Annotated in this window: 109 protein-coding genes, 5 tRNA genes and 1 other RNA gene (1 of these 115 only partly in view); 51 read left to right on the top strand and 64 right to left on the bottom strand. The window is 58.8% G+C overall.

Annotated features, from left to right (window positions below; translation table 11 throughout):
- A protein-coding gene (xdhB, locus tag AC19YQ_RS13715; RefSeq protein WP_500595321.1) for a xanthine dehydrogenase molybdopterin binding subunit crosses the window boundary here: on the bottom strand, window positions 1–491 show its 5' end (the start). It extends 1,885 nt beyond the left edge of the window; the window shows 491 of its 2,376 coding nt (coding positions 1–491); its start codon is at window positions 489–491; its stop codon lies off the left edge, out of view.
- Entirely contained in the window at window positions 484–1,941 is a 1,458-nt protein-coding gene (gene xdhA / locus AC19YQ_RS13710; RefSeq protein ID WP_339474078.1) for a xanthine dehydrogenase small subunit, read from the bottom strand. The genes xdhB and xdhA overlap by 8 nt, the downstream gene beginning before the upstream one ends.
- A 224-nt stretch (window positions 1,942–2,165) precedes the next feature.
- Here xdhA and AC19YQ_RS13705 point away from each other — a divergent pair, with 224 nt between their 5' ends.
- The 8 genes from AC19YQ_RS13705 to recR all read left to right on the top strand — a co-directional run bounded on the left by AC19YQ_RS13705 (window position 2,166) and on the right by recR (window position 13,666).
- Complete coding sequence (locus AC19YQ_RS13705) at window positions 2,166–2,825, top strand: GntR family transcriptional regulator (protein WP_133077131.1); 660 nt, start codon at window positions 2,166–2,168, stop codon at window positions 2,823–2,825.
- Between the two features lie 2 nt (window positions 2,826–2,827).
- Complete coding sequence (gene smc, locus AC19YQ_RS13700) at window positions 2,828–6,316, top strand: chromosome segregation protein SMC (protein WP_500595320.1); 3,489 nt, start codon at window positions 2,828–2,830, stop codon at window positions 6,314–6,316.
- Between the two features lie 258 nt (window positions 6,317–6,574).
- Complete coding sequence (zipA, locus tag AC19YQ_RS13695) at window positions 6,575–7,453, top strand: cell division protein ZipA (RefSeq protein ID WP_500595319.1); 879 nt, start codon at window positions 6,575–6,577, stop codon at window positions 7,451–7,453.
- 96 nt (window positions 7,454–7,549) lie between these two features.
- Window positions 7,550–9,910, top strand: coding sequence for an NAD-dependent DNA ligase LigA (ligA, locus tag AC19YQ_RS13690; protein WP_500595318.1), 2,361 nt, complete (start codon window positions 7,550–7,552; stop codon window positions 9,908–9,910).
- Between the two features lie 245 nt (window positions 9,911–10,155).
- Window positions 10,156–10,252, top strand: an RNA gene (ffs, locus tag AC19YQ_RS13685) — signal recognition particle sRNA small type.
- A 222-nt stretch (window positions 10,253–10,474) separates the two neighbouring features.
- A complete protein-coding gene (dnaX, locus tag AC19YQ_RS13680) occupies window positions 10,475–12,526 on the top strand; it encodes a DNA polymerase III subunit gamma/tau (protein WP_500595317.1) in 2,052 nt (683 codons plus the stop codon).
- An 80-nt stretch (window positions 12,527–12,606) separates the two neighbouring features.
- The gene (locus AC19YQ_RS13675; protein WP_019826710.1) at window positions 12,607–12,945 is read left to right on the top strand and encodes a YbaB/EbfC family nucleoid-associated protein; all 339 of its coding nucleotides are present in this window, start codon (window positions 12,607–12,609) and stop codon (window positions 12,943–12,945) included.
- A gap of 118 nt (window positions 12,946–13,063) precedes the next feature.
- Window positions 13,064–13,666, top strand: coding sequence for a recombination mediator RecR (recR, locus tag AC19YQ_RS13670; RefSeq protein ID WP_133077147.1), 603 nt, complete (start codon window positions 13,064–13,066; stop codon window positions 13,664–13,666).
- A 125-nt stretch (window positions 13,667–13,791) separates the two neighbouring features.
- On the opposite strand, the gene AC19YQ_RS13665 is transcribed toward recR, so the two are convergent.
- The 18 genes from AC19YQ_RS13665 to ccoN (AC19YQ_RS13580) all read right to left on the bottom strand — a co-directional run bounded on the left by AC19YQ_RS13665 (window position 13,792) and on the right by ccoN (AC19YQ_RS13580) (window position 30,179).
- A complete protein-coding gene (locus AC19YQ_RS13665; protein WP_133077148.1) occupies window positions 13,792–14,337 on the bottom strand; it encodes an adenine phosphoribosyltransferase in 546 nt (181 codons plus the stop codon).
- 52 nt (window positions 14,338–14,389) lie between these two features.
- Entirely contained in the window at window positions 14,390–15,124 is a 735-nt protein-coding gene (fnr, locus tag AC19YQ_RS13660; RefSeq protein ID WP_133077149.1) for a fumarate/nitrate reduction transcriptional regulator Fnr, read from the bottom strand.
- A gap of 119 nt (window positions 15,125–15,243) precedes the next feature.
- Window positions 15,244–16,626 carry an oxygen-independent coproporphyrinogen III oxidase gene (gene hemN, locus AC19YQ_RS13655; RefSeq protein WP_133077150.1) on the bottom strand — a complete coding sequence of 461 codons (1,383 nt, stop codon included), beginning with the start codon at window positions 16,624–16,626 and terminating at the stop codon, window positions 15,244–15,246.
- Window positions 16,627–16,831: 205 nt separating this feature from the next.
- Entirely contained in the window at window positions 16,832–17,515 is a 684-nt protein-coding gene (locus AC19YQ_RS13650) for a sulfite exporter TauE/SafE family protein (protein WP_500595316.1), read from the bottom strand.
- Window positions 17,508–17,738: a cbb3-type cytochrome oxidase assembly protein CcoS gene (gene ccoS / locus AC19YQ_RS13645; RefSeq protein ID WP_133077152.1), complete on the bottom strand. Its 231-nt coding sequence runs from the start codon at window positions 17,736–17,738 to the stop codon at window positions 17,508–17,510. The genes AC19YQ_RS13650 and ccoS overlap by 8 nt, the downstream gene beginning before the upstream one ends.
- A gap of 19 nt (window positions 17,739–17,757) precedes the next feature.
- The gene (locus AC19YQ_RS13640; protein ID WP_500595315.1) at window positions 17,758–20,208 is read right to left on the bottom strand and encodes a heavy metal translocating P-type ATPase; all 2,451 of its coding nucleotides are present in this window, start codon (window positions 20,206–20,208) and stop codon (window positions 17,758–17,760) included.
- Between the two features lie 93 nt (window positions 20,209–20,301).
- On the bottom strand, window positions 20,302–20,844 hold the full coding sequence (locus AC19YQ_RS13635; protein ID WP_133077154.1) for a FixH family protein: 543 nt from the start codon (window positions 20,842–20,844) through the stop codon (window positions 20,302–20,304).
- Between the two features lie 11 nt (window positions 20,845–20,855).
- Entirely contained in the window at window positions 20,856–22,271 is a 1,416-nt protein-coding gene (ccoG, locus tag AC19YQ_RS13630) for a cytochrome c oxidase accessory protein CcoG (protein ID WP_133077155.1), read from the bottom strand.
- Between the two features lie 216 nt (window positions 22,272–22,487).
- Complete coding sequence (locus tag AC19YQ_RS13625; protein WP_339474070.1) at window positions 22,488–22,898, bottom strand: type II toxin-antitoxin system VapC family toxin; 411 nt, start codon at window positions 22,896–22,898, stop codon at window positions 22,488–22,490.
- On the bottom strand, window positions 22,898–23,146 hold the full coding sequence (locus AC19YQ_RS13620; RefSeq protein ID WP_219261519.1) for a type II toxin-antitoxin system Phd/YefM family antitoxin: 249 nt from the start codon (window positions 23,144–23,146) through the stop codon (window positions 22,898–22,900). The genes AC19YQ_RS13625 and AC19YQ_RS13620 overlap by 1 nt, the downstream gene beginning before the upstream one ends.
- A gap of 144 nt (window positions 23,147–23,290) precedes the next feature.
- Complete coding sequence (ccoP, locus tag AC19YQ_RS13615; protein ID WP_133077158.1) at window positions 23,291–24,268, bottom strand: cytochrome-c oxidase, cbb3-type subunit III; 978 nt, start codon at window positions 24,266–24,268, stop codon at window positions 23,291–23,293.
- Window positions 24,265–24,456, bottom strand: coding sequence for a CcoQ/FixQ family Cbb3-type cytochrome c oxidase assembly chaperone (locus tag AC19YQ_RS13610; protein WP_003447209.1), 192 nt, complete (start codon window positions 24,454–24,456; stop codon window positions 24,265–24,267). The genes ccoP (AC19YQ_RS13615) and AC19YQ_RS13610 overlap by 4 nt, the downstream gene beginning before the upstream one ends.
- A gap of 5 nt (window positions 24,457–24,461) precedes the next feature.
- On the bottom strand, window positions 24,462–25,070 hold the full coding sequence (gene ccoO, locus AC19YQ_RS13605) for a cytochrome-c oxidase, cbb3-type subunit II (protein ID WP_374105696.1): 609 nt from the start codon (window positions 25,068–25,070) through the stop codon (window positions 24,462–24,464).
- A gap of 2 nt (window positions 25,071–25,072) precedes the next feature.
- Window positions 25,073–26,515, bottom strand: a complete 1,443-nt coding sequence (gene ccoN, locus AC19YQ_RS13600) for a cytochrome-c oxidase, cbb3-type subunit I (RefSeq protein WP_339474067.1) — start codon at window positions 26,513–26,515, stop codon at window positions 25,073–25,075.
- 478 nt (window positions 26,516–26,993) lie between these two features.
- Window positions 26,994–27,932, bottom strand: coding sequence for a cytochrome-c oxidase, cbb3-type subunit III (ccoP, locus tag AC19YQ_RS13595; protein ID WP_219261518.1), 939 nt, complete (start codon window positions 27,930–27,932; stop codon window positions 26,994–26,996).
- Window positions 27,929–28,120, bottom strand: a complete 192-nt coding sequence (locus tag AC19YQ_RS13590) for a cbb3-type cytochrome oxidase subunit 3 (RefSeq protein ID WP_019826673.1) — start codon at window positions 28,118–28,120, stop codon at window positions 27,929–27,931. The genes ccoP (AC19YQ_RS13595) and AC19YQ_RS13590 overlap by 4 nt, the downstream gene beginning before the upstream one ends.
- A gap of 15 nt (window positions 28,121–28,135) precedes the next feature.
- A complete protein-coding gene (gene ccoO, locus AC19YQ_RS13585) occupies window positions 28,136–28,744 on the bottom strand; it encodes a cytochrome-c oxidase, cbb3-type subunit II (protein WP_133077162.1) in 609 nt (202 codons plus the stop codon).
- Between the two features lie 10 nt (window positions 28,745–28,754).
- Complete coding sequence (gene ccoN / locus AC19YQ_RS13580) at window positions 28,755–30,179, bottom strand: cytochrome-c oxidase, cbb3-type subunit I (protein ID WP_500595314.1); 1,425 nt, start codon at window positions 30,177–30,179, stop codon at window positions 28,755–28,757.
- 73 nt (window positions 30,180–30,252) lie between these two features.
- On the opposite strand from ccoN (AC19YQ_RS13580), the gene AC19YQ_RS13575 reads away from it, so the two are divergent.
- Together AC19YQ_RS13575 and AC19YQ_RS13570 are read left to right on the top strand one after the other, a co-directional pair.
- On the top strand, window positions 30,253–30,936 hold the full coding sequence (locus tag AC19YQ_RS13575) for an alpha/beta family hydrolase (RefSeq protein WP_500595312.1): 684 nt from the start codon (window positions 30,253–30,255) through the stop codon (window positions 30,934–30,936).
- Between the two features lie 167 nt (window positions 30,937–31,103).
- Window positions 31,104–33,632, top strand: coding sequence for an autotransporter outer membrane beta-barrel domain-containing protein (locus tag AC19YQ_RS13570; RefSeq protein ID WP_500595311.1), 2,529 nt, complete (start codon window positions 31,104–31,106; stop codon window positions 33,630–33,632).
- 48 nt (window positions 33,633–33,680) lie between these two features.
- On the opposite strand, the gene AC19YQ_RS13565 is transcribed toward AC19YQ_RS13570, so the two are convergent.
- The 3 genes from AC19YQ_RS13565 to acnA form a co-directional block, all read right to left on the bottom strand.
- Window positions 33,681–35,246 (bottom strand): methyl-accepting chemotaxis protein, encoded by a 1,566-nt coding sequence (locus AC19YQ_RS13565; protein ID WP_339474062.1) that lies wholly within the window; start codon window positions 35,244–35,246, stop codon window positions 33,681–33,683.
- An 80-nt stretch (window positions 35,247–35,326) separates the two neighbouring features.
- On the bottom strand, window positions 35,327–36,118 hold the full coding sequence (locus AC19YQ_RS13560) for a CPBP family intramembrane glutamic endopeptidase (protein WP_219261515.1): 792 nt from the start codon (window positions 36,116–36,118) through the stop codon (window positions 35,327–35,329).
- Window positions 36,119–36,233: 115 nt separating this feature from the next.
- Complete coding sequence (acnA, locus tag AC19YQ_RS13555) at window positions 36,234–38,975, bottom strand: aconitate hydratase AcnA (protein ID WP_500595310.1); 2,742 nt, start codon at window positions 38,973–38,975, stop codon at window positions 36,234–36,236.
- Window positions 38,976–39,179: 204 nt separating this feature from the next.
- Here acnA and rlmM point away from each other — a divergent pair, with 204 nt between their 5' ends.
- Window positions 39,180–40,256, top strand: coding sequence for a 23S rRNA (cytidine(2498)-2'-O)-methyltransferase RlmM (gene rlmM / locus AC19YQ_RS13550; protein WP_133077169.1), 1,077 nt, complete (start codon window positions 39,180–39,182; stop codon window positions 40,254–40,256).
- Between the two features lie 14 nt (window positions 40,257–40,270).
- Window positions 40,271–40,519 carry a sulfurtransferase TusA gene (gene tusA, locus AC19YQ_RS13545; protein ID WP_019826659.1) on the top strand — a complete coding sequence of 83 codons (249 nt, stop codon included), beginning with the start codon at window positions 40,271–40,273 and terminating at the stop codon, window positions 40,517–40,519.
- Window positions 40,520–40,565: 46 nt separating this feature from the next.
- On the opposite strand, the gene AC19YQ_RS13540 is transcribed toward tusA, so the two are convergent.
- Window positions 40,566–41,999, bottom strand: a complete 1,434-nt coding sequence (locus AC19YQ_RS13540; protein ID WP_500595309.1) for an MATE family efflux transporter — start codon at window positions 41,997–41,999, stop codon at window positions 40,566–40,568.
- A 175-nt stretch (window positions 42,000–42,174) separates the two neighbouring features.
- On the opposite strand from AC19YQ_RS13540, the gene pdxB reads away from it, so the two are divergent.
- Window positions 42,175–43,317, top strand: a complete 1,143-nt coding sequence (pdxB, locus tag AC19YQ_RS13535; RefSeq protein ID WP_500595308.1) for a 4-phosphoerythronate dehydrogenase PdxB — start codon at window positions 42,175–42,177, stop codon at window positions 43,315–43,317.
- 93 nt (window positions 43,318–43,410) lie between these two features.
- Here pdxB and AC19YQ_RS13530 read toward each other — a convergent pair whose 3' ends face one another.
- Window positions 43,411–43,587 carry a PA1571 family protein gene (locus AC19YQ_RS13530; RefSeq protein WP_219261512.1) on the bottom strand — a complete coding sequence of 59 codons (177 nt, stop codon included), beginning with the start codon at window positions 43,585–43,587 and terminating at the stop codon, window positions 43,411–43,413.
- Between the two features lie 252 nt (window positions 43,588–43,839).
- Here AC19YQ_RS13530 and AC19YQ_RS13525 point away from each other — a divergent pair, with 252 nt between their 5' ends.
- Window positions 43,840–45,597, top strand: a complete 1,758-nt coding sequence (locus AC19YQ_RS13525) for an ABC transporter transmembrane domain-containing protein (protein WP_500595307.1) — start codon at window positions 43,840–43,842, stop codon at window positions 45,595–45,597.
- A 123-nt stretch (window positions 45,598–45,720) separates the two neighbouring features.
- Here the strand turns inward: AC19YQ_RS13525 and ppnP are convergent, their stop codons facing one another.
- A complete protein-coding gene (gene ppnP, locus AC19YQ_RS13520; protein WP_500595306.1) occupies window positions 45,721–46,002 on the bottom strand; it encodes a pyrimidine/purine nucleoside phosphorylase in 282 nt (93 codons plus the stop codon).
- A 79-nt stretch (window positions 46,003–46,081) separates the two neighbouring features.
- Complete coding sequence (locus AC19YQ_RS13515) at window positions 46,082–46,624, bottom strand: 3'-5' exonuclease (RefSeq protein WP_133077174.1); 543 nt, start codon at window positions 46,622–46,624, stop codon at window positions 46,082–46,084.
- Between the two features lie 189 nt (window positions 46,625–46,813).
- Here AC19YQ_RS13515 and AC19YQ_RS13510 point away from each other — a divergent pair, with 189 nt between their 5' ends.
- Window positions 46,814–47,605, top strand: a complete 792-nt coding sequence (locus tag AC19YQ_RS13510; protein ID WP_500595305.1) for a substrate-binding periplasmic protein — start codon at window positions 46,814–46,816, stop codon at window positions 47,603–47,605.
- Between the two features lie 65 nt (window positions 47,606–47,670).
- On the opposite strand, the gene AC19YQ_RS13505 is transcribed toward AC19YQ_RS13510, so the two are convergent.
- The 4 genes from AC19YQ_RS13505 to dsbD form a co-directional block, all read right to left on the bottom strand.
- On the bottom strand, window positions 47,671–48,219 hold the full coding sequence (locus AC19YQ_RS13505; protein ID WP_133077176.1) for an RNA polymerase factor sigma-70: 549 nt from the start codon (window positions 48,217–48,219) through the stop codon (window positions 47,671–47,673).
- A gap of 205 nt (window positions 48,220–48,424) precedes the next feature.
- The gene (gene dsbG, locus AC19YQ_RS13500; protein WP_339474053.1) at window positions 48,425–49,198 is read right to left on the bottom strand and encodes a thiol:disulfide interchange protein DsbG; all 774 of its coding nucleotides are present in this window, start codon (window positions 49,196–49,198) and stop codon (window positions 48,425–48,427) included.
- Window positions 49,177–50,049, bottom strand: a complete 873-nt coding sequence (locus tag AC19YQ_RS13495) for a prolipoprotein diacylglyceryl transferase family protein (RefSeq protein ID WP_339474051.1) — start codon at window positions 50,047–50,049, stop codon at window positions 49,177–49,179. The genes dsbG and AC19YQ_RS13495 overlap by 22 nt, the downstream gene beginning before the upstream one ends.
- On the bottom strand, window positions 50,050–51,792 hold the full coding sequence (dsbD, locus tag AC19YQ_RS13490; protein ID WP_500595304.1) for a protein-disulfide reductase DsbD: 1,743 nt from the start codon (window positions 51,790–51,792) through the stop codon (window positions 50,050–50,052).
- 146 nt (window positions 51,793–51,938) lie between these two features.
- Between dsbD and AC19YQ_RS13485 the strand changes: the two genes are divergently transcribed.
- From AC19YQ_RS13485 to lipA, 10 genes are all read left to right on the top strand, one after another.
- Complete coding sequence (locus tag AC19YQ_RS13485) at window positions 51,939–52,619, top strand: response regulator (protein WP_339474048.1); 681 nt, start codon at window positions 51,939–51,941, stop codon at window positions 52,617–52,619.
- Complete coding sequence (locus tag AC19YQ_RS13480; protein ID WP_339474047.1) at window positions 52,616–53,944, top strand: ATP-binding protein; 1,329 nt, start codon at window positions 52,616–52,618, stop codon at window positions 53,942–53,944. The genes AC19YQ_RS13485 and AC19YQ_RS13480 overlap by 4 nt, the downstream gene beginning before the upstream one ends.
- 371 nt (window positions 53,945–54,315) lie before the next feature.
- Window positions 54,316–55,725, top strand: a complete 1,410-nt coding sequence (gene cycA / locus AC19YQ_RS13475; protein WP_133077181.1) for a D-serine/D-alanine/glycine transporter — start codon at window positions 54,316–54,318, stop codon at window positions 55,723–55,725.
- Window positions 55,726–55,812: 87 nt separating this feature from the next.
- Window positions 55,813–57,342 carry a transcriptional regulator GcsR gene (gene gcsR / locus AC19YQ_RS13470; protein WP_133077182.1) on the top strand — a complete coding sequence of 510 codons (1,530 nt, stop codon included), beginning with the start codon at window positions 55,813–55,815 and terminating at the stop codon, window positions 57,340–57,342.
- Between the two features lie 339 nt (window positions 57,343–57,681).
- Window positions 57,682–58,059 carry a glycine cleavage system protein GcvH gene (gene gcvH / locus AC19YQ_RS13465; protein WP_133077183.1) on the top strand — a complete coding sequence of 126 codons (378 nt, stop codon included), beginning with the start codon at window positions 57,682–57,684 and terminating at the stop codon, window positions 58,057–58,059.
- 14 nt (window positions 58,060–58,073) lie between these two features.
- On the top strand, window positions 58,074–60,944 hold the full coding sequence (gene gcvP / locus AC19YQ_RS13460) for an aminomethyl-transferring glycine dehydrogenase (RefSeq protein ID WP_500595303.1): 2,871 nt from the start codon (window positions 58,074–58,076) through the stop codon (window positions 60,942–60,944).
- 67 nt (window positions 60,945–61,011) lie between these two features.
- Window positions 61,012–62,265, top strand: coding sequence for a serine hydroxymethyltransferase (gene glyA, locus AC19YQ_RS13455; protein ID WP_133077185.1), 1,254 nt, complete (start codon window positions 61,012–61,014; stop codon window positions 62,263–62,265).
- An 8-nt stretch (window positions 62,266–62,273) separates the two neighbouring features.
- A complete protein-coding gene (locus tag AC19YQ_RS13450; protein WP_500595302.1) occupies window positions 62,274–63,650 on the top strand; it encodes an L-serine ammonia-lyase in 1,377 nt (458 codons plus the stop codon).
- Between the two features lie 30 nt (window positions 63,651–63,680).
- Window positions 63,681–64,802 carry a glycine cleavage system aminomethyltransferase GcvT gene (gcvT, locus tag AC19YQ_RS13445; protein WP_500595301.1) on the top strand — a complete coding sequence of 374 codons (1,122 nt, stop codon included), beginning with the start codon at window positions 63,681–63,683 and terminating at the stop codon, window positions 64,800–64,802.
- Window positions 64,803–64,826: 24 nt separating this feature from the next.
- Window positions 64,827–65,795 carry a lipoyl synthase gene (gene lipA / locus AC19YQ_RS13440; protein ID WP_500595300.1) on the top strand — a complete coding sequence of 323 codons (969 nt, stop codon included), beginning with the start codon at window positions 64,827–64,829 and terminating at the stop codon, window positions 65,793–65,795.
- 118 nt (window positions 65,796–65,913) lie between these two features.
- Here lipA and AC19YQ_RS13435 read toward each other — a convergent pair whose 3' ends face one another.
- The 10 genes from AC19YQ_RS13435 to AC19YQ_RS13390 all read right to left on the bottom strand — a co-directional run bounded on the left by AC19YQ_RS13435 (window position 65,914) and on the right by AC19YQ_RS13390 (window position 74,320).
- Window positions 65,914–66,819: a metal ABC transporter solute-binding protein, Zn/Mn family gene (locus AC19YQ_RS13435; RefSeq protein ID WP_219261504.1), complete on the bottom strand. Its 906-nt coding sequence runs from the start codon at window positions 66,817–66,819 to the stop codon at window positions 65,914–65,916.
- Window positions 66,820–67,719 (bottom strand): metal ABC transporter permease, encoded by a 900-nt coding sequence (locus tag AC19YQ_RS13430; RefSeq protein ID WP_133077190.1) that lies wholly within the window; start codon window positions 67,717–67,719, stop codon window positions 66,820–66,822.
- Window positions 67,716–68,471 carry a metal ABC transporter ATP-binding protein gene (locus tag AC19YQ_RS13425; RefSeq protein WP_339474036.1) on the bottom strand — a complete coding sequence of 252 codons (756 nt, stop codon included), beginning with the start codon at window positions 68,469–68,471 and terminating at the stop codon, window positions 67,716–67,718. The genes AC19YQ_RS13430 and AC19YQ_RS13425 overlap by 4 nt, the downstream gene beginning before the upstream one ends.
- Window positions 68,468–69,406 (bottom strand): metal ABC transporter substrate-binding protein, encoded by a 939-nt coding sequence (locus AC19YQ_RS13420; RefSeq protein ID WP_339474035.1) that lies wholly within the window; start codon window positions 69,404–69,406, stop codon window positions 68,468–68,470. The genes AC19YQ_RS13425 and AC19YQ_RS13420 overlap by 4 nt, the downstream gene beginning before the upstream one ends.
- Before the next feature lie 34 nt (window positions 69,407–69,440).
- Window positions 69,441–69,995, bottom strand: a complete 555-nt coding sequence (locus tag AC19YQ_RS13415; protein ID WP_339474033.1) for a DUF6162 family protein — start codon at window positions 69,993–69,995, stop codon at window positions 69,441–69,443.
- A complete protein-coding gene (locus tag AC19YQ_RS13410; RefSeq protein ID WP_500595299.1) occupies window positions 69,992–70,327 on the bottom strand; it encodes a hypothetical protein in 336 nt (111 codons plus the stop codon). Before AC19YQ_RS13410 ends, AC19YQ_RS13415 begins: the two co-directional genes overlap by 4 nt.
- The gene (locus AC19YQ_RS13405) at window positions 70,327–70,866 is read right to left on the bottom strand and encodes a PA2404 family protein (RefSeq protein WP_339474031.1); all 540 of its coding nucleotides are present in this window, start codon (window positions 70,864–70,866) and stop codon (window positions 70,327–70,329) included. The genes AC19YQ_RS13410 and AC19YQ_RS13405 overlap by 1 nt, the downstream gene beginning before the upstream one ends.
- Window positions 70,863–72,074, bottom strand: a complete 1,212-nt coding sequence (locus tag AC19YQ_RS13400; RefSeq protein WP_339474030.1) for a PepSY-associated TM helix domain-containing protein — start codon at window positions 72,072–72,074, stop codon at window positions 70,863–70,865. Before AC19YQ_RS13400 ends, AC19YQ_RS13405 begins: the two co-directional genes overlap by 4 nt.
- A gap of 264 nt (window positions 72,075–72,338) precedes the next feature.
- Complete coding sequence (locus tag AC19YQ_RS13395) at window positions 72,339–73,289, bottom strand: siderophore-interacting protein (protein ID WP_500595297.1); 951 nt, start codon at window positions 73,287–73,289, stop codon at window positions 72,339–72,341.
- Between the two features lie 80 nt (window positions 73,290–73,369).
- Entirely contained in the window at window positions 73,370–74,320 is a 951-nt protein-coding gene (locus tag AC19YQ_RS13390) for a 2-hydroxyacid dehydrogenase (protein ID WP_500595296.1), read from the bottom strand.
- 202 nt (window positions 74,321–74,522) lie between these two features.
- On the opposite strand from AC19YQ_RS13390, the gene gltX reads away from it, so the two are divergent.
- The 8 genes from gltX to AC19YQ_RS13350 all read left to right on the top strand — a co-directional run bounded on the left by gltX (window position 74,523) and on the right by AC19YQ_RS13350 (window position 78,988).
- Complete coding sequence (gene gltX / locus AC19YQ_RS13385) at window positions 74,523–76,004, top strand: glutamate--tRNA ligase (RefSeq protein WP_219261499.1); 1,482 nt, start codon at window positions 74,523–74,525, stop codon at window positions 76,002–76,004.
- A 283-nt stretch (window positions 76,005–76,287) separates the two neighbouring features.
- Window positions 76,288–76,363, top strand: a tRNA-Ala gene (locus AC19YQ_RS13380).
- A 75-nt stretch (window positions 76,364–76,438) separates the two neighbouring features.
- A tRNA-Glu gene (locus tag AC19YQ_RS13375) sits at window positions 76,439–76,514 on the top strand.
- 50 nt (window positions 76,515–76,564) lie between these two features.
- Window positions 76,565–76,640, top strand: a tRNA-Ala gene (locus AC19YQ_RS13370).
- Between the two features lie 77 nt (window positions 76,641–76,717).
- Window positions 76,718–76,793: transfer RNA gene (locus AC19YQ_RS13365), tRNA-Glu, on the top strand.
- 151 nt (window positions 76,794–76,944) lie between these two features.
- A complete protein-coding gene (locus AC19YQ_RS13360; protein WP_133077200.1) occupies window positions 76,945–77,379 on the top strand; it encodes an acyl-CoA thioesterase in 435 nt (144 codons plus the stop codon).
- Window positions 77,380–77,452: 73 nt separating this feature from the next.
- Window positions 77,453–78,412, top strand: a complete 960-nt coding sequence (locus AC19YQ_RS13355) for a tRNA dihydrouridine synthase (RefSeq protein ID WP_500595295.1) — start codon at window positions 77,453–77,455, stop codon at window positions 78,410–78,412.
- 123 nt (window positions 78,413–78,535) lie between these two features.
- The gene (locus AC19YQ_RS13350) at window positions 78,536–78,988 is read left to right on the top strand and encodes an Hsp20 family protein (protein WP_133077202.1); all 453 of its coding nucleotides are present in this window, start codon (window positions 78,536–78,538) and stop codon (window positions 78,986–78,988) included.
- Window positions 78,989–79,122: 134 nt separating this feature from the next.
- Here AC19YQ_RS13350 and pbpG read toward each other — a convergent pair whose 3' ends face one another.
- The 3 genes from pbpG to AC19YQ_RS13335 all read right to left on the bottom strand — a co-directional run bounded on the left by pbpG (window position 79,123) and on the right by AC19YQ_RS13335 (window position 81,194).
- A complete protein-coding gene (gene pbpG, locus AC19YQ_RS13345) occupies window positions 79,123–80,061 on the bottom strand; it encodes a D-alanyl-D-alanine endopeptidase (RefSeq protein ID WP_133077203.1) in 939 nt (312 codons plus the stop codon).
- Between the two features lie 362 nt (window positions 80,062–80,423).
- Window positions 80,424–80,633, bottom strand: coding sequence for a helix-turn-helix domain-containing protein (locus AC19YQ_RS13340; protein ID WP_339474021.1), 210 nt, complete (start codon window positions 80,631–80,633; stop codon window positions 80,424–80,426).
- 9 nt (window positions 80,634–80,642) lie between these two features.
- A complete protein-coding gene (locus AC19YQ_RS13335; RefSeq protein WP_133077204.1) occupies window positions 80,643–81,194 on the bottom strand; it encodes a DUF2975 domain-containing protein in 552 nt (183 codons plus the stop codon).
- Window positions 81,195–81,423: 229 nt separating this feature from the next.
- Here AC19YQ_RS13335 and AC19YQ_RS13330 point away from each other — a divergent pair, with 229 nt between their 5' ends.
- Window positions 81,424–82,365, top strand: a complete 942-nt coding sequence (locus tag AC19YQ_RS13330) for a class I SAM-dependent methyltransferase (RefSeq protein ID WP_500595293.1) — start codon at window positions 81,424–81,426, stop codon at window positions 82,363–82,365.
- A gap of 216 nt (window positions 82,366–82,581) precedes the next feature.
- Here AC19YQ_RS13330 and AC19YQ_RS13325 read toward each other — a convergent pair whose 3' ends face one another.
- Window positions 82,582–83,100, bottom strand: coding sequence for a Dps family protein (locus tag AC19YQ_RS13325; RefSeq protein WP_339474016.1), 519 nt, complete (start codon window positions 83,098–83,100; stop codon window positions 82,582–82,584).
- Between the two features lie 203 nt (window positions 83,101–83,303).
- On the opposite strand from AC19YQ_RS13325, the gene AC19YQ_RS13320 reads away from it, so the two are divergent.
- Entirely contained in the window at window positions 83,304–83,999 is a 696-nt protein-coding gene (locus tag AC19YQ_RS13320) for an AzlC family ABC transporter permease (RefSeq protein WP_500595292.1), read from the top strand.
- Window positions 83,996–84,307: an AzlD domain-containing protein gene (locus AC19YQ_RS13315; RefSeq protein ID WP_133077208.1), complete on the top strand. Its 312-nt coding sequence runs from the start codon at window positions 83,996–83,998 to the stop codon at window positions 84,305–84,307. Before AC19YQ_RS13320 ends, AC19YQ_RS13315 begins: the two co-directional genes overlap by 4 nt.
- Here the strand turns inward: AC19YQ_RS13315 and AC19YQ_RS13310 are convergent.
- The 3 genes from AC19YQ_RS13310 to AC19YQ_RS13300 form a co-directional block, all read right to left on the bottom strand.
- Window positions 84,255–84,449, bottom strand: coding sequence for a hypothetical protein (locus AC19YQ_RS13310; protein WP_257622833.1), 195 nt, complete (start codon window positions 84,447–84,449; stop codon window positions 84,255–84,257). The genes AC19YQ_RS13315 and AC19YQ_RS13310 overlap by 53 nt on opposite strands.
- Before the next feature lie 95 nt (window positions 84,450–84,544).
- On the bottom strand, window positions 84,545–84,739 hold the full coding sequence (locus AC19YQ_RS13305; protein ID WP_019826144.1) for a hypothetical protein: 195 nt from the start codon (window positions 84,737–84,739) through the stop codon (window positions 84,545–84,547).
- A 159-nt stretch (window positions 84,740–84,898) separates the two neighbouring features.
- Window positions 84,899–85,249 carry a hypothetical protein gene (locus AC19YQ_RS13300; protein ID WP_133077210.1) on the bottom strand — a complete coding sequence of 117 codons (351 nt, stop codon included), beginning with the start codon at window positions 85,247–85,249 and terminating at the stop codon, window positions 84,899–84,901.
- 231 nt (window positions 85,250–85,480) lie between these two features.
- Between AC19YQ_RS13300 and AC19YQ_RS13295 the strand changes: the two genes are divergently transcribed.
- Window positions 85,481–86,299 (top strand): shikimate 5-dehydrogenase, encoded by an 819-nt coding sequence (locus tag AC19YQ_RS13295; protein ID WP_500595291.1) that lies wholly within the window; start codon window positions 85,481–85,483, stop codon window positions 86,297–86,299.
- Window positions 86,300–86,337: 38 nt separating this feature from the next.
- Here the strand turns inward: AC19YQ_RS13295 and AC19YQ_RS13290 are convergent, their stop codons facing one another.
- Together AC19YQ_RS13290 and AC19YQ_RS13285 are read right to left on the bottom strand one after the other, a co-directional pair.
- Window positions 86,338–87,009: a YceH family protein gene (locus AC19YQ_RS13290; protein ID WP_500595290.1), complete on the bottom strand. Its 672-nt coding sequence runs from the start codon at window positions 87,007–87,009 to the stop codon at window positions 86,338–86,340.
- Between the two features lie 171 nt (window positions 87,010–87,180).
- Window positions 87,181–88,497 carry an MFS transporter gene (locus AC19YQ_RS13285; RefSeq protein ID WP_500595289.1) on the bottom strand — a complete coding sequence of 439 codons (1,317 nt, stop codon included), beginning with the start codon at window positions 88,495–88,497 and terminating at the stop codon, window positions 87,181–87,183.
- Window positions 88,498–88,606: 109 nt separating this feature from the next.
- Here AC19YQ_RS13285 and AC19YQ_RS13280 point away from each other — a divergent pair, with 109 nt between their 5' ends.
- Window positions 88,607–89,116 (top strand): DUF1993 domain-containing protein, encoded by a 510-nt coding sequence (locus AC19YQ_RS13280; RefSeq protein ID WP_500595288.1) that lies wholly within the window; start codon window positions 88,607–88,609, stop codon window positions 89,114–89,116.
- 56 nt (window positions 89,117–89,172) lie between these two features.
- On the opposite strand, the gene sstT is transcribed toward AC19YQ_RS13280, so the two are convergent.
- A complete protein-coding gene (gene sstT / locus AC19YQ_RS13275; protein WP_133077226.1) occupies window positions 89,173–90,405 on the bottom strand; it encodes a serine/threonine transporter SstT in 1,233 nt (410 codons plus the stop codon).
- Between the two features lie 266 nt (window positions 90,406–90,671).
- Here sstT and AC19YQ_RS13270 point away from each other — a divergent pair, with 266 nt between their 5' ends.
- The gene (locus AC19YQ_RS13270; protein WP_500595287.1) at window positions 90,672–91,835 is read left to right on the top strand and encodes an MFS transporter; all 1,164 of its coding nucleotides are present in this window, start codon (window positions 90,672–90,674) and stop codon (window positions 91,833–91,835) included.
- Here the strand turns inward: AC19YQ_RS13270 and nhaR are convergent.
- Window positions 91,822–92,721 (bottom strand): transcriptional activator NhaR, encoded by a 900-nt coding sequence (gene nhaR, locus AC19YQ_RS13265; RefSeq protein WP_500595286.1) that lies wholly within the window; start codon window positions 92,719–92,721, stop codon window positions 91,822–91,824. The genes AC19YQ_RS13270 and nhaR overlap by 14 nt on opposite strands.
- Window positions 92,722–92,856: 135 nt before the next feature.
- Between nhaR and AC19YQ_RS13260 the strand changes: the two genes are divergently transcribed.
- Together AC19YQ_RS13260 and AC19YQ_RS13255 are read left to right on the top strand one after the other, a co-directional pair.
- Entirely contained in the window at window positions 92,857–93,096 is a 240-nt protein-coding gene (locus AC19YQ_RS13260; protein WP_133077252.1) for a hypothetical protein, read from the top strand.
- 30 nt (window positions 93,097–93,126) lie between these two features.
- On the top strand, window positions 93,127–93,882 hold the full coding sequence (locus AC19YQ_RS13255) for a TerC family protein (protein ID WP_133077229.1): 756 nt from the start codon (window positions 93,127–93,129) through the stop codon (window positions 93,880–93,882).
- 60 nt (window positions 93,883–93,942) lie between these two features.
- Here the strand turns inward: AC19YQ_RS13255 and AC19YQ_RS13250 are convergent, their stop codons facing one another.
- Window positions 93,943–94,110 carry a hypothetical protein gene (locus tag AC19YQ_RS13250; protein ID WP_219261487.1) on the bottom strand — a complete coding sequence of 56 codons (168 nt, stop codon included), beginning with the start codon at window positions 94,108–94,110 and terminating at the stop codon, window positions 93,943–93,945.
- Between the two features lie 224 nt (window positions 94,111–94,334).
- On the opposite strand from AC19YQ_RS13250, the gene AC19YQ_RS13245 reads away from it, so the two are divergent.
- On the top strand, window positions 94,335–95,012 hold the full coding sequence (locus tag AC19YQ_RS13245) for a peptidase C39 family protein (RefSeq protein WP_500595285.1): 678 nt from the start codon (window positions 94,335–94,337) through the stop codon (window positions 95,010–95,012).
- Here AC19YQ_RS13245 and AC19YQ_RS13240 read toward each other — a convergent pair whose 3' ends face one another.
- Complete coding sequence (locus AC19YQ_RS13240; protein ID WP_500595284.1) at window positions 95,013–96,296, bottom strand: NAD(P)/FAD-dependent oxidoreductase; 1,284 nt, start codon at window positions 96,294–96,296, stop codon at window positions 95,013–95,015. It lies immediately after the preceding gene.
- Window positions 96,297–96,480: 184 nt separating this feature from the next.
- Here AC19YQ_RS13240 and AC19YQ_RS13235 point away from each other — a divergent pair.
- The 3 genes from AC19YQ_RS13235 (at window position 96,481) to AC19YQ_RS13225 (ending at window position 97,446) form a co-directional block, all read left to right on the top strand.
- Window positions 96,481–96,557: transfer RNA gene (locus AC19YQ_RS13235), tRNA-Val, on the top strand.
- A 323-nt stretch (window positions 96,558–96,880) separates the two neighbouring features.
- Window positions 96,881–97,135, top strand: coding sequence for a type II TA system antitoxin, ParD family (locus tag AC19YQ_RS13230; RefSeq protein ID WP_339473959.1), 255 nt, complete (start codon window positions 96,881–96,883; stop codon window positions 97,133–97,135).
- Window positions 97,132–97,446, top strand: coding sequence for a type II toxin-antitoxin system RelE/ParE family toxin (locus AC19YQ_RS13225; RefSeq protein ID WP_339473958.1), 315 nt, complete (start codon window positions 97,132–97,134; stop codon window positions 97,444–97,446). The genes AC19YQ_RS13230 and AC19YQ_RS13225 overlap by 4 nt, the downstream gene beginning before the upstream one ends.
- Before the next feature lie 165 nt (window positions 97,447–97,611).
- Here AC19YQ_RS13225 and AC19YQ_RS13220 read toward each other — a convergent pair whose 3' ends face one another.
- On the bottom strand, window positions 97,612–98,397 hold the full coding sequence (locus AC19YQ_RS13220; RefSeq protein ID WP_500595283.1) for a class I SAM-dependent methyltransferase: 786 nt from the start codon (window positions 98,395–98,397) through the stop codon (window positions 97,612–97,614).
- Between the two features lie 525 nt (window positions 98,398–98,922).
- On the opposite strand from AC19YQ_RS13220, the gene AC19YQ_RS13215 reads away from it, so the two are divergent.
- Both AC19YQ_RS13215 and AC19YQ_RS13210 read left to right on the top strand, forming a co-directional pair.
- A complete protein-coding gene (locus tag AC19YQ_RS13215) occupies window positions 98,923–99,348 on the top strand; it encodes an SRPBCC family protein (protein WP_500595282.1) in 426 nt (141 codons plus the stop codon).
- Window positions 99,345–99,773, top strand: a complete 429-nt coding sequence (locus AC19YQ_RS13210; protein WP_500595281.1) for a MarR family winged helix-turn-helix transcriptional regulator — start codon at window positions 99,345–99,347, stop codon at window positions 99,771–99,773. The genes AC19YQ_RS13215 and AC19YQ_RS13210 overlap by 4 nt, the downstream gene beginning before the upstream one ends.
- A 173-nt stretch (window positions 99,774–99,946) precedes the next feature.
- Here AC19YQ_RS13210 and AC19YQ_RS13205 read toward each other — a convergent pair whose 3' ends face one another.
- Together AC19YQ_RS13205 and AC19YQ_RS13200 are read right to left on the bottom strand one after the other, a co-directional pair.
- Complete coding sequence (locus AC19YQ_RS13205; protein ID WP_339473953.1) at window positions 99,947–100,609, bottom strand: hypothetical protein; 663 nt, start codon at window positions 100,607–100,609, stop codon at window positions 99,947–99,949.
- Window positions 100,610–100,765: 156 nt separating this feature from the next.
- Window positions 100,766–101,512 (bottom strand): hypothetical protein, encoded by a 747-nt coding sequence (locus tag AC19YQ_RS13200; protein WP_500595280.1) that lies wholly within the window; start codon window positions 101,510–101,512, stop codon window positions 100,766–100,768.
- Window positions 101,513–101,728: 216 nt separating this feature from the next.
- Between AC19YQ_RS13200 and AC19YQ_RS13195 the strand changes: the two genes are divergently transcribed.
- Together AC19YQ_RS13195 and AC19YQ_RS13190 are read left to right on the top strand one after the other, a co-directional pair.
- A complete protein-coding gene (locus AC19YQ_RS13195; protein ID WP_500595279.1) occupies window positions 101,729–102,502 on the top strand; it encodes a ParA family protein in 774 nt (257 codons plus the stop codon).
- Window positions 102,503–102,540: 38 nt separating this feature from the next.
- Window positions 102,541–103,005: a GNAT family N-acetyltransferase gene (locus AC19YQ_RS13190; RefSeq protein WP_500595278.1), complete on the top strand. Its 465-nt coding sequence runs from the start codon at window positions 102,541–102,543 to the stop codon at window positions 103,003–103,005.
- A 58-nt stretch (window positions 103,006–103,063) separates the two neighbouring features.
- Here the strand turns inward: AC19YQ_RS13190 and AC19YQ_RS13185 are convergent, their stop codons facing one another.
- The 6 genes from AC19YQ_RS13185 to lysA form a co-directional block, all read right to left on the bottom strand.
- Window positions 103,064–104,365 carry an MFS transporter gene (locus AC19YQ_RS13185; protein ID WP_500595277.1) on the bottom strand — a complete coding sequence of 434 codons (1,302 nt, stop codon included), beginning with the start codon at window positions 104,363–104,365 and terminating at the stop codon, window positions 103,064–103,066.
- 47 nt (window positions 104,366–104,412) lie between these two features.
- Window positions 104,413–105,570: a tricarballylate utilization 4Fe-4S protein TcuB gene (gene tcuB / locus AC19YQ_RS13180; RefSeq protein WP_500595276.1), complete on the bottom strand. Its 1,158-nt coding sequence runs from the start codon at window positions 105,568–105,570 to the stop codon at window positions 104,413–104,415.
- Window positions 105,557–107,011 (bottom strand): FAD-dependent tricarballylate dehydrogenase TcuA, encoded by a 1,455-nt coding sequence (gene tcuA / locus AC19YQ_RS13175; RefSeq protein WP_500595275.1) that lies wholly within the window; start codon window positions 107,009–107,011, stop codon window positions 105,557–105,559. Before tcuA ends, tcuB begins: the two co-directional genes overlap by 14 nt.
- Before the next feature lie 168 nt (window positions 107,012–107,179).
- Window positions 107,180–108,115 carry a LysR family transcriptional regulator gene (locus tag AC19YQ_RS13170; RefSeq protein ID WP_500595274.1) on the bottom strand — a complete coding sequence of 312 codons (936 nt, stop codon included), beginning with the start codon at window positions 108,113–108,115 and terminating at the stop codon, window positions 107,180–107,182.
- A gap of 55 nt (window positions 108,116–108,170) precedes the next feature.
- Window positions 108,171–108,632 (bottom strand): GNAT family N-acetyltransferase, encoded by a 462-nt coding sequence (locus AC19YQ_RS13165; RefSeq protein ID WP_500595325.1) that lies wholly within the window; start codon window positions 108,630–108,632, stop codon window positions 108,171–108,173.
- 126 nt (window positions 108,633–108,758) lie between these two features.
- Complete coding sequence (gene lysA, locus AC19YQ_RS13160; RefSeq protein ID WP_500595273.1) at window positions 108,759–109,997, bottom strand: diaminopimelate decarboxylase; 1,239 nt, start codon at window positions 109,995–109,997, stop codon at window positions 108,759–108,761.
- Window positions 109,998–110,123: 126 nt separating this feature from the next.
- Here lysA and AC19YQ_RS13155 point away from each other — a divergent pair, with 126 nt between their 5' ends.
- Complete coding sequence (locus AC19YQ_RS13155) at window positions 110,124–111,044, top strand: LysR family transcriptional regulator (RefSeq protein ID WP_500595272.1); 921 nt, start codon at window positions 110,124–110,126, stop codon at window positions 111,042–111,044.
- 50 nt (window positions 111,045–111,094) lie between these two features.
- Here AC19YQ_RS13155 and AC19YQ_RS13150 read toward each other — a convergent pair whose 3' ends face one another.
- Window positions 111,095–111,376: a hypothetical protein gene (locus AC19YQ_RS13150; RefSeq protein WP_133077248.1), complete on the bottom strand. Its 282-nt coding sequence runs from the start codon at window positions 111,374–111,376 to the stop codon at window positions 111,095–111,097.
- Between the two features lie 339 nt (window positions 111,377–111,715).
- On the opposite strand from AC19YQ_RS13150, the gene AC19YQ_RS13145 reads away from it, so the two are divergent.
- The coding region (locus tag AC19YQ_RS13145) for a transporter substrate-binding domain-containing protein (protein ID WP_500595271.1) at window positions 111,716–112,005 on the top strand (290 nt) is incomplete at its 3' end.

Below are 112,005 nucleotides of genomic sequence, written 5' to 3'. Positions count from 1 at the left end.
TCGAGCACAAAGTGCTTGTTGCGTAGCGCCTGGACTACATCCAGCACTGGCTCCAGGTCTTCGTATTCGATAATGGCGGCCATTGCCGCCATGCGCGCGGTGTCCAGGTCATGGGCGGCTACCGCCAGGACTGCCTGGCCTACATATTCCACCTTGTCGATGGCCAGCAACGGGTCGCCGGGCAGCAGCGGGCCGATGTCCTTGAGGCCGGGAATGTCCTCGTGGGTAATGACCAGACGCACACCTTCAAAGGCGTAGCAGGGCGTAGTGTCGACGCGGACGATTCTGGCGTGAGCCCGGTCTGACAGGCGTGCGTAGAGATGCAGCTGGTTGGGGAATTCGAGCCGGTCATCGATGTACTGCGCCTCACCCGAGACGTGCTTTTCGGCGCTGTCATGCTTGACGCTGCGACCTACACCCGTTTTCAGGTCCTGTTGGAACAGGGCCGTCAATTCGGCCTGGGTTGGCTCGATCTTGTGATGGTTAGACATAAGCTGTTACCCGCGTCTCAAGCTGTGGTGCCTGCAGTTCGATGAAGTACTTGCGCAGCAGGTTCTGGGCACTCAACAGGCGGTATTCCTTGCTGGCGCGAAAATCTGACAACGGGGTGAAATCTGTTGCCAATGCCGTGCAGGCGCGTTCAATGGTGATCGAGTTCCAGTCTGCGCCGAGCAGTGCAGCTTCGCAGGCGTTGGCGCGTTTGGAGATGGCGGCCATGCCTCCGAATGCCACGCGAGCCCCGCTCACCACGCCGTTGTCGATACGCAGGTTGAATGCCGCGCATACGGCGCTGATGTCATCGTCCAGACGCTTGGAGATCTTGTAGGCACGAAATGAATGGCTGGCGTCAGCACGGGGAATAATGATTTTTTCGATAAATTCCCCTTCCTGGCGCGCGGTTACCCGGTAGTCGATGAAGTAGTCCTCGATCGCCAGGGTGCGTCGGCTTTGGCCCTTGCGCAGTACCAGCTGCGCGCCCAGAGCGATCAGCAGCGGCGGTGAGTCACCAATCGGCGAGGCATTGCCGATATTGCCTCCCAGGGTTCCCTGGTTGCGGATTTGCAGCGAGGCGAAGCGCTGCAGCAGTTCGCCGAAGTCCGGGTACTCGGCCTTGAGCGTGCCGTAAGCGTCTGTCAGCGAAACGGCCGCGCCTATTTCAAGGCGATCATCGAAGCGCTCGATGAGCTTCATTTCGGCCACGTTGCCGACGTAAATCATGACCGGCAGCGGACGATGGAACTGCGTGACTTCCAGGGCCAGATCGGTGCCTCCGGCCAGCAGGCGTGCCTGGGGTTGGGACTCATACAGCTCGGCCAGATCACTGATGGTCAAGGGCAGCAGGCAGCGTTTGTCACCGCTGTTCAGTTCCCCGGTCTGTGTAGGGGAAATGGACTTGAGAAGGGTGATGGTTTCGTCTTGATACGCATCAAACTGGTCATGCTGTTGTGCGCCGCAGGCTTGTTCGGCGGCGGCCAGGATCGGCCTGTAACCGGTGCAGCGGCACAGGTTGCCCGCCAGTGCTTCGTGGGCCTGATGGCTATCAGGCTGGCCCGAGCTGTTTTTTTGCAGGGCGAACAGGGACATCACAAAACCCGGCGTGCAGAAACCGCACTGTGAACCGTGGCAGTCGACCATTGCCCGCTGCACGCTGTGCAGTTGGCCTTTGTGCTTCAAGTCTTCGACGCTGATCAGTTGCTTGCCGTGCAACGCCGACACAAAAGTCAGGCACGAGTTGAGACTGCGATAGCGCACACGCTCAAGGCCCTGGTCATTTGTGTGCAGTTCGCCTACTACCACTGTGCAGGCGCCACAGTCGCCGCTCGCGCAACCTTCCTTGGTGCCGGATTTGTGCAGGTGTTCACGCAAATAATTGAGCACGGTTAAATTCGGGTCCAGCGTGTGCTCGGTGCGCAGCGTCTGGTTAAGTAGGAACTGGATCACGGAAGGCCTCGCATAATCATTATTGTTGTAACGCGGGATGTACTGAATTTAGCTAAAGCTGACCTGCGGGTCAAGAAATAGAGATCGGTCATCCCTGTGATTTGAATCCACGGGATTTATTTGCTTATTTCGTGCCATATTCGGCCCCTGATGCTCTGCGCGAGCACGCACCAAGTGCGTTACACTGCGCCGCCTGCACTGATCAAAGATTTTGAAGGTAAAACATGACGTTCAAGGCGCCGGACAGCCTCGCCGAGCAAATCGCTCACCACCTCGCCGAACGCATCATTCGCGGCGAGCTAAAGCCTGGGGAACGCATTCAAGAACAGAAAGTGACGCTGGCGCTCAATGTCAGCCGCGGCTCTGTGCGCGAAGCGTTGTTGATCCTTGAGCGCCGACATCTCATCGCCATCCTTCCGAGACGTGGCGCCCATGTGACCGAGCTCACCGCACACAATGTACAGAGCCTGTGCACCTTGATGAGCGAGATGTACATCCTGCTCGGCAATGCCGTTGCCCAGCGCTGGGCCGTGCAGGCCGATCTGGGTCCGTTTCTGCAAATCCAGCAACGCCTGATTGCCAGCTACGAGCGCCAGGACATCAGCAGCTTCGTTGAAGACAGCTTCAATGTGATGCGTGCGGCGTACCCGTTTGCCGACAATCCCTACTTGCAGGAAACCGTCGAGAACCTGCACCCGGCCATGAGCCGCGCCTATTACCTGGCGCTGGATCAACGCAAGGCTGAGATGAGTGAGTATCTGGCGTTGTTTGCGCAGTTGCTCGAAGCCGTACTGGCTCGCGACCTTGTGCAAATTCGCGTGGTGCTGAGCAACTATGCCCAGCGCAGTTGTGCCCTGGTGCTGTCTGCCTTGACGGATGCCTGAGCGTGCGCCTGACGTGTATCAAGCTGGCGGGCTTCAAGTCTTTCGTTGATCCGACAACGGTGACCTTTCCCAGCAACATGGCTGCGGTTGTAGGTCCCAACGGCTGCGGAAAGTCGAACATCATCGATGCCGTACGCTGGGTCATGGGCGAAAGTTCGGCCAAAAACCTGCGTGGCGAGTCGATGACGGATGTCATCTTCAACGGTTCCACCACCCGCAAACCGGTGAGTCAGGCCAGCATCGAGCTGGTTTTTGACAACTCCGACGGCACGCTGCTGGGTGAGTATGCGGCCTACGCCGAAATTTCCATTCGGCGCAAAGTCACCCGTGACAGCCAGACGACCTATTACCTCAACGGCACCAAGTGCCGTCGTCGTGACATCACCGACATCTTCCTCGGAACGGGCCTGGGGCCGCGCAGCTACTCGATTATCGAGCAGGGCATGATCTCCAAGCTGATCGAGTCCAAGCCTGAAGACCTGCGCAACTTCATCGAGGAAGCGGCCGGCATCTCCAAGTACAAGGAGCGTCGCCGCGAGACCGAAAACCGTATTCGCCGCACCCACGAAAACCTCGCCCGTCTGACCGACCTGCGGGACGAGTTGGGTCGTCAGCTTGAGCGCCTGCATCGTCAGGCCCAGGCGGCTGAAAAGTATCAGGAGTACAAAGCCGAGGAGCGTCAGCTCAAGGCACAGCTGTCGGCCTTGCGTTGGCAGGCGCTGAACGAGCAGGTGGGGCAGCGCGAAGCGATCATCGGCAATCAGGAAGTCAGCTTTGAAGCCCTGGTGGCCGAGCAACGCAATGCGGATGCCAGCATCGAACGCCTGCGTGACGGGCACCACGATCTGTCAGAGCGCTTCAATCTGGTGCAAGGGCGCTTCTATTCGGTAGGGGGGGACATCGCCCGTGTCGAGCAAAGCATTCAGCATGGTCAGCAGCGTTTGCGCCAATTGCAGGATGACCTGCGCGAAGCCGAGCGCTCGCGCCTGGAAACCGAATCCCATTTGGGTCATGACCGCACGATGCTTGCGACCCTGGGTGAAGAGCTGCACATGCTGGAGCCCGAGCAAGAGCTGACCAGCGCTGCCGCCGAAGAAGCCGCTGCTGCGCTGGAGGTGTCCGAGCACACCATGCACGGTTGGCAGGAGCAGTGGGACAGCTTCAATCAGCGCTCAGCCGAGCCCCAGCGCCAGTCCGAAGTCCTGCAAGCTCGCATCCAGCAGCTGGAAACCAGCATGGAGCGTGTGGCCGAGCGTCAGCGCCGGTTGGCTGAAGAGCGCGCCTTGCTGGCGGCAGACCCTGAAGATGCGGCGATCCTTGAGTTAAGTGAGCAACTGGCCATCAGCGAGTTGTCCCAGGAAACATTACACGCCAGCGAAGAACAACTGGTCGAGCGTCTGGAGCAAGTGCGCCACGACTTGCACCAGGCGACACAGAGTCAACAGCAGGCTCAGGGCGAGCTGCAGCGACTCAACGGTCGCCTGGCTTCCCTTGAAGCCCTGCAACAGGCAGCGCTCGACCCGGGCACTGGCGCTGGTGAATGGCTGCGTCAGCAACAACTGGCTGAACAGCCTCGACTGGCCGAGGGCTTGCGGGTTGAAGCAGGGTGGGAGCTGGCGGTCGAAACCGTGCTGGGTGCCGATTTGCAGGCCGTGTTGGTCGACGACTTCGCACGGCTGGATCTGGCCGGTTTTGCCCAAGGTGATTTGCGCTTGTTCAGTGGCGGGGCCCAGGCCTCTCATTTGGCGGGCAGTTTGCTGGAAAAGGTCGAGGCTGATTTTGATCTGGCGCCCTGGTTGGGTCAGGTAAAACCGGTAGAGACCCTTGAGCAGGCCCTGGCATTGCGTGCGCAATTGGTTGACGGCCAAAGCCTGATCAGCCGTGACGGCTATTGGGTTGGACGCAACTTTTTGCGGGTGCGACGTGCCAGTGAGGCCGAAAGTGGCGTCTTGGCGCGTGGGCAGGAAATCCAGCGTCTGGGGCTTGAGCGCGAAGAGCGCGAAGCGACGCTTGCGACTCTGGAAGAACAGCTCCAGCGTCTGAGAGAGCAGCAGCTCACTCAGGAAGACGCGCGCGAGCAGGTTCGTCGTCGCATGCAGGACGAGGCGCGTCAGCAGGGCGAGATCAAGGCCAGGCTGTCCGCCAGCAAAGCCAAGGTCGAACAATTGACCCTGCGCCGTCGTCGTCTGGATGAAGAGCTGGCCGAGCTGGGTGAGCAGCGCGCACTTGAGCATGAGCAGGTGGGCGAGGCGCGCCTGCTCTTGCAGGATGCACTGGATGCGATGGCCACCGACACTGAGCAGCGCGAGCTGCTGCTGGCCCAGCGCGACAGCCTGCGCGAGCGTCTTGATCGGGTGCGGCAGGATGCCCGGCAGCACAAGGATCACGCGCACCAGTTGGCGGTTCGTCTGGGCTCGCTGAAAGCGCAGCACGATTCGACTCGCCAGGCTCTTGAGCGACTGGAGCTGCAGGCCGAGCGCCTGGCTGAAAAGCGCGAGCAGCTCAGCCTCAATCTGGAGGAGGGCGAAGCGCCGCTTGAAGAGTTGCGTCTGAAACTCGAAGAATTGCTCGACAAGCGCTTGAGCGTGGATGAAGAACTCAAGATTGCCCAGACCGCACTTGAAGATGCAGACCGCGAATTGCGGGATGCTGAAAAGCGCCGAAATCAGGCTGAGCAACAATCGCAGCTGATTCGTGGCCAGCTGGAGCAGCAGCGCATGGAGTGGCAAGCCCTGAGCGTGCGGCGTACGGCGTTGCAGGATCAGTTACTGGCAGACGGCTATGATTTGCATGGGGTGCTTGCCACCCTGAACAGCGAGGTCAATGAGCAGCAGGCCGAAGAAGAGTTGGAGCGCATTGCGGCGCGAATCCAGCGTTTGGGCGCGATCAACCTGGCGGCCATCGATGAGTACCAGCAGCAATCGGAGCGCAAGCGCTATCTGGATGCCCAGGATGCCGATCTGGTCGAGGCGCTCGATACGTTGGAAAACGTAATCCGCAAAATCGACAAAGAGACCCGGAGCCGCTTTAAAGACACCTTTGATCAGATAAATGGTGGATTACAGGCGCTTTTCCCAAAAGTTTTCGGTGGTGGCAGCGCTTATTTGGAACTGACGGGCGAAGATTTACTCGATACAGGGGTGACCATCATGGCGCGCCCGCCGGGCAAGAAGAACAGCACCATTCATTTGCTGTCCGGTGGCGAGAAGGCCCTGACGGCATTGGCGTTGGTGTTTGCCATTTTCAAGCTCAATCCGGCGCCGTTTTGCATGCTCGACGAGGTCGATGCACCGCTTGATGACGCTAACGTAGGCCGCTATGCACGCTTGGTTAAAGAGATGTCGCAGACAGTGCAATTCATCTACATCACTCACAACAAAATCGCCATGGAGATGGCGGATCAGCTGATGGGTGTGACGATGCATGAGCCTGGTTGCTCACGTCTTGTAGCGGTAGATGTCGAGGAGGCGATGGCAATGGTCGACGCTTGAGCTATAAGCATGTAGGACGATTTTTTTCTTCTTGTAAGAGAAATATCAACTATTTGACCGATATGACTTACAAGTCGGGGGCTATATGGGCCTAGCTCAGTACGACAGACGGTGTAAAGTTATCTTTGGTCGTGTTAATTTAACGTCTAATTATTTTGTACGTGGGTAAAACGCCAGTCAGAACATAGAGTTGGCGCCACGTTTTAAAGGGCTTTAGGCTCTTCTTCATAGAATCATTTTTTAGGGGCACGGGATTACATGGAAATCGGTCTGCGCGAGTGGCTGATAGTCATCGGCATAGTGGTTATCGCCGGTATTCTTTTTGATGGCTGGCGCCGTATGCGTGGCGGCAAGGGAAAGCTCAAATTTCGTCTTGACCGCAGCTTTTCCAACGCCCCTGACGACGAAAGCAGCCCCGAGCTCCTGGGCCCTTCACGGGTTCTGGATACCCCCAATCATAAAGAGCCGATGCTTGACGAGCACGACCTGCCATCCGTAAGCATGCCGGCGCGAGATAAAGGCACCAAGCGTGGCAAGCGTGGCGGTGAGCCGAGTCAGGGTGACCTGAACCTCAATCTTGACCTGGATGACGGCCCGAGCATCAGCGCCCGCGATGATGACTTTGCGCAAGAAACCAAGCCCCGTGGTCGTTCGGCTCCAAGCGTGTCGGCTGTTGAAGTCAAAGAGCAGCAACCGCAGCAGGCGGCTGAAGAAGTCCTGGTGATCAGCGTGATCAGCCGTGACCCTGCCGGGTTCAAAGGTCCTGCACTGTTGCAGAACATTCTTGAAAGCGGTTTGCGGTTTGGCGAAATGGATATCTTCCACCGTCACGAAAGCATGGCCGGCAATGGCGAAGTCCTGTTCTCCATGGCCAACGCAGTAAAGCCGGGCGTATTCGATCTGGATGATATTGACCTGTTCAGCACGCCTGCGGTGAGTTTCTTCCTTGGCTTGCCGGGTCCGCGTCATCCCAAGCAGGCTTTCGACGTGATGGTTGCGGCAGCACGCAAGCTGTCCCAGGAGCTCAATGGCGAGCTCAAAGACGATCAGCGCAGTGTGTTGACGGCTCAAACCATTGAGCACTACCGCCAGCGCATCGTTGAATTCGAGCGTCGCGCCTTGACTCAAAAACGCTGAACATGTGGGGGCGGCTTGGCTGCTCCCGCACACATGCTGAATGATTATTACAAGGAGCAGCTACGGCTGCTCTTTTGCTTTGTGAGAGAACACCCCATGACCGCCGCCAATACCCGCATTCTCGAGCTGCGCGCTGAACTGGATCAGCATAACTACCGTTACCACGTACTGGACGAGCCGAGCATTCCGGACGCCGAGTACGATCGCCTGTTTCGTGAGTTGAAAGCCCTGGAGGCCGAACATCCAGAGCTGGTCACCGCCGACTCGCCGACCCAGCGCGTGGGGAGTGCGGCGCTGTCCGCCTTTACTCAGGTGCGTCACGAAGTGCCCATGCTGAGTTTGGGTAACGCTTTCGATGAAACCGACATGCGCGAGTTTGATCGTCGTGTCAGCGAAGGTCTGGATTTGCCCGCCGGGGATCTGTTTGGCGGTGGCGCCGAAGTTGAATACAGCTGCGAGCCGAAGCTCGACGGGCTGGCGGTGAGCTTGCTGTACCAGGATGGCAATCTGGTGCGCGGCGCTACCCGAGGTGATGGCACCACGGGTGAAGACATCAGCGTCAATGTGCGCACCGTGCGCAATATCCCTCTCAAGCTGCATGGCAGCGGCTGGCCCGCAGTGCTGGAAGTGCGCGGCGAAGTGTTTATGTCCAAGGCCGGTTTTGAGCGTCTCAATGAGACTCAGCTCGCCGCTGGCGGCAAGACCTTCGCCAATCCGCGCAATGCGGCGGCGGGCAGCTTGCGTCAGCTGGATTCCAAGATCACCGCCAGCCGGCCGCTGGAATTTTGCTGCTACGGCCTGGGGCAGGTATCCGAGGAGTTCTCTGACACCCATATCGGCAATCTCAAGCAGTTGCAGCAATGGGGCATGCCCATCAGTCACGAGTTGAAACTGGCCCGCGGGATTGCCGAGTGCCTGGATTACTACCGTGATATTGGGGAGCGCCGAGCGGCGCTGCCTTACGAGATCGACGGGGTGGTGTTCAAAGTCAACAACCTGGCGTCACAACGTGAGTTGGGCTTCAGGGCGCGCGAGCCGCGTTGGGCCATCGCCCATAAGTTCCCGGCAATGGAAGAGCTGACCGAGTTGCTGGATGTGGAGTTTCAGGTAGGGCGCACCGGTGCGGTAACGCCCGTGGCACGCCTCAAGCCGGTCAAGGTGGCCGGTGTGACCGTATCCAATGCAACCCTGCACAACATGGATGAAGTGGCCCGACTGGGGCTGATGATTGGCGACACGGTGATTATTCGTCGTGCAGGGGATGTGATTCCCCAGGTGGTGCAAGTTGTGCTGGAGCGTCGTCCTGAAGATGCCCGTGCGGTGCATATTCCTGAAAGCTGCCCGGTGTGTGGCTCCCATGTCGAGCGCACGCAACTGATCAAGCGCAGCAAAGGCCGTGAAACCATCACCGAAGGCGCGGTTTATCGTTGTGTGGGACGTCTGGCCTGCGGTGCTCAGCTCAAGCAGGCGATCATTCATTTTGTCTCGCGCCGCGCAATGGACATAGAAGGCCTGGGCGAAAAGAGCGTCGAGCAGTTGGTGGACGAGGGGCTGGTGAGTTCGCCTGCTGACCTTTACACCCTGGCTTTCGAGCAGATAGTCGATCTTGAAGGCTTTGCCGAGTTGTCGAGCAAGAACCTGCTGCAGGCCATCGCCGACAGCAAGCGTCCGACATTGGCTCGCTTTATCTACGCGCTGGGTATTCCTGATGTGGGTGAAGAGACTGCCAAGGTGCTGGCGCGCTCCCTGGCCTCTCTGGAGCGGGTACAGCGTGCCCTGCCGCAAGTGCTCACCTATTTGCCTGATGTCGGGCTGGAAGTGGCGCACGAAATTCACAGCTTCTTCAGCGATGCGCATAACCAGCAGGTGATCGCTCAATTGCTGGAGCGTGGACTGGAATTGCAGGATCAGGGCGACCTGGGTGCCGAGTTCGCGGCCAGTACGACGCTGGGTGGTCTGATCGACAAGCTGCACATTCCTTCGGTTGGGCCGGGCGGGGCGCAAAAGCTGGCCGAGAAATTTGGCTCGCTCGAAGGCGTGATCAATGCGGACTGGCTCGATATGCGTCAGGCATTACCTGAAAAGCAAGCCAAGGCCGTGCGTGAGTTTTTCGATCACCCTGAAAATGCCCGTCTGGCCCTCGAAGTCGAAGCGCAGCTGCGAGATTTCGGCATGCACTGGCAAAGTGAGAAAAAGGACGTGGAAGGCTTGCCGCTGGCGGGTCAGACCTGGGTGCTGACCGGTTCGCTGGAGTTGATGAGCCGGGACATCGCCAAGGACAAGCTGGAAAGCCTTGGGGCCAAGGTCTCGGGTTCGGTTTCCGGCAAGACCCATTGCGTGGTTGCGGGTCCGGGAGCGGGCTCCAAGCTGGTCAAGGCCAATGAGCTGGGGCTCAAGGTGCTGGATGAAGAAGCCTTTGTGGCGTTTTTGAAAGAGCAGGGTATTTCGATTCAGTAATGGCTGTGGGAGCGGGCTTGCTCGCGATGCAGGCGACGCGGTGTCTCAGTTGAACCGCGCACAAGCCATCGCGGGCAAGCCCGCTCCCACAAATGACCTGTGCCGGGTTGCGAGGCAGTGTTTCAACCCGAATCCAAGTACTTGAACCCATTCATTTTTTTATTATTGCAGCAGCGGTTGTAAGTTTTTCTCAGACAGGTACAATGGCGCCGTTCGCTGCTAGGCGGATGTTGTTATGGTGACCCTATCGGTCCCCCCGCAACGATTACCCGTGAACCTGGTCAGATCCGGAAGGAAGCAGCCACAGCGGGAACATTGTGTGCCGGGGTGTGGCTGGTGGGGTTGCCTCCATTTTAAAAATCCTCAGTCCTGCAGGGTTTTAGTCAAAATTCCAATCGTGTGATCCTGTCTTCAGGCCTTCTGCTGATTTGTCGGCGCGTTGCCGTGCGTGGGTAAAACCTGTTGCGCAGAGACTGCGAGCAGTTAAAAGTGCTCATCGGATGCAATTTTGCCCTTGCTCCGCTAGCATTAGCCCCTTCCGCTTTTCAGACGCGACGGTTATCAATGAGTTATCAGGTTCTTGCACGTAAATGGCGTCCGCGCTCGTTCCGCGAAATGGTCGGCCAGACCCATGTGCTCAAGGCTCTGATCAATGCCCTGGACAGTCAGCGCCTGCACCATGCCTACCTGTTTACCGGTACCCGTGGCGTCGGCAAGACCACCATCGCGCGGATCATCGCCAAATGCCTGAACTGTGAAACAGGTATTACGTCGACTCCCTGCGGCGAGTGCTCGGTGTGTCGCGAAATCGATGAAGGGCGTTTTGTCGACCTGATCGAAATCGACGCCGCCAGCCGTACCAAGGTGGAGGACACCCGTGAACTGCTCGACAACGTGCAGTACGCACCAAGCCGTGGGCGCTTCAAGGTCTACCTGATCGACGAAGTGCACATGCTTTCCAGCCATTCGTTCAATGCGCTGCTCAAGACCCTCGAAGAACCGCCGCCCTACGTAAAATTCATTCTGGCGACCACTGATCCGCAAAAATTGCCGGCCACGATCCTGTCGCGCTGCCTGCAGTTTTCCCTGAAAAACATGACGCCCGAGCGTGTGGTCGAGCATTTGACCCACGTGCTCAGTGCTGAAAACGTGCCATTTGAAGACGACGCGCTGTGGCTATTGGGTCGTGCAGCCGATGGTTCGATGCGCGATGCCATGAGCCTGACCGATCAGGCCATTGCATTTGGCGAAGGCAAGGTCCTGGCTGGCGATGTGCGCGCCATGCTCGGTACCCTTGACCACGGCCAGGTTTTTGACTTGCTGCACGCCTTGATCGAAGGCGATGCCCGGGCGCTGCTTGAGGCTGTGCGTCATCTGGCCGAGCAGGGTCCGGACTGGAATGGCGTGCTGTCCGAAATTCTTAACGTATTTCACCGGATTGCCATTGCCCAGGCGTTGCCCGATGGCGTTGACAATGGTCACGGCGACCGCGATCGCGTGCTGGCCCTGGCCAAGGCGCTGCCGGCCGAAGACGTCCAGTTTTATTACCAGATGGGCCTGATTGGCCGGCGTGATTTGCCGCTGGCGCCAGACCCGCGTGGTGGCTTTGAAATGGTCATGCTGCGAATGCTGGCCTTCCGCCCGGCAGATACCGGCAATGCGCCGAGTCAGCCGCTAAAGCCAGTGGGGATCAGCCAGGCCACAGTTGATTCCGCCCAAACCCTGGCGGCTGCAACACCTGTTGCGCCAGTAGTCATTGCGCCTGCTGTTGCGCCCACGCCGATTGTCGAGATTGCAGAGCCCGTGATCGCTCCTGCGCCTGTGGAGCCTCCCAAGGCGCCTGCCGTGCCAGAAAAGGACTTGCCCTGGAACGAGCCGTCAGTACCGGTGATCGAGGTCGAGGCTGCGCCTGAGTCGGTGCTGGACACCGTCGGTGAGCCGCCCGAGTTGCCGCCGATGCCCCTGCCTACGCCAGACAGCGTTGTGCCGGATGCGCCGCAGTGGAGCGAGGAGTCCATCCCCGAGCCGACCCCGGAGCAGGTTGATGCGGCACTGTCGGGTATGGATCGCGACGATGAGCCGCCGCTGGACGAAGACTATATCGAGCCGGACATGGATTCGGCGGCCTACAGCTACCTTGACGAACTGGCCAGCGAGCATGCGGCCGAGCCATCTCCGGAGCCCGAGCCGTTGCCTGCGGCCATGCCTGCCACCGGGCTGGCCCTTGAATGGCTGAACATGTTCCCCAAATTACCGGTATCGGGCATGACCGCCAGCATTGGTGCCAACTGCACCTTGATCGCCGTAGACGGGGATGACTGGTTGTTGCATCTGGATCCGGCTCACAGTGCGCTGTTTAACCTGACCCAGCAGCGCCGACTCAACGAGGCGTTGAACCAGTACACTCAACGCACGCTCAAAGTGACTATCGAACTGGTCAAGCCGGAACAGGAAACCCCGGCCCAGGCTGCTTCGCGTTTTCGTGCAGAGCGTCAGCGACTGGCAGAGGAGTCGATCTATGCGGATCCGCTGATCCAGCAAATGATCGAACAGTTCGGTGCGGCAGTGCGGGAAGATACGATTCAACCTGTCGATGTTGCGCAGGCCCAGGCTTAGTAACGCCAGGGTAAAAACTCACAGCCCGCAGTCGTTTTGATTGCGGGAGCATTGTCCAAATAACGTTTGAGGTGATTCCCATGATGAAAGGTGGCATGGCCGGCCTGATGAAGCAGGCGCAGCAGATGCAGGAAAAAATGGCCAAGATGCAGGAAGAACTGGCCAATGCAGAAGTCACCGGCAAGGCCGGCGGCGATATGGTGACTGTGGTCATGACCGGTCGTCACGACATCAAGCGTGTCAGCATTGATCCGGCCCTGCTTGAAGGCGTCAGCGAAGACGACCGTGAAGTGCTGGAGGATCTGTTCGCCGCTGCGGTCAACGACGCCGTGCGCAAGATCGAAGCCAACAGCCAGGACAAAATGTCTGGCGTGACCGCCGGCATGCAACTGCCGCCGGGCATGAAGCTGCCGTTCTAAGGCGCTCCTGAATGCCAGGCCCTGAGCCTGGCATTTTTTTGCCTTTTTTACGGGCATTTGACGTCATCCCGCACCGCGGGTATAAACCGCGTCTCGTTGTTTTGTCGGACCTTTCCCTATGAGCTTCAGCCCCCTGATTCGCCAACTGATCGATGCCTTGCGTACCTTGCCGGGTGTAGGTCAAAAGACCGCGCAGCGCATGGCTCTGCAATTGCTTGAGCGTGATCGCAGCGGCGGCTCGCGTCTGGCGCTGGCCTTGACCCAGGCGATGGAAGGCGTCGGGCATTGCCGTCTGTGCAGAACCCTCACCGAAGACGATCTGTGCCCCCAGTGTGCCGACGTGCGCCGTGATGACACCTTGCTGTGTGTGGTCGAGGGCCCGATGGACGTGTATGCCGTGGAGCAGACCGGCTATCGCGGACGTTACTTCGTGCTCAAGGGCCACTTGTCACCGCTGGATGGCCTGGGGCCAGAGGCCATTGGCATTCCGCAATTAATGACCCGCATTGCTGAGCAGGGCACCTTTGCAGAAGTGATCCTGGCGACCAATCCCACGGTCGAAGGCGAAGCTACTGCACATTACATTGCTCAACTGCTCAGCAATAAAGGCCTGATCGCTTCGCGTATCGCTCATGGTGTGCCGTTGGGAGGCGAGCTTGAGCTGGTCGATGGCGGCACCCTGGCTCATTCGTTCTCGGGGCGTCGACCGATTACGCTCTGACTGCAATTGCCGGGGGGTGACGCCTGTGGGAGCGGGCTTGCTCGGGATGGCTTCGGCGCGGTTCAACTGAATGCCGCGGTGTCAGCATCGCGAGCCAGCCCGCTTCCACGGGTGATGTGTCGGTATTACTCGGTCAACGAAAATTCGGTCAGGCAGAATGTCGGTATACCCAGATCCTGCAGGCGCTGCGAGCCACCCAGCTCAGGCAGGTCAATGATCGCTGCCGCTTCGAATACCTGGGCGCCCATGCGGCGAACCAGGTTGGCAGCGGCGATCAAGGTGCCGCCAGTGGCGATCAAGTCATCGACGATCAGCAACGAGTCGCCTTCGCACAAGCTGTCGGCGTGAACTTCCAGAAACGCTTCGCCATATTCCGTCTGATAGCCTTCGGCCAATACGTCAGCGGGCAATTTGCCTTGTTTGCGAAACAGGATCAGCGGTTTGTTGAGCTGGTGAGCCAGTACCGAGCCAATCAGAAAGCCGCGGGCATCCATGGCGCCGATGTGGCTGAAGTCAGCCTCGACGTAGCGCTCGATAAAGCGGTCGGCGATTTCGCGCATGGCGCGGGGCGATTGGTAGAGCGGGGTGATGTCGCGAAAGATGACGCCCGGCTTGGGGAAATCAATTACCGGGCGTATCAGGGATTTGAGGCAAAAATCGTCGAAGACCATATCAGGTGTCCTGGCGTGCGTTAAGCGCGCCAGTATAACCTTTCAAGCCGTTTTAGACTTCCAGTGAACCACCCGCCAGGGCGCACAACTTGATCGGATCAAGGATATGCACTTCTTTGCCTTCGGCCGTGATCAGCTGGTTTTCCTGCAGGCGTGTGAACACGCGGGACACGGTCTCTACAGCCAGGCCCAGGTAGTTGCCGATTTCGTTGCGCGACATGCTCAGGCGGTATTGATTGGCCGAGAAACCACGGGCGCGAAAGCGCGCTGACAGGTTGACCAGAAAGGTGGCGATACGTTCGTCGGCCGTCTTTTTCGACAGCAACAGCATCATTTGCTGGTCGTCGCGAATTTCGCGGCTCATCACACGCATCAACTGGCGGCGAAGCTGGGGCAGTTGCACGGAAAGCTCGTCCAGGCGCTCGAACGGGATTTCGCACACGGGAGTGGTTTCCAGCGCTTGAGCCGATACCGGGTAGGTTTCCGTGTCCATCCCGGAAAGGCCGACCAGTTCGCTTGGCAGGTGGAAGCCGGTAATTTGCTCCTCACCGTTGTCGCTCAGGCTGAATGTTTTTAATGCGCCAGAACGGACGGCGTAGACCGAGCCAAACGTGTCGCCTTGGCGAAACAAAAACTCGCCTTTTTTCAGTGGACGTCCGCGCTTGACGATTTCTTCCAGCGCGTCCATGTCTTCCAGGTCCAACGAAAGTGGCAGGCAGAGAGGTGCCAGGCTGCAGTCCTTGCAGTGGGCCTGGTTATGAGCGCGCACTTTTACTGGCTCGGGCATTTCTTAAATCCTTGTAGGAAAACACACATAAGATGCAAGGGTACCCCAGTGCGGGAGGCTAGGCCAGCCGCACCACACCGGTGCATTCATCTCATGCTGTAGAGGTCGTGTTCGCGACCTTAAATCACCCGCGAATATCGCTGGCGGGTTTGCTGTTCCAGGTAGGCATCGAACACCATGCACACTGAGCGCACCAGTAACCGTCCGGCAGGCAATACGGTCAATTGCCGCTCGTCCAGAGCAATCAGCCCGTCAGCCGCCATGGTTTTGAGCGTCGGCCATTGAGGTGCGAAATATCCACGGAAGTCGATATTGAACGCCTGCTCGATGTCTGCGAATGGCAGGTGCAAATTGCAGATGATCTGCTGGATGACTGCCCGGCGGATGCGATCGTCCTGATTGCACAGCAGGCCACGGTGGGTGGCGAGCTGGTCGCTGGCCAGGGTGTGCTGATAGCTCGCCAGGTCGCTGTCGTTCTGGCAATAAAGATCACCAATCTGGCTGATGGCCGAGACGCCAAGCCCGATCAGGTCGCAATGACCGTGGGTGGTGTAGCCCTGAAAGTTGCGCTGCAGAGTTGACTCTTCCTGGGCAATTGCCAGTTCATCGTCCGGCAGCGCGAAGTGATCCATGCCGATGTAGCGATATCCGGCGCCCGTCAGTTGCTCGATGGTGCGCTCCAGCATCTGCAGCTTCGCGGCAGGCGAGGGCAGGTCGTTAGTATTGATCCGGCGCTGAGGCATGAAACGTTCAGGCAAGTGGGCATAGTTGAACACTGACAGGCGATCCGGCTGCAAGCTGATCACTTCGTCAACGGTTCGCGCAAAGGCCTCGGGGGTTTGCTTGGGCAAACCGTAGATCAGGTCGATATTGATCGAGCGAAACTGCAGGGTGCGTGCGGCATCGATCACCGCCCGTGTTTCTTCCAGGCTTTGCAGGCGATTGACGGCACGCTGTACGTCTGGATCGAGGTCCTGCAGGCCGATACTGACCCGGTTGAAGCCCAGTTCACGCAACAGGCCCATGGTCGACCAGTCGGCTTCCCGCGGGTCGATTTCAATGCCGTAATCACCTGAGTCATCGTCCAGCAGATTGAAGTGCTGACGCAGCGTGGCCATCAAATGGCGCAATTCGTCGTGACTGAGGAAAGTAGGCGTGCCGCCACCAAAGTGCAGTTGCTCGACCTTTTGTTTTGGGTCGAGGTGACAGGCAATCATCTGGATTTCTTGCTCAAGCCTTTGCAGGTAGGGCTGTGCCCGGCCACGGTCTTTGGTGATGACCTTGTTGCAGGCGCAGTAATAGCAAATGTTGGCGCAGAACGGCACGTGTACATACAGCGACAGCGGGCGCAGTGCCTTGCGGCTTTCGCGCAGGGCGTGCAGCAGGTCGAACGGGCTGACCTGATTGTTGAACTGCATCGCTGTCGGATACGAGGTGTAGCGCGGACCCGCCAGATCGTAGCGGCGGATCAAATCTGGGTCCCAACGAATGGCGTCGAGCATGCGGGCATTCCCCTGGGATGGCTGGCAATGCACAGGAGTCTAGGGGGTGAGTCGATGTTGCATCTTGATTTGCATCAAGGGCTGTGATTTGGCTTAGTCCCTGTAGTCGCTGCCGCAGGCTGCGATAAGGACCGCAGGGCCTTCAAAAACCAGGCCTGCTACGCAGTCCATCGCAGCCTGCGGCAGCGACTACAAGGTGCTTGATTTAATGCCCCATCAACCAATGCTGATGCGGGCCGGGCAGGGTCCAGATGCCGAACAGGACGACCAGCAGCCCTCCGGTCATGCGCACGCTGCGTTTACGCAGCAATGCAGTCACCCGCTCGGCAGCCAGGCCGGTAGCCAGCAGTACGGGCCAGGTGCCCAGGCCAAACGCAAGCATCAGCAATGCACTGTCGATCGCGCTGCCCTGGCTGGCTGACCAGATCAACGTGCTGTACACCAATCCGCAGGGCAGCCAGCCCCAGAGCGCACCCAGCAGCAATGCCCGCGGCAGGCTCGACACGGGTAACAAGCGGGTGGCCACGGGCTGGATATGCCGCCACAGGCCGCGCCCCAGGCTCTCAATCCGGGTCAGGCCGCTCCACCAGCCAGCCAGGTACAGGCCCATGCAAATCAGCAGTAGCCCGGCCAGGATGCGCATGAACATGGCTGCGGGGCTGTTGGCCACTGCCCAGCCTGCCATCCCCAGCAGCAGTCCCGCCGTGGCATAGCTGAGAATTCGCCCAAGGTTGTAGGCCAGCAACAACCTGAAGCGTCGGCTGCGCTGCTCTTTGGGGATGGCAAGAGTCAGCGCACCCATCAGGCCGCCACACATGCCCAGGCAATGCCCGCCGCCGAGCAGGCCCAAAATGACGGCCGAGACCAGCAGTGGCGCCAACTCAAGCATGGGGTGGCGTTTTTTTGTCGGTGTCGGTGATCGACTCCGGATGCTGGTTCCTGGCTTCTTCGACCGCTGCGGTGTGTTGCGGGTCCTGGTCGTCGAACAGGATGCTGTGGGCCGGGCTGTCCAGATCGTCGTACTGGCCGCTGTCCACGGCCCAGAAAAAGATGTAGATGGCGATGGCGACAATCAGCAAGGCCGCAGGAATCATGACGTATAGCGCTGGCATATAGGCTCCAGGCAACCGGTCAGGCCGGAAGCGGGCGGGTGTGTGGCGTGGCACAGGCAGGTGCCACGCCAGGCGTGCGCGTCAGGCGCAAGGCATTGAGCACCACGGTCAACGAGCTGACCGACATGCCGATGGCGGCCCAGATCGGCGTGATCCAGCCCAGTGCGGCAAATGGCAGCATAAGGCCATTGTACAGGCCAGCCCACAACAGGTTCTCGATGATCACGCGGCGAGTGCGTCGTGCCAGGCTGAAGGCTTGCACCAGGGCGCCCAGGCGATTGGAGAGCAGTACTGCATCGGCACTGGTCTTGGCCAGGTCCGTGGCCGACCCCATTGCCACGCTGATATCGGCAGCGGCGAGTACCGGGACATCGTTGACCCCGTCACCCAGCATCAGCACCTTGCGCCCCTGTGCATGGAGCTGTTGCAATATTTGCAGCTTGTCGTCCGGGCGCAACCCGCCCCGGGCTTCATCGATCCCCAGTTCGGCGGCCACGCTGGCGACCATCGGCGAGCTGTCTCCCGAGAGCAGCAGCGTCCGCCAGCCTCGTGCCTTGCACGCGGCCAGCAACGCGGGGGCATCCTCGCGCAGGCGGTCATCCAGAACAAACCAGGCCAGAGCGCCCTCGCCATTACCCAGCAATAACCATTGCCCGGGTTCATCCGGCATGGTCGGGACCTGGCACTGGCTCAGCTCGCAGACAAAACCCGGCTGGCCGATGCGCAAATGCTGTTCCCCAACCCGTCCTTCAAGGCCCAGGCCCGGCGTGCTGTGGACTTCCTCTGCGGCTTGCGGGGCACGGCCAAAAGCGCGGGCAATGGGGTGTTCGGAGCGGTTTTCGAGGGCTGCCGCGAGGGCCAGGCACTGATCGCTGTCCAGGTCGCTCAAGGGGCGAATGGCCCGTAGCGCCAGGCGACCTTCCGTCAGTGTGCCGGTCTTGTCGAAAATCACGGTGTCGATCTGGTTAAGTCCCTCGATCACATGGCCGCGGGTCAGCAGTAGACCCAGTTTGTGCAGCGTGCCGGTTGCGGCAGTGAGTGCAGTGGGGGTTGCGAGGGACAGAGCGCAAGGACAGGTAGCCACCAACATCGCCAGGACAATCCAGAAGGCCCGCGATGGATCCAGTTGCCACCACAGCAAGCCGATCCCGGCCGCTGCGATCAACGAGAACAGCAAGAACCATTGCGCGGCCCTGTCGGCAATTTCGGCCAGACGCGGTTTTTCGCTTTGAGCGCGATCCAGCAACCGGACGATGGCGGACAGGCGGGTGTCCTGGCCGAGGGCCATGACTTCAATGGTCAGGGCGCCTTCGACATTCAGGGTGCCCGCCGTCACGGCGTCGCCGATGCAGCGGGGTTGCGGCAGATACTCGCCGGTCAGCAGGGATTCATCGATGCTTGATTGGCCATCAAGAATTTTGCCGTCTGCCGGAAGGATCGCGCCGGGGTGGACCAGTACCTTGTCGCCGACTTTAAGCTCGGTCAGCAGGATGCGCTCGCTTTGGCCGTCGTCAGTCAGGCGCAGGCAGGAGGCGGGTAGCAGGTTGACCAGTTGTGCAGTGGCGGCAGCAGTGCGCTCGCGGGCACGGCGCTCGAGGTAGCGCCCGGCCAGCAAGAACAGGGCAAACATGCCGACCGCGTCGAAATACAGCTCGCCGACGCCGGTGATGGCGGTCCAGATTCCGGCGATGTAGGCCCCGCCGATGGCCAGGGACACCGACACATCCATGGTCAGATGGCGGGTGCGCAGGTCGCGCATGGCACCTTTGAAGAAGGGTGCACAGCTGTAGAACACAATGGGGGTGGTCAGAAACAGCGCAACCCAGCGCAGGATGGTGTGCATCTCGGGGCTGAGGTCGATATTGAATTCGGGCCAGGTGGCCATCGTTGCCATCATTGCCTGAAACCACAGCAGCCCGGCGACACCCAGTTGGCGCAGGGCCAGGCGGTTTTCGCTGGCCAGTTGTTCAGTGGCACGATCGGCCTGGTAAGGGTGTGCGGCATAACCGATATGACGCAGTTCGCTCAGGATGGCGCTCAGCGCCAGTTGGTTCGTGTCCCAGCTTACATGCAGTCGATGGTTGGACAGATTGAGCCGGGCTTCGCTCACGGCAGGCAGGCTGCGCAGGTGTTTCTCAATCAGCCAGCCACAGGCCGCGCAGCTGATGCCTTCGATCAGCAGGGTGGTTTGGGCCTGCGCACCCTCGTGTCGCACAAATGGTTTTTGCACGTCGGGGCGGTCATACAGTGCCAGTTCTTCTACCAGTTGCACGGGCAGGGCGTCAGGGTTGGCTGACGCCTCGCTGCGGTGCTGGTAGTAGCTCTCGAGGCCGCCCGCCACGATGGCCTCGGCCACCGCCTGGCAGCCCGGGCAGCAGAACTCGCGAACTTCGCCCAGGACAACGGCGGTAAACCGGCTGCCCGGCGGAACGGGCAGGGCGCAGTGATAGCAGGGTACGGGAGAGGTCATGGCGGTCTATCGCGATATGGTGTCGCCGGGAAATACGTCATCGCGATCAAGTCCGCTGCCATAGCGGTGGCGGCGGGCTTGATCGCAAAGAGGTTACTTCTTGTTGTGGTCTTCAGCGCCTTGCAGCGGCTCGTCGCCCAGCAGCAGGTCCTTGTCGTGGCCGACCAGTTCTTCTTCAAACAGGCGCCACGTATGGCCGTCTTCAACGCCCATCAACTCGACGAAGCGGCGACCTTCGATCTTGTCATCCAGTTGGCCGATGTAGCGCCCTGGCTCCGAAGCGCTCTGGCTCAGGCTGATTTTGCGGTCTTTTTCGGGTTGGGTCGGGGAGATCAGGTTCAGTTCCAGGACCTGGGGCTTGCTGTTGCCTTCCAGCAGCAGCACCACTTCGCCGGTCATCTCGTCCAGACGCAGCCTGGCTTTGAGTTGCAGGGTCTGGCCCAGCAATTCACGGTCAAGGGAGCGGTTGATGCCTTTGCCGGCCTCGTAGTAATTGTCGTTAACCAGGTGGTCCGGGTTGTTCACGGCAATAGTGACCATCGACAGGGTCAGGGTCACCGAACAGGCGAGGATGGCAATGATGATCCACGGCCAAATATGCTTGTACCAGGGGCTGGAGGCTTTTGCTGCGGGCATGTCGAATTCTCTTATCTGATTTGTGGGCCGATGAATCGGCTCTTGGCTTTAACGTTGATGTCGTTGTTGTCGGCGTCCTTGAGGATGAAGAACACCTCGTTGGTACTGGATGGCAGCTTCTCGGGGGCAATCGACAGCTCGACCGGCAGGCTGACGATATCGCCGGCCGCGACCTTGATTTCGCGTTTGCCTTGCAGCTTGAGGTCGGGCAGGCCGGTGGCGTCCAGCACGTAGGTATGGTCTTGCTGATCCTTGTTCATGATCTTGAGGCTGTAGACGTTTTCGATGCGGCCTTCAGCGTTTTCGCGGTAGAGCACGCGGTCTTTGCTGACGTCGAAACCGACCAGTGTGCGGGTAAAGAAGGCGGCTGCCAGCAACCCCATCATGGTCAGCAATACCAGGGCGTAACCAATCAGACGCGGGCGCAGCTTCTGGGTTTTCTGGCCTGAAAGGTTGTGTTCGGTGGTGTAGCTGATCAGGCCGCGGGGGTAGTTCATTTTGTCCATGATGCTGTCGCAGGCGTCGATACACGCGGCGCAGCCGATGCACTCGATCTGCAGGCCGTCCCGTATATCAATCCCGGTGGGGCATACCTGCACGCACATGGTGCAGTCAATGCAATCGCCCAGGCCTTGAGCCTTGTAGTCCGCATCTTTTTTGCGTGGCCCGCGGAGTTCGCCGCGACGGGGGTCGTATGAAACGATCAGGGTGTCTTTATCAAACATCACGCTCTGGAAGCGAGCGTACGGGCACATGTAAATGCACACCTGCTCACGCAGCCAGCCCGCGTTTCCGTAGGTCGCGAGGGTGAAGAAGCCGACCCAGAAGTACGCCCAGCCATCGGCCTGGCCGGTAAAGAAGTCGATGACCAATTCACGAATCGGCGAGAAGTAACCGACAAAGGTCATGCCGGTGACAAAGCCGATCAACAGCCACAGGCTGTGCTTGCTCAGCTTGCGCAGGAACTTGTTGGCGCTCATCGGCGCCTTGTCGAGCTTGATGCGTTGGTTGCGGTCGCCTTCGGTGACCTTTTCGCACCACATGAACACCCAGGTCCAGACGCTTTGCGGGCAGGTGTAGCCGCACCACACACGCCCGGCGTAAACGGTAATAAAAAACAAACCAAAGGCGGCGACGATCAACAGTCCGGACAGGAGGATGAAATCCTGTGGCCAGAAAGTGGCACCAAAAATAAAGAATTTACGCTCGGGAAGGTTCCACCAGACAGCCTGGTGGCCGCCCCAGTTGAGCCACACCGTGCCGAAATACAGCAGAAACAGGAGGGCGCCGCCACCAATGCGCAGGTTGCGGAAAAGGCCGGTGAAGGCACGGGTGTAGATTTTTTCCCGGGCTGCGTACAGATCGGTGCTTTCAGTGGTTTTTTTGCCAGGCGGAGTGACGTCGTGTACAGGAATCTGATTGCTCATTAGTGCGTCCCACGGCAGTGGAAAATGCCTCGGTCAGTACATGCCGACCGCGGTCAGAAGGTGTTGCAGTAACGTAATGATACGCCTGTGACTCTAGCTCAAGGGTGCGACCTTTGGTCGCGTTCCGGAAAAGAAGAAGTTGGTATAGGAGTTGTAACAAGTCATGACATGGATCAATTGACTTAAGGCAGCGGGTGAGTTGCGCGCAGCCTTGAATCAGAGTTCCCAAGGGTTGAGCAGGGAGGCACCGCTGAAGGCGAAATCCTTCGTGTTGCGGGTGACGACGGTCATGTCGTGAACCAATGCCGTGGCAGCGATCAGGGCATCACTCTCATTGCTGCGGTCAGGCACGTGGAGGCGGGCGCATCGTCGGGCAACGCTGCCATCCACTGACAGAACGCGTCCGGCAAAGGCAGGGATGACATGGTTGTCCAGCCAGTTGCGCAACGGTACGGCTTGCGCAGGGTCGCGCCGCTCCAGGCGCAGGATGCCGGTTTCGATTTCAAGCAGGCTAATCGCCGAGATGTACAGCCGGTAGGCCGGGACAGTGCTGGCCCAGGCCACCACGCCGGGATTGGCCTGGGGTTTGCGCAGTTCAGAGATGACGTTGGTATCGAGCAGGAACATTAGAAGTCCACTGGGCGCGGCGTGATAATTGCGCGTTCGGGTTCGAATTCAACCGCTGGCTCCGGCATGACGAGCAGGTCGACAATGCTGGCGTTCAATCCGGTCAGTCGTTGGTACTCTTCCATGCATAGCAGTACATGGGCGGGACGACCACGATCGGTGATGTAAACCGGCCCATTCTGGGCTGCTTTTTTGGCACCACTTGTGTCCTGGTTGAAGTCGCGGCTTGAAATGGTCGTGATGGACATGGGCTGCTCCTCCCTTGAAAATACAATGTAGAAACGTTACTACCTTTTGGGCGGGCGCTGCAACAGCTTGCCGGATCCTGAAACAAAATGGCCCCGCCAACTCTCGTTGGCGGGGCCATTTTTTGCTGCATTCAGACGTCTGCGTTATTCGTCTGTCTTGGCTTCATCGCCATGGGACAGGCTGTAAACGTAGGCAGCCAGCAAGTGAACCTTGTCGTTCCCTTGCAGGTCAGCCTGTGCAGGCATCTGGCCCTGACGGCCGTAACGGATGGTCTGCTGCAGTTGAGCGAAGCTCGAACCGTAGATGAACGCCCCGGGGTGAGTCAGGTTCGGTGCACCCATCAGCGGGTTACCTTTACCTTCCGGACCGTGGCACACCGCACAGTTGGTAGCGAAAAGCTCCTTGCCCTTGGCAGGGTCGGCTTTCGCACCTTCCGGCAATTTACGGCCATCCAGACTGGTCAGTACGTAGGCAGCTACGTCGCTGACGCCTTGCTCGCCAATCACTTCGGACCAGCCCGGCATGACGGCGTGACGGCCGGCCATGATGGTGGTCTTGATGTCGGCAGGCGTACCGCCCCAGCGCCAGTCGGCGTCGGTCAGGTTCGGGAAGCCGTAGGCACCCTTGGCGTCGGAGCCGTGGCACACCGAGCAGTTGGACGCGAACAGACGGCCGCCCATTTTCAGTGCTTGCGGATCCTTGGCGACTTCTTCAATGGGCATGGCAGCGAACTTGGCGAAGATCGGGCCAAACTTGGCGTCCGATTTGGCCATTTCCTTTTCCCACTCGTGAACGCCGGTCCAGCCGGTCTGGCCATTGGCAAACTGGGTTTGCTCTTTGGTGTCCAGGTACTGGTAGCCCGGCAGCAGGCCTTTCCAGTTACCCAGGCCCGGGTACAGAACGAGGTAGCCGAGGGCGAAAATGACGGTGCCGACAAACAGCATGAACCACCATTTAGGCATTGGGTTGTCGTACTCTTCGATCCCGTCGTAAGCGTGCCCGACTTTCTCGTCGGTCTGCTCGCTGCGCTGGCCCTTGCGGGTGGCCAGCAACAGCCAGGTCAAGGCGAAGATGGTACCCAGAGTGAGGACTGTAACGTACAGACTCCAGAACGTAGTCATTCTTTGTTACTCCTAGAAGCTTGCTCTTGCTCGACGTGCTTGATGGCTTCGGGATCATCCTTGAACGGCAACAAGGTAGCGTCGTCAAATTCTGACTTGCGTCGCGGGCTGAATACCCACAAGGCCAAACCGATAAAAGCCACCATCACAACGACAGTGCCCAGGCCACGAATCATCCCGATATCCATTCAGATCACCGTTTGCTTTTGATGATGGTGCCCAAGCCCTGGAGGTAAGCCACCAGTGCGTCCATTTCAGTTTTGCCCTTCACAGCATCCTTGGCACCGGCGATGTCTTCGTCGGTGTAAGGAACGCCGAGCTCGCGCAAGACTTCCATTTTTTTCGCGGTGTCCTTGCCGTCCAGCTTGCGCTCTACGAGGAACGGGTACGCCGGCATGATCGACTCGGGCACAACGTTGCGCGGGTTGTACAAATGCGCACGCTGCCAGTCATCGGAGTAGCGGCCGCCAACGCGGGCCAGGTCCGGACCGGTACGCTTGGAGCCCCACAGGAACGGGTGGTCCCAGACGCTTTCACCGGCAACGGAGTAGTGACCGTAACGTTCGGTTTCGGCACGGAACGGACGGATCATCTGCGAGTGGCAGCCGACACAGCCGTTGGCGATATAGATATCACGGCCTTCCAGTTCCAGCGCGGTGCGTGGCTTCATGCCCTCGACCGGAGTGTTGGTCACGTCCTGGAAGAACAGCGGAACGATTTGGGTCAGGCCGCCAATGCTCACGGCGATGACCATGAAGAAAGCCATCAGGCCAATATTCTTCTCGATTGTATCGTGCTTGATCATCAGTGAGCTCCAACTACAGCAATCTTGCTCGCCGCTTCAGCTTCTGCCGGGTTCGAGGCACGCACGGTGCGGAACACGTTGTAGGCCATGAACAGCATGCCGCTGGCGAAAATGGCACCGCCCAGGGCGCGAACGATAAAGCCGGGGTGACTGGCTTGCAGTGCTTCCACGAACGAGTAGGTCAGCGTCCCGTCGTCGTTGATTGCACGCCACATCAGGCCCTGTGTGATGCCGTTGACCCACATCGAAGCGATGTAAAGCACGGTACCGATTGTTGCCAGCCAGAAGTGCACGTTGATCAGGCCGGTGCTGTACATCTGCTTTTGGCCATAGACTTTCGGGATCATGTGGTACATGGCGCCGATCGAAATCATCGCAACCCAGCCCAGTGCACCGGCATGTACGTGGCCGATGGTCCAGTCGGTGTAGTGCGACAGCGCGTTGACGGTCTTGATTGCCATCATCGGGCCTTCGAAGGTCGACATGCCGTAGAAGGCCAGGGACACAACGAGGAAGCGCAGGATCGGGTCCGTGCGCAACTTATGCCATGCGCCAGAGAGGGTCATCATGCCGTTGATCATGCCGCCCCAGCTTGGAGCCAGCAGGATGATCGACATTGCCATGCCCAGCGACTGGGCCCAGTCCGGCAGAGCGGTGTAGTGCAAGTGGTGCGGACCTGCCCAGATATAGAGGGTGATCAGCGCCCAGAAGTGCACGATGGACAGGCGATACGAGTAGATCGGGCGCTCGGCCTGTTTCGGCACGAAGTAGTACATCATGCCCAGGAAGCCAGTCGTCAGGAAGAAACCTACCGCGTTGTGGCCATACCACCACTGGATCATGGCGTCTGTCGCACCGGCGTATGCCGAGTAAGACTTGAAGAAGCTCACTGGCAGGGAGGCGTGGTTGACGATGTGCAGCATTGCCGTCACGAGAATGAAGGCACCGTAGAACCAGTTGCCGACATAGATATGCTTGGTTTTACGCTTGGTAATGGTTCCGAAGAACACAATGGCGTAGACCACCCAGACGATCGCCAGCAGGATTGCCAAAGGCAATTCCAGCTCTGCGTATTCTTTGCTCGTGGTGTAACCCATCGGCAACGTGATGATCGCGCCGATGATCACTGCCTGCCAACCCCAGAAGGTAAACGAGGCGAGCGTGTCGGAGATCAGTCGCGTTTGGCAGGTGCGCTGCACGACGTAGTAAGAGGTGCCAAACAATGCACAGCCACCAAAGGCAAAGATCACAAGGTTGGTATGCAGGGGGCGAAGACGGCCGAAGGTCGTCCATTCAAGGCCAAGGTTCAATTCAGGCCACACAAGCTGTGACGCGATGAAAACCCCGAGCCCCATGCCAAGGATCCCCCAGACCACCGTCATGATGGCGAACTGGCGGACTACCTTATAGTTATAAGCAGTCGGACTGATTGCTGTGCTCATTCTAAGGTTCCACGGTTTAGGTGTTTTATTAGGATAAAAATCGGTCGCAAGTATGTATAAAGCGTAGGGGTATTGCAACGAAGCATGACCCCGGTCAATGCTTTCCAAGGCTTATTCTGCGGCCTTTCCATGCGGGGAGTAAGGTCAAACGGACCTCTCTAAAATGCCGCGCGGAGGGCAAAACCGAAGGGGGAGAAGCGGGCAGGTTCAAGTGGGGGTAAGGCATGGCGAGAGCATGGCGAACTTCGCAATGGACGACAGCCGTTGTAAACCCACTAGTGTGGCCCGTAACAGTGCCCTTCAACTTACCGATTAATTTCACTTGACGTAGAGCCGGGAAAATCCCGATCACGCAAGACAAGAGCTTAGTCCTGAATGGCGGGAGAGCAATAACGGACTAGAAAGAGGTGCGACACTTGGTCGCGCTTTGAGGCGGGAACTGCCGCACCAAAATGATGCGGCAGGAAATGTCTGGTAATTATTCGGCTGTTTTTTCCTCTTGATTACCATGTGACAAGCTGAACACGTATGCCGCCAGTAACTGCACCTTGTCGTTGCCCAGCAACTCGTTTTGCGCAGGCATGTGACCCTGGCGACCGTGGCGAATGGTTTGCTGCAATTGCGCCAGGCTGGTGCCGTAGATAAAGCCCGCAGGTTGGGTCAGGTCCGGCGCGCCCATCAGCTGCATGCCCTTGCCGTTTGCCCCGTGGCAAGCCACGCAAGTGGTGTCATAGGCTTGCTTGCCCGCCGCCAGATCCACCGAAGTGTCTTGCGGCAATGGCAGGCCCGCCAGGTCGTGACGCACATAGGCTGCGACGTTCTTGACCCCGGCTTCGCCCAATACTTCACCCCAGGCCGGCATCGCGGCAATACGTCCGCCCATGATGGTGGCCTTGATGGTGTCGGCATCGCCGCCCCAGCGCCAGGTGTTGTCGGCCAGATTCGGGAAGCCGAAAGCGCCTTTGGCATCCGAGCCGTGGCACACCGAGCAGTTGGAGGCAAACAGGCGCCCCCCCATTTTCAGTGCGGCCGGATCCTGCGCGACTTGCTCCACCGGCATGGCAGCGTATTTGGCGAAGATCGGCCCGAACCTGGCATCCGCCTTGTCCATTTCCTTCTGCCATTCATTGGCGCCGGTCCAGCCATTTTCATAACCGGGCAGCAGGCCTTTCCAGTTGCCCAGGCCCGGGTAAAGGATCAAATACCCCACCGCAAACACCAGCGTGCCGACGAACAACATGAACCACCATTGCGGCAGCGGGTTGTCGTACTCCTCGATGCCATCGAAGCTGTGGCCCATGGTCTCGACGGTATCGCTTTTGGTTTCACCCTTGCGCGTACTGACCAGCAGCCAGGTCAGGCCGATCAACGTGCCAATGGTCAGCACGCATATATAAAGACTCCAGAAGGTGGTCATGCTTTGTTACTCCTAGACGCTTGTTCTTGCTCGACGTGTTGAATCGCCTCTGGATCGTCCTTGAATGGCAGTAAGGTCGCGTCTTCAAACTCCGATTTGCGTCGCGGGCTGAACACCCACAAGGCCAGACCGATAAACGCCACGGCCACCACCACGGTGCCCAGGCCGCGAATCATTCCACTACTCATCTCGAAGACCATGACTTACCTCTTGCTCTTGATGGCAGTGCCGAGCACTTGCAGATAGGCCACCAACGCGTCCATCTCGGTTTTGCCTTGCACCGACTGCTTGGCGTTGGCGATGTCTTCGTCGGTGTACGGCACGCCCAGGGTGCGCATCACTTCAAGTTTTTTCTCGGTATGGCTGCTGTCTACCGGGGCCTCCACCAGCCACGGGTACGCTGGCATCTTCGACTCGGGCACGACGTTGCGCGGGTTGTACAAATGCGCGCGGTGCCAGTCATCGGAGTAACGGCCGCCGACACGGGCCAGGTCCGGCCCGGTGCGCTTGGAGCCCCACAGGAACGGGTGATCCCACACGCTTTCACCGGCGACCGAGTAGTGACCGTAACGCTCGGTCTCGGCGCGGAACGGGCGGATCATCTGCGAGTGACACTGCACGCAGCCTTCGCGGATATAAATGTCGCGACCTTCCAGTTGCAGCGCGGTGTAAGGCTTCATGCCCTCCACCGGGGTGTTGGTCACGTCCTCGAAGAACAAAGGGACGATTTGCGTCAGGCCACCCACACTCACGCACAGGATCATCAGCAACAGCATCAGGCCGATATTTTTTTCAATGACTTCGTGTTTCATTGCCAACTCCTCAGGCCATCTGCGCGGCGGCTACGACTTCAGCGGGCTCGGCGTTACGCACGGTGCGCCAAGTGTTGTAAGCCATCAGCAACATGCCGCTGAAGAAGATCGCACCACCGACCAGTCGTACGACATAGCCCGGATGGCTGGCCACCAGGGTTTCGACGAAGGAGTAGGTCAGCGTTCCGTCTTCGTTGACTGCGCGCCACATCAGGCCTTGAGCAATGCCGTTGACCCACATCGAAGCGATGTAGAGCACGGTGCCGATAGTGGCCAGCCAGAAGTGCGCGTTGATCAGGCCCATGCTGTACATCTGCGGGCGACCGAAGATTTTCGGGATCATGTGATACAGCGCGCCGATCGAGATCATCGCTACCCAGCCCAACGCACCGGCGTGTACGTGGCCGATGGTCCAGTCGGTGTAGTGGGAGAGGGCGTTGACGGTCTTGATCGCCATCATCGGGCCTTCAAAGGTCGACATGCCGTAGAACGCCAGTGACACCACGAGGAAGCGCAGGATCGGGTCGCTGCGCAACTTATGCCAGGCGCCCGAGAGGGTCATCATGCCGTTGATCATGCCGCCCCAGCTCGGTGCCAGCAGAATCAGCGACATCACCATGCCCAGCGACTGGGCCCAGTCCGGCAGCGCGGTGTAGTGCAAGTGGTGAGGGCCGGCCCAGATGTACAGGGTGATCAGCGCCCAGAAGTGCACGATGGACAGGCGATAGGAGTAGATCGGACGTTCGGCCTGTTTAGGCACGAAGTAGTACATCATCCCCAAAAAGCCCGCGGTCAGGAAAAAGCCCACAGCGTTATGCCCGTACCACCACTGCACCATGGCGTCAGTGGTGCCACCGTAGAGCGAGTAGGACTTGGTGAAGCTGACCGGGATTTCCAGGTTATTGACGATGTGCAAAATGGCCACGGTCACGATGAAGGCGCCGAAGAACCAGTTGCCCACGTAAATGTGCTTGGTCTTGCGCTTCATGATCGTGCCGAAGAACACGATGGCGTATGCGACCCAGACGATGGTGATCAAAATGTCGATCGGCCATTCCAGCTCGGCGTATTCCTTGGAACTGGTGTAGCCCAGCGGCAGGCTGATGGCCGCGAGCACAATCACCAGTTGCCAGCCCCAGAAGGTAAACGCCGCAATCTTGGGCGAGAACAGCGTGGCCTGGCAGGTGCGTTGCACCGAGTAGAACGAGGCGGCGAACAAGGCGCAGCCGCCGAAGGCAAAAATGACGGCGTTCGTGTGCAAAGGGCGCAGACGCCCGAAACTGGTCCAAGGCAAATTGAAGTTGAGTTCTGGCCAGACCAACTGCGCGGCGAGAAAAACGCCGAGCCCCATACCGACGATGCCCCAAACCACCGTCATAATGGCAAATTGGCGGACCACCTTGTAGTTGTAGGCGGTACTTGTAGAAGTGTTCATGGTTCCCCATCCACGGTTCAGGCGAATACAAAGGCACGCCTGGAGTTATAGGCAGACTAAAAGCGAGGCAAGCATGGGTGTAGCAGGCAAGGTCGGTATTGACGGGGATCAATGGCTGCAGTGCGTGGAACAGCGGGGCTGGTTGTGGAATGGCGCCTGTGGAGCCTCATCCGCGACACTGATCCTGGCTCACGGTGCGGGTGCGCCGATGGACAGCATCTGGATGGACGGAATGGCTGAACGCCTTGCTGCACGCGGGGTGAGCGTGTTGCGCTTCGAGTTCCCATACATGGCACAACGACGCCTCGATGGTGGCAAAAGGCCTCCAAATCAGCAGGCCAAATTGCTCGAATGCTGGCGTGAAGTGTTTAGCGAGGTGCGACGGCATGTCGCTGGGCCATTGGTCATTGGCGGCAAGTCAATGGGCGGGCGTATGGCCAGTATGCTGGCGGATGAATTGCACGCAGATGGGCTGGTGTGCCTGGGTTATCCGTTCTACGCGAGCGGCAAACCGGAAAAACCCCGTGTGGCACACCTGGCTGAGCTCAAGACGCCCACCTTGTTCGTGCAAGGTGAGCGTGATGCCTTGGGCAATCGAGAGGCGGTGGAGGCCTACACGCTGGCGCCTGGTATTGAAGTGTTGTGGCTGGTGTCAGGAGATCACGACCTCAAGCCGTTAAAGGCCTCGGGGTTTACCCATGAGCAGCATCTGGATGATGCGGCGGACAAGATTGCGCAGTGGTTGAGCGCCAATTGACGCCAAATCCCTGCAGGCGCCCGGACTGTCAGGTGTCAACGGTGGTTAAAAACATGGCGTTAATTCCTACAGGCTTTAAAGATAAGACTTATATGTCGGATTGCTGATTATTTTCATGCTGTGAGCCCTTTGCGAACCAAGGCTCAACAACAAGAGAGTGTAATCAGATGCCTCAATCCCCTTTAACCCGTCAATCCCTTCTGGTGCTGGCGGTCAGCCAGCCACTGTTGTTCTCAAGTGCGCAGATACAGGCAGCCGACGATGATCGTGTCGTTGCTGAAAATGGCGCGCAAGTCAGTGTCAGTGATAGGGGCATCGAAACGACAGGATATGCCATGTTCGGCCTTGCGGCCGAGACCGGCGGCAAAGTTGACGCCCACAACATGAGCTTAGTGACCTCCGGCGTGTACTCGTTCGGTGTGTTTGTTGGCGGCCAAGACAGCAAATTCAACTCCACGGGTGATTTGGCAATTACCACGTGGGGTGAACATGCTCTCGGAATGTATGCATATGACTACGCCAAGGCTGATGTAGAAAAAGCCCATGTAGTCACCATGGGCGATGGTGCCTTTGGGATCCAGCTCCTCAGGTACTCCCAATTCAACCTTGGCTCGGCCTCCATTACGACCAAGGGGGATGGGAGTCACGGAATTATGAACTGGCTGAGAAGCGAGTTTAAGGGTGCCGACCTTGCCATTAGCACAGAGGGTAATGGTGCCTTTGGGGTCAGAGCACTAAGCGAAGCCTCTGTAAACTTGAGTCGAAGTTCAATCAACACTTACGGAGATCAATCCCTGGGGGTTTTCGCGGGCACTGGCTCCTCCATTGATCTAAGCCGTGGCTCTTCGATCACCACGTATGGAGACGAGTCCCATGGTGTCTCCGCCAGCGGTGCCAATAGTCTGGTGAAGCTGAGTGACAGTTATGTCCAAACCTTTGGTGGCGGTTCGGCGGGTGTCCGGGTTGAAAGCGGCGGCCGGGTTGAACTCACTAACTCCCAGGTCAAGGTCAGTGGCTCCGGGGCTGTTGGGGCGCAACTCAGTGGCGGTAGCCTGGCAGTCAATGGCGGTTCGATCCAGTCGCAAGACGGGGTGGGGATTAACATCAGCGGTCTGGGCAACACGGTCGATATCGGTGGTGCGTACATAAGCAGCACCAATGGCCCGGTAATAAATGTTGAAGGCGCATCAGAGGCCCTGGTGACGGTGAGTAATGGCTCCACCTTGTCGGCCAACAATGGCACGGGTGAGTTGCTCGGCGTGAAGCTTGGCAGTGGGCTGGATCTCGTAGTGGATGGCAGTTTTTTACACGGCAACATGACCATTCCTGAAGGCTCTCTGGTCAATGTTCGCTTGCAGAACGGGACGCGCTTTACCGGTCAAATGGCCGATGTCCGGAGCCTGCAACTTGATGCGGGCGTCGGCTGGAACATCACGGGTAACAGCAACGTCGAGTCGCTGGTGCTTGGCGGCGGGGCGGTTAATTTCGCAGGGTTCGAAGGCTTTCACCGGTTAACCGTCGGCGAGTTGTCGGGCAATGGTGACTTTGGGCTGAAGCTGGATATAAACAACCGCCGAGCTGACTTTCTTGCGGTGAACGGTCAAGCCAGCGGCCGCCATCGGTTGAATATTCATAACAGCGGCATCGAGCCACCCGCCGGCTTTGATCCTGTGCAAGTCGTCCACACCGAAGGCGGTGACGCCGTGTTCAATGTGGTCGGCGAGCGTGTTGACCTTGGTGCTTACTCCTACGGTGTAGAGCGCCTGGGCGACGACTGGTTTCTGGTCAGCGGCGGTCGTGAGGTGAGCCCTGCAACCCGAAGCGTCCAGGCATTGTTCAGCAGTGCCCCAACTGTCTGGTATGGCGAGATGAGCGCCTTGCGCAGTCGTATGAATGAGGTGCGAAGCAGTGGGCAGGGGGGTGGCTGGATGCTCGGCTACGGTAACAAGCATCAGGTCGCGGGCAGCGATGGGCTGAGATACAAGCAAAACCAGGCCGGGTTTTCCCTGGGCGCGGACACTCCGCTGGACAGTAGCGACGGGGTGCTGATGGTCGGCCTGCTGGCGGGGCACAGCAAGTCCGGCCTGTCGCAGGCTCGCGGTTCTGCGGGTACTGTCCAGAGCTTCTATGTGGGGGGGGACGGTACCTGGATGGGCAGTGATGGTTACTACGTCGACGGTTTGCTCAAGCTCAATCAGTTCCAGAACCGCGCTGACGTCGTGATGAGCAACTCAACCAAAGCCAAAGGTACGTATCGCAATTATGGTGTGGGGGCTTCGCTGGAGGCCGGTCGCGAGGTTCAACTGACAGAGCGCCTGTTCGTCGAGCCCTTTGTTCAGGTTTCAGCGGTCGCCGTGCAGGGCAAGTCTCTCAACCTGGATAGCGGATTGCAGGCGCACAGTGCCACGACCCGTTCACTGCTCGGTAAAGTGGGGACCACGGTCGAACATCGTAATCAATGGGTGAGCCCTTACGTCAAGGTGGCACTGGCTCACGAGTTTGCCCGTGACAATGAAGTCAAGGTCAATGGCAACAGCTTCAGGAATGACCTGCAGGGCACTCGGGCTGAGTTGGGTGCAGGCTTGTCTCTGTCAGTGGCCAAGGATCTGCAATTGCATGCGGATTTCGAATACATGAACGGTACGAAAATCAAGCAGCCCTGGGGAGGGAGCGTCGGTCTTCGATACGCGTTTTGATCAAGGGTGAAAGGAAAAGCCAGCGAGTGATTCGCTGGCTTTTTTGTGTCAGCGGTTAAACCGTTCCACCAGCGAGTACTGGCTGTTTACGGTCTGGCTCAGCTCTTCGCTCAACAGCGCTGAATGCTGCGCCTGTTCAGAGGTCTGGTCTGCCAGGTCGGCAATGGTGCTGATGTTACGGCTGACTTCTTCAGCTACCGCACTTTGCTCCTCGGTAGCCGCTGCGATCTGGGCAGTCATGTCGGTGATATTGGCCACCGCTTCGCTGATGCCCACCAGCGCCTTGTCGGCTTCCAGCACCCGAGCCACGCCTTCTTCAGCCTGACGGTGACCGGCGTCCATGGTTTGGACGGCAGTGGCTGCGGTCTGTTGCAGCTTTGCAATCAGGCTGTGAATTTGCCCGGTGGAAGCGCTGGTGCGTTGCGCCAGTTGGCGCACTTCGTCCGCCACCACGGCAAAGCCACGGCCCATTTCACCGGCTCGCGCCGCTTCGATGGCTGCGTTCAGGGCCAGCAGGTTGGTCTGGTCGGCAATGCCTTTGATCACGTCAACCACGCCGCCGATTTCGTCACTGTCCTTGGCCAGTTGCGTGACGGTGGCACCGGTTTCGCCTACCACCACTGACAGGCGCTGAATGGCTTCGCGGGTTTCACCGGCAATATCGCGGCCGCGACTGGTCAGACGGTTGGCTTCTTGCGTGGCGTCAGCCGTGCGTTGTACGTGGCTGGCCACTTCTTGTGTGGTCGCGGCCATCTGATTGACGGCCGTTGCCACTTGCTCAGTTTCGACCCGCTGGCGCTCCAGCCCGACAGAACTCTTGTGGGCCAGGATGTCGGATTGACGGGCTTGCCCGCTCAGATGCTCGGCAGTGTCCTGCAGGCGTGTCAGGCAGGTTTTCAGGCGTGCTTCCTGGCTCAGGATGGACATCTCCAGGCGTGCTTGCGGGCCGCGGCTGTCGGTGTACATCTGTGCGATCAGCGGGTCAGACGTGGTTTGTTCTGCCAGGCGCAGCAGTCGCTTGATCCCGCGCTGTTGCCAGGTCAGGCCCAGCAGTCCCAGCGGAATCGACAGCAGGGCTGCCAGGGCAAAACCCCAGCTGGAGTTGAGCAGGGCACCAATCGTGAAGCTCAATTGACTGACCAGAATAAAGGGCAGCCAGTCCTGCAGCACCGGTAGCCACTTGTCACGCTGCGGCACTGCCGATTTGCCCCGGTTGAGGCGTGAGTACAGGCCTTCGGCACGGCGGATCTGTTCGGCGGTCGGTTTGATCCGTACCGACTCGTAGCCCACCACGCGTTCGTTCTCGAAGATCGGGGTGACATACGCATTGACCCAGTAATGGTCGCCATTTTTGCAGCGGTTCTTGACGATACCCATCCACGGCGCGCCCTTTTTCAGGGTGCTCCACATATGCTCGAACACGGCAGTCGGCACGTCGGGATGGCGCACAAGATTGTGCGGTGCGCGTATCAGCTCCTCACGCGAAAACCCGCTGATTTCCATAAAGTCATCGTTGCAATAGGAAATCACGCCTTTGGCATCGGTCGTGGAGATCAACCGTTGTTGCGCGGGGAATGTGCGTTCGCGTTGAGTGATGGGCTGGTTGTTACGCATGTCGTTTCAATCCGCAAGACTTTGACAGGCTGTCGGCATGGGTAAGAAATTGTTTAATTTATATTTCAGGTGCCGGCCCGTCAGGGGGTCAGCATCGGGTAGGTGAAAAACACGAAATGCAGCACGTTGAGCCCAAAGTGGGTGGCAATTGCCGCGCCCAACCCGCCAAAGCGGTAAGCCAGGCCATAGCCGACCCCGGCCAGCCCCGCCAGCAACATCCATTGCCAGCCAGCGGCGGCATGCGCCAGGCCAAACAGCGTCGATGCCGCGATCAGCGCTAAAGTCTGGCCATAAGGCAGCATTTTGAGTTTTCGGCTCAGCCCGCCCTGGATGTAGCCGCGAAACAGCGCCTCCTCCACCAGTGTTACCAGCAGCAGGTTGTTCAGCAGCCAGAGAGTGCCCTGGGGCGGCCATTTCGGTGCCCATGCGATCATGCCCAGCAGCATCGCACCGCCCAGCGCCATGCTCGCCGCCAGCGCCAGGCCCATTAAAGTGGCGCCCAGAGACACGCGCCAGGCAAAGCGTGGCGCGATCCACGGGCATACCAGCAGCAGCCAGAAACCAATCAGTGGTTTGTCCAGATTGAAGTACATCGAAAACGGCACTGCATCAGGCGTCAGTCGCATGGGGCCGATGGCTTTTCCGTTGTGGAAACCGGGTAGCCAGTGCAGGGCCAGCGCGACAGCCAGCAGAACAAACAGTGCGTGCCCGGCATAGCGCAGGTAATGGTTTTTGGTTTGTAGAACGGCGAGCCCGCTGAGGGTCAGCAGGCCAAGTGCGATAAGGGTTTGAACACCCAATTGCCCAAAGCTCAGGGCAAGGCCGTAGCCGAGGGTCAGAAGTGCCAGATAAGGCCATGGCAGAACAATCATGAAAATCCTTGGAATCGTTAAAAAAGCACCCCGGATCCAGTCCGGGGCGCGCCAGTATAACGACTCAAAAGGCTGAGCATGCGGGCAAGCCCGCTTCTACAGTGTTCAGGTGTGGCTAAGAGGCAATCAGCTGACGCAACACATAGTGCAAAATCCCTCCCGCTTTGAAGTATTCCACCTCGTTAAGCGTATCGATCCTGCACAGCACTTCGACTTTATCCTGGCTGCCATCCTCGCGGGTGATCACCAGCGTCAGGTTCATCCGTGGTTGTAGTTGCGCGCCGGTAAGCCCCAGGATATCCAGCGTCTCCTTGCCTGTGAGGTTCAGGCTCTTGCGGTTCTGGTCGAGCTTGAACTGCAATGGCAGAACGCCCATGCCCACCAGGTTCGAGCGGTGGATACGCTCAAAACTCTCGGCAATGACCGCTTTGACCCCCAGCAGGTTAGTGCCTTTGGCTGCCCAGTCACGGCTGGAACCGGTGCCGTATTCCTGACCGGCAATCACCACCAGCGGTGTACCGGATGCCTGATAGGCCATGGCTGCATCGTAGATCGGCAGTTTCTCGCCGGTGGGAATGTAGATCGTATTGCCGCCTTCTTCGCCCCCGAGCATTTCGTTGCGAATGCGGATATTGGCAAAGGTGCCGCGCATCATGACTTCGTGGTTGCCACGTCGTGAGCCATAGGAGTTGAAATCCCGTGGCTCTACGCCTTTCTCACGCAGATAGCGTCCGGCGGGGCTGTCCGCCTTGATGTTGCCCGCAGGGGAGATGTGGTCGGTGGTGACCGAATCGCCCAGCAGTGCCAGGATATTCGCCGCCTTGACGTCAGCAATCACCGGCAACGGCCCGCTGATGTTGTCGAAAAATGGCGGATGCTGGATGTAGGTCGAATCAGCCTGCCAGACATAAGTCGCGGCTTGGGGGACTTCAATGGCCTGCCACTGGGCATCACCGGCAAACACTTCGGCGTATTCCTTGTGGAACATACCGGTGGTGACCTGGGCCACGGCGTCGGCGATTTCTTTCTGGCTGGGCCAGATATCGCGCAGGTACACCGGTTGGCCGTCTTTGCCGGTGCCCAGCGGGTCACGGCTGATATCAATCCGCACGGTGCCCGCCAGGGCATAGGCCACCACCAGCGGCGGTGAGGCCAGCCAGTTGGTTTTCACCAGCGGGTGGACGCGCCCTTCAAAGTTGCGGTTGCCCGACAGTACCGAGGCCACGGTCAGATCGGACTGGGTAATTGCCTTTTCAATCGGCTCAGGCAATGGCCCGGAGTTGCCGATGCAGGTCGTGCAGCCGTAGCCCACCAGGGCGAAACCCAGTTGGTCGAGGTAGTGGGTCAGGCCGGCGGCCTTGTAGTAATCGGTCACGACCTTGGAGCCTGGTGCCAGGGACGTCTTGACCCAGGGCTGGCTCTTCAGGCCTTTTTCGACGGCTTTTTTGGCCACCAGCCCGGCAGCCATCATCACACTCGGGTTCGAAGTGTTGGTGCATGAGGTGATGGCTGCAATCACCACGGCGCCGTTTTTCAGGCGATAGGTATGGCCATCAACGCTGTAATCCGCCTCGCCGATCAAGTCAGCATTGCCCACAGCCACACCGCCGCCGCCTTCGCTTTCCAGGCGGCCTACTTCTTTAGGGGTGGGTTTGAATTGCAGGCTGAGAAACTCATCGAAGGCCTGGCCGACATTAGGCAGCGACACCCGGTCTTGCGGGCGTTTTGGCCCGGCCAGACTGGCTTCGACGGTGCCCATGTCCAGTGCCAGGGTTTGCGTGAAAACCGGTTCCTGGCCCGCTATCCGCCACAAGCCCTGAGCCTTGCAATAAGCCTCGACCAGTTTGACCGTGGCGGCAGGGCGTCCGGACAAACGCAAGTAGTCCAGGGTGATTTCATCCACCGGGAAAAAGCCGCAGGTTGCGCCATATTCCGGGGCCATGTTGGCAATGGTGGCACGGTCGGCCAGAGGCAGATCGGCAAGGCCATCGCCATAAAATTCGACGAACTTGCCGACAACGCCCTTGCTGCGCAGCATTTGCGTGACCGTCAGCACCAGATCCGTCGCGGTGATGCCTTCTTTGAGTTTGCCGCTGAGCTTGAACCCCACCACTTCCGGGATCAGCATCGACACGGGCTGGCCGAGCATGGCGGCTTCGGCTTCGATCCCGCCCACACCCCAGCCCAGTACGCCGAGGCCATTGATCATGGTTGTGTGGGAATCGGTACCCACCAGCGTATCCGGGAAGGCATACGTGCGACCGTCTTCGTCTTTGGTCCAGACCGTACGACCCAGATACTCCAGGTTGACCTGATGGCAAATTCCGGTGCCGGGCGGGACAACGCTGAAGTTATCGAAGGCATTCTGCCCCCAGCGCAAAAACGCATACCGCTCGCCGTTGCGTTCCATCTCGATGTCGACGTTTTGCTCAAAGGCGCTGGCGCTGGCGAACCGGTCAACCATCACCGAGTGGTCGATCACCAGGTCAACGGGAGACAGCGGGTTGATTCGCTGCGGATCGCCACCCGCCTTGGCCATTGCGGCGCGCATGGCGGCCAGATCGACCACTGCCGGTACACCGGTAAAGTCTTGCATCAGCACACGGGCAGGGCGGTACTGGATTTCCCGGTCGCTGCGCCGCTCCTTGAGCCAGGCAGCCAGCGCCTTGAGGTCAGGCTCGGTAACGGTTTTGCCGTCCTCCCAGCGCAGCAGATTTTCCAGCAACACTTTGAGCGACATGGGCAGCTTGTTCAGATCGCCCAGTGATCGGGCGGCGAGTTCAAGGCTGAAGTAGTGATAAGTCTTATCGTCGACTTTTAGTGTGGCTAGGGTGTTCAGGCTATCGAGGGAGGACATGAAATGACTCCTTTAGACGGATCACGTGGCACAAACAGAGCTTCTAACCTAGCTCTGATTCCGGGCTCTGGCTAATAACTGGACTGTCTATGGGGGTTCAAGGTTCCGAACTCGGCTATCATGCCGACCTTTTCGTGACAGTCCTTGCGCCAAATCAAGGATGCGCAGCTGGCCAATTCCTGCCAGCTGCCCAGGAGTAATTCAATGAACACCGTTTTTATGCACTGCCGGCCCGGGTTTGAAGGCGAAGTCTGCTCGGAAATCGCCGAACACGCCGCCCGCCTCAATGTGTCTGGCTATGCCAAGGCCAAGCCGAGCACTGCCTGCGCCGAATTTGTGTGTACCGAAGAAGGCGGCGCTGAACGCCTGATGAAAGGTCTGCGTTTTGCCGAGCTGATTTTCCCGCGGCAATGGGCCCGTGGCGGCTTTGTCGATCTCCCGGAAACCGACCGGATCAGCGTTATTCTTGAGCACATGGCGGACTTTCCGGTGTGCGGCAGCCTGTGGCTGGAAATAGTCGACACCAATGACGGTAAAGAGCTGTCCAACTTCTGCAAAAAGTTTGACGCCCATCTGCGCAAGGCGTTGATCAAGGCCGGCAAACTGGTAGAAGACGATGCCCACAAGCCGCGTCTGCTGCTGACCTTTAAAAGCGGGCGCGAAGTGTTTCTCGGGTTGGCTGAAGCCGATAACTCGGCCATGTGGCCCATGGGCATTCCGCGTCTCAAGTTCCCCCGTGAAGCGCCGAGCCGCTCCACACTCAAGCTGGAAGAAGCCTGGCATCACTTTATCCCCCGTGATCAATGGGATGAGCGCTTGCACAGTGACATGACCGGCGTGGACCTCGGCGCGGCGCCAGGTGGCTGGACCTGGCAGTTGGTCAATCGCGGCATGATCGTGACCGCCATCGACAACGGCCCGATGGCTGAAAGCCTGATGGACACCGGCCTGGTCCAGCACTTGATGGCCGATGGCTTTACCTTCAAGCCCAAGCAACCGGTGGACTGGATGGTCTGTGACATCGTGGAGAAGCCGGCGCGCAATGCCGCGATGCTTGAAGAGTGGATCGGCGAAGGTCATTGCCGTGAAGCGGTGGTCAACCTGAAACTGCCGATGAAGCAGCGTTATGCCGAAGTGCGCCGCTTGCTCGACCGTATTGCAGATGGCTTCAAGGCGCGGGGTATCCAGGTCGAAATCGGCTGCAAGCAGCTGTATCACGACCGTGAAGAAGTGACCTGTCATTTGCGTCGACTGGACGTTAAAAAACCTAAATCACGCTGATTCGGGAGTAACTGATGAGTTTTACTGACCTGCCGGTTGACGGCACCCTGGACGCCACGGGCCTTAACTGCCCTGAGCCGGTGATGATGCTGCACCAACACATCCGCGACCTGGCGCCGGGTGGCTTGTTGAAAGTCATTGCCACCGATCCCTCGACCCGGCGCGATATTCCCAAGTTCTGCGTGTTTCTTGACCATGAACTGGTGGGGCAACAGGAAGAGGCGGGCAAGTACCTGTACTGGATCCGCAAGAAGCAGGATTGATTTGCCTGGTGCAGGAGCGGGCTTGCTCGCGATACAGGCGCTGCGGTCATTTTGTTGACCGCGTCGATGCCTTCGCGAGCAAGCCCGCTCCCACAATGTGTTTCTTCGCACTGCGCGCCAGCCGCACGCCGAGCATCAGCGCGGCGCAGGTCAGGCCGACGATCAAACCTTGCCATAGCCCGCTCGGGCCATTGGCCTCGCCAAACCAGTCGGTCAGCCCCAGCGCGTAGCCCACCGGCAAACCAATGCCCCAATACGCGAACAGCGTCAGAACCATCGTCACCCGCGTGTCTTGATAGCCCCGCAGGGCACCGGCTGCGGTGACCTGGATCACGTCCGAAAACTGATACAGCGCAGCAAACATCAGCAGCATGGTTGCCACCTCGATCACCAGCGGGTCGGCGGTGTAGACGGTCGCAATCTGCTCACGCAGCAGCAGGATCAGGCTGGCGGAAATCGCCGCCCATACCAGCGCTGTGCCCATGCCCACGCCAGCGACAAATCGCGCTTCGCGAGGCTGTTGACGGCCCAGGGCCTGGCCAACACGCACGGTGATGGCCATGCCCAGCGAATACGGAATCATGAACACCAGCGAGCTGAAGTTCAGGGCGATCTGATGGCCCGCCACCACGGTTGCACCGAGACTGCCGATCAGCAGCGCAATCACCGCAAAAATACTCGACTCTGCAAATACCGCGATACCAATCGGCAGGCCCACGCTGAGCAAGCGCTTGAGGATCGCCCACTGTGGCCATTCAAAATGGCTGTACACCTTGCTCGACTGGTAGACAGCCCCTCGCCAGGTGCAGACCACCATGCCGATGGCCATGAACCACATCACAATGGCCGTGGCCCAACCACAGCCCACACCGCCCATGGCGGGTACGCCAAAGTGACCATAAATAAAGATGTAGTTGATCGGGATATTGAGTGCCAGGGCACTCAGCCCCAGCACCATGCTTGGTCGGGTTTTACCCAGGCCATCGCTGAAATTGCGTAATACGCAATACAGCCCGACTGCGGGCATGCCACTGGCGATCCCGTACAAATAACCCATGCTCGGCTCGATCAAGTCAGGGTCGACCTTCATCCCATGCAGCAGGGGTTCGGCACCGATCAGAATGAGGGCCGCACACAGGCCGGTAATCAATGCCAGCCACAGCGCCTGGCGCACGATCGGGCCGATGTCGCTGTGGGCATCCGCGCCAAAACGTTGGGCCACTTTGGGTGTGGTGGCTAACAAAATGCCCGACATCAGCAAAAACACCGGGACCCAGATGGAGTTGCCCAGCGCCACGGCCGCCAGATCCCGCGGGCCGACGCGCCCGGCCATCACCGCATCGACAAACCCCATTGCGGTGGTGGCGATTTGCGAAATGATGATCGGAAACGCCAGTGTCAGGAGTGCGCGCACTTCTGTACGAACCCGGGCCGGGCGGCTGACAGCGGTAGAAGGGGGAGTATGAGTGACAGAGTTCACAAGCGTGCATCCACAGTGTTTAACGCGCAAAGCTGGCGATTGTACCCTTGACCAAATGGTCAGAAAACATTGAGTTGTAGGAGCTTTGTAAGCGTGACTGTGAGTACCTTCCACACCCGGCTGGCCCATTCATCGCAACAACGCCTACACTGCCACTCCGCGAAAGGAGCCTGCCATGTTGATTGTTGCTGACGAAAATATTCCGCTGATCGAAGAATTTTTTGCTGACTTCGGTGAAATACGCCGTTTTCCGGGGCGCCAGATCAGCCGTGCCGACGTGCATGACGCCGATATCCTGCTGGTGCGCTCCGTGACGAAAGTCGACCGCGACCTGCTCGAAGGCAGCGCGGTGCGGTTTGTCGGAACATGCACCATCGGCACCGATCACCTGGCCCTCGACTACTTTCAGCAAGCCGGAATTCAGTGGTCCAGCGCCCCCGGTTGCAATGCCCGGGGCGTGGTCGACTACGTGCTCGGCAGTTTGTTGACCCTGGCCGAGATCGAAGGTGTCGATCTGACGCAACGCACCTATGGCGTGATTGGCGCCGGTGAAGTGGGCGGGCGCCTGGTCAATGTGCTGCGTGCCCTGGGCCTCAACGTGCTGGTGTGTGATCCGGTGCGACAGGCAGTCGAGGGGGGCGATTACGTCAGCCTCGAACACATCATTGAGCATTGCGATGTGCTCAGCCTGCACACTCCGCTGGATAAAACGGGCGACTACCCGACCTGGCACTTGTTCGACCAGCAGCGTCTGGAGCAACTGAAGCCGGGCACCTGGTTGATCAACGCCAGCCGGGGCCCGGTGATTGATAATGCCGCATTGCGCGCAGTGCTCACCCGGCGCGAAGACCTCCAGGCGGTACTGGATGTGTGGGAGGACGAGCCGCAAGTTGACGTCGAACTGGCTGACCTGTGTGTACTGGCGACCCCGCACATCGCCGGGCACAGCCTGGATGGCAAGCAGCGGGGCACCGCACAGATTTATCAGGCGTTGTGCGATTTCCTGGGCCACACCCCGCAGGTAAAACTTGCCGATCTGTTGCCTGCCCCTTGGCTGGCGAAGGTCGAGCTGAGTGCCAACACCGATCCTGGTTGGGCAATGGCCATGATCTGTCGCGGCGTGTACGACCCGCGCCGTGACGATGCGGATTTTCGCCGTAGCCTGATCGGCAGTGTCCAGGAGCAGAAGCTGGCGTTTGATGCTTTGCGCAAGCACTACCCGATTCGCCGCGAGATCGAAGGTTTGCCCGTACATATCGAGGGCGAATCAGTCGCCTTGACCCAACTGGTCAAAGCGTTGGGTGCGGTGCCGGTCTAAAAGTCCAGGGCACAAAAAAACCGGCCCTACGCAGTAGGGCCGGTCAGTGTCGCGAATGCAGTTTGATCATGAACAAGGTCTTGCAAGCAAGGATCAGTCCTTGCGGGACGGCTTGACCAGGCGTTGCTCCAGTTCGTGGCAAGCGTCCTGGATCATGGCTTCAGTGATCAGGATCTCCTGTCCATTCTCGTCGATAAACGCGCACCCCAGGGATTGCTGTGGTTGGGTGCGAATCACCGGTACGGCTTGAGCGTTCTGTTGCAAATCCATGGCCTGTCTCCTCATCAGGGTGTAGCGCTACTGTAGATCCGATTAATGACCAAGCGGTTACAAACTTGGCCACCAGCCCAGTCCAACAGAAATATCCTGAAACTTCCAGCCCGACTTTAGAACATTACTGCCTAGGACCTGTTGAGGCAGGTCATAATCAAAACGAGTGAGAAAGGTTTACCAGCGTAAGCCGAACTTCGTTGTAGGCTGTGTAAGGCTTTTTACGCTGATCCTCATTCTGGATACCCTCCCATGCTTTCGTCCCGTCATCGTCGTGCCATCCGCCTGGCCACCCATTTCATTGCGCCCTATCGTTGGCATGCCGGTGGCGCCCTGTTGGCCCTGATTGTGACAGCGGGCATTACCTTGTCGATGGGGCAGGGCATTCGCTTGCTGGTGGACAAGGGTTTTATGACCCAGTCCCCGCACCTGCTTAACCAGTCCATCGGTTTTTTTCTGATGCTGGTGCTGGGATTGTCCGTGGGCACCTTTGTGCGTTTTTATCTGGTGTCGTGGATCGGTGAGCGGGTGGTCGCGGACATTCGGCGCCAGGTGTTCAATCACCTGATCGATTTGCACCCGGGGTTCTACGAGAACAACCGCAGTTCGGAAATCCAGTCACGACTGACCACCGACACCACCTTGTTGCAATCAGTGATCGGCTCTTCGCTGTCCCTGTTCTTGCGCAACAGCCTCATGGTGATCGGCGGCGTGGTGCTGTTGTTTGTCACCAACCCCAAACTCACCAGTATCGTGGTGGTCGCCTTGCCACTGGTGCTGGTGCCCATTCTGTTTTTTGGTCGCCGGGTGCGCAGCCTGTCGCGCCAGAGTCAGGACCGGATTGCCGATGTCGGCAGCTATGTCGCCGAGGCCCTGGGCCAGATCAAGACGGTCCAGGCCTATAACCATCAACAGCAAGACCAGCAGCGCTTTGCCAGCACCGTTGAGCATGCGTTTGCCACCGCACGCAAACGTATCCTGCAACGGGCATGGTTGATCACGTTGGTGATTTTGCTGGTACTGGGCGCCGTCGGGGTGATGCTGTGGGTCGGTGGCATGGACGTGATCGCGGGGCGCATCACCGGTGGCGAGCTGGCAGCCTTTGTGTTCTACAGCCTGGTGGTGGGCAGCGCGTTTGGCACCCTGAGTGAAGTCATTGGCGAACTGCAACAGGCGGCGGGTGCGGCCGAGCGAATTGCCGAGCTGCTGCAGGCAAAAAGCCTGATCTTGCCACCGAGCACCGACCTGCGCGTTTTACCCGAGCGGGTGGACGGTAATCTGCAACTCGAAAACCTGCGGTTTTCCTACCCGTCACGGCCTGAAAGCTACGCGATTGACGGGCTAAGCCTGTCGGTCAACGCGGGGGAAACCCTGGCGTTGGTGGGGCCTTCGGGGGCAGGCAAGTCGACGTTGTTTGACCTGCTGTTGCGCTTTTACGATCCCCAGCAAGGCCAGATCCTGCTTGAGGGGCAGCCGATCACCCAACTTGACCCGCAAGACCTGCGCCGTTGCTTTGCCCTGGTGTCGCAAACCCCGGCACTGTTTTTCGGCACCATTGAAGACAACATTCGCTACGGCAATGCGGGTGCAAGCGATGGGCAAGTTGAAGCCGCCGCACGGATTGCCCATGCCCATGACTTCATCCTGCAAATGCCCGAGGGCTACAAAACCCACTTGGGTGATGGCGGTCTGGGGTTATCGGGCGGTCAACGCCAGCGTCTGGCTATCGCCCGGGCGCTGCTGGTGGATGCCCCGATCCTGTTGCTGGACGAAGCCACCAGTGCCCTGGATGCCCAGAGCGAACACTTGATCCAGCAGGCATTGCCCAGCCTGATGCAAGGCCGCACGACGCTGGTGATTGCTCATCGCCTGGCCACTGTGCAGAACGCCGACCGCATCGCGGTCATGGATCAGGGCAAGCTGGTTGCCATCGGCACCCACGCACAGTTGATCGCCAGCAACCCGCTGTATGCGCGGTTGGCGGCGTTGCAGTTCAACGTAGGGGTGTAGCGGTGGGAGCGGGCTCGCTCGCGATGGCATCAACGCGATTCAACAGACAGACCGGGTCGTCTGTATCGCGAGCAAGCCCGCTCCCACATGGCAGCATCAAGACAGTTGCTGCCAGAGGGGGATTTAGCGGTACTCACACAGGTAAGCGGTGTCCACTGCAACCTTGAGCTGGAACTTGCTGTTGGCCGGTACGTTGAACTGGCTGCCGCTCTTGAAGGTTTCATGCTCGCTGCTGCCCGGCAGCTTGACGCTCAGTTCACCCGAGACCACGTGCATGATTTCACGCTCGGCTGTGCCGAACTCGTATTCGCCCGCAGCCATGACGCCAATGGTGGCCTTGCCTTCGGTTTGTGCGAAGGCAATCGACTTGACGGTGCCGTCGAAGTATTCGTTGACTTTAAACATGGCGATTCCTCGGAATGGGCTAAAAAAGGCTGGCCAGTATGCAGAAGCCGTTTTATCCCGTCACGCCCTTTTGTGGCCGTCACCCCTTGAGTACCAGTGGCAATAAACGTGCAGTATTTCGCGCATCTTCCAGGGCACGATGCTGCTGGCCATTGAACTGCATTCCGGCCAGTTGCAGGGCGCTGTTAAGTCCAAGTGCACGCTTGAGCTGGCGGGCCTGGGCAAATTGCTGCTTGAGGTTCATGTGCGGCAATTGCAGCAGGGCACTGTCCAGTTGCTTCTGGCGCCATTCCTGCTCCAGCTGTTTGCGATCGTAGTCGCCCCAACTGGCCCACCCTTCAAGCTTGGGCAGATGCTGGCCGAGCCAGCGCTCGAACTGCTCCCACACCACCGTCATCGGAGCCCCGGAGTCAATGTTGGCCTGGGTGATGCGAGTCAGTTGACGGCAAAAGGGCGTCAAGAGGGGACGACGTTGGGGGCGAATAAAACGCTGAAAATGATCCACCTCCCGGCCGGCGCGAGTGACCACGCTGGCACCGATTTCAATCACTTCCATTTCTTCCAGGGGCCAGCCGCCATCATCGGTTGTGGCTTCCAGGTCAATTACCAGCCAGTGAGGCATGTGCAGCTTCCTTTAACAGCATCGGCGTTGAAGTGGGAGCGTAGCTAAAACACTGACCCGGGGACGTATTTTGTAGTGGGCCAGTCGACCGCTTGCTTGCTAGTCTATAGGCGGTTTAATGGTGTGCGTGCTCGATCTCAGGTCGTGTGTCGATCAATAAGTTCCAGCCATGGGCGGCGCGGGATGTATATGGTTTTAAAGTGTTCGCCGATACAGTTGGCTCATTGTGTGTTGCTGGCCCTCGGCATGATCTGGCTAACGCCGGTTTGGGCCGCCCAGGAAATCAGGGTTGGAGCTGCGCATTTCCCGCCGTATACCGTACGCCCCGAGCGCGGTGCCGACACCGGTCTGTTGTCACAATTGCTCAACGCCCTCAACCAGTTACAGAGCGACTACCGCTTTGTCCTGGTGCCCAGTTCGATCCCAAGGCGCGTGCGTGATTTTGAGCGGGGGCGGGTGGACATGATGATGTTCGAAAACCCTGCCTGGGGTTGGCAGGCGTTCTCGTACGCGGCCGTCGACATGGGCCTTGAAGACGCCGAAGTATTTGTCGCCAGGTACCAACCTGATCGGGCCCAACGATATTTTGATGAGTTGAGCGGCAAGCGGCTTGCGCTCTTTAGCGGCTATCACTACGCCTTTGCCGGGTTCAATTCGACCCCGAAATTCCTTGCCGATACCTTCAGCGCAACCCTGACCTATTCCCACGAAAGCAACCTGTTGATGGTCCTGCGCGGGCGGGCAGACATTGCATTGATGACACGCTCCAACCTGATCGACATTCAGCGCTACGACCCTAAGGTCAAGTCACAGATCATGATGTCCGAGCGTGTCGATCAGATCTATCGGCACTACGCGTTGCTGCGGCTCGATGCACCGATCAAGAGTCAGCAATTCGCGCAAATGATGAGCAGTCTTCGAGACAATGGACAGTTGAGAGCCATTTTTGCTCCCTACCAGATTGACGTGGTCGAGATGTAGGGGAAGGTCAGTCAAGCGGCACTCTTTGCAGCAGCTGCCGAAGCAACGAGGCCGCTGCTCCGGCGTTAACGGCGGGCGTAGGTATCGGGGTGCGTTCCCGAGACCTCGCGGCAGTGAATCAGGGCATCGCGAATCATGAAATTGACCAGCGTTGGCGACACGCCCAGCTCCTTGGCGATGTCTTTTTGCTGCACGCCGTGCAGGCGGTACATCTCGAACGCATAGCGCGTGCGGCTCGGCAATTCGGTCAGTGCAAGCGCGATGTGTTCCAGGGTCGAGAAATTGATCAGCGAGGTTTCGGGGGAGGCGCCGTGGATGACCACGTTCAGGCCTTCCTCTTCGGTGCCCGAGTATTTCTGCTCCAGCGCCTGCTTGCGGTAGTGATCAATCGCAAGGTTGCGCACGATCTGGAACAGGTAGCTGAGCTGTGCCTTGAATGAAGAGGTGATCTGCGGCGCGGACTGCAAACGGAAGAAAGCATCCTGCACGACATCCTCGGCCCTGTATCGACAACCGGTGATGCGTGCTGCGATTTTGACCAGGACCAGTCGGTTATCAACAAAGGCTTGAAGTAAGGGTGAGTCGCACTTGCCTGTGGACATTTGTTCCGTCATGGAGATCACCTGTTGCGAAAGTTTGAGTGAGGCGCTCTTCGTGGGAAGCGTCCTACACAGCTGTTCACAAACTAGGCTTAATGATAATGATTGTCAATTGAGAAATAGAACTAATAGCACCTGAGGAGGCGGACTGAGACATGCTTCACGACGGTGTCGGCAACTGGCTGCGATCTTGTGTGGGCAAGAACGCAGCCTGCGGTTTTTACTTGGGCCCGAGAATCTGCACCAGTTTTTCCGGCGACGGTGCGCCTTGCTGCTGTTGCAGGTTGCCTTGTTCATCCAGATAGAAAATCGCCGGGGTTGCAGCCACATCCAGCTCCTCCATCAGTTGGGCGTTGGCATCCAGCTTGGCCTGAACGTCAGCCGGGATTTTGGCCAAAGGCTTGAGCGTGCTGGCCTTGCCGGCTTTCTCGTGGTCGTGCAGGGCCTGCTGGGGATTTTTGGCGGCCAGCAAGGCGGCAGATTTGGCAGGGCTGTCTTCGCGGATGATACCCACCATGATGTGGCGCAATTGCACCTTGCCCGAGTCAACCCACGGACGGGCCTGTTCCCAGAACATGTTGCAGTACGGGCAGTTCGGGTCGCTGAACAGGTAAACAACCCGCGGTGCATCCTTTTTGCCGTCGGCGATCCAGTTGCTCTTTTCCATCTCGGCCCAGACTTGCTTGGCCATAGGTTCGTAAACCAGTTTTTGCAGCGGTGCCAGGCTCAAGTCATTGCCTTGGGCATCATACAAATTGCCCACCAGCACGTTGCCGTCCTGGGTCAGGTACAACGCCATGCCACGGTTCTGGTACTGGGCGGCATAGCCACGCAAACCGCCGGGTGCATCGAAACTGCCAATGATTTTTGCGCCTTTGGCTTCAATCTTCTTGATCGCTGGCGGCAGTTCCTCGGCCTGCAGTGCAGGGGATTGCAAAAGTGCAGTGCCCAGCAGGGCGGTCATGCTCAGGGTCAGCAGTTTGCGGTTAAACATTTTTGCTCATTCCTTGCAGGGTCGGCCTGTTGGGCCGACATTGAATTGTTCAGATTTAAGGGCTCCATGGCCCGGGCCAGGCTGGCTTGGGACAGTTCGCCCAGATGACTGCCCAGCAGCCTGCCTTCAGCGCTATAGAACAGCGTAGTCGGCAGGGCCATTGAACCGACTTTTTGTGCCAGTTGGCCGCCGCTGTCGAACAGCACGTTACTGAGATTCAGGCCCTGGGTTTCAAGGAAGGTACTGACGCTCTGCATGCTCTCGCCCTGGTTGACGAACAGGAACGTCACGTTCTGATGCTGATGCTGGGCGTTCTGCAGGACCGGCATTTCCCGTCGGCACGGCGGGCACCAGGTGGCCCACAGGTTGATCACCAAAGGCCCGCCCTGATAGCTGCTCAACTCCACGGACTCGCCGTTGGCGTTGCGCAACACCATCTCCGGCAGCCGCGTGCCTTGTTCGTAAAGGCTGGACGAGAGACTGGCAAGTAGCCAGAACGCCAGGCCACTGCCCAGCCCCCAGCCCAGTGGCCGCCGCAGGCCGGCTCTGCGCCAGCCCCAGATGACTGCACCGGCCACCACTGCGATCAGCCCCGGCCACAGCAAGAAGCCGCCATCGCGCAAGTCCAGGACTTGCAGCGGGTCGTCCTTGAAGTAGCGCCAATAGCTGATGACAAAACCGATGCGCGCCACCAGCAAGCCCAGTAGAAAAAGGCTGAACAGCACTGACTCGGGGTTTTCGCCACCGCGCTTGGCCACACGCCACCCCACCAGTGTCGCCAGGGCAAGGGCCAGAATCAGCAGCAAATGGTTGATGGCCAGCGCAAACGAACCGATGGTCAGGGTGAGCATTTAGAGGAGTTCCCGAGTGGCGTTCCAGTTATTCAAGAAGGTCTGGGCGTTGACTTCGCCAGTGATGCGTTGCCCGCGACGCTCGATTCCGTTGGGGCCGATCCAGACAAAGCTGGGCGGGCCCGGTACCTGATAGCGGCTGAGCAGCTCGCGGCTGGCGACATTATCGGCGGTCACGTCAAGACGCAACAGGCGCACCCCTTGCAGTGCATCCATGACCTGGGGTTTGCCGAACACCTGCTTCTCCATGACCTTGCACGACACACACCAGTCGGCGTAGTAATCGAGCATGACCCACTGGCCATCGGCCTTGGCGCTGGCCAGTTCCCGGTCCAGGCCTGCGGGGTCCTTGATGGTGATGAAAGCGTCGTGGGCCGTGCTTGCAGAGCTGGCGCCCGCCACTGTCCCGGCGGTGTAGACCTGCAAGGGTTGCCACAGATCGGTACCGCCACCGGCAGCACCCACCAGCAACAGGCTCCCCCATAGGCCTGCCAGCAGACTTAACGGAGTGAACAGCGTTTTGGCCCGCAGGAATGTCTGCGCCTGCTGCCACAGGCTGCACGCCACAATGACCAGCAGGACGCCCCACAGGCCGACCCACAGGGACTCATCGAGTACCGGGCGCACCAGCAACAGCGCCGTACCCAGGAACAGGAAGCCAAACAGGCCTTTCATCAGGTTCATCCAGGCGCCGGGCTTGGGCAGGAAGCGGCTGCCTACGGTCACCAGCAGCAACAGCGGTACGCCGATTCCCAGGCCCATCACAAACAGCACCAGGCCACCTTCGACGGCATTGCCACTTTGCGCGATATACAGCAAGGCACCGGCCAGGGGGGCGGTCATGCAGGGGCCAACGAGCAAGCCGGACAGGGCGCCGAGAATACCTGCGCCGATCAGGCTGCCGCCCTTGCGCCCACGCCCGGCAGTTTCGAGGCGGTCCCGCAGGGCGGCAGGCAATTGCAGTTCAAAAAAGCCGAACATGGGCAGCGCCAGCACCACGAACAGCGCGGCAAAGCTGCCCAGCAGCCACGGCTGTTGCAGCAGGGCCTGCAAGTTGGCGCCCAGCAGGGCAGCCAGCACGCCCAGTCCGGCATACACCAGCGCCATGCTGATCACATAACTGCCGGCCACGGCAAAACCGCGTCCGGCTGTGGCACCACTGCCCACGACCAGACCGGCCAGAATCGGCAGCATCGGCAGTGAACACGGAGTGAAGGCCAGCAGCAGGCCCAGGCCGAAGAACAGCAGTAAACTCCAGCCCAGCGAGCGCTGCTGCAAGCTTGCCGCCAGTGACTGGTCTTGCGCCTGGCCTTGGGCTGTCACAGGCTGCGCGCCGCCCAGATCGACCGTCTGGCTTTGTGGCGGGTAGCACAGGCCTGCATCGGCGCAGCCTTGCCAACTGACCTTGACCTGACCGCTGGCGCCTGCCGGGATCAGTATCGAAACACTGTCGCGATACACCTGGGTGGCGCCAAAGAATTCATCGCTGTGTTCCAGCCCCTGAGGCAATACCGGGGTTTTTTCCGGGTCCAGCCCGTCGAACTTGAAGCGCTTTTGATACAAATAGTAGGTATCGGCTATTTTCCACTGCAGGCGGGTTTCGCCTGAGGGCAATGGCTCGGCACTGAAGGTAAAGGCCTTGTTGACCGGCAGAAAGTCAGGCTGTGCAAACGGATTGTTCGCGGTCTGGGCCTGGGCCACACCGACCAAACACATCAATAGAAAGGACAGCAGCAAACGCATGGGTAAAGCCTTGGGCAAGTTCAAGTCCAGCTACAGTGTGTTCCTGCGATTAACCGATCATTAACCGATGCACACTGCGGTGTACACGGCATAATCGGCCCTTAATCCCATGACCTTTTAATCGGCTCATTTAAGCGGGTATCAGCATGCATGTACTGGTTTGCGAAGACGACGAACTGATCGCCAGCGGCATCAAGGCCGGGCTGACTGCCCAGGGCCTGACGGTTGAGCACGTCGGCACGGCCAGTGCCGCGCGGGCCATGTTGAAGGCTGCCGAGTTCGATGTGATGGTGCTCGACCTTGGCCTGCCCGACGAAGACGGCCTCAAGTTGCTGCAACAGTTGCGCCAGCAGGGGCTGGAGTTGCCCGTGCTGATTCTGACGGCCCGTGACTCGGTGACCGATCGTGTCGACGGTCTGCAGGCCGGTGCCGATGATTACCTGCTCAAACCCTTCGATCTGCGTGAACTCGCAGCGCGACTGCATACGTTGCTGCGCCGGGTGGCCGGGCGCAGCGTCAACCTGATCGAGCACGGCAGCCTCACGTACGATCCCAGCAGTCGCGTGACCTTGCTGGCGGGTCAGCCGGTGGACTTGTCCCGTCGTGAACAGGCGTTGTTGCAAGCCTTGCTGCACAACCGGGGGCGTGTGCTGTCCAGTGAGCAACTCAAGGACAGCATCTACGGCTTTGGTGACGAACTGGAGAGCAACGCCCTGAACGTTCATATCCATCACCTGCGGCGTAAATTGGGCAACGGTATCGTTGAAACCGTACGCGGCCTGGGCTATCGCCTGGGGCCTGCCGATGGCGCAGAGTCACAGGCATGATGAGCCTGCGCCTGCGCTTGAGCCTGACGATCGGTTCGGCGTTTGTTCTGGTCTGGGCCCTGGCAGCGGCCTGGATGCTCAGCGATCTGCGTCAGCAAATGATGTTTTCCCTCGATCAGCGGCTGGTGGCCTCGGCGCGTATGGTCGCGGGGTTGCTGGAGCAGTTGCCGCAATTGCCGGTAAAAGGCGAGGGCACCCATTTCAGTGCCGAGCAACTGACCGTTCCAGGCGGCATGGCCTGTCAGGTCAGCTCGTTGCGCGGCGAGATCCTGGCCCGCAGCCACAACAATCCGGACCAGCCGATGCAGTCGCAAGCGGCAGGTTTTCATGACCAGGTCATCGACGGAGCCGCCTGGCGCACCTTCACCCTGGATCGCGGAGATCTGCGCATTACCACGGCTGATCGCCAGGTCGAGCGCGAGGCGCTGAACCTGTCGGTGCTGCTGGCTGCATCGGTGCCGGTGGGCATGGCACTGATGGTCTGCTTATTGCTGCTATGGCTGGGGATCGGCCAGGGGCTGGCACCGCTCAACCGGATGCGCGATGCCTTGATGCGCCGCGATGCCGATTCATTGCAACCGCTGCAGATCACGCCATTGCCCAGCGAGCTGAAACCGCTGCTCGACTCCCAGAACCAGCTCTTTGCGCGCATTGCCAAGACCATCGAACGGGAGCGGCGCCTGACCGGTGATGCTGCCCATGAACTGCGCAGCCCGCTGACCGCGATCAAAACCCACCTGCAAGTGGCGCGCATGACCGATGGCGAGGCCCGTGAACAGTCACTGGCCCATGCCGAAGCGGGTGCCGACCGCTTGCACCGCACCCTTGAGCAATTGCTGCTGCTGGCGCGGGTTGAAGGCAGCCTGTCGTTTGATGACGGAGTCAATTGTTCGGCCGAGCAAGTGGCGCGCCTGGCGATCCATGATGCCGCCAGTGCCGGTGGTGAGCACATACGTTTGCATTTGCCGCCAGACCTCCCGGCCACGGCACTTGAAGTCCCTTCGGTATTGGCCATCGCGGCGTTGCGCAACTTGCTGGATAACGCTTTGCGCCACACCCCGCCAGACACTCAGGTGGAGTTGACGGTTGCCGTGGATGGCTCGCACGTCAGCTTCGTGGTCCGTGACCACGGTCCCGGCATAGCCCCCGAAACACTGCAACACATGACCCAGCGCTTCTGGCGCAACGGCAACAGCAACGGTTGCGGGCTGGGCCTGGCGATCGTGCAGGCGATTGTCGAGCGTTGCCGTTGCGAACTGACGTTCGACAGCCAGTCCGATGGCTTGCGGGTTGAATTGCGGATGCCATTGAAAAGCACTGTTTAAGGGGGTGGGAGCGGGCTTGCTCGCGATGCAGGCGACGCGGTCTGGCAGGTCGGCCGCAGTGATGCCATCGCGAGCACGTCCGTTCCCACAATGGTCATGTCGGTTCGAATGCGCTCCAATGTACTGATTTCGTTACAACTTCAGTTGGACCATGGTTTACAGTACCCGCGCTCTACTGAACCACCCACAGACGGCATTTTTGTGGAGTGATTCCATTCCGGATAAACAGACCCCCACGGCGCATAAACGGCCCGCTTGACCGCTTCTACGGGGATGGCACAGAACGTGCTCATGTCCTTTCGTCCACACCGGGTGAACATGATGTTTGTCTGGTGAGAGGACCCCGTACAAGAACAATAAGAGGATGATTCATGCAAAATCACCGACCTGCCACAGAAGAACCAGAACTGCAGCGCAGCCTGTCCAATCGCCATATCCAGCTGATCGCCATCGGCGGTGCCATCGGTACCGGCCTGTTCATGGGCTCCGGCAAGACCATCAGCCTCGCAGGCCCCTCGATCATCTTCGTCTACATGATCATCGGCTTCATGCTGTTTTTCGTGATGCGCGCCATGGGCGAGTTGCTGTTATCCAACCTCAAGTACAAGTCGTTCATCGATTTTGCATCGGACCTGCTGGGCCCTATGGCGGGTTACTTCACCGGTTGGACCTACTGGTTCTGCTGGATCGTGACTGGCATCGCCGACGTGATCGCGATCTCTGGCTATACGCACTTCTGGTTCCCGGACATCCCCCTGTGGCTGCCTGCAATCGGCTGCGTCGCGCTGCTGCTGTCGCTGAATCTGATCACAGTGAAAATGTTCGGTGAGCTGGAATTCTGGTTTGCCATGATCAAGATTGTGGCCATTTGCGCGCTGGTCTGCACCGGGCTCTATATGGTGACCACTGCGTTCCAGTCGCCGACGGGCAACTCCGCATCCCTGACCAATCTGTGGAATGACGGCGGAATGTTCCCCCACGGCGTGATGGGCTTCTTTGCCGGTTTCCAGATTGCCGTGTTTGCCTTTGTCGGTATCGAGCTGGTGGGCACCACCGCCGCAGAAACCAAAAATCCGGAGCGCAATCTCCCCCGTGCGATCAATTCGATTCCGCTGCGCATCATCATGTTCTACGTGTTTGCGCTGATCGCGATCCTGGCCGTTACCCCGTGGCGTGATGTCGTGGCCAACAAGAGTCCCTTCGTTGAACTCTTCATGCTCGCCGGTCTGCCTGCTGCGGCTGGCATCATCAACTTCGTGGTTCTGACCTCTGCGGCTTCTTCGGCCAACAGCGGCGTGTTCTCAACCAGTCGCATGCTGTTTGGCCTGGCAATGGATGGCGATGCCCCGAGCAAGTTCAAGAACCTGTCCCGGCGATCGGTGCCTTCCAACGGCCTGATCTTCTCCTGTATCTGCCTGCTGGCGGGGGCGCTGGTGATCTATGTGGTGCCTAACCTGATGGAGGCGTTCACCCTGATCACCACGGTATCGGCCACCCTGTTCATGTTTGTCTGGACCATGATCCTGCTGTCCTACCTGGCCTATCGCAAAAAACGTGATCACCTGCACCGCGCATCGAAATACAAGATGCCCGGTGGCAAGGTCATGGTTTGGGTCTGCCTGACGTTCTTCGTGTTTATTCTGGTACTGCTGGCTCTGGAAACCGACACCCGCCAGGCGCTCTACATGGTGCCCGTCTGGTTTGTGCTGCTGGCTTTGGGTTATCGCTCGGTTCGGCGCAATAAACAGGAGATCGAGAACCTGGCCTGCCAGGCAGAGTAATCGCGGTTTTCACGACACAGGTTTTGCCCGGGGGGCGGCACATGAGGTGCCGCCCCTTCGTTGTTTGCTGTCAGGGAGCGGTTGGTCATGCGAATTCACGTCACGTTCAAAGACCGCGTCGGCATCACCCAGGAAATCCTGATGCTGCTGGGCGCGCGTAACCTCAATCTCGACGCGGTGGAAATGAGCCCGCCGAATGTCTATATCGATGCACCCACCCTGTCCCGAAGCGTGCTTGAAGAGCTCGACCATGCGCTGATGCGGGTGGCAGGCGTGCAGGCCGTGAAGCTGGTTGACATCCTGCCGGGCGAGCGTCGGAGCCTGCAGCTGGAAGCCTTGCTCGCCGCCATGAGCGATCCGGTGATGGCCGTAGACCCCGACGGTTGCGTGCTGCTGGCCAATCCCAGGCTGACTGATCTTTACGGTCGTGATCCCACGGGTGAGCCGCTGTCGAATCTGTTCGCTGCACCGGATCTGGCCCGTACCCTGATCAATAAAGGCTTTCGCCTGCCCATGTGTGAAGTGAGTTTCAAGGGCTGCGACCTGCTCCTCGATGCCACGCCCATCAGCGGCGGTACAGAGGTGCTGGTGGGTGGTCTGCTGACGCTTTACCCGCCCAGCCGCATTGGTGAGCGATTGGCGTCGTTGCTGCGCGACCCGGCTGAAGGGCTGGAGGCCTTGCTGGGCAAGTCTGCGGTGCTTGAAGACCTCAAGTCGCGCTTGCACAAAGTGGCGAGCCTGGATGCGCCGCTGCTGATCCAGGGCGAAACCGGCACCGGCAAGGAACTGGTGGCTCACGCCTGTCATGCCATGAGTGCCCGGCGTGATGCATCGTTTTTGGCCCTCAACTGCGCAGCGCTGCCCGAGAGCCTGGCCGAGAGCGAGCTGTTCGGTTACTCCGCCGGTGCCTTCACCGGCGCCCAGCGTGGCGGCAAGCCGGGCCTGCTGGAGTTGGCGGACCGTGGCACGGTGTTTCTCGATGAGGTAGGAGAGATGTCACCGTACCTGCAGGCCAAGCTGCTGCGGTTCCTCAGCGACGGCTGCTTTCGGCGCATCGGTGGCGAGCGCGAGGTGCGGGTCAACGTGCGGGTGCTCTGTGCAACCCACCGCGACCTGGAACGCATGGTGAGGGAGGGCACCTTTCGCGAGGATCTCTACTACCGGCTCAACGTCCTTAACTTGCTGGTGCCGCCGTTGCGTGAGCGTGGCATGGACATCCTCCTGCTGGCCGAGCACTTCCTGCGACAGGCGTGCGAGCAGATCCACCGGCCGCCCTGCCGGCTGGCGGCGGCGACCCATCCGCTGTTGCTGGGTAATCGCTGGGCGGGCAACGTGCGCCAATTGCAAAACGTCATCTTCCGCGCTGCAGCGACCAGCGAGGGCGATGTGATTGATTGCGACAGCCTGGAGCTGGCCGGGACTGAGCTGACCAGCCAGAAGGCGGATGCCGAAGAAGTCGTCAGCCTGGAAGCGGCAATGCAGGGTTTCGAAAAAACCTTGCTGGAGCGTTTTTACGTGGCCTACCCATCTACCCGTCAGTTGGCTTCGCGCCTGCAAACCTCGCACACGGCCATTGGGCAAAGGCTGCGTAAATACGGGATAACCTCGCGCAATTGACACGGCGCGGATCCCGTTGCAGCTGCCTCGTTCCCTTGGCAGCTGCAACGGCAATGGCAGGCAATATGCCAGTGGTTTGAAAATGCTCCACCGGAGTGATTTCACTCCGCTCCCGCCTGAACCCCGCCTGTGCAGGACTAACCCCTCATCACCCTGTCACGGCTGGAGCGGTATCGCTCCAAAGACCCGCTCGCAATACGCTTAAACTAATGTAAGTTACTGTTTTTAAAGTACTTTATTGAGTTGGCATCACACTTGCTCTTGTTCAGTCAGTAGCACCGTACCTGCGGTGGCCTGTCCGTCCTGCACCAGGACACATTGATAACAAGAGAAAAGTCCATGAGCACTCTGCGTTTTACTCCTGAACATGAATGGCTGCGTCTGGAAGCGTCGGGCGAGTTGACCGTCGGCATTACCGATTTTGCCCAGCAAGCGCTGGGTGATGTGGTGTTTGTGCAGTTGCCCGATCTGGGGGTGTTCAGTGCAGGTCATGAGGTTGCAGTGCTGGAGTCGGTGAAAGCAGCCAGCAATATCACCATGCCGCTGACGGGGGAGATCGTGGAGGTGAACCAGGCGTTGGCGGATGACCCTGAGCAGGTCAACGCGTCGCCCATGGGCGACGGCTGGTTCTTCCGGATTCGCATCGACAACATGGCGGCTTTCAACGACCTGCTGGACCAGCAGGCCTATGACGCCTTTGTGGCCGAAAACGCCTGAGCCGGAGCATCCCCATGACCCAAGCACATTTGCCTCTGAGCACTGACAACGAGTTTATTGCCCGCCACATCGGCCCCGATGACGATGACCTGCGCGCGATGCTTGCGCGGGTTGGCCACGACTCTCTTGAAGCGCTGATTGAAAGCGTGGTGCCGCACAGCATCAAAGACACCAGCGTGCTCGAACTGACTGCCGGTGAGAGCGAAGCCCGGGCGCTGGCTGCAATCAAGACGATTGCTGGCAAAAACCTGTTGTTTCGCAACCACATCGGCCAGGGCTATTACCCGTGCCATACACCGCCTCCCATCTTGCGCAACCTGCTGGAAAATCCGGCCTGGTACACCGCGTATACCCCTTACCAGCCAGAGATCTCCCAGGGGCGGCTTGAAGCCTTGCTCAACTTCCAGACGATGGTCAGTGACCTGACCGGCATGGAAATCGCCAATGCCTCATTGCTGGACGAGGCGACAGCGGCGGCCGAGGCAATGACCTTCTGCAAACGCCTGGCAAAAAACCGGGCCCCGGCCTTTTTTGCCTCCCATCACTGCCACCCGCAAACCCTCGACGTGCTGCGCACTCGTGCCCAGCCGCTGGGCATTGAAGTGGTGGTGGGTGATGAGCGCGAGTTGGTGCAGGAAGATTTTGAGGGTTATTTCGGCCTGCTGCTGCAATATCCCGCCAGCACCGGGGCTATCGTGGATCACCGGGCACTGGTGCAGGGCGCCCACGGGGCCGGTGCCCTGGTGGCTGTGGCGGCGGACCTGCTGGCACTGACCCTGCTGACGCCGCCCGGTGAATTCGGTGCCGACGTGGTACTGGGCAGTGCCCAGCGCTTTGGTGTGCCGTTGGGTTTTGGCGGACCCCATGCGGCTTATTTTGCAACCCGCGACGGATTCAACCGCGACATGCCGGGGCGTCTGGTAGGCATTTCAATCGACCGCCACGGCAAACCGGCCATGCGCCTGGCCATGCAGACCCGTGAGCAACATATCCGCCGCGAGAAGGCCACGAGCAACATCTGCACGGCACAGGTGCTGCTGGCCAATATCGCCAGCATGTTCGCCGTCTACCACGGCCCTCAAGGCCTTGCGGACATTGCCCGACGGGTCCATCGCCTGACCTCGATTGTGGTTCAAGGGCTGCAACAGCTCGGGCACAAGGTCGAGCAGCAGCACTTCTTCGACACGGTCAGCGTGGTGCCTGCCACTTCGGTTCAAGACGTGATTGACGCTGCAACCGCAGCGCAGATCAACCTGCGCCGGATCGACCCGTTGCGTGTCGGCCTGTCGCTGGATGAAACCTGCGAGCAGGCCAGCGTGGAAGCCCTGTGGTCGGTGTTTGCAACACAGGGTCAGGCATTGCCGGACTTCGCCGCACTGGCGGCAGCGACGGGTGATTGCCTGCCGCTGGCGCTGTTGCGTGAGACGCCGATTCTGCAACACCCGGTGTTTAACCGATACCACAGTGAAACCGAGTTGATGCGTTACCTGCGCAAGCTGGCCGACAAGGATCTGGCGCTGGACCGCACCATGATTCCATTGGGCTCCTGCACCATGAAGCTCAATGCCGCCAGCGAGATGATCCCGATCACCTGGCCTGAGTTCGGCGCCTTGCATCCCTTTGCCCCGAGCGAGCAGACCCTGGGTTATCAGCAACTGACCCGGGAGCTGGAAGCCATGCTCTGCGCGGCCACAGGCTACGACGCCATGTCGTTGCAGCCCAATGCCGGTTCCCAGGGTGAATACGCCGGTCTGTTGGCGATCCGCGCTTACCACGCCAGCCGTGGCGAGGCCGGTCGTGATGTGTGCCTGATCCCATCTTCAGCCCACGGCACCAACCCCGCCACCGCACACATGGTCGGAATGCGCGTGGTAGTCACGGCCTGCGATGCGCGGGGCAACGTCGACCTTGAAGACCTGCGTGCCAAGGCCATCGAACATCGTGATCGCCTGGCTGCACTGATGATCACCTATCCCTCGACCCATGGCGTGTTCGAAGAAGGCATCCGCGAAATCTGCTCGATCATCCATGAGCACGGCGGGCAGGTGTATCTGGACGGCGCGAACATGAATGCAATGGTGGGCCTGTGTGCGCCGGGCAAGTTTGGTGGCGACGTGTCCCACCTCAACCTGCACAAAACCTTCTGCATTCCCCACGGCGGCGGTGGCCCCGGTGTTGGCCCGATCGGGGTCAAGGCGCATCTGGCACCGTTCCTGCCGGGGCATCAGACCCTGGCCCGCAAGCAGGGCGCAGTGAGTGCGGCGCCCTATGGCAGCGCGAGCATTTTGCCGATCACCTGGATGTACATGCGCATGATGGGCGGGCAGGGCCTCAAGCGCGCCTCGCAGCTTGCAATTTTGAATGCCAACTACATCGCCCGTCGTCTGGAGGAGCACTACCCGGTGCTTTATACCGGCGACAACGGCCTGGTGGCCCACGAATGCATCCTCGACCTGCGCCCGCTCAAGGAAACCAGCGGGATCAGTGTCGATGACGTTGCCAAGCGCCTGATCGACTACGGCTTCCACGCGCCAACCATGTCCTTTCCGGTGGCCGGCACATTGATGGTAGAGCCCACGGAGAGTGAGTCCCTGGCCGAGCTGGACCGCTTCTGCGACGCGATGATCAGCATTCGTGAAGAGATCCACGCCGTGCACAACGGCACGCTGGACAAGGGTGACAACCCGCTCAAAAACGCGCCGCACACGGCAGCAGAGCTGGTTGGCGAGTGGACGCACCCCTACAGCCGCGAGCTGGCGGTATTCCCGCTGGAGTCATTGCGTGACGGTAAATACTGGCCGCCGGTGGGACGTGTCGACAACGTCTACGGCGATCGCAACCTGGCCTGCGCCTGCCCACCGATAGCCCTGTATCAGGACGCCTGATCGCTATGCCCGGATTACGATCCGGGCAGAGCCTGAAACGTGAATCTCTAATAAAAAGGAAAATCTCATGTTCCATAAAAGCCTGACCCTGTCTGATTTCGACCCTGCTCTGTTCGACGCGATCACTCGCGAGGCGCAACGTCAGGAAGACCATATCGAGCTCATTGCTTCCGAGAACTACACCAGCCCGCAAGTGATGCAGGCCCAGGGCACCGAGCTGACCAACAAGTACGCCGAGGGCTACCCGGGCAAGCGCTATTACGGTGGCTGCGAATATGTCGATGTGGTGGAGCAGTTGGCAATCGATCGCGCCAAGGAGCTGTTTGGCGCCGGGTATGCCAACGTGCAGCCGCACTCGGGCTCCCAGGCCAACTCGGCGGTGTACCTGGCGTTGCTGCAGGCAGGCGATACCATTCTGGGCATGAGCCTGGCCCACGGCGGCCACCTGACCCACGGGGCAAAGGTCAGTTCCTCGGGCAAGCTGTACAACGCCGTGCAATACGGTATCGACGGCAATGGCCTGATCGACTATGACGAAGTCGAGCGTCTGGCCCTGGAACATCGGCCAAAAATGATCGTTGCCGGTTTTTCGGCTTACTCCAAGACCCTGGACTTCCCGCGTTTTCGTGCGATTGCCGACAAGGTCGGGGCTTATCTGTTTGTGGACATGGCCCATGTCGCCGGGCTGGTTGCCGTTGGTCTGTACCCCAACCCGCTGCCGTATGCCGATGTGGTCACTACCACAACCCACAAGACCCTGCGCGGCCCGCGCGGCGGACTGATTCTGGCCAAGGCCGATGCGGACCTGGAGAAAAAACTCAACTCGGCGGTGTTTCCGGGTGGCCAGGGCGGGCCCCTGATGCATGTGATCGCGGCCAAGGCCGTGTGCTTCAAGGAAGCGCTGGAACCGGGCTTCAAGGATTACCAGTTCCAGGTCATCAAGAACGCTCAGGCCATGGCAGAAGTCTTCAAGCAGCGCGGGTATGACGTGGTCTCCGACGGCACCGATAATCACCTGTTTCTGGTCAGCCTGATCCGCCAGGGCATCACCGGCAAGGACGCCGATGCCGCATTGGGCCGGGCCCATATCACCGTCAACAAAAACGCCGTGCCCAATGACCCGCAGTCGCCGTTCGTGACATCGGGTTTGCGCATCGGTACACCCGCGGTGACCACCCGTGGTTTGCAGATTCCCGAGTGCCGTGCGCTGGCGACCTGGATCTGCGACATCCTCGATCATCCGGGTGATGCCGCCATCGAGGCCCGGGTCGCGCGGCAGGTCAGCGAAATGTGCGCTTTGTTTCCGGTGTATTCGAAGTAGAGGCGAGCATGTCGCTAAGTGTGTTTGATCTGTTCAAAGTGGGGATCGGTCCTTCAAGTTCGCATACGGTAGGGCCGATGAAAGCTGCCGTGGCGTTTGCCCTGGGGCTCAAGGCGCAAGGGCTGCTGGAGCAGACAGACAGTGTGCGTGCCGAGTTGTATGGCTCGCTCGGTGCTACCGGCAAGGGTCATGGCAGCGACAAGGCCGTCATGCTGGGGCTGGAAGGGGATTACCCGGATACCCTGGACACCACCACGGCGGATGCCCGGGTTAGCGCGATTCGCAGTTCGGCCAGTCTGTCGTTGCTCGGTGAAAAAGCGATCCGCTTCGTCGAGAAAGAGCACCTGGCGATGATTCGCAAGCCCCTGCCTTACCACCCCAACGGCATGATCCTGCGAGCGTTCGATCAGGCCGGATTGCAAATGTGCAGCCGTGAATATTATTCGGTGGGTGGCGGCTTTGTGGTCGATGAGCAAGCCATCGGGGTCAATCGCATCGTTGCTGATCGAACCCCGTTGCGCTATCCGTTTTTGTCGGGCCGTGAACTGCTGGAGCAATGCACCCGCAGCGGTCTTTCGATCAGTGCGTTGATGGCCCGGAACGAGGCGGCCTGGCACACCCCGCAGCAGCTTCGTGAGGGGTTGCTGCATATCTGGCAAGTGATGCAGGACTGCGTGCTCGCCGGATGCCGCAATGAGGGAATCATGCCTGGCGGACTCAAGGTCAGGCGCCGTGCGGCGCAGCTCTACCGCCAGTTGAGCAGCAATCCGGAAGCGGCACTCAAGGACAGCCTCTCGGTGCTCGACTGGGTCAACCTGTACGCGCTGGCCGTCAATGAAGAAAACGCCAGCGGTGGCAGGGTCGTGACGGCACCCACCAATGGCGCGGCGGGGATCGTGCCTGCGGTATTGCACTACTACGTACGATTTGTGCCGGGAGCGGACGAAAACGGGGTGCAGCGCTTTCTGTTGACGGCGGCGGCCATCGGCATTCTGTACAAGGAAAACGCCTCGATTTCCGGTGCCGAAGTCGGCTGCCAGGGCGAGGTGGGTGTTGCCTGCTCGATGGCTGCCGGGGCGCTCTGCGAGGTGCTGGGCGGCACGGTGGAGCAAGTGGAAAACGCTGCCGAAATCGGTATGGAACACAATCTGGGCCTGACCTGCGACCCGATTGGCGGTCTGGTGCAAGTGCCCTGCATCGAGCGCAACGCGATGGGCTCGGTCAAGGCGATCAATGCTGCGCGCATGGCCTTGAGGGGCGACGGCAAGCACTTTGTCTCCCTCGACAAAGTCATCCGCACCATGCGTCAGACAGGCGCCGACATGAAGAGCAAGTACAAGGAAACCGCACGCGGTGGCCTGGCCGTGAACATCATCGAATGCTGACATCTTTTCAACTCATTCAAGGATTCACCCATGTCTGACGAACAACTGCTGAAAACCCCGTTGCACGTTTTGCACCTGGAGCTTGGCGCCCGCCTGGTGCCTTTTGCCGGTTACGAAATGCCGGTGCAATATCCGTTGGGCGTGATGAAAGAGCATCAGCACACCCGCGAACAAGCGGGCCTGTTCGACGTATCGCACATGGGCCAGATCCGCCTGCACGGTGCGGGTGCGGCCAGGGCCCTGGAAGCACTGGTGCCGGTGGACATCATCGACCTGCCCGTGGGTATGCAGCGCTATGCCATGTTCACCGATGAAAACGGTGGCATCCTCGACGACCTGATGGTGGCCAATGCCGGGGAGTACTTGTTTCTGGTGGTCAACGCCGGTTGCAAGCAACAAGACCTGGCGCATTTGATCCGGCACCTGGGCGCTGCCTGCGAAGTGGAGTCGCTGTTCGACAGCCGCGCCTTGCTTGCCCTGCAGGGGCCGAAGGCTGCTCAAGTGCTGGGGCGCCTGGCCCCGGAGGTGCAGGCCATGACCTTTATGCAATTTGCCAGCGTGCGTTTGCTCGGTGTCGATTGTTACGTCAGTCGCTCCGGTTACACCGGCGAAGATGGCTACGAAATTTCCGTTCCGGTCGAACAGGCAATACGGCTGGCCCGTGCGCTTCTGGCCGAGCCCGAGGTCAAGCCTGTCGGTCTGGGTGCCCGGGACTCGCTGCGCCTGGAAGCGGGCCTGTGCCTGTACGGCCATGACATGGACGTCTCCACGACACCGGTTGAGGCCAGTCTGGGCTGGGCTATTTCAAAGGTGCGGCGCACCGACGGCGAGCGTGCCGGTGGCTTCCCAGGAGCCGCGCGCATCCTCGGGCAGCAGCGCGAAGGCGTGGCCAGCAAACGCGTTGGCTTGTTGCCTCTGGAGCGTGTGCCGGTGCGTGAAGGTACACCCATCGTCAATGCCCAGGAGCAGGTGATCGGCCATGTCACCAGCGGTGGTTTTGGTCCCAGCCTCGGCGGTCCGCTTGCGATCGGCTATGTGCAAAACGCCCATGCTGCACTCGACAGCGAAGTCTTCGCCGTGGTGCGGGGCAAGTGGGTGCCGATGCGGGTGGTTAAAACGCCTTTCGTCCCTCAGCGTTACTACCGGGGCTGAGGCCGCGATGCGAGGAGCACTAGCATGAGTGAACACCTGTCTGTCGCCACCCGCCCGCAACCGTTGCAGGCGGGGATCAAATTGCGCGGAGCCGACAAGGTTGCCCGTATCCCGGTGAAGATCCTGCCGACCGAAGAGATACCGCGTAAGCCTGACTGGATCCGCGTGCCGATATCCACCTCGCCGGAGGTGGCGCGGGTCAAGGCGCTGCTGCGCAAACACAAACTGCACAGCGTGTGTGAAGAGGCTTCTTGCCCGAATCTGGGCGAGTGTTTCTCGGGCGGTACCGCGACGTTCATGATCATGGGTGATATCTGTACCCGTCGCTGCCCGTTCTGTGACGTGGGGCACGGCCGCCCGAGGCCGCTGGATGCAGATGAACCGAAGAACCTGGCGATTGCCATCGCCGACCTTCGACTCAAATACGTGGTCATCACTTCGGTGGACCGTGACGACTTGCGAGACGGCGGTGCCGGACACTTTGTCGACTGCCTGCGCGAAATCCGCAAGCTGTCACCGGGCGTACAGCTGGAAACCCTGGTGCCCGACTATCGCGGACGCATGGACGTGGCACTGGCGATCACAGCGCAAGAGCCGCCTGATGTGTTCAACCACAATCTGGAAACAGTGCCGCGGCTGTACAAGGCGGCGCGCCCCGGATCGGATTTCGAGTGGTCACTGGACTTGCTGCAGAACTTCAAGCACAAGGTGCCCCATGTGCCGACCAAGTCCGGCTTGATGCTGGGTTTGGGGGAGACGGACGAGGAAGTGATCCAGGTGATGCAGCGCATGCGCGAGCATGATGTCGACATGCTGACGCTGGGGCAGTACCTGCAGCCCTCGCGCAGCCACCTGCCGGTGCAGCGCTTCGTGCACCCGGACACCTTCGCCTGGTTTGCAGAGGAGGGGCAGCGCATGGGTTTCAAAAACGTCGCGTCGGGGCCGCTGGTGCGCTCCTCTTACCACGCTGATGAGCAGATGAAGGGGGTTTGATACAAGACCCGTAGCCGCTGGCGAAGGAATGAGGCTGCGTCCACGGGCGCAGCCTTCGGCCGTTGCCACGAACGGGCGGGCCCCATTGAAAGCGTCGTAATGGGTCAGGTGACGAAGCTTAATCGGTGCTCAGGACCTTGACGATGGCGTCAATATTGCCCTGCAACTCGGCCACAGGATCGGCGCCGTCTGCCGTCACCACCACCAGTTCACTGCCACCCTCGGCAATTGCAGCGATGACTGCAGCCGAAGGCTGGCGGTGATCCAGCACCAGCGCCACATCATTGTCTTTCAGGGTGTGGGTCAGCGCTTGCAGCGACTCGGGCGTCCAGGTTTCATCCCCTTTGTGATCGACTTCGACCCGTTCCAGATTCAACCCGCCAATCAAGTAGTCCAGCCGATCCGACAGGCTCACCACGGCCAGGTTGTCGGCCTTGGCCAGCTGTGCCTCGCTGTCGGCGCTGAGCTTGAGCAAACGCTGTTTCAGACTCGCCAGGTTGGCTTCGATCTTCGGCTTGGCAGCAGGCGCCAATCGCACCAGGTCGGCCGCGATCACATCCGCCATGCGTCCCATGTTGTTGCTGGTCAGCCACGGCTGGCTGTTCAGGCCATCGCTGTGAGCACCCGGCTGCACGGCTATGCCCGGCAGGCTGCCGTCCACTGGCCGCGCCGCGTCAACTTCAACAATGCGGATATTGCTGCGTCGTGCCATCGGATACAGCGGGTCATCGCTCCACAATGAGCGCAGGCCGATCACGGCATCGGCCTGTGTGGCCAGCGTGTGGAGGGCAGGGGCGCCGCGCCCGCTGAAGTAGGCGCTCTGTCGGCTCCCGGGCAGGTTGGCCGCTGCGGCCCGTTCCAGGGTCACGTTACTGTCCTTGAGCAGCAACTCGCCCAGCCCGTAGGTGATCGGCAGGCTGGCGAGGACGCGCACCGGTTGCGTCGCTGTGTCGGCTGCCAGCAGAGGCGTGCTGAGCAGGCCGGTAATGGCCAGGGCCAGTGAGAGTTTGCGCAGAGTGAACATTTATCCAATATTCCCTTTCAGGCTGGGCACCACGCCCCGGGCGATGGCGGCGAGGGCGAAGGCGATACCGGCCATCAAAATAATTGCGGCGCCGGACGGGATCGGCAGGTCAAACACGATGGGCAGCAGGATGCCGCACAGGGTGCTGACGGTGGCGATCAGTACTGAAATCCAGAAAAACCCCTTCAGCGACTGGCTGAGCAAACGCGCCGCCGCTGCCGGAATCACCAACAGGGCGCCCACCAGAATCGCACCAATGACTTTAACGGCCGCGACGGTAATCAGCGTCACCAGGATCACAAACAGATAGTCCAGGGACTTCACGGCCACTCCGCGTACAGCGGCCAGTTGCGGGTTGAAACTGGCGAGCATGATGCGGTTGTACAGCGGCAGGCTGAGGCCCAGCACCAGCGCGCCGACAATCGCCAGTACCAGCAGATCATTGCCGTTGACCGTCAACACCGAACCGAACAGCACGTTTTCCAGGATATGCACGTTGATCTTGCCCGCCAGAATCAGCAGCAGGCTGGCGCCCAGTGCCAATGACACCGACAGGAACACGCCGATCAGGGTATCCGGTGCCAGCCCGGTGCGATTGCGCAGGTAATTGAGCGAGATGCCGAACAACAGGCAGTAGCCGAACAGGCTGCCATAAGGTCCGGTGTAGGGCTCACCCAGCAGGATGCCGATGGCCACGCCGGTCAGCGCGGCATGGCCCACGGCTTCGGAAAAAAACGCGAAACGCTTGACCACCACCAGCGTGCCCAGGCCGCCGAGTACCGGGCCAATCAGCAAACCGGCAAGCAATGCATTGACCACAAAACCGTAAGCCAGCACTTCGGGCAAATAGCCTGCAGATGCCCAGCCCTGAACCATCAGACGGAACGCTTCGTAACTCATGACAGGGCGCTCCCGTGAGCCTTGGGATGGGTTGAGAACAGGTTGAGCAAGCGTTCGGGGCTCAGGGTCTGTTCAGGCGGGCCGTCGAACAGGACCTGGCGATTGAGCCCGGTCACCCGTTCTGCCAGTCGTTTCACGGCGGCCAGATCGTGCTCGATCCACACCACGGTAACTCCGGCCTGACGCCAGTCAGTCAGCAAGCGCTCAAACACTCGGGCACCGGCCTCGTCCAGCGCCGACATCGGTTCATCCAGCACCAGCAGTTGCGGTGCGGGGATCAGGCCCTGTGCCAGTAACACCCGCTGGCGTTCACCGCCGGACAGCGCACCCATGCGCCGCTTGCGTTTGTCCTGCATGCCCACGCGTTCCAGCGCGTCGCCGATGGCCGGAGCCACCTTGCGCGACAGCCCCATAAACGCCGGGCGGCGTTGGCACATGGCGGCCATGAAATCATCCACGGTCATGGGCAGTCCGCGATCGAACTCCAGCGCCTGGGGAACATAGCCGATCAGCCCCGGTTCACCGGGCCAGTCAAGGCACAGGCGACCCTGATGGGGCATTTGCCCCAGCAGCGTCTTGATCAGCGAGCTTTTGCCCCCGCCGTTTGGCCCCACCAGCGCATGGACGCTGCCGGGGCGAATGCTGAAACTGACGTGATCCAGAATGGGCGTTCGACCCAGGGTCAGCGACACCTGATCAAACGTCACTCCCGGCCCGCAGGCCGCTACCGGCAAGTGTTCAACGGCAGTCATGCTCCGGCCTCCTGAATGGCCCTGACCACGGTATTGAGGTTGCCGGTCATTTCTTTTTCGTACTTGTCAGCGCTGTAGTCGCCATAGGAAATATGGGAGAGCGGGTACAGTTTGACCCCGGACTCGCGCTGAATGGTCTCGACATAAGTGGACGGGAAGTCCATCTCGGAGAAGATCACCTTCACATCCAGCTCGCGCAGTTGATCGATGGTTTTCTTCAACTGGCTGGGGCTTGGCTCAATGCCGTGGGCCGGCTCGACCACGGCGGTGACCTCCAGGCCGAACTCGCGCAGCAGGTAGTCGTAAGCCGCGTGCACCGTGGCCACGCGCAGGTCGGCGTTCGGTGCCTGGGTCAACTTGGCCAGGGCATCGGCCCGCATTTGACGCAGGCGCTTGCCGTAGGCACGGGCATTGGCGGTGTAGGTCCTGGCGTTGGCCGGATCGAGTTTGCCCAGTTCACGGGCAATGTTGTTGACCTGGGCAATCGAGGCGCTGATCGACAGAAAGGTGTGGGGGTTGACCACTTTGCCCGCACCACGCGCCGCGTTGCCGGTGGCGGCCAGCAAGGGGACATTCTGGTTGGCCTCGATCACAGGGATGTCAGGTTTTTCGCTGGCCTCGATCATGCGGTCGGCGAAGTCATCATGGCCCACGCCATTGAGCACGATTACATCCAGTGTACCGATGCGCTTGATGTCTTCAGCGCGGGGCTCATAGGCGTGGGGGTTAAAGCCTGCGGGAATCAACGGCACCACTTCGGCCTTGTCGCCGACGATATTGGCCACGTAGCTGTAGTAAGGGTGCAGGGTGATACCGATGCGCAGCGGCTTGGCCAGCGGGGCCGGGGCATCGGCAAATGCCTGGGGTGACAGACAAAAGGCAAACAGGGCGGCCAGCAGCACGGTGCGGCGACGCACAACAGATGAAATCGACATGGCGAGCAGTCTTCTCTCAGGTCAAGCGGTGGGTTCAGTGCCGATGCTGGCGTGTGACCCCGGCATCGAATTGCGCGATCACTTGCTGCCAGCCACTTTGGTTAAGGGCGGCATCGCTGAAGTCGGCGGGGGCTTTTGCGTCGGGATTGCGGTTGAGCCATATATCCGGCTGGGTGCTGATTCGCATCAAGAACGAACCCGCCACCTCAGGGTTGGGGCTCAGGCCCAGGTAGGCCTGTTCACCGAGCAGCTGCCAGGCATGGTTGCCACGGCTGACGGAGCTGGCATCGCTGGCAAAGGGGGCAAAGCCTTCTTCGGCCAGTTGGGCGGGTTGGGGCAGGGCGCTGGACGCTTCGCGCAGCAACTGGATTTCGTCCAGCGTGACCCGCAGGTCGGCGTAGATGCCTTGTTCGGCAGCGCTCAGGTCCCGTCGTGCATCCAGTTGATGGGCGGCCACCGAAGTCACTTCCTGGGATTCGTGACGCCAGGCCACCACGGAGCCGGCCACGGTCAGAATCAACAGGCACAGCAGCAACACATACAGGGTTTCATGACCGGCACCGGCCGGGCGCACCACGTGAGTACTCATGGGGCCTCGATATCGGCTTGGTCGATTTCGACGATGTGACCCGGACCTGCGTCAAACAGCACATAAAATTCGGAATCGGGGCGCTTGAACGTCAGGGTTGAATCCGCGCCCAGCTTGCCGGGCACCAGGATGGTTTCGTCGTAGCCGATGACATCCAGGGTCACCCCCGGTGCGCCGCTGCCGTCGGAAAACCCGCCGGTACAACGGATCTGTCCGTCTTCCACGGCCTTGCACTCACACATCGGGTTGTGGGCCAGTGCCTGGCTGCAAACACCGAGCAACGCAATCAATCCTGCCGCCAGGGCAGGTGTTTTAAACAGGCGCGAATGCATTATTTGGCTCCTCGTTGGGCCAGCCAGGCGACCGTTGCCGGTGAGGCCTGACTCAGGGGAATGGAGGCCTGATGCATGGAGCCGTCCCACCCCTCAAGGGTGATCCATAGCTCGGCGTCAGGCTTGGTGCGATCCGGGATCGGCATGGTGGCGCCCATGCGATATGGCGTGCCGAAGAAAATCACCCCGGCGGCCCGCAGGCTGCGAGGTTTGCCGATTCGCAGATAGGCAGCCTTGACCTGATCGATGCAGGTGTCGCACAGGGCAGCGTTAAAGCTCTTCATGTAGCCCGCCGGGCCGTCCGGGCGCGGGGCTTCGTTGCGCAATTCGGCCAGTTTCAGGCTCCAGGGACCGACCTGCACGGTGCCGATTTCACGCTCGCCCAGGCCGCTGTCCCCGCGAAACAGCGAGGCATCTGCGAAGTACTTGGGCATAAAGCCCAGCGGCACCAACAGCAGCAGAATGTTTATGTGAAAGCGCCATTTGTGCCACAACCGTCCAAGGGTGGACGAGGGCTGTGCAGCCACTGCCTTGCTCATACATTGGCCTCTTCGGGCTGTTGGCTGTGCGCCGTGACGGTCTGGGTTGCGGCAGGTTTACGCTGGGATTTCTCGCTGCGCTTGAGGGCGTTGGCGGTGGCCAGCGCCGTGCGTTTGGTCCAGATCAGCAGGCCGCTCAGAATCATCATGCTGAGGATCAGGCCGAAGAAGAACCAGATCAGCTTGACCCACAGTCCGCCAAAATCGCCGGTGTGCAGCGGGCGCATGGATTCGGTTACCAGCTCCAGTCCGGACCGGTCGGCAATCATTCGCGAGCCTTCGATCGCGCCGTTGTACGGGTTGATGTCTGCGGTCTGGAACAGCAGCGGGTACCAGCCCGGGCCGCCGACCTCGATATGTCCGTAGGCATTGCTTGGCAGGCTGACAAAACTCGCGTCCAGCCCGGGGATTTTTTCGGCGGCAATTTTTACTGCCTGGTCGAGGTTGATCTGCGGTGCGGGCTGGCCGTCCGGCATGATCGGTACATCCTGGCGCGCCACAACGGGCGGGTTGCCAGTGGTTGAAATCGAAATCTGGTTATCGAACATAAAGGCTTCGATCAAGAACCACAGGCCGGTGATGGAAATCACGGCAATAAACCAGATCGACCAGATGCCGCACAGGCGGTGGAAATCGCCCCAGAAAATGCGCGCTCCGTGATTAAAACGCAGGTTGGGTTTGAAAAAGCCTTTCCAGAATTTTTTGTAGACCACCAGCCCGGTAATCAGCGACCCCAGCAGCGGAAGGCCGAGGAACGACACCAGGTACCAGCCCCAGCTATAGCCATTGGTAAATGGCACCAGCCACCAGCCGTGCAGGGCGCGGGTAAAGGCCTGGAAGTTGAAGCTGGGGCTCTCACCCTGAATCGCTCCGGAATACGGGTCGATGTACAGCGATGGCGAGCGGCCGTCGGGATAGACCACGCGGGCCACCAGGGCAAAATGCGACTCGTCCGGGCGGCTGATCGACTGTACGGCCAGGTTCGGTTCGGCCTTTTTAATGGCGGTCAGCACCTGTTCGTAAGTCAGCAGCGGTGCATCATCATCCGGCTGGGTGGCGCGGGCCTCGGGGGTGGCAAGCCATACGATCTCCTGGCTGACCACGGCCAGTGTGCCGGTCACGCAGACGATCAGGACGAAGAACCAGATAGGCAGCGTCAACCAGCTGTGAACCAGAAACCAGAGTTTGGAACGGGACTTTTTGGACATGGGAAACGGCAAACTCGCAGCAGGGCGGGTGTGTAATCGCCATTGAGAAGCGATTGCTTATCCATGTAGGACGAATGAGGTGAGCAAAACCCGAAGCTGGACTTGTAAGAAAATGTTTCCGGTGTGGCCAGGCCTGGGTGCATCCACTGTGGGAGCGGGCTTGCTCGCGATTAAGGCGGCGCGGTCCAGCCGGTAAAACGTGTCGATGCCATCGCGAGCAAGCCCGCTCCCACATTCTGTACCCTGGCGGTGCGGTCGCTATTGCTAGCCCAATGACCGCCCCAGCTTCCAGTACCCCATCAAGGTCAGTGCCTTGCGGTCCATGCCGCATTCATGGACGAAAAACTTTCTGATCGCCATCACCGCCATCGATTCCCCGGCCACCCAGGCATAAAACTCGTTGTGCCTGGCGCTGGCCCGCTCCCAGAGCCGCTGGTTATCCAGATCAAGTTCTTGCAGGACAGCACAGGCCTTGGCTTGCAGGCGCCGGGGCGGCAGGCTGGCCAGTTCGCGGGCCGCGACGATCATGCCGTCACCGTGCTGTTTGCCCAGGCTGGCGCGGGGCAGCCAGTGGACTTTGGTATTCGGGCCACAGACCAGGGCATGGCAGTCGGATTCTTCGGGCACTTCGATAAAGGCTTGTACCTGGGGGGTGTCGGGGTGATGTGCCAGCTCTTCCAGGATACCGGCGATGGCCGGGAGCGCGGTTTCGTCGCCGATCAGCAGTACTTTTCGCATGCCCTGTGGGGGTTGCCACTCATAGCCCCCCGGGTCGTCCGGGTAGGCGCCATTGGGGGCCGCAATTTGCAGGCGATCGCCCGCTTTGGCCTGGGTTGCCCAGCGCGTGGCGGGGCCGGTGACGCCATGCAGGACAAAGTCGATATCCAGTTCGCCCGACTCCACGCGCAGGTTGCGAAGGGTGTAAGAGCGCATGGGCGGCACTTGCTCGGGGCTCAAGTTGCTCAGGGTCGCTCGCCAGTCTCCCCGTTTAGGCAGGTTGGAGGCCTCGCCGTTGGCGGTGGGGAAGAGCAATTTGACCCGCTGATCCGGTGCCAGGGTACGCATCAGCGCCACATCGTTGCCGCCGAACACAAAGCGCGTCAGTGACGGGCTCAAGGTGATGCGGCGCTTGAGCTGGATATCGAACAGTCGGTAGGCAGCGGGTTTACTGAGTCGATTGCGCAGGTTCTGCACCAGGGCGGCAGCGGGGGACATAACAGCACCTCAATAAGCAGGAGTCGTTTTGTATAACGATCCATTGAGTGAGGAATTTAAGGTGCTGTCGCAGTCCTGGGTCAGGCGGGGTGGGGCATTGGCACCGGAGTGAGGACGGGCTTGCCGGCGAAAAAAGCCTGCAGGTTATCGACCACCAATTGCACCGTGGCTTCGACTGCATCGGGTGACTGGCCAGCCACATGGGGAGTCATGACCACGTTGCCGAGGGTTTTGAGCGGGTCCGGCACCAGGGGTTCGTCTTCAAACACGTCGAGCCCGGCCCCGGCGATTTTGCCTGTGGTCAGGGCGCTGATCAGGGCATCGGTGTCGACTACGCTGCCGCGGGCAATATTGATCAGGTAACCGTCTGCGCCCAGAGCATCGAGCACGGGAGCGTCGATCAGGTGGTGGGTGGCGCTGCCGCCGGGCGTGGCGATCATCAGGAAGTCCACTGCTGCGGCCAGTTCAAGCACGCTGGCGCAGTAGGTGTAGGGCGAGTCAGGGCGCGGCTGGCGGCTGTGGTAGCTGATGCTCATGTCAAAGCCGCAGGCCGCACGCTTGGCGATGGCCTGGCCGATCGCGCCCAGGCCGATGATGCCCATGCGTTTGCCCGACAGTGAGGGCTGGCGTACCTTGACCCACTCGTTGCGGCGGATGCTGGCGTCGGCCTGGGGGATGCCGCGCACCGCGCTCAGCAACAGCGCCATCGCGTGGTCGGCCACTGACGAGGCGTTGGCCCCGGCGCCGAAGGTCACGGTAATGCCAAGGTTGCTGGCGGCTTGCAGGTCGACCTGCTCGAAGCCGGCGCCGATCACGCAGATGATCTTGAGCAAGGGCAGGGCAGCCATTTCTTCGGCATGCAGGCCCAGCGGGCCGCGGGTCAGTACGGCGTCGATGCGGGCGCCGTGCTGGGCTATGGCCTGGGCGCGGCTGGCGGGGGTGGGCGCCAGGATCAGTTCGTAGCCTTGGGTTTCAAGCATGTGCAGATAATCGTTAACGCTCTCTACCAGCACCAGCACAACTCGGGACATGGGTATCTCCAGCCAAGGGATGTCAAGAATGGACCGAGATTAACACCGGTCTGTGCTGTTTTTCGCTGCACCCATTCGATCCGGGCGCTCTATTCAGGCTTTTTTCAGCCGTGTGGCGGATGGGCCGAGTCCTGCGCTGGAGCCAAGCCGGGTCGGCCTGTTACCATTCGCCCTTTGTTTTATCTCCACTTCGAGACCGCCCATGACCACCGTTCGCACGCGCATTGCGCCATCGCCTACCGGCGACCCCCACGTCGGCACCGCTTACATCGCTTTGTTCAACTACTGCTTTGCCAAGCAGCATGGCGGCGAATTTATCCTGCGGATCGAAGATACCGACCAATTGCGTTCGACCCGCGAGTCCGAGCAGCAGATCTACGACGCCTTGCGCTGGTTGGGTATTACCTGGAGCGAAGGCCCGGACGTTGGCGGCCCGCACGGTCCGTACCGTCAAAGCGAACGCAGCGAGATCTACAAGAAATACACCCAGCAACTGGTCGATATGGGGCATGCCTTCCCGTGCTTCTGCACGAGCGAGGAGCTGGACCAGATGCGCGCCGAGCAAATGGCCAAGGGCGAAACCCCGCGCTACGACGGTCGTGCGCTGCTGTTGTCCAAAGAAGAAGTAGCGGCCCGTCTGGCAGCTGGCGAACCCCACGTGATCCGCATGAAAGTGCCGACCGAAGGCGTGTGCGTTGTGCCGGACCTGCTGCGCGGCGATGTCGAGATCCCGTGGGATCGCATGGACATGCAAGTGTTGATGAAGACCGATGGCCTGCCGACCTACTTCCTGGCCAACGTGGTCGACGATCACCTGATGGGCATCACCCACGTGCTGCGTGGCGAAGAGTGGCTGCCATCAGCGCCCAAGCTGATCCTGCTGTATGAGTATTTCGGCTGGGAACAACCGCAACTGTGCTACATGCCGCTGCTGCGTAACCCGGACAAGAGCAAGCTGTCCAAGCGCAAGAACCCGACGTCGGTGACGTTCTACGAGCGCATGGGCTTCATGCCTGAAGCGATGCTCAACTATCTGGGCCGCATGGGTTGGTCGATGCCGGACGAGCGCGAGAAGTTCTCGCTGCAGGAAATGGTCGATAACTTTGACCTGTCCCGCGTTTCGCTGGGCGGCCCGATTTTCGACGTAGAGAAGCTGTCGTGGCTCAACGGTCAATGGTTGCGTGACCTGCCGCTGGAAGAGTTCGCCAGCCGCGTGCAGCAATGGGCGTTGAACCCTGAGTACATGATGAAAATCGCGCCGCTGGTTCAGGGCCGGGTTGAAACCTTCAGCCAGATAGCGCCATTGGCCGGGTTCTTCTTCTCGGGCGGCTTGCAGCTCGATGCCAAGCTGTTCGAGCACAAGAAGCTGTCCAACGAACAAGTGCGTCAGTTGATGCAGCTGATTCTGTGGAAGCTGGAGAGCCTGCGTCAGTGGGAAAAGGACGCGATCACCGGCTGCATCCAGACCGTGGTCGAGTCCCTGGAGCTGAAGCTGCGTGATGCCATGCCGCTGATGTTCGCTTCGATCACCGGCCAGGCAAGTTCGGTGTCGGTGCTGGACGCGATGGAGATCCTGGGGCCGGACCTGACCCGTTTCCGTCTGCGCCAGGCGCTCGACCTGCTGGGCGGTGTGTCGAAGAAAGAAAACAAAGAGTGGGAAAAGCTGTTTAACGCCATGGGTTAACGGTTTTTCTTTGTAGTCGCTGCCGCAGGCTGCGAGGGGTTCAGTGGCGTTTCCAGGAAAACGGGTTGCTCCGCAACCCTTCGCAGCCTTTGGCAGCGACTACAGGTTTTGTGGGTTTGGGCCAGTATTTACGGGGCAGGGAAGGTAAGTGGTTGTTCTCACGGCAAATTTTTTTTAAAAAGTTTAAAAATAAGTTTGACAGCCTATCCATCCAGTCTTAATATGCGCCCCGTCCACACAGCAACACGAAACAAGCAGCAACAACACGCTGCAGTGACTGTTTGGGGCTATAGCTCAGCTGGGAGAGCGCTTGCATGGCATGCAAGAGGTCAACGGTTCGATCCCGTTTAGCTCCACCAAATTTACAGTTCAATGTCTGGCCACACCGGCATTGAATCGATCAGCACTCAGCGCTGATCAGTTAGAAGGTTTGTGTCCCCTTCGTCTAGTGGCCTAGGACACCGCCCTTTCACGGCGGTAACAGGGGTTCGAGTCCCCTAGGGGACGCCAGTTTTACAGAAGCAGCACTTCGGTGATGCTCCGCCGCCAGGCGATAAATCGGGGCTATAGCTCAGCTGGGAGAGCGCTTGCATGGCATGCAAGAGGTCAACGGTTCGATCCCGTTTAGCTCCACCAATTTACAGTTCAATGTCGGGCCACACTGGCATTGAATCGATCAGCACTTGGTGCTGATCACTGTTAGAAGGGTTTGTGTCCCCTTCGTCTAGTGGCCTAGGACACCGCCCTTTCACGGCGGTAACAGGGGTTCGAGTCCCCTAGGGGACGCCACGATTACCCGCTATGCGGGATTTATAAGGGTCATTCGATTATTGAATGGCCCTTTTGTTTGTCTGCAGTTTTTATATTCCTCGCCTCGAAGCTTGCAGCCGCCCCCTCTGCGTTACACTGCGCTCCTTATTTTTTTAGGGGGAGACAAGGCATGAGTTGGGATTTGGCAGCACCGTTCATCATTGACCTGACCGTTCAGGCCGAAGACATCGACGGGTTCGGTCATGCCAATAACGCGGCCTATGTAGTCTGGCTGGAACGTTGTGCCTGGCGCCACTCGCAGCGTCTGGGGCTGGATCTCACCGAGTACCGTCGCCTTGATCGCGCCATGGCGGTGTCCCGCCATGAAATCGATTATCTGGCCAGTGCCTATGAAGACGATGAGCTGCAATTGGCAACCTGGATTGTCGATTGTGACCAGCGCTTGCGCATGACCCGCCACTTTCAGCTTGTACGCCCCAGTGATGGCGTGACCCTGTTGCGTGCGCAAACCACGTTTGTCTGCATCGAGCTGTCCACGGGCAAGGCCAAGCGCCTGCCGCCCGAGTTCCTTGAAGGTTATGGCCCGGCTGTCGTCACGGCCTGATCAGCAGCGCCTGCTCATACCGATTGCCCACATAACGGCGTAAACTGCCGCACGTTTTTCATGAGAGTCACCCATGCAAATTGCTTTGGCGCCGATGGAGGGGTTGGTCGACAACATCCTGCGTGATGTCCTGACCCGCACCGGCGGTATTGATTGGTGTGTGACCGAATTTATTCGGGTCACCGAGCGGTTGTTACCGGAAGCCTACTTCCATAAATTCGCCCCCGAATTGCAGCACGGTGCGCAGACACGTTCCGGCGTGCCGTTGCGCGTACAGTTGCTGGGTTCTGATCCGGCCTGTCTGGCCGACAACGCGGCGCTGGCCGTTGAGTTGGGTTCCGGGGTGATTGACCTCAATTTTGGCTGCCCGGCCAAGACCGTGAACAAGTCCCGTGGTGGTGCGGTGCTGCTCAAGGAGCCCGAACTGCTGCATGCGATCCTGCTGCAGGTGCGACGTACTGTGCCTGCGCATATCCCGGTGACCGCCAAGATGCGCCTGGGCTTTGATACGCCGGACAGCGCCAATGAGTGCGCGATTGCCCTGGCCGAAGGGGGCGCAAGCCAGATCGTGGTACACGCGCGGACCAAGATGGATGGCTACAAGCCGCCTGCCCATTGGGAATACATCGCCCAGGTACAGGACGCGGTGAAGGTGCCGGTGTTTGCCAATGGCGATATCTGGTCGGTTGAAGATTGGCGCCGTTGCCGCGAAATCAGCGGTGCTGAAGACATCATGCTGGGTCGCGGCCTGGTGTCGCGGCCCGATCTGGCCCGGCAAATTGCCGCAGCCCGTGCCGGTGTTGAAGTGGTGCCGATGACCTGGGCTGATTTGCAGCCGATGATCCGCGATTTCTGGGCGCAGGCCGAAGCCCAGCTGACGCCACGTTCAGCCCCCGGGCGCCTGAAGCAGTGGTTGGCCATGCTGACCCGCAACTACCCTGAAGCCGTGGTGCTGTTCAATGCCATGCGCCGTGAAACCGACTGTGAGAAGGTCCGGCATATGGTCAACAACCCGCCTGCTGACGCTGCCTGAAACGGCTGAAAAAAATTTTCAGAAAAACCCTTGAAACGGTTTTGACGGTCCCTATCTAAGGGGTACGCGATGCCGAAACCGGGTCGCGTAACAAAATCTCGCTGAAATCAGGAGGATGAAATTATGAGCAACGCATTTTCAATGGCGCCACTGTTCCGTAATTCTGTCGGTTTTGACCGTTTTAGTGATTTGTTTGAAACCGCTTTACGCAACGATTCGAGCGGCGGCTACCCACCTTACAACGTTGAAAAACGGGGTGAAGACAGCTATCGCATCGTGGTTGCGGCTGCAGGCTTCCAGCAAGATGATCTGGACCTGCAAGTTGAGAAAGGCGTGCTGACCGTAAGCGGCAGCAAACGTGAAAGCACCAGCGAAGAAGGCGTGACCTTCTTGCATCAAGGCATTGCACAGCGGGCATTTAAATTGTCCTTCCGTCTCGACGACCATATCGAGATCAAAGGCGCAAACCTGAGCAATGGTTTGCTGAGCATCGACCTGCAGCGGGTGGTGCCGGAAGAGGCAAAAGCCAAACGCATCCCGATCAATGGGGATTCGCAGCCTGCTCTGCAAAACTGATCTGAGCACGTGCTGAAAAAGAACCCCGTCTTCAGGCGGGGTTCTTTTTATCCGGAAGATTATCAAGAGCAACACGCAGGCATTTGTCCCCGACCTCTCCCCGGGGCAAGTGCCTGCTTTTCATATCCAGAACGTCACTTACCAGCCTGACCTGCGGTCAGTTGGTGTTTTTGCAGGTTCTTGTCGGCTTTGTAGCGCAAGGCTACGTCGGGCACGCTGCCGCTTTTACCGGTTTCAACCCAGTTGCGAATCCGCCCTGCATCGGCGAAGTGGGTGTATTTGCCAAAGGCATCCAGAATCACCAGCGAAACCGGGCGATTGCCCATCTCGGTTACCAGCACCAGGCAGTGGCCAGCCTGATTGGTAAATCCGGTCTTGGTGATCTTGATATTCCACTTGTCCTTTTTGACCAGATGATCGGTGTTATGAAAGCCCAGTGTGTAGTTGGGCTTGCGGAACGCCACGGTTTTTTCTTTGGTGGTGCTCAACTGGCTGAGCATCGGGTAGTGCCGTGCCGTTGCCAGCAGCTTGCTCAAATCCCGCGCGGTGGACACGTTGTGAATCGACAGGCCGGTCGGCTCAACGTAGTGGGTGCTCATCATGCCCAGGCTTTTGGCCTTGGCGTTCATGGCTGCGATAAACGCCACATAACCGCCCGGGAAGTGATGTGCAAGGCTGGCAGCCGCACGGTTTTCCGATGACATCAGGGTGATCAGCATCATTTCGCGACGCGAGAGTTCGCTGCCAATCTTGACCCGGGAAAACACGCCCTTCATTTCTGGCGTGTCGCTGATGTTGACCGAAATGTATTCATCCATCGACTGTTTGGCGTCCAGTACCACCATGGCGGTCATCAGTTTGGTCACGGAAGCGATGGGGACGATGGCGTCAGGGTTGCTGGCAAAAATGACCTTGTTGGTCTGCAGGTCGATCAGCATCGCGCTACCTGAGGCGATATGCAGCTGTGAGGTATCCCTTGGGGCCGAAATGCTTTCAGCCGCTGCGGCGATTGAAGAGGCGCTGGTGCCTGCCAGAACTAAACACAGGCTCAAAATAGAAAGATGAATTTTCACGCAGAATGACTCAAGGATGGTTGGGAAGTACCGGGCTGCAACGGCTGTTACACACATAACGTTACATTTTGTCAGTATGGATCAATAGCGGCTGAAATGCCTGATTTCGCAGGGTTTATCAGAGAATATTCATGGCCGGGGCTTTGAGGTGCCAGTGCAGTTGGCAGGCGTCAACGGGAGGTGCTGGCGAATCAAGGATTCGTGCTCGGGCGAGCCTAACAGTGCAATGCTGTTGGCTGGCTGAACGACTTGAGCGTTCGACCCTGGCTCTGGAGGCCGCGAAAAGTCAGTAACGCTGGAGGCGGGGATTTATCAGGTTGGACACCTGTGAGGCTGTGGCCCCACAGGCGTGAACGGGTGCTTCAGGATTCAGCTCGATAGTGCAGCAAGTCCCCCGGCTGGCAATCGAGTGCGGTGCAAATGGCTTCCAGGGTGGCGAGCCTTATACCTTTGACCTTCCCTTGTTTGAGCAGTGACAGGTTCTGCTCGGTAATGCCGACCATTTGCGCCAGGTCCTTGGATTTGACCTTGCGCATGGCCAGCATGACGTCCAGCTTAATTTCGATCGGCATCTTGGCCTCTTAAACAAACTGCTGATTTTCCCGTGCCATCGAACAGGCGTTGTATAGGCTGCGGGCGATGATCATAAGAGAAGCGGAGAGGAATAAGGCAACAAGATGCGACGGTTCAAAGCTGATGGTGAACAAACGCTCGCCGTCAGGGCGCAAAAATGTGATCCAGACGCTCATGACCGGTGTCAGCAAGAGGCAAGCCAGCACCCATGAAGCGACACTCTTGCCTACTTTCCCCAGCAATTCAGCCGACTCCGCCGAGAAGTATTCCCCGTTGCTGTAGGCCAGAAACAGGCTGCGCAGCGCCAGCAACCCCTTGGCCAGTATCAGCAGGGGGATGCTGGACAGCACAATGGCTCCTGCGACTTGCCACCAGGGCATCTGCAGAATGTCTGCGTTCAGTGTTTTGGTCATGGCGCTCAGGCTGAAACCGCCGACGTAGGTGCCTATGACGTTGGGGAATATCCAGTAAGCGATATTGGCCAGGAGCATGCCCACCACAAGCGCCAGGGTGGCGGTTGCCAGGGTTCTGCTGCGATCGGCCAGGTGATCGGTTTTCATCTGAAAGTCCTTCTGTAGTACTGATGATGATTAAGTGCCCGGATTCTGCGCAGAAACGGTAGGCGATGTTTTAAGGCCTGGGTATCGTAATTCGATAATAAATGATTGTAAAACGATAATTTCAAGGGTGTGGAAATGGCGTTGGCTGATGCAGATGCGCGCGGTGTTGATTAGGCAGGGCTGTGCAATTGTGTAAAATGCCGGCCCTTGAAATTGACCGGCCGGCCTGATGACTCCTGAAGCGTTAACCACTCTGCATTTGCACCTATTGACTGCTCTGGACGCTGCGCCCGAAGAAACCCGGCGTTTGTTTCATGGGCGCGGACGGTGCTGGCCGGGGCTTGAGCAGCTGACAGTCGACTGGCTGCAAGGCGTGGTACTGGTCTCGCTGTTCAAGGAGCCCGATGCCGGGCATCTGGACGCCTTGAAGCAGCTGTTGATGACGCTCGTGCAGTCCCCTTCATGGCGAGCCAGCGGGGCCCACACGCTGGTGCTGCAACATCGCTATACGCTGCAGAGCGACACTGAATGGCTGGTGGGTGAGGCGGTTGATGAGTGGACGCTGACCGAAGGCGGGTTGCGCTATCGAGTGGACCTGGGCCGCAAGCAGAACAACGGCCTGTTTCTGGACATGCGTTACGGTCGGGACTGGGTGCGGGCCAACGCCGAGGGCAAGCGGGTCTTGAATCTGTTTGCCTATACCTGCGGCTTTTCAGTGGCCGCGATCGAAGGCGGTGCGCAGCATGTGGTCAACCTCGACATGTCCCGTGCGGCGCTGAGCCGTGGGCGCGACAACCATCGGTTGAACGGGCATGACATGAGCAAGGTGACGTTCCTGGGGCATGACCTGTTCAAGTCCTGGGGCAAGGTGAAAAGCACCGGCCCTTATGATCTGGTGATCATCGACCCGCCGTCGTTTCAGAAGGGCAGCTTTCTGCTGACCAAGGATTACCAGCGGGTAGTGCGCCGGTTGCCTGAGCTGCTGAGTGAGAACGGCACGGTACTGGCCTGCATGAACGACCCGGCACTGGGTTCGGACTTCCTGATCGATGGCGTTACCCTTGATGCGCCGAGCCTGCGTTTTGTCCAGCGCCTGGATAACCCGCCGGAGTTTCCTGATGCCGACGCAGAATGCGGTTTGAAAGCGCTGGTGTTCAAACAGGGCGTTTGACGGGCAAAAAAAGGCCCGCTGGGGGAGTTGCGGGCCAAGGGGTTCATTGAATGAGCAATGAGCGCAGCGAATATACCGCCCGCTGCGCTCAAAGACTGTGAAACAAAATTCATCTTTCTTGTGGGAGCGGGCTTGCTCGCGATGGCATCGACCAGGTGCTCTGGCCGAACCGCTTCGCCCGTATCGCGAGCAGGCCGCTCCTACAAAATTTGCCGGTTACTTGGTGCGCGACGACTCGAACAGGAACCACACGCGGCGCTCGGCTTCATCGATCCAGTTTTCCAGCAGGCTGGTGGTGGCCACGTCTCCGAGTTCGGAGCACATGTCGTGGGTTTCACGCATGTACGCGGCCAGCTGGATGTTGTCTTCGCGCAGCTCTGCCAGCATGTCTTCCGGGGTTACGAAGTCGGCATCGTTATCCAGCAGGCGCTGGAGCTTTTTGACATGGCCAATCGAGCGAATGGTCGTGCGCCCCAGCTTACGTACGCGTTCGGCAATGGCGTCGGTGGTCGCATAAATCTGATCGGCCTGCTCGTCCAGCAGCAGATGAAAGTCACGGAAATGTGGGCCGGACATGTGCCAGTGGAAGTTCTTGGTTTTCATGTAAATGGCGAAGGTATCAGCCAGCAGCGCATTCACTTCGGCCGCAATGTTGATACAGGCTTTTTCGCTTAGTGCCGAAGGTGTCCGCAGATCGGCCTTTCTGCTTTCCTTCGCGGATTTCAGGTCTGTCATGGTGGTTCCTCGTGGCAGCGGTTGATCGGAATAACGTCACTTGAGTGCGGCTGACTAAAGACCAGGATCAGCCTCTCGTCAAACGCGTCGGGGCGTCTCAAACAGCCCGCGTAAAGTTTTGAGGGCCTGTGAGCAAGATCGTTCAAGACTTTCTTCTGTCAGGTTGCGACCCTTTGCCGCTGCTTACTGCCGGAATGTTTGTAATGTCTGATTCCCTTGCTCGATCCGCGTTTGTGCGCGGCACCATGGCCTGTCTTCCGCTCACGCTGGCGTGTGCCCCTTGGGGGTTGCTGGCGGGTTCCACTGCAATTGATGCCCAATTGACCCCGGCGCAAAGCCAGGGGCTCTCGCTTTTTGTGTTTGCCGGTGCGGCGCAATTGGTGGCGATCGGCATGATCAAAGGAGGGGCCAGTGCGATTTCGATCCTGGTGACCACCTTGCTGCTGACGTCACAACATTTGCTCTATGCCATGCATTTGCGACCGGTGGTGGCGCCACTCGAACCGAGATGGCGTCTGGGGCTGGGCTTTTTGCTGACCGATGAGTTCTTTGCCCTGGTCAGCCCGTTTGACCAGAAGACGTTCAATCGCTGGTACGCGTTGGGCGTGGGGCTGTGCATGTACGTGGGCTGGAATATTTTCACCCTTCTGGGCGTGGTGCTGGGCAAGAGCATCCCGGGGCTGGACCAACTCGGGCTTGAGTTCTCGATTGCCGCAACCTTCATAGCGTTGATTACGCCCATCGTGCGCAATGTTCCAACCATTGTGTGCGTGGCGGTCTCATTGTTGAGCGTAGTGCTGTTCAGTCACTGGCAGTGGGAGTCGGCCATTGTGCTGGCAGGGCTGGCGGGTATGGTCGCGGGTTATCTGTGCAAGCGGCTGGGAGGGTACTGGGCATGATTTGGATCATTATTGCCGGGATGACGCTGATTCTGTTTTTCAACCGCTACCTGTTTTTGGAACCGCGGCTGCCGATTCGCTTGAATCGTGGGGTGAGGGAGTTTTTGGGATTTGCGGTACCGGGGATGCTCACGGCGATTTGCGGGCCGATCATCTTCGTCAAGAATCACGAGGTCGACCTGAGCCTGGGCAACCCGTACCTGCTGGCCGGGCTGTGCGCCATAGGGCTTATGCTCTGGAGTCGCAATGTACTGCTCAGTGTCGCGTTGAGTGTGGGGCTGTTCTATCTGTTTCGCTGGTGGCTTTGATTTGCGCTGCGGCGCGGGAAGTAAAGGGGCCGCTCAGGGCGACGCCGTCACTGACCACGTACCAGCACGCCAGCAGGCCGTCCGCGCGAAGCGGAGCGGGGACTGCACTGCCGATGACCGACATGACATGAATCTTGGGCATAAACACCTCCTTCAAACAATGTCGCTACCTTACGGGCTGGGCCGCTGCGCAAAAAATCATTGCGCGTGATAGTCGTCATTGATGCCGATGAGGTGTCAGTCAACCACTTGGTCGAGCATGTGCATGACTTCCTGATCGCTCAGCAATCCCTCGCGTACGAGGTGCTGGGCCAGCAGTGACACCAGCTTGGCGGTGCGATGGCCCTCGAGCTGCTTGAGCTCGGTCAGGGTGTTGTAAACCTTGCTTGAAGTGCAGAGCCCGACGATGTGGTGCGGGTTTTGTGTAGGCATAAAGGTCGTCCTTGTTTTTATGAGTGTGCCGATGATCGCGCCAGTGGCGCTCCATAATGCCGCAGTCCGGGCCACTAGGGTGTCTCATCCGCGACATTCACAGTGTCAATTGGGCCCTGCCGGCAGCTGCTAAAGCCTGCCGGTTTGCCTGCGCCGGTGTCACCAGCGCGGCGGGCCGTAATAGCCCCGTGGCGGGCCGTAGTACGCCGGATGTGGCCGACCGTAGTAGCCCTGGTAATAAACAGGCTGAGGCGGCTGGACATACACCGGTTGTGGCTGGTAGTAGACCGGTGGGGCCTGAACGTAAACAGGTTGCGGCTGGACATAGACCGGTTGCTGAACGTAAACCGGGCGTGGCTCGGGGCCTGCAATGATTGAGCCTACAACTGCGGCGCCGACTACCGCGCCAAAAATGGCAGGTCCGGGCCCCCAACCGCCATGAGCAGATGCCTGGCCTGCGACAGCCAGAGCGCCGATAAGCAAAGCGACTTTGGGGATGGTACGCATCATGACGATTCCTCGAATTTCAGCCCCGACTTTTGGCCTGCACCAGGCCACGGATAATCGCGGGGATAACGTTAAGACCGTGTTTTATTAAAAAACTGCGAAGCGCTTTGGTAAATTTTGTGTAAGGTCTGCGGGCGCTGAGACGTTTCAGCGCTTGCAGCCGCAATATGATCTAACAAAATTTCCGGTACGGCTTGTGCCGTCCATCTAAAAGCATTCAGCAAGGAGATGAGCATGCAAATGAATCCGAATAAAGACACCCAACTGTGCATATCGCTGTCGGGCCGACCGGGGAACTTCGGACTGCGTTTTCATAATCATCTATACGAACAGCTGGGCCTGAACTTTTACTACAAGGCTTTCAGCAGCAAAGACCTCAAGGGGGCAGTGACCGGTATTCGCGCCCTGGGGATTCGTGGTTGCGGTGTGTCCATGCCTTTCAAGGAAGCGTGCATTGAGCTGGTGGACGAGCTGGACGCATCGGCCCGTGCCATCGCGTCGATCAATACCATCGTCAACACTGACGGGCACCTCAAGGCCTACAACACGGATTACATCGCCATCGCGCAACTGCTCGACAGTCACAAGGTGCCCAAGGACACCACTTTTGCATTGCGTGGCAGTGGCGGCATGGCCAAGGCCGTGGCTTCGGCGTTGCGCGACGGTGGCTATCGCAAGGGTGTGATCGTGGCGCGAAACGAAGCGACAGGAGGGGCGCTGGCGGCAAGTTGTGGCTACGAGTGGCAGCCGGAGTTGGCCGCGCACAGGCCCCGGATGCTGATCAATGTCACGCCGGTGGGCATGGCGGGCGGGGCTGAAGCCGACGACCTGGCCTTTGAGGCAGATGCCATCGATCAGGCCGATATCATTTTTGATGTGGTGGCGATCCCGGTTGAAACGCCATTGATCGTGCGTGGTCGTGCCCAGGGCAAGCAGGTGATTACGGGCCTTGAGGTCATTGCAATTCAGGCACTGGAGCAGTTTGTGCTGTACACCGGCGTTCGACCGTCCGCCGAGCAGTTCCAGGCTGCGGTGGCGTTTGCCCGCAGCTGATTGCAGGGTCGGGCGAGTGACCTCGCCCGACACCCGCGTTACTCCAGCTCTGCCAGGCGAGCCTCTAGCGCTGCGATGCGCGCTTCAAGTGCTTCGAAGCGCTCCAGCGATACCGTGGAGCCACTGCTGCGCTCTGCAGGTTGTTGACGGCTGGCCATGATTGTTTCGATGTCAGCCGGGTCGCCCAGTGCATGCATGTAGCGGTCTTCGCGCTGGCCGCTCTGGCGAGGCACCAGCAGCGCAAGATCACGGGCAATCAGGCGCTCCAGTTGATGCTGAACCTGTTCGGTGTCTTCGAAATCGTGCATGCGCGAGCTGCGGGTCAAGAGCTCGTTCAGGGTTTGCGGGCCCCGCAGAAACAGCAAGCCCAGCAGCACCACCTGGGCAGGCACCAGTTCCAGCGCCTTGTCGACCTTATGCTCCCAGCGGTCAGCACGGCTGCCCATCACCAGCCGGGTAAAGCCGCGACCTTCGAGTGCGCGCAAGCTTTGTCCGACTTGTCCTTGAGTGAGATTGAGCACGGGTTCACGGCTGGTTTTCTGGTTGCAGGCCAGAACCAGCGCGTTGAGCGTCAGGGGGTAGGTTTCAGGGTTGGTGGCCTGTTTCTCGATCAGGGAGCCGAGAATCCGGATCTCGATGCTGTTGAGCAGAGGTCCGGAGTCAGATTCGATCTGTGTGTTTTCTGAAAGCTGACTAGCGGGAACTTCCATTTTCTTCTCCAAATTGAGTAACCGTTGCCAGCGGTCATTGTGGAGTCTTTTGCACGATAGGGCGACTGCCGCGTCAAACCTGTGGGGGAGGGCTTGCGCGCGACAGTCATAGTGCGGTGAGCCGGGCTCGTCGCGATGCAGGTATCGCGAGCAAGCCCGCTCCCGGGGCTGTCAGCGGTTGACCAGTTTGGCTGGCAATGCGATCACCAGCAGGCTGCTCAGGAGCAGGCAGCCTGCGAAGAACCACAGCGCCCCTGAGCCGCTGCCGGTCACGTCAATGGCGATACCCATCAGCGAGTTGCTCACCAGTCCGGCGATATTGGCCAGCGAACACGCCAGGGCAAACCCCGTAGCCGCTGCCCGCCCTTTGAGAAAGGTTGCCGGCAAGCTGAAAAACACCGGCACGGCACCGATGATGGCGGCCGAGGCAATGGCGAACAGCAAAACGGTGGCAAAGACGTTATGGCTGTAGAAAGTTGTACCGGCCATGGCGGCCGCACCGATCAGGAAGGGCACGATGATGTGCCAGCGGCGTTCGCGATGACGGTCTGAACTGGCACCAATTAACAGCATGCCAATCAGGGCGGCGGCGCTGGGCAGGGCGGTCAGTACACCGATATGGAAGTTGTCGGCCACGCCCGCATTGCGAATGAAGGTGGGCATCCAGAACGCCATGGCGTAGGCGCTGAGCAGGATGGAAAAATCGATACCGCCGAGCATCCAGACCTTGAGGTTGAAAAAGCCGTCGCGAAAGCTGTGCTTGCTGTTTTTGCCTTCGACGTCGTCCTTGCGCAGCTCGATTTCAAGCAGTGCTTTTTCTTCGTTGTTAAGCCATTTGGCGGTGTGATGGCTGTTGGGCAGGGCCCAGAACGTCAGAATGCCCAGCAAGACGCTGGGAATCGCCTCGATGATAAACAGCCACTGCCACCCCTTGAGCCCTGCCGTGTTGTCGAACGCGCCCATGATCCAGCCCGAAAGTGGTCCGCCGATCACGCTTGAAAGCGGCATGCCGATCATGAACAGGGCGATGATGCGTCCCCTGCGGTGGGTTGGAAACCAGGTGGTCAGGTAGTACAGCACGCCCGGCAGAAAGCCGGCCTCGGCCGCGCCCAGCAAGAAGCGCACAACATAGAACTGGGTGGGGGTGGTGACCAGCATGGTGCAGGCCGAGAGCAGGCCCCAGGTAATCATGATCCGGGCAATCCAGATCTTGGCGCCGACTTTCTCCAGGGCCAGGTTGCTCGGCACCTCGAAAATGATATAGCCGACGAAAAACAGCCCGGCGCCAAGGCCGAACGCTGTTTCGCTCAACTGCAGGTCGCCCAGCATTTGCAGCTTGGCGAAGCCAATATTGATCCGGTCCAGGTAGGCGGCCAGATAGCAGAAGCACAGGAAGGGAATGAGTTTGCGGGTGATCTTGCGATAAAGCGCCTCAACCGGGTCCGGCATGGTTGTCGCGGGAGGAGTGCCAGGATGTGTAGTGGGCATGTGTGTTTCCCGGGTGTTGCCTTATGGTTGATCTTCATACACCAGATGACTTCTGGCGTGTCTATAATCGCCGCACATCCAATCCCGCCCACAGACTGTCGAGACTTTCATGACTATCTCTCTGTACGCCGCTTCCGTTCCCGTGTTCAAACAAATGCTCAACGCCCTGAGCGGTGTTCTGACCAAGGCTGAAGCTCACGCAACGGCCAAGAACATCGACCCGAGCGTATTCTTGCAGGCGCGCCTGGCACCGGACATGTTCCCGCTGGTGCGTCAGGTTCAAATCGCCGTTGATTTCACCAAGGGTGTTTCGGGCCGTCTGGCTGAAATCGAATTGCCGAAGTACGACGACAGCGAAGTGACCTTTGCTGACCTGCAGGCGCTGATCAGCAAAGTGCTGGCCTTTGTTGACGCGATCAAGCCCGAGCAAATCGACGGCAAGGAAGGCATCGAAATCATCACCCGTCAGGGCACGCCGAAAGAAAAACGCTTCACCGGCCAGGCTTATCTGCTGACCTACGGCCTGCCGCAGTTCTTCTTCCACGTGACCACTGCTTACGCGATCCTGCGCCACAACGGCGTTGAAATCGGCAAGCGCGATTACATGGGCGCGTTCTAAGCAAATCTCCTGTGGAGGCGGGGCAAACCCGGCTCCCACAGGTTTTGCAGATTGACTCAGCCCTGCTGCAGGGTTGAGTCTTCCTTGGCCATGCAGGCCGCAGCCGTAAACAGTACGTCAGTGGACGAGTTGAGCGCGGTTTCTGCCGAATCCTGCAGGATGCCGATGATGAAGCCCACCGCCACGACTTGCATCGCAATCTCGCTCGGAATGCCGAACAGGCTGCACGCCAACGGAATCAACAGCAGCGAGCCTCCCGCCACACCCGACGCGCCGCAGGCGCAAATGGCGGCCACCACGCTCAGCAGGATGGCTGTCGGAATATCCACCGCAATCCCCAGCGTATGCACGGCTGCCAGACTCAACACGGTGATGGTAATCGCTGCGCCCGCCATATTGATGGTGGCACCCAGCGGGATCGATACCGAATAGGTGTCTTCGTGCAGGCCCAGGCGCTCACTCAATGCCATGTTCACTGGAATATTGGCCGCCGAACTGCGGGTGAAAAACGCGGTAATCCCGCTTTCGCGCAGGCACAGGAACACCAGCGGATAGGGATTGCGACGCAGCTTCCAGAACACGATCAGCGGGTTGACCACCAGCGCCACAAACAGCATGCAACCCATCAGTACCGTGAGCAGGTGCAGGTAGCCCAGCAATGCGCCGAAGCCTGAAGAGGCGAGGGTGGCAGACACCAGGCCGAAAATCCCCAGCGGTGCAAAACGGATAACCACGCGCACGATCAGGGTGACGCCGTTGGACAGGTCGTTAAGCACGGTGCGGGTAGTGTCGCCAGCATGACGAATGGCAATCCCCATGCCGATGGCCCACGCCAGGATGCCGATAAAGTTGGCATTGACCAGCGCGTTGACCGGGTTGTCGACCACGCTCAACAGCAGGCTTTGCAGCACTTCGCTGATACCGCCCGGGGCGGCAATGGCGATGTTTTCAGTGGCCAGAACCAGAGTTGACGGGAACATCATGCTGGCGATAACGGCCACGACTGCGGCAGCAAACGTGCCGAACAGGTACAAAACAAGGATCGGGCGAATATGGGTTTCCTGGCCGTGCTTGTGGTTGGCAATCGAGGCCATGACCAGCACAAACACCAGGATAGGCGCCACGGCTTTCAAGGCGCTGACGAACACCTTGCCGATGAAGGCCACCGAAAGGGCTGCGGAAGGCGCCAGCCAGGCCAGCAAAATACCGGCAATCAGCCCGATGACAATCTGAGTGACCAGGCTGGTGCTCTTGAGCTTTTGCAGCAGGGTGGGTGGAGCGGCAGTCATAAGGGGTTCTCTAGTCATTGAAAACTGTGGGGCGATCAGCGGTAAACGGGCAGGCTGATCGACGCAGTCGGCGGGGGGCGAACTTTATCATAGAGATGTAGGTGCTTTCCTACGTAGGGGCGATCTGCCACATCGGAGATAGAACGTGTCCGGAGTAGCATGGCTTCACGTTGAATCATTCTGTTAACATTGTGCATCCCCACACTTTTCTTCAAATCAGCGGGCCTTTCGGGCTTTCGCTGGTCTCGTTGTCTCTGGAGTTATTCATGCTGTTGCCCATCCTGCTGCTGTCTGCGGCCGGCTTTACTGTGCTTACTACCGAGTTTGTCATCGTCGGTCTGCTGCCTTCGATTGCCCGCGACCTTGAGGTCACCGTGCCCCAGGCCGGTTTGCTGGTGACCCTGTTTGCCTTTACGGTTGCGGCCCTTGGCCCGTTTTTGACTGCTTACTGCGCGCGCTTTGAGCGCAAACGCCTGTTTATCTCGATTTTGCTGATGTTCGCCTTCGCCAACACCGTGGCGGCACTGGCGCCGAATATTTGGGTGATGGCATTTGCGCGGCTGTTACCGGCACTGGGTTTGCCGGTGTTCTGGGCCCTGGCCAGCGAAACGGCAGTGGACATCGTAGGCCCGGATTACGCCGGGCGGGCGATTGCCAAAATCGGGTTCGGAATCGTCTGTGCGACAGTGTTTGGCATCCCGGTAGGCACCCTGATCTCGGATGCCTGGGGCTGGCGCAGTGCCTTCGGCATTCTGGCCGTTGTCGCACTGGCCAAGGCGCTGTTGCTATGGATGTATTTGCCGGCCACCCGTGGCGTGAAAGAAAGCGTCACTCTGCGATCGCAATTTGCCCTGCTGCGCAGCCCGCTCATGATGGGTCACATCGTGCTCTCAGTGCTGGTGTTCAGCGGCATGTTCACGGCCTACACCTATCTGGCCGATATCCTTGAGCGTCTGGCAGGTTTCGACGGCACGCTGGTGGGCTGGTGCCTGATGGGCTTTGGCGCCGTTGGCCTGCTTGGCAACTCGTTGGGCGGACGGATGGTGGATCGCCACCCGCTGATTGCCTCGATGGTGTTTTGTGCCTTCATGATCGGCGGCCTGGTGGCGCTGGTGCCGAGCATTCACTCAACCCTGGGCCTTGCGGCGGCGATGGGTATCTGGGGTGTGACGCAGGCGGCCATGTTCTTGGTCAGCCATGTGCGCCTGATGAAAGTTGCACCCCATGCGCCGGCATTTGCCGCGTCGTTGAATATTGCGGGGGCCAATCTGGGGATCGGCCTGGGCGCGATGGTAGGTGGGCGGGTCATCGATAACTATGGCCTGGGCAGCCTGGGGTATGCGGCTGCCGGGTTTATCTTGATCTCGATTCTGCTGGCCATGTTGCTGATGACCGCCAAGGTGCGCCCCGTGTGCGCTAGCGCGGGGTAAACAATTCGCGTCGGGCCCCCTCGGTAATTGCCACGATGCCGGGGTGGCGGATTTTTCGCTCGACGGTGATGGCGTAAAACGATTCGGTCACGGCTTCGGTGTGGCCGATCAACTCAACGTCAAACTGGCGTATCACCTCCTGGGCAATCACGCTCGGCGCAATAAATACGCCAATTCCGGACTGGCCAAAGGCCTGCATCAACGCGCTGTCATCGAATTCACCGACAATCCGCGGCCGTATCTGCTGCTCGGCCAGCCAGCGCAACAAGCGGCTTCGCAACACGGTTTCGGGTCCTGGAATCAGCAGCGGAGCGCCTTGCAGGCAATGGGGAAAGTTCTCGGAGTAATCTCTGGCAAGGGCCGGGGTGGCAAAGAAGCTGATACCGCATTCCCCCAGTTTCTGGCTAAAACCCTTGATGTCCAGGTGGGAGGGCATCGGGCTGTCTGAAATAACCAGATCGAGGCGTTGAATGGCCAGGTCTGCCAGCAGCCGATCAAGTTTGTCTTCGCGGCAGGTGATACGGATCGGCTCATCCAGTTCCATGGTCGGCGCGATCAGGCGATACACGATCGATTTGGGCACCACATCGGCCACGCCTACCCGAAACAGAATCTGCTGCTCCTTGGGGGCCATGCGCAGCATGCTTTCCAGTTCGCTGCCGAGCTGAAAGATCTGTTCTGCATAGGGCAATACCTGTCGCCCGGTCTCTGTCAGCTCCAGTTGGCGCCCGACCCGTCGAAACAAGGGCAGGCCATAGGTGTCCTCCAGCAGGCTGATTTGCCCGCTGATGGTCTGCGGGGTGAGGTTCAGTTGCTCGCAGGCGCGAACAATGCTGCCGGTTTTGGCGACGACCCAAAAGTAATGGAGTTGACGGTAATTTAGCATCTGCGCTGCAACACTTCGTAAAAATCGAAGTATAGCGCTTATAAATACGAATTTTCCTGAAGTGTTCGACCCTCTAGAATCCCGCGTCATGCGCAAGCCACCCAGGTGGCCGCCGATTTAGAGAGGAAAATGATCATGAACATTAAACAATCAGGTGTTGCACTACTGTTGTCGGCAGGCTTGTTGCTCATGACCGGTTGCGATCAGGCAGAAAAAGCGGCGCAACAGATGTTGAGCAAAACGGCTGAATCCGCCAAGCAGGCCATTGATGACACCCACAAGGCTGCTGAGCAAGCGCTCAGCGATGCCACGGGTGGACTGATTGAAAAAGAAAAGCCTGAGCAAGAAAACGAAAAATCGTCCAAAGCTATCTAACCAGTCTTACTGCAGAGTCCGAGCACACATATGGAATATCTTTTACAACTGGCTGCCAGCCCCGCAGCCTGGGTCGCTTTAGCCACGTTGATCGTGATGGAAATCGTGCTGGGCATCGATAACCTGATCTTTATCTCGATTTTGACCAACAAACTGCCTGAGCAGTACCGCACCAAGGCCCGTCGTATCGGTATCGGCATGGCGCTGATTTTGCGTCTGGGCTTGCTGGGTACCATTGCCTACATCGTTCAACTGACTACGCCGGTGTTTGAAGTGTTGGGCAAGGCCTTCTCGTGGAAGGACATGATCCTGATTGCCGGTGGTCTGTTCCTGGTGTGGAAAGCCACCAGCGAAATCCATCACAGCATGACCCCGCAGGAGGAAGAAAAAACCGAGAGCGTGTCATCGAAAGTGACCTTGGGTTTTGCCGCGGCTATCGGTCAGATTTTGATGCTGGACCTGGTGTTCTCCATCGACAGCATCATTACCGCGGTCGGCATGACCGAGCACTTGCCGATCATGGTGATTGCAGTGGTGGTGGCGGTGATGGTGATGTTGCTGGCTTCGGAGCCCCTGGCCAAGTTCATCAATGACAACCCGACTGTGGTAATGCTGGCGCTGGCCTTCCTTATCATGATCGGCATGACCCTGATCGCCGAAGGCTTCGGTGCTCATGTGCCCAAGGGTTACGTGTATGCGGCGATGGCGTTCTCGGCCACTGTTGAGACACTTAACATTCTGGCGCGGCGGGTACGGGAAAAACGTCAGGCAGCCCTGGTGAAGTAAACGCACATTGCTGTTAAAAAGCCGTCCACCCTGTATGGGGTGGGCGGCTTTTTTGTGGAGTCAATGTGCGCTTGCTGCGCCAGTTACCGGTTTTTCAGGGGTGTCTTGCGGTTTGGCTTGCACCTGCGGATGGTGATGGCGGCTGATGCGCATCAGGCCCCATAGCATGGCGCCGGCAACGGCCAGCCAGCCTGTGATCAGCAGGAAAATAGTGATTATCGGGCTCATCAGTGCCTCCTTTGTCCCCTACGGGCTCAAACACACACTAAGCAAGGGACAGTCTAGTCTGTGCAGTGTTGCAGTCTATTGACCGAAGGTCGTGCTGGACTAACCGATTTGCTCTATCACGTCGATTGGGCTGTGGCTTAAGGCTATACCTTGCCTAATTGGCGCCCTATGATCGACGGCCATGGCAGGCCTTGCGGTCTGGCGTTCATTCAAGGCGAGGGAATATGCAGGCTGTGACTGGATTGAGATCAGCACGAATGTGGCTGGCAGCGTTGTTTGTGTTGGCGATGGCGGGGTGTGCCAGTGTCGAGTCGCCCGAGTTTCGGCGTTTGCCGGAACGCGTCGAGCTCAATGGCGTTCCCTTTTTTCGCGGTAACGCCAATCAAGGCGCTCCGCAGACACTGGCCGGGATGCTCGGTGAGCAACGGATCAGAATCACCCCGGGCCTTTTGGTCAAGCCGCTGAAACTGCCGGGCGGCGAGGCGTCGTTGCAAGGCAACATAGAACAACTGGCCGCTGGCTACGGGTTGATGGTGTACCCGCTGGATACATCCCTGTCGGCGTTATTGGCCCAAGTAGCAGCCGGTTATCCGGTCATGGTGCGCTTCAGCGACGGAATGCTCTGGTCAGAGCCGCGCTACGCGATGCTGGTGGGTTACAACCGCGCCAAGGGTACGGTGTTGTTGCGGGCAGGCATGGAGCGTCGACGCGTGATGGACTTCAAGGCATTCGAGTCAGCCTGGAAGGATGCCGGGGGCTGGGCAGTGTTGATCCTGTCGCCGACACAATTGCCAGCCAATGTAGACAAGGCGCGCTGGTTGAAAGTGGCCAATGACCTGTCCCGCTCCGGTCAGGAGCAGGCAGGGGCCACGGCCATCAAGACTCTGGGGTCGCACAACTAGTTAGAAGCCGAACTTGTCCCGCAGGCTGTAGTACCACGCACCCAAGGCGGTCAGCGGCGTACGCAGCAGTTGCCCGCCAGGGAACGGGTAGTGAGGCAAGTCGGCAAAGGCGTCAAAGCGCTCGGCCTGGCCGCGCAGGGCTTCGGCCAGTACCTTGCCGGCCAGGTGGGTATACGTCACTCCGTGGCCACTGCAACCTTGCGAGTAATAAATGTTGTCACCGATGCGGCCGACCTGAGGCAGGCGCGACAGCGTCAGCAGGAAGTTACCCGTCCAGGCGTAATCAATCTTCACGTCCTTGAGTTGCGGGAAGGCCTTGAGCATTTTTGGCCGGATAATCGCCTCGATATTGGCGGGGTCCCGCGCGCCATACACCACGCCACCACCAAAGATCAGGCGCTTGTCACCGGACAGGCGATAGTAGTCGAGCAGGTAATTGCAGTCTTCGACGCAGTAGTCCTGGGGCAGCAGCGTTTTTGCCAGCTCTTCGCTCAGCGGCTCGGTCGTGATCACCTGCGTACCGCAGGGCATGGATTTTGACGCCAGTTCGGGCACCAGATTGCCCAGGTAGGCATTGCCCGCAACGATGATGAACTTGGCCCGGACCTTGCCCTGGGGCGTATGCACCACAGGATTGGCGCCGCGCTCTATGCGAATCGCTGGTGACTGCTCGTAAATCTTGCCGCCCAGGGACTCGACCGCGGCCGCTTCACCCAGCGCCAGGTTGAGCGGGTGGATATGCCCGCCGCTCATGTCCAGCAGCCCGCCCTGATACTGGTCGCAGGCAACCACTTCACGAATCCGGCGCTGATCCAGCAGTTCCAGGGACGTATTGCCATAGCGTTCCCAGAGCTTCTTTTGAGCTTCCAGATGACCCATCTGCTTGCCAGTAATCGCAGCAAACACACCGCCGTCTTTCAAATCGCACTGGATCTGATACTTGGCCACGCGTTCGCTAATAATCTTGCCGCCTTCGAAGGCCATATTCCCCAGCAGTTGTGCCTGCTTGGCTCCCACCGTGCGCTCGATCACATCGATATCGCGGCTGTAGCTGTTAACGATCTGGCCGCCATTGCGCCCCGAGGCACCGAACCCCACCTTCGCGGCCTCCAGCACGGCGACCGAGAAACCGGCCTCCAGCAAAAACAGCGCACTCGACAGCCCGGTGTAGCCGGCGCCGATTACACAGACGTCCACCTCAACCTCGCCCTGCAGGGCAGGGCGCTCAGGAGTCGGATTAGCTGAAGCCGCATAGTAGGACTGGGGATAGTGAGTGTTCGACATTCTGCAGCCTCTGTTTTATATTTTTTACGAGTGAAACCGATGCTACCTGAGTTGAAATCCCCCCGCCAGCCACTGGCGAATGAGCTTTTTTGCGGGAAAAATAAAAAATTCGACTATTCATAGGGTTAGCTGCAAAAAAGGTGTTGACACCCCTCCGCAAATCTATAGAATGCGACCCCACAGCAGGCACGTAGCTCAGTTGGTTAGAGCACCACCTTGACATGGTGGGGGTCGTTGGTTCGAGTCCAATCGCGCCTACCAAACAAAATCCGCTCTGCTGGGCGGTCTAGAAGGGCTCACCGAAAGGTGGGCCCTTTTTTGTTGTCTGCTATTTGCAAACCCCCACCTCAGAACGCCAGATCAGCTTCCACCTCCAGGTACTCGATACCTTTCTCTGTGTGCCCATCCTGATAGTGTTTGGTCTTCTTCGCGTTCGCGTGGCCCATCAGCAATTCTGCTGCCTATATAGTCACGCGGCCAACACTGCCAGTGTTAATCGGGCAAAAACCCGATCGTCCAGTAGAAAGCCCACATTCCCACATTTGTGCCAATATGAGGGTGTAGATCACCCATGGAGTTGCCACATGAGCCGCCTGACCATAGACATATCCGAGCAGCAGCATCAGAGCTTGAAAGCGTTGGCCGCCTTGCAGGGCAAGACGATCAAGCAATACGCCATCGAGCGTTTGTTTCCGGGCAATGTTGACAATGATCCGGCTTGGCAAGAGCTCAAAGGCGTACTGACCGCCCGTATCAATGATGGCTTGGCGGGCAAGGTTTCAGGCAGGAGCATTGGTGACATCCTTGACGAAGAGCTGTCCGGAGAAAACCGGGTTTGACCGGCGCTTACGTTCTTACGCTTGAAGCTGAAGCCGACTTGCGCGAGATCATCCGCTACACGCGCCAGCAGTGGAGTGACCAGCAGGTGCGCGTTTATATCGGCAGACTTGAACGCGGCATTGCTCGTCTTGCCGCCCATCAAGGCGCGTACAGGGACTTGAGCGACCTCTACCCGAAGTTGCTGATGGCGCACTGCGAACACCATTATGCTTTTGCCCTGCCACGTGAAGGTGCCCCTGCTTTGATCGTGGCGATTTTGCATGAACGCATGGATCTGATGACTCGACTGGCCGAACGGCTGAACAAGTGATTTCTCTCTGAAGTGAGACCGCAGTACCGTGCCCGGCGAGGGTTCCAAGTACCGGGGTGCGGACTAATTCGAATCACCGGCCGGGCCAACTCTATGGGAGCATTTTGAAATGAGTAAGCCGCCTGTATTCGCAATTCCTGAATCGCTCTGTCTGAGTCGCCAGTATCACCGCTGCCCCCAACATGTGATCAATCCTGGGGGTAAATCCACAACCTCGCCTGCGCTGAGGTTGTTTATAGCTTCCGTATAGGTAGCCATATTTAGAGCGCCTGTAGACAGTAAGTGTTGTTTCATCTGCATCCAGGTTAGGCACCAAAAGGCTGAAATGGGCGATCCATTATTTAGTGGTGGGTAATGTAATGAACTACCAAGCTGTTTCAAGCCAAGGGTGTTGAATTTATTTGATAGTGTATTGCCCCAATTACGGTCTGTGCCTATGGTTTTATATAAAACCTCCCACATGGTTTGCATGGTTTTGCTATAGGCTGACGGTAGTGGTTTCATCGTGCTGTGGTCAATAAACTCAGACAGGATGATCCATCCGCCAGGTTTTAACCATGATACAAGTTTTTCTAATACTTCTGATCGGTCGCGAAGGTGGATTAGGACGAGGCGTGCGTGAATTAAATCAAATCCACCTAGTGAGGTGGTCGTGGATATATCTGATTTCAGAGTCGTAAGATTTTTAGGGTGCGAAGCTTGCTTTGGTAAGAATTGTCCGTCTCGATCTAATGCAAGTACCTCGAAATTTCTTTGCTGGGAACAGACTGAGAGCCATGAAGCGATGCTTCCTGTGCCTGAGCCGATATCTAGACATCTTGAATTGAAAGGAAGGTTGAGGTTGGATATGTGTTCTTTTGTAATAGGGTCAAATGCAGTTGTTATATGATTCAATCGCTCAAGCTCAGTATCTTGGTTTTGATTGAATATAAATTCGCCATAAACTTCCATGTTGATGTATCTCCGTTGTGATGCTCTAGTGTCCTGGTTTTTTGATACAGGGATGGTCGACTTGGCTGGAGGTAAGGTGAGCGCTCAGTGTAGATCATCGATAAAGGCTTGCAAGTTTCTATTTATGCGATATTTGGATAAGCCACTCTAGTGTGAGCTTGAAGAATAATCCTATATCTTTGTGTTGACTGGTATTTATGAAACTACTGTCAAAGCTGATGAATAAGCTTTTGCATGGAGAAGACGTTGTTTTTGAATAGTCGGGCCGGGAGAAATGCTTCAATGGCTTGTTATAGGTGAATGGTCATCTTCGTGTCCGCGTGACCCATTGTTCTTTGGTCGAGCCTTATCCGTACCGCAAGGGTGTGCTGATCGTACTCGGGTCAGCGATGAGCATGCAGTCCAGCTTTGGGTACTGAATTTTGAGAATTTCGACAGTGTTCTCTATGCCAGATCAGGGCCTATGGTGTTTAATTGTAAATGCATTTACAATTATTTTAATGTGACTGACACAAGGCAAAGGCCATGGAAATCAAAGAGTCTATTGAGATTAGATCGACCCCCGCGCAAGTGTTCCGTTTGTATAAAGATGCGGCGGGCTGGGCCGATTGGGACCCAGAGGTGAGCAATGCAAGCTTGCCCGGCGGTCTTGAGTTGGGCGCCAAAGGCTGGCTTAAGCCAAGGGTGGGGCCCAAGGCCAACATTCAGATTGTCGAAATGACCGAGGGCAAGTCGTTTTCGGTGCAAAGCCGTATGCCTTTATGCCGCATGGAATTCGGACACCTGCTTACCGAAGTGGAGGGGGGCACTGTCGCAACCCACTGGGTTGAATTCTGCGGGCCGCTGAGTTTTCTGTTTCGATACCTGGTCGGTAGATCAATCCAGGCATCGATGCCCAACACAATGCAGGGGCTCAAGAAGTCTTGTGAAGCGCAGGTACGTTTCCCGTGAGTGCTAATCAGGATGGTGTCGAGGGGCGCTGGGGTGGTTCCGTCTTTGCAGGACCAAACGACAGCCCTGGATTTCGGCTTTGGCGTGACTTTTTAGACTGGCAGCGTCAACTCAACGCTCGCTTGAAACCTTTGGGTCTTACCCAGCCACAGTTCGCCATCCTGGCTGTAAGTGGCTGGCTGACAAGAGAGGGCGAGCCGATTACTCAACATGGCATTGCCAGTTTTACCGGCATGGATCGCATGCATATTTCGCAAATCATTTCTCGTCTGGAAAAGGACGGGCTTATTGAGAAGCAAACAAACCCGCACGACCAGCGCGCAAACCTGGTTTCACTTAGCGAAGAGGGCCACCGTCGATTGCGTGTTGCGATACCTGTTGTTGAAGCCTTCGACAGTGAGTTTTTTCTAAAACCCAGCGTTTGAATGCCTGTTTGAAAATCATCACGTGATGCCCCCGGGCCCGCCTTGTGCGGGCCTGTTCGTAAGGGACGCATATGTCGATTCCATGGCAACAACTGAATCTGACACCGGTGCTGAGCGCGCCAATGGATAATCCGGATCAAGCCAGAAGGGGCGGGATAGAAGGCATCATAAAATCAGCCACTGTTCTCAACGCTGCCTTTACAACCAGTCACTGTGGGGTATGGCCGACACACCAGCATCATTTTGTCCTTCGGTTCGAATCCGTGATCAATCATGCAGCGTTGCACTTTGGCAGTGCGTCCGATGCTGGCAACTTCAAGGTTCGACCCGAGTGGTTTCGGATATCCGCAGGCGTACATGACGGGTAGTGCTTCCTGGTTATTGGCATGTTGCATCGAGAAGTGGAGTGACGCGCCGGCTTTTCGCCAGGAGACTTGCATATATTCATACCGGCCAGAATCGGGTTTTATAGGATAGAAGCCTTCATCGGCTTCGAACGGCAATGCTTCAAGTTGGGACAAGCCAAGTGGATGACCATTTCTTTCTTCTACGCAGGCTGGAACATTGTTCATGACGTCACAAAATTCAAACCCGTCTTTGCGCGTAAAACCCAGGCGTTGCATGCACTGGAATTGAAGCACCCGTTCGTTTGTCGGTAAACGGTCCAATGAGCGTTCTACAGGGTTCCCACACTCTGCCATGGCCGCTTTAACACCGTCTACGGAAGTAGAAGTGCGTTGCCACTGCGTGAACTCGGCTGAAGGCGGGCAACCGGTAAGCAACAATACCGTTGCGACCAGGGCCGGGAAGGTGATGATCTGACCGTTACGGAACATAGTGATCCTTACTTATGTCGGTCGAGGCGAATGCTGTTAGGTCTTTGGGCGCATTGACCCAGAAGAATGCTCGGTCTGAAAAGGTGTCACGCACACAGCGGCGAGGGCGCTGCGGCTGGTGCAGGCCCCGTCAGCGACGGGGCCTGCCGGGTTGGATCAGAACGCCAGACCGACCTTCACGCCGAACTCGTCACGCTTGAGTTTGGTGTTGTCGGCAACCGGCGAATCTTCGTCGATCTTGTACTCGGTACGGGTGTAGTACACGCCCGCGTTGATCGGCATGTCACCGTTCTGGTTCATCAGCAGCGACACTTCTGCGTACGGGTTGGTACGGTCTTTCATGTCGACGCTGTCGCTGCCGAAGTCGTCGACTTTCAGGCGTGCGCGGCCATCGATCGAGCGGTGGACACCCACTTCTGCGCGCAGGGTCGAGGTGTCGAACTGGTGGTTGTAACCCAGTGCAACCTTGGCAAATGGCGATTTAAGGGTCAGCTTTGTGTCGAGATTGTTGATTTCGGGCTCGAAACGGGTCCAGTTGTAACCGCCGCCGACAATCACGTCGACGAAGTTGCGCGCATCCAGCGCGGCGCGCCAGCCAAGGTCGAGATCGGCCTGGGCTTCCTTGAGCTTGTCGTCATTTTTCTTGCTGTATTTGACTTCACCACCGAGCTGGTAAATGAAGCCGGATTCGGCGGTCATCTTGTTGCCATAGTTGGCGAACACGCCACCCTGGGCCAAATGTTCCTTGTCGGACTTGCTACCGCCTTCGAACTCGAACGTGCTGTAGGAACCCAGTAAACCGATGGTGAAGAGAGGGTCGGTGCTTGGGGCGGCCATCACTGCCAGTGGTGCGCTGAACAGCGCTAGGGCACAGGTGTGACGCAGCAGTTTTGCAGTAAGCATTAGCGAGTGTCTCCATGACGTTGATAAAAATATTGAGCGAGCGATTAGGTATAGCACTCCTGAAAAAGTTCAAAAACACAAACCAGAAAGCCGAACCCCGAGCTAAGAAGTCGGAGCGATGCCTGTCTTATACTTGAAACATTTTGTCGCGTAGAAACATTACTGAAATATTTCATTCTTATTATCAGGGGAGGATTTTCTCAAGGTATCTGTCTCATGCGCCGAGCTGTATTCAATCTGAAAGGGGGCGTTGGGAAATCCAGCATTGCCTGCAATCTAGCCGCTGTGAGTGCTGCTGAAGGCTATCGCACACTTCTGGTGGATCTCGATCATCAGGCTAACGCCACCCAGTATCTGACGGGGCTGGCAGGTGATGATATCCCTATGGGGATCGCTGATTTTTTCAAGCAAACCCTCTCCAGCGGCCCGGCCAGCAAAAAGAATCGAGTCGCCATCACTGAAACGCACTATGACAACCTGCATCTGGTCACCGCGAACAGTGAGCTTGCTGAACTCCAGTCAAAACTGGAGTCGAAATTCAAGGTCAACAAACTGCGCCGCTTGTTGGTGGAGCTTTCCCAGGATTACGAGCGTATTTATATCGATACGCCGCCGACCCTCAATTTCTATTCATACAGTGCGCTGATCGCCGCCGACCGGGTGTTGATTCCTTTCGATTGCGACAAGTTTTCCCGGCAGGCGCTCTACAGCGTCATCGCTCAAGTGGCCGAGCTTCAAGCGGACCACAATGAGTCGCTGGTCGTCGAGGGCGTGGTGGTCAACCAGTTCGTAGGGCGCGCCAGCTTGCACCGGATGCTTATTGACGAATTGATCGCCGAGGGCATGCCTGTGTTGCCCAATTACTTGAGCAGCACCATCAAAATGCGTGAATCCCATGAAGCCTCCGTGCCTATGATTCATCTGGCGCCGCGGCATAAACTGTCACTGGAATATGTAAGCCTTTTTTCAGCGTTGGAGCTGGCGGGTTAACCCAAGAGCAAGGTTGATACTGCCCCGGATGAGCAGCTATGCAGATACGCAAACTGACCCACGATGACCTGCCTCGCGTCAGCGCCCTGTGCCTGGAGGCGTTCATGTTGGCGGTTGCGCCTTCGTTGTCGGCACAGGGTGTTGAAACCTTCGCCAGAGTGGCCGCAGTGCAGGCGTTTTCCGACCGCATGGAGGGCGACAACCTGATGCTTGTCTGTGTCGCTGATGGAGCGTTAGCGGGGCTGATCGAGCTGAAGGAAGGACGCCACGTGGCGATGCTGTTTGTCGCCCCGGGATGGCAGCGTCGGGGCATCGGCATGCGCCTGATGAGCGCGGCACTGGAGCAGGCCAGAGGTGAAGCCGTAACCGTCAGAGCATCGCTGTCTTCGGTAACTGCCTACGAAAGCTACGGATTCAGCCTCGCAGGGGACGTGGGGGAGTTCGCCGGGCTGGTCTATCAGCCGATGGAGAAGCGCCTGCCCGCAACGAAAAGCGCTAACTGACCTTGTGTCACTCAGACCCAACTCACGCCGTGACTGAGTGACACGTAGCGAGCCTCTGTTATACGGCGCTGACCGCTAGGGTTTTTTGCCGACGATACAGAATCGTTGTCGCGGTAAATCCGCACACTGCCGCGAACATCAGCCAGTACGCAGGCGAAGCTTTATCCCCGGTGGCCTGGACAAGCAGGGTCGAGATTGCCGGGGTGAAGCCGCCAAATACCGCAGTCGCCAGACTGAAGGCCAGGGAGAACCCCACCACACGCACATTTTGCGGCATCACTTCGGTCAGTGCCGCGACCATGGCGCCGTTGTAAATACCGAAGAAGAATGAGAAGTACAGCAGAACGGCAAGCAGTCGTTCGAAGCTGGCGGCTTCTGCCAGCCAGTGCATGGCCGGGTAGGCGGTGAAGATGCACAGTAAGGAAATCGCCAGCAACAGAGGCCGACGACCGATACGGTCAGACAGTGCGCCACCGATAGGCAGCCAGAAGAAGTTGCTGATGCCGACCAGCAGAGTCACCACCAGGCTGTCAGTGGTGCTCAGGTTCAGTACGGTTCTGCCAAACGTAGGGGTGTAAACCGTGATCAGGTAGAACGTGGTTGTGGTCATGGACGCCAGCAAACCGCCTGCCAGCACGGTGCGCCAGTTGTCACGCATCGAGCGAAAAACCTCGCGGGTCGTTGGACGATGGTGGCGTGCCGTGAAGGCTTCGGTTTCTTCCAGTGAGCGGCGAATAATGAAAATGAACGGGATGATCACGCAGCCAATGAAGAACGGAATACGCCAGCCCCAGTCGGCGATTTCAGCGGCTTGCAGGGTGGCGTTGATGGTGTAGCCCAACGCAGCTGCGACGACGATTGCAACTTGCTGACTGGCGGATTGCCAACTGGTGTAAAAACCGGTGTGACCGGGTGTGGCAATTTCCGCGAGGTACACAGAAACGCCACCCATTTCCGCACCGGCGGAGAAGCCCTGCAGCAGCCTGCCCAACAGCACCAGAATCGGTGCCGCTATGCCAATGCTGGCATAGCCCGGCACCAGGGCGATCAATACGGTACCGGCTGCCATGATCGACAACGTCACGATGAGCCCTTTGCGCCGGCCAACCTTGTCGATGTAAGCCCCCAGCACAATCGCACCCAGCGGACGCATCAGGAAGCCGGAGCCGAACACGGCAAAAGTCATCATGAGCGAGGCGAATTCGCTGGTGGCGGGAAAGAAAGTCCGGGAGATGTAGGTCGCATAAAACCCGAACAAGAAGAAGTCGAACTGTTCGAGAAAGTTGCCGCTGGTGACCCGCAAGATGGCGCCCAGTTTGGACCCCTTGGCGCGGGGTGTTGTCGTTGTAGTTTTCATCATGGCTACCGTTGTGCTCACTATTGTTATTGGAATGAGTGACCTGACCGTCAGTCGCTGCCGGCGTTAATCGGGTTGGGTTGACGCTTTTCGATGGCGTGTTTGAGCAGTGCTGCGCTGCGGAAAATTCCATGGGCGAACTTGCTGTAGGGCATGGTCAGGAAAAACGCCATGACCAGTCCGAGATGGATAGCCAGCGTCAAGCCCAGTGCGCTGGTTTCGCGCAACGCCAGGAGCGCCAGGCCGCTTGCGCTGACCAGAAACAGCAGGGCGATGAAGCCCAGGTCCATGGGTTTTTGATTCACGTCGCCGTGGGCCGGATTGCGGCGCAGGTTCAACCAAAGCAGGCCTGCGGGGCCGATCAGCAGGCCTATGCCGCCGGCAATGCCCAGCATCACGGGCAGGCTGGACACCGGATAAGGCGCCGACCACTTCAGCAGATAGTGATAAAGCGTGGCGACACCGGTTGCTGCGAAGCACAACAGGAAGCCGTAGAAGGTGAGGTGGTGAAACCGCCGGCGCCACAGGGTGAATTTATCGTCGGCGTTGTTGCAGCCTTGGCCATGGCCGCCGTCCAGGTATTTGAGTTGTGCAACGTTGGCCGTCGCCTCCAGCGCCGCAGAGGTTTTTAACGGCAGGGAGGCAGTGGGTGGTGAGATGTTGTGCCAGAAGCGCCTTACACCCAGGGTCAGCGCAAGTACCGCAAAACCGAACACCGCGCCAAACATCAACGCCAGGGTGTTGTGCGGGAAAATCCCGTAGAAGTTACCTCCAGGAATGGCGGTGAACAGGTTGCCCATGATCATCAGGGTCAGGCATAGAAAGAATGCCAGGCCCGCTCCCGACGCCAGTGCCAGCGTCAGACCGTTGCGCTGATACAACTTGCCCATCGCGCGTGGCCACGCGTATTCGGCGTAGGTATCAAGGCGTACCTTGGCCATGGCTTTCGGGACATTGACCTCGAATTCATGGGGGGCAGCGTACTGACAGGCGTGCAGACATGCGCCGCAGTTATGGCACAGGTTCGCCAGGTAATGGATGTCTGCCTGGGTGAACTCCAGACGGCGTGTCATTGCCGGGAAAACCGCGCAGAAGCCCTCGCAATAACGACAGGCATTACAAATGCTCATCTGCCGCTGGACTTCACTTTCGTCAAGGTTCAGGATCGGGATCAGACCGCCCGACGCCGTGGGATCAAACAGTTGCATGTCGAGACTCCGTGTTCGCAGATAAAGCGCCAAAGCCCACCGAGGCAGCCGCTTGTGCACCGGCTATACGGCCGAATGCAGTGCCAATGGCCATGCCTATGCCGGCGGTGTATCCCTTGCCCAGTACATTGCCGGCCATCATTTCTCCGGCCACGAACAGGTTGGGGCTCGCCTTGCCGTTGAAATGCACGGCGGCGGTGTGGTCGGTTGCAAGGCCCAGGTAGGTGAACGTGACACCCGGTTTCAGCGGGTAGGCATAAAAAGGGGGTTTGACCAGCGGCCGGGCCCAATGGGTCTTGGCAGGTGTCAGCCCCTGGGTGTGACAGTCGTCCAGCGCGGTGTGGTCGAAAGTGCCGACGCGACAGGCGTTGTTGTAGTCCTCGACGGTCTTGACGAATTGTTCCTGAGGCAGCTTCAGCTGGCGGGCCAGGTCCTGCAGGGTATTGGCCGTGGTTCCGGGGAAGACGGGCGGCATGAAGCGCCCGATGGCTTGCTGATCGATGATGGAGTACGCCTGCTGACCCGGTTGTCCGGCAACCAGGCGCCCCCAGATCGCATAGCGCTTGGGCCAGAAATCCTCGCCCTCGTCATAGAAGCGTTCGCCCTCGCGATTGACCACCACCCCCAGCGAAACGCAGTCGATGCGTGTGCAGATACCGCCGTCATACAGGGGCGCGCGGGCATCAATTGCTACCATGTGGGCCTGGGTCGGATCACCGATGACATCGGCGCCGAGATCAAGCATGCGCCGCAGCACAATGCCGGTATTGAATCGGGTCCCGCGGATCAGGAAGTTATCGGACGGCCATTCACCGCGTTCGTTCTGCCCCCACGCTTCGCGGAGCCACTCACGGTTGGACTCGAAACCGCCGCTGGCCAGCACGCAGGCCCGGGCTTCAATACGTTCAGCCGCCACAGGCTGGCCATCCACTTCATGCGCGCCAATGTGGGCCGCGACGAATTTATCGTCGTCCAGCTCAATGTCGGTCACTTGGGCGTTGTAGCGGATTTTTACACCGAGGCGTTCGGCGCTGCGGTAATACGCATTGATCAATGCTTTGCCGCCACCCATGAAAAAAGCATTGGTCCGCGCCACGTGCAGTGCGCCGGACAGGGGGGGCTGAAAATGCACGCCGTGGGAGCGCATCCAGTCACGGCAGGTGGAGGATGCACGGATAGCGATGCGCGCGAGTTTCTCATCCGTAATGCCGCCGGTGACCTTCAACAGATCTTGCCAGTACTCTTCTTCCGGATAGGCATCGATCAGCACGTCCTGAGGCTCGTCGTGCATGCAGCGCAGGTTGCGGGTGTGTTGGGAGTTGCCCCCGCGCCAGATTTTCGCCGAGGCTTCCAGCAGCATCACGCTGGCGCCAGCTTCTCGCGCCATCAGAGCGGCGCACAAGGCTGCGTTACCACCCCCCACGATTAATACATCGATCATTATCGCTCCTCGATTTGCAAGGAAGCGGGAACGAGGTGCTCCTTGCGAGTTGGGGGCACGATAGAGGCGAGGGTGGAGGGCCGAAAGGCTGCTTTTGGCGCGGGGTGTTTAGTTTTTCTAAAGACTTACCGGTGCACGATGCCGCTCAGCTCGAGGTTGAACGGGGAATCAAGGGTCCTGTTCCTCAATCCACGTTGCGCCTGGCCACTGTTTGTCGACCACCAGTTGTCGCGCTACGTCGACGATGACCAACCGGGTTGCCAGCGCGGCAGGGGACAATTCGTCTTCAGCCAGTGTGGCCAGAAGGTTGCGTCGCCCCACATGGGGGTCGGAAATTCTGACCAGTGAGAGTCCAGACTCGTCTTTCAATGCGGCGGCGGCGCCCGGTTGTATGGTCGCAGCATGACCGGCCCGGACGGCGTTCATCAGAACCGCAAGACCGTCCACTTCCATGATGACATTGGGTGTTAGCCCGAGCCGCTCGAACGCGTTCACCAAGCCTGAACGCAAGCCGTGCTGTGCACTGGGCATTACCAGCGGCAAGCCACCGAGGTCTGCCAACTGCACGCTGTCGCCACACGGAGCCTGGGGCAGAGTGGGGGAGGCAATGACGAACAGCTTTTCGTCCAGAAGGGGCGTCACGCTCCAGCGTTTCCCGCCTTCGAGCTGGAACAGAATGGCCAGGTCGATTTGTCTGGCGTTGAGCTGGGCAGCCAGGTGCCCGGAGAGCATTTCTACCAGATGTAGCTGTATGTCCGGATACCGGGCACGCATTGCGTTGATCAACGGCAGGGCAAGAACGGTTGCGGTGGTGGGCGGCAGGCCCACGCTCACGTAGCCACTCATTCGCCCGCGATGGGCGGCCATGATGGCGTTTTGCGCTTGGCGCAGTGTCAGTTGGGCGTGGTGAAAAAACCCGAGGCCGGCGCTTGTCGGCGTCACGCCAGTGGTGGTGCGATTCAGAAGGCGGGTGCACAGCTCGCTTTCCAGCTTGGAGATCTGCTGGCTGAGGGCTGACACCCCAACGTCCAGTTCCAGTGCCGCCCGCCCGAGGCTGCCATGCTCGATGATTTTGACGAAATAGCGCAGCTGTCTTAATTCCAATGTCAGAGTCCCGCGAAACAGTTATTTGAATCCTGATCGTTTGCTGGCGCACAGGTCAGATCGAGTCTGGAAGCGTGAGCAGCTTTTCGAAATAGACGCGCTTGAATCCGTCTTCAGTGCGTTGCCCAACGTTTACATACCCGAGCTTGGGGTAGATCAGCAGATTGTCGGCCATCATCACATTGGTATAAAGCTGCACGGTTTGCATGCCGCGCTCGCGGCCGGCGCTTTCACAAAAGGCAATGAGCGATTTGCCCACGCCGCGTCCGGTTGCGCTGGGCAGGACGGCCACATTCTCCAGAAGGATATGCTCCTCCCTGGCATGAAACACAACGAACCCTTGAAAGGTGCAGTGCTCATCCGTCGCAACGTAGACAGCGCCAGCTGCAATCTGCGCGGCAAAATCAGCAACCATGGGCGCAGGTTTGCGCCCAATCGCTGGTACATAGCGCGCGTAAGCCTGTTCGGCGCAGTCCCGGATGTTGGGTTCATCGTGTGCTTCAGCTAGCCGGATCATGGCGGTCTCTCTGGTTGCCGGAATCTGATACTCCCCGACGGGCATCTGTGTCGCAACACGTGAGCCCACTTCCAGGGTCGTCATCATGCAGCATTCACGTGCAGGACGTTGACCGGTGTAGCTGCTTCAAAGTCCCAACTCCAGGGCCAGCAAGTCTGACAATGGTTGTGCACGTCGAATCAAGGTCGTTTGCCCTTGCTCGATCAACACTTCCGCCAGCAACGTGCGGCTGTTGTAGTTGGATGACATGGAGGCGCCATATGCGCCTGTATCGTGGATGATCAGCAAGTCTCCCACCTGTGCCTCAGGTAGCAAGCGTGCCGTAATGCCCTGTTCATCCTGGGTAAACACATCACCGGATTCGCAGAGGGGGCCTCCTACGACACTGAGGTGTTGTGGACGACTGATAGGGGTGCCTTGGGAGTCCAGCAAGGTGATGTGGTGGTAGGCGCCATAAAGGGCTGGTCGCATCAGGTCATTAAAGCCGGCATTCACCAGAATGAAATGTCGACTGTCTATCTGCTTTACCGCCCGGACCTCGGTGACCAAATAGCCTGACTCAGCGACCAGGAATCGGCCGGGCTCGATCTCCATCCTTATCGGATGGGCGAGCCAGTCTTCGATGCTCTGTTTGGCCTGGCGCCATGTGAGTGCATAGCGCTGGATATCCACCGGCTCTTCTTGCGCGCGACAGGGCGTTGAAAGTCCACCGCCTATGGAGAAAGCCTCAATGTCGTGGTCGAGTGTCTTTACAGCCGTGACCATTGCGCTGCTCACTTGCTCAAGGTGGGTGTAATCCACGCCAGAGCCGATGTGCATGTGCAAACCCACCAGTTTCAGCCCGTAGTGGCGAATGACACCGAGTGCCTCCTGCACCTGGTCATGCCAGATTCCATGCTTGCTGTTTTTGCCTCCCGTATTGGTTTTGCGACTGTGCCCGTGTCCGAATCCCGGATTGATCCGCAGCCATACCCGGTGGCCTGCAGATTTTTCACCCAGCTGGCGAAGCATATCAATCGAGCCGGTGTTGACCTCAACGTTCAGTTCGACAACGCGCCGCAAGGTGGCTTCATCGAACAGATCACAGGTAAAAACAATCCCGGCGGGGTCGCCGGCAGGGCTGTATCCAGCGAGCAGTGCCCGCTCTATTTCGCCCAGTGATACGGCATCCACCCGCACGCCCTGCTCGCGCATAAGTCGCAGAATATGCAGGTTGGAGCAGGCTTTTTGCGCATATCGAATCACATCGAAGCCTTGCAGTTGGTCGATACGTGCCCTGATGGTTTGGGCGTCATAGCACCACAGCGGGGTGCCGTGCTGTTGTGCGATGTCGGCCAATTGCTGGAAAACGGGAAGGTTGGGCATGGAGGTCATCACTATGAGGTCTTGAGAGAGCCCATCATGTCGATCGCGATCCATTCAATAAAATATCTATTCTTTGTGGGTCGATTCAGTTTTGATATGGGCATTGAATCATTGGCTGAGGTTGCCGTGGGAATTTCTATGCGTCATGTCGAAGTCTTCCGCGCCATCATGCAGTCGGGGAGCGTCACCGCTGCAGCCCGCTTGCTGTTTACCTCCCAGCCAACGGTCAGCCGGGAGCTGGCACGGCTTGAAAGTATGACTGGCCTCAAGTTGTTTGAGCGGCAGGGGGGCAGGTTAATACCTACAGGTCAGGCCGTTATGCTGTTCGACGAGGTCGAGCATGCTTATGTCGGACTGGAGCGTATCAACAGCGTTGCACACTCGATCCGTCGCTTCGAGCATGGTCAGTTGAGCATCACCTGCCTTCCGCTTTTTTCCCAGACCCTGTTGCCCAAAGTGTGTAAACGCTTTCAGCAACACCATGCCGGTATCGGTATGAGCATTGCGGCCCAGGAGTCCCCCTGGCTGGAAGACTCACTCAGCGCCCAGCGCTACGACCTCGGATTGACAGAAGGTGAACAGGTGCCCCGGGGTACCCGGGGTGAATTGCTCTTTTGCGCCGACATGGTCTGCGTACTGCCCCAGGGCCACCCGTTGGCGGCCAGGCCGCTGCTGGTCATGGAGGATTTTCACGGTGTGGCCTTCATCAATCTCGCGGGCCAGGACATCTATCGTCAGACCCTCGATGAGCACTTTCGCCAGGCCGGGGTCGAGCGGCATACGGTCATAGAAACAACCAGCGCGGCGTCGGTCTGTGCCATGGTCAGGCAGCAATTGGGTGTGGCGATTATCAACCCGCTGACGGCAGTGGATGAGTCGGGCAGAGGCGTGGTGATTCGGCCGATCAACGTGTCCATTCCCTATCGCGTAATGTTGATCAAGCCTGATTATCGGCCCTCATCCAGCTTCGTCGACGCCTTTTGCAGCTCGTTGGGCGATGAAGCGTTGTCCCTTGCCGGTACGCTTGATAGCCGATTGGAGGTGTGACCTCCCGGCGATGTGCCGGGAGCGACAGGCGCAGTGAAGCGGCGGGAGAATCAATGTGGCTTGAGGTCGGTCAGATAGCTGGCGATGTCTTCGCCGCGTTGCGCGAACTCTTCGACATCGTTTTCGTATGACGTGACGTCCCTCGGTCGGTACTCATGCAGGCAAAGCACAATGGCCTGCTGAAAGTCATCTGAACTGATGTGTACGCCAAATTCATCGAATGCGCTTTTTAACGCCAGGTGAAAGCGTTGATCGTCCACTTGATCTCCGCTGTGCCATGTCTCTGCTGAGAGCCAGGGTTTCAACAACGTCTTGAGTTTTTCCGTATCCATGATGCTTTTCCTTCAATTGCCGAAATCGATGGCAAGTCTCTGCACGTTCTTGCGCTGATCACCAAGGTTCTACCGGACTCTGGCGGTTATGCAATAGCACCGGGCCATGGAAATAAAATCCGTGTGACACGTATCGCGCTGGCAAGCCAGGGGAGGGCTCAACGCCAGCCCTGTTAACGGCTCAAACCAGCGTCGAAGCGAGCAGGCTGTCTGGCGAGGTTTCCGTGTCATTCGATATAGCTCGAAGCGAGGTTTTTATTCCATAAAACAAGTACAAATGAGATTTATAGTACGTTTTAATCTATTCAAATGACTTTGAAATGATTGGAGTATTGGTCTTTGAAAACAACGGCGCTCTTACCTTTCGGCCTCGCTTTGCTCGCGACCTGTGCAACGGCTTTTGCGGGCCCCACCCTGGATCGCGTAACCCAAAAAGGGGAGATGACGGGCGTGCTGATGGAGAGCTATCCGCCATTCTCCTTTCTCAACGATCAGAACCAGTTGGACGGCTTTGACGTTGACGTCGCCAAGGCCGTGGCGCAGCGCCTGGGGGTCAAGCTCAAGCTGGAAACACCGTCCTGGGATGTGATCGCCGCAGGCCGCTGGAGCGGGCGTTACGACATCTGCGT

It is taken from the genome of Pseudomonas sp. MF06569 (genome assembly GCF_059862735.1).
Note: the sequence above shows the minus strand (reverse complement) of the source record. Positions and strands in the feature narration are given on the sequence as shown.

Coding starts and splice junctions, on each gene's coding strand:
- AC19YQ_RS13705 (WP_133077131.1), top strand. CDS start 2,166: ATGACGTTCAAGGCGCCGGACAGCCTCGCCGAGCAAATCGCTCACCAC.
- zipA (WP_500595319.1), top strand. CDS start 6,575: ATGGAAATCGGTCTGCGCGAGTGGCTGATAGTCATCGGCATAGTGGTT.
- ligA (WP_500595318.1), top strand. CDS start 7,550: ATGACCGCCGCCAATACCCGCATTCTCGAGCTGCGCGCTGAACTGGAT.
- dnaX (WP_500595317.1), top strand. CDS start 10,475: ATGAGTTATCAGGTTCTTGCACGTAAATGGCGTCCGCGCTCGTTCCGC.
- AC19YQ_RS13675 (WP_019826710.1), top strand. CDS start 12,607: ATGATGAAAGGTGGCATGGCCGGCCTGATGAAGCAGGCGCAGCAGATG.
- recR (WP_133077147.1), top strand. CDS start 13,064: ATGAGCTTCAGCCCCCTGATTCGCCAACTGATCGATGCCTTGCGTACC.
- AC19YQ_RS13665 (WP_133077148.1), bottom strand. CDS start 14,337: ATGGTCTTCGACGATTTTTGCCTCAAATCCCTGATACGCCCGGTAATT.
- fnr (WP_133077149.1), bottom strand. CDS start 15,124: ATGCCCGAGCCAGTAAAAGTGCGCGCTCATAACCAGGCCCACTGCAAG.
- hemN (WP_133077150.1), bottom strand. CDS start 16,626: ATGCTCGACGCCATTCGTTGGGACCCAGATTTGATCCGCCGCTACGAT.
- AC19YQ_RS13650 (WP_500595316.1), bottom strand. CDS start 17,515: ATGCTTGAGTTGGCGCCACTGCTGGTCTCGGCCGTCATTTTGGGCCTG.
- ccoS (WP_133077152.1), bottom strand. CDS start 17,738: ATGCCAGCGCTATACGTCATGATTCCTGCGGCCTTGCTGATTGTCGCC.
- AC19YQ_RS13640 (WP_500595315.1), bottom strand. CDS start 20,208: ATGACCTCTCCCGTACCCTGCTATCACTGCGCCCTGCCCGTTCCGCCG.
- AC19YQ_RS13635 (WP_133077154.1), bottom strand. CDS start 20,844: ATGCCCGCAGCAAAAGCCTCCAGCCCCTGGTACAAGCATATTTGGCCG.
- ccoG (WP_133077155.1), bottom strand. CDS start 22,271: ATGAGCAATCAGATTCCTGTACACGACGTCACTCCGCCTGGCAAAAAA.
- AC19YQ_RS13625 (WP_339474070.1), bottom strand. CDS start 22,898: ATGTTCCTGCTCGATACCAACGTCATCTCTGAACTGCGCAAACCCCAG.
- AC19YQ_RS13620 (WP_219261519.1), bottom strand. CDS start 23,146: ATGTCCATCACGACCATTTCAAGCCGCGACTTCAACCAGGACACAAGT.
- ccoP (WP_133077158.1), bottom strand. CDS start 24,268: ATGACTACGTTCTGGAGTCTGTACGTTACAGTCCTCACTCTGGGTACC.
- AC19YQ_RS13610 (WP_003447209.1), bottom strand. CDS start 24,456: ATGGATATCGGGATGATTCGTGGCCTGGGCACTGTCGTTGTGATGGTG.
- ccoN (WP_339474067.1), bottom strand. CDS start 26,515: ATGAGCACAGCAATCAGTCCGACTGCTTATAACTATAAGGTAGTCCGC.
- ccoP (WP_219261518.1), bottom strand. CDS start 27,932: ATGACCACCTTCTGGAGTCTTTATATATGCGTGCTGACCATTGGCACG.
- AC19YQ_RS13590 (WP_019826673.1), bottom strand. CDS start 28,120: ATGAGTAGTGGAATGATTCGCGGCCTGGGCACCGTGGTGGTGGCCGTG.
- ccoO (WP_133077162.1), bottom strand. CDS start 28,744: ATGAAACACGAAGTCATTGAAAAAAATATCGGCCTGATGCTGTTGCTG.
- ccoN (WP_500595314.1), bottom strand. CDS start 30,179: ATGAACACTTCTACAAGTACCGCCTACAACTACAAGGTGGTCCGCCAA.
- AC19YQ_RS13575 (WP_500595312.1), top strand. CDS start 30,253: ATGGGTGTAGCAGGCAAGGTCGGTATTGACGGGGATCAATGGCTGCAG.
- AC19YQ_RS13570 (WP_500595311.1), top strand. CDS start 31,104: ATGCCTCAATCCCCTTTAACCCGTCAATCCCTTCTGGTGCTGGCGGTC.
- AC19YQ_RS13565 (WP_339474062.1), bottom strand. CDS start 35,246: ATGCGTAACAACCAGCCCATCACTCAACGCGAACGCACATTCCCCGCG.
- AC19YQ_RS13560 (WP_219261515.1), bottom strand. CDS start 36,118: ATGATTGTTCTGCCATGGCCTTATCTGGCACTTCTGACCCTCGGCTAC.
- acnA (WP_500595310.1), bottom strand. CDS start 38,975: ATGTCCTCCCTCGATAGCCTGAACACCCTAGCCACACTAAAAGTCGAC.
- rlmM (WP_133077169.1), top strand. CDS start 39,180: ATGAACACCGTTTTTATGCACTGCCGGCCCGGGTTTGAAGGCGAAGTC.
- tusA (WP_019826659.1), top strand. CDS start 40,271: ATGAGTTTTACTGACCTGCCGGTTGACGGCACCCTGGACGCCACGGGC.
- pdxB (WP_500595308.1), top strand. CDS start 42,175: ATGTTGATTGTTGCTGACGAAAATATTCCGCTGATCGAAGAATTTTTT.
- AC19YQ_RS13530 (WP_219261512.1), bottom strand. CDS start 43,587: ATGGATTTGCAACAGAACGCTCAAGCCGTACCGGTGATTCGCACCCAA.
- AC19YQ_RS13525 (WP_500595307.1), top strand. CDS start 43,840: ATGCTTTCGTCCCGTCATCGTCGTGCCATCCGCCTGGCCACCCATTTC.
- ppnP (WP_500595306.1), bottom strand. CDS start 46,002: ATGTTTAAAGTCAACGAATACTTCGACGGCACCGTCAAGTCGATTGCC.
- AC19YQ_RS13515 (WP_133077174.1), bottom strand. CDS start 46,624: ATGCCTCACTGGCTGGTAATTGACCTGGAAGCCACAACCGATGATGGC.
- AC19YQ_RS13510 (WP_500595305.1), top strand. CDS start 46,814: ATGGTTTTAAAGTGTTCGCCGATACAGTTGGCTCATTGTGTGTTGCTG.
- AC19YQ_RS13505 (WP_133077176.1), bottom strand. CDS start 48,219: ATGACGGAACAAATGTCCACAGGCAAGTGCGACTCACCCTTACTTCAA.
- dsbG (WP_339474053.1), bottom strand. CDS start 49,198: ATGTTTAACCGCAAACTGCTGACCCTGAGCATGACCGCCCTGCTGGGC.
- AC19YQ_RS13495 (WP_339474051.1), bottom strand. CDS start 50,049: ATGCTCACCCTGACCATCGGTTCGTTTGCGCTGGCCATCAACCATTTG.
- dsbD (WP_500595304.1), bottom strand. CDS start 51,792: ATGCGTTTGCTGCTGTCCTTTCTATTGATGTGTTTGGTCGGTGTGGCC.
- AC19YQ_RS13485 (WP_339474048.1), top strand. CDS start 51,939: ATGCATGTACTGGTTTGCGAAGACGACGAACTGATCGCCAGCGGCATC.
- AC19YQ_RS13480 (WP_339474047.1), top strand. CDS start 52,616: ATGATGAGCCTGCGCCTGCGCTTGAGCCTGACGATCGGTTCGGCGTTT.
- cycA (WP_133077181.1), top strand. CDS start 54,316: ATGCAAAATCACCGACCTGCCACAGAAGAACCAGAACTGCAGCGCAGC.
- gcsR (WP_133077182.1), top strand. CDS start 55,813: ATGCGAATTCACGTCACGTTCAAAGACCGCGTCGGCATCACCCAGGAA.
- gcvH (WP_133077183.1), top strand. CDS start 57,682: ATGAGCACTCTGCGTTTTACTCCTGAACATGAATGGCTGCGTCTGGAA.
- gcvP (WP_500595303.1), top strand. CDS start 58,074: ATGACCCAAGCACATTTGCCTCTGAGCACTGACAACGAGTTTATTGCC.
- glyA (WP_133077185.1), top strand. CDS start 61,012: ATGTTCCATAAAAGCCTGACCCTGTCTGATTTCGACCCTGCTCTGTTC.
- AC19YQ_RS13450 (WP_500595302.1), top strand. CDS start 62,274: ATGTCGCTAAGTGTGTTTGATCTGTTCAAAGTGGGGATCGGTCCTTCA.
- gcvT (WP_500595301.1), top strand. CDS start 63,681: ATGTCTGACGAACAACTGCTGAAAACCCCGTTGCACGTTTTGCACCTG.
- lipA (WP_500595300.1), top strand. CDS start 64,827: ATGAGTGAACACCTGTCTGTCGCCACCCGCCCGCAACCGTTGCAGGCG.
- AC19YQ_RS13435 (WP_219261504.1), bottom strand. CDS start 66,819: ATGTTCACTCTGCGCAAACTCTCACTGGCCCTGGCCATTACCGGCCTG.
- AC19YQ_RS13430 (WP_133077190.1), bottom strand. CDS start 67,719: ATGAGTTACGAAGCGTTCCGTCTGATGGTTCAGGGCTGGGCATCTGCA.
- AC19YQ_RS13425 (WP_339474036.1), bottom strand. CDS start 68,471: ATGACTGCCGTTGAACACTTGCCGGTAGCGGCCTGCGGGCCGGGAGTG.
- AC19YQ_RS13420 (WP_339474035.1), bottom strand. CDS start 69,406: ATGTCGATTTCATCTGTTGTGCGTCGCCGCACCGTGCTGCTGGCCGCC.
- AC19YQ_RS13415 (WP_339474033.1), bottom strand. CDS start 69,995: ATGAGTACTCACGTGGTGCGCCCGGCCGGTGCCGGTCATGAAACCCTG.
- AC19YQ_RS13410 (WP_500595299.1), bottom strand. CDS start 70,327: ATGCATTCGCGCCTGTTTAAAACACCTGCCCTGGCGGCAGGATTGATT.
- AC19YQ_RS13405 (WP_339474031.1), bottom strand. CDS start 70,866: ATGAGCAAGGCAGTGGCTGCACAGCCCTCGTCCACCCTTGGACGGTTG.
- AC19YQ_RS13400 (WP_339474030.1), bottom strand. CDS start 72,074: ATGTCCAAAAAGTCCCGTTCCAAACTCTGGTTTCTGGTTCACAGCTGG.
- AC19YQ_RS13395 (WP_500595297.1), bottom strand. CDS start 73,289: ATGTCCCCCGCTGCCGCCCTGGTGCAGAACCTGCGCAATCGACTCAGT.
- AC19YQ_RS13390 (WP_500595296.1), bottom strand. CDS start 74,320: ATGTCCCGAGTTGTGCTGGTGCTGGTAGAGAGCGTTAACGATTATCTG.
- gltX (WP_219261499.1), top strand. CDS start 74,523: ATGACCACCGTTCGCACGCGCATTGCGCCATCGCCTACCGGCGACCCC.
- AC19YQ_RS13360 (WP_133077200.1), top strand. CDS start 76,945: ATGAGTTGGGATTTGGCAGCACCGTTCATCATTGACCTGACCGTTCAG.
- AC19YQ_RS13355 (WP_500595295.1), top strand. CDS start 77,453: ATGCAAATTGCTTTGGCGCCGATGGAGGGGTTGGTCGACAACATCCTG.
- AC19YQ_RS13350 (WP_133077202.1), top strand. CDS start 78,536: ATGAGCAACGCATTTTCAATGGCGCCACTGTTCCGTAATTCTGTCGGT.
- AC19YQ_RS13340 (WP_339474021.1), bottom strand. CDS start 80,633: ATGCCGATCGAAATTAAGCTGGACGTCATGCTGGCCATGCGCAAGGTC.
- AC19YQ_RS13335 (WP_133077204.1), bottom strand. CDS start 81,194: ATGAAAACCGATCACCTGGCCGATCGCAGCAGAACCCTGGCAACCGCC.
- AC19YQ_RS13330 (WP_500595293.1), top strand. CDS start 81,424: ATGACTCCTGAAGCGTTAACCACTCTGCATTTGCACCTATTGACTGCT.
- AC19YQ_RS13325 (WP_339474016.1), bottom strand. CDS start 83,100: ATGACAGACCTGAAATCCGCGAAGGAAAGCAGAAAGGCCGATCTGCGG.
- AC19YQ_RS13320 (WP_500595292.1), top strand. CDS start 83,304: ATGTCTGATTCCCTTGCTCGATCCGCGTTTGTGCGCGGCACCATGGCC.
- AC19YQ_RS13315 (WP_133077208.1), top strand. CDS start 83,996: ATGATTTGGATCATTATTGCCGGGATGACGCTGATTCTGTTTTTCAAC.
- AC19YQ_RS13310 (WP_257622833.1), bottom strand. CDS start 84,449: ATGCCCAAGATTCATGTCATGTCGGTCATCGGCAGTGCAGTCCCCGCT.
- AC19YQ_RS13305 (WP_019826144.1), bottom strand. CDS start 84,739: ATGCCTACACAAAACCCGCACCACATCGTCGGGCTCTGCACTTCAAGC.
- AC19YQ_RS13300 (WP_133077210.1), bottom strand. CDS start 85,249: ATGATGCGTACCATCCCCAAAGTCGCTTTGCTTATCGGCGCTCTGGCT.
- AC19YQ_RS13295 (WP_500595291.1), top strand. CDS start 85,481: ATGCAAATGAATCCGAATAAAGACACCCAACTGTGCATATCGCTGTCG.
- AC19YQ_RS13290 (WP_500595290.1), bottom strand. CDS start 87,009: ATGGAAGTTCCCGCTAGTCAGCTTTCAGAAAACACACAGATCGAATCT.
- AC19YQ_RS13285 (WP_500595289.1), bottom strand. CDS start 88,497: ATGCCCACTACACATCCTGGCACTCCTCCCGCGACAACCATGCCGGAC.
- AC19YQ_RS13280 (WP_500595288.1), top strand. CDS start 88,607: ATGACTATCTCTCTGTACGCCGCTTCCGTTCCCGTGTTCAAACAAATG.
- sstT (WP_133077226.1), bottom strand. CDS start 90,405: ATGACTGCCGCTCCACCCACCCTGCTGCAAAAGCTCAAGAGCACCAGC.
- AC19YQ_RS13270 (WP_500595287.1), top strand. CDS start 90,672: ATGCTGTTGCCCATCCTGCTGCTGTCTGCGGCCGGCTTTACTGTGCTT.
- nhaR (WP_500595286.1), bottom strand. CDS start 92,721: ATGCTAAATTACCGTCAACTCCATTACTTTTGGGTCGTCGCCAAAACC.
- AC19YQ_RS13260 (WP_133077252.1), top strand. CDS start 92,857: ATGAACATTAAACAATCAGGTGTTGCACTACTGTTGTCGGCAGGCTTG.
- AC19YQ_RS13255 (WP_133077229.1), top strand. CDS start 93,127: ATGGAATATCTTTTACAACTGGCTGCCAGCCCCGCAGCCTGGGTCGCT.
- AC19YQ_RS13250 (WP_219261487.1), bottom strand. CDS start 94,110: ATGAGCCCGATAATCACTATTTTCCTGCTGATCACAGGCTGGCTGGCC.
- AC19YQ_RS13245 (WP_500595285.1), top strand. CDS start 94,335: ATGCAGGCTGTGACTGGATTGAGATCAGCACGAATGTGGCTGGCAGCG.
- AC19YQ_RS13240 (WP_500595284.1), bottom strand. CDS start 96,296: ATGTCGAACACTCACTATCCCCAGTCCTACTATGCGGCTTCAGCTAAT.
- AC19YQ_RS13230 (WP_339473959.1), top strand. CDS start 96,881: ATGAGCCGCCTGACCATAGACATATCCGAGCAGCAGCATCAGAGCTTG.
- AC19YQ_RS13220 (WP_500595283.1), bottom strand. CDS start 98,397: ATGGAAGTTTATGGCGAATTTATATTCAATCAAAACCAAGATACTGAG.
- AC19YQ_RS13215 (WP_500595282.1), top strand. CDS start 98,923: ATGGAAATCAAAGAGTCTATTGAGATTAGATCGACCCCCGCGCAAGTG.
- AC19YQ_RS13205 (WP_339473953.1), bottom strand. CDS start 100,609: ATGTTCCGTAACGGTCAGATCATCACCTTCCCGGCCCTGGTCGCAACG.
- AC19YQ_RS13200 (WP_500595280.1), bottom strand. CDS start 101,512: ATGCTTACTGCAAAACTGCTGCGTCACACCTGTGCCCTAGCGCTGTTC.
- AC19YQ_RS13195 (WP_500595279.1), top strand. CDS start 101,729: ATGCGCCGAGCTGTATTCAATCTGAAAGGGGGCGTTGGGAAATCCAGC.
- AC19YQ_RS13190 (WP_500595278.1), top strand. CDS start 102,541: ATGCAGATACGCAAACTGACCCACGATGACCTGCCTCGCGTCAGCGCC.
- AC19YQ_RS13185 (WP_500595277.1), bottom strand. CDS start 104,365: ATGATGAAAACTACAACGACAACACCCCGCGCCAAGGGGTCCAAACTG.
- tcuB (WP_500595276.1), bottom strand. CDS start 105,570: ATGCAACTGTTTGATCCCACGGCGTCGGGCGGTCTGATCCCGATCCTG.
- tcuA (WP_500595275.1), bottom strand. CDS start 107,011: ATGATCGATGTATTAATCGTGGGGGGTGGTAACGCAGCCTTGTGCGCC.
- AC19YQ_RS13165 (WP_500595325.1), bottom strand. CDS start 108,632: ATGATCCGGCTAGCTGAAGCACACGATGAACCCAACATCCGGGACTGC.
- lysA (WP_500595273.1), bottom strand. CDS start 109,997: ATGCCCAACCTTCCCGTTTTCCAGCAATTGGCCGACATCGCACAACAG.
- AC19YQ_RS13150 (WP_133077248.1), bottom strand. CDS start 111,376: ATGGATACGGAAAAACTCAAGACGTTGTTGAAACCCTGGCTCTCAGCA.